The organism is Halolamina sediminis (genome assembly GCF_001282785.1).
In the GTDB taxonomy this organism is placed as follows: Archaea; Halobacteriota; Halobacteria; order Halobacteriales; family Haloferacaceae; genus Halolamina; species Halolamina sediminis.
This window is the reverse complement of the sequence record NZ_CVUA01000001.1, coordinates 1,496,862-1,609,064: the sequence shown is the minus strand read 5'-3', so window position 1 is coordinate 1,609,064 and position 112,203 is coordinate 1,496,862. Positions and strand designations below refer to the sequence as shown.

The window sequence follows — 112,203 nt, the reverse complement described above, 5'->3', positions numbered from 1 at the left end:
GGCCGAGCTTTTGCCAGGGAGGCGCCGAAGGCGCCGACCGCAGCAAAAGGTCGGGTTAGTACTTCGGATCGGCGCCGGTCCGCTCGTAGACGCGCTCCATGATCGAGTCGCGCTGGTCCTGCCAGCGCGGCAGCGCCGACGGGCGGTCGGGGTAGGACTCGTAGTGGTCGAGCAGCTCCTCCGCGAGGTTGCGGACCTGGTAGATCTCCCAGAGCTGGTCGAGGTGACCGACCGCGCCGCGGAGCGTCTGGAACGCGGTCCAGGGGCCGATCGAGGCCTTCCCGGAGTAGAGCGCCTCCGCGATCGGCTCGCCGGGCAGCGAGGCGAGCAGTGAGGTGAGTTCGTCCACGTCGATCGCCGTCGAGAGCACGTTGTACACGTCGAGCGCGGCGTAGCGGGCGCCGAAGTGGTCCATGACCCGCTCGTTGTAGCGCCAGAGCTCCTCGTCGGCCCGGCCGCCGGCGATCGCGGACATCGCCTCCTCGGCGGCGTACTGCCCCGAGTAGGCCGCGCCCGCGATCCCGCCGCCGGTGGTGGGGTTGACGAGACCGGCGGCGTCACCGACCGCGACCAGGCCGGGGGCGGTCGCGGAGTCGTACGGGCGCCGGGTCGGGAGCGAGGCGCCGAGCTTGTCGACGACCTCCGCGCCCTTGAACTCGGGGCGGTTCTGGAGGTCGTTCCGGAGGTCTTGGACCAGCTTCATCGGCTCCTCCGACATCTGGAACCCGAGGCCGACGTTGATCTCGGTCGGCGTGCGCGGGAAGTACCAGAGGTAGCCCGAGGCGCGGTCGGTCGGCTTGAACACAAGCGCGTCGTCCCAGTCGACGGGCTCGGGTACCTCGACGATCTCGCGGTAGGCCGAGCAGAACTGCGAGTACGAGACGTTGGTGTCGAACGTGGCGTTGGAGAAGTCGGCCTCGTCCTGCAGCACCGAGAGCGCGCCGGCGGCGTCGACTGTCACGTCGGCGTGGAACGTCTCGACCTCCCCTTTGCGCTTGCCGCGAACGCCGGTCACGCGTCCCGAATCGGTCTGGAGCACGTCCGTAACGACGGTGTCGTAGTGGAACTCCGCGCCGGCGTCCGTGGTGGCCTCGATGAGCTTCCGGCCGAACTCCCAGCGGTCGATGACCGCCAGCTCGCCGGGCACCGGGATGTCGAGCACGGTGTCCTCCGAGGGGATCTCGAAGCGCCCGTGGTCGACGCCGGTGTTGGTGAACGAGGATTCGATCTTCGACTTCGGGATCGAGTCGGGGAAGGAGTCGGCGCCCTTCAGGGCGTCGCCACAGGCGATGTGGCCGGCCTCTTGCTCGTCCTTGCGCTCGACGACCGCGACGTCGAGCCCCTCGCGAGCGGCCGTCGCCGCCGCGTAACAGCCTGAGGTGCCGGAACCGACGACGACGATGTCGTACTCGTGGGTACTCATTTGCCAACCCTCGGGTGGGCGGGTGCAAAACTCTTTATCACGAGCCCGGCCCCCGCCGAGAGAGGGGGCGCCGGCGATCAGTCCTCGTCGCTGTCGTAGTGTTCGCCGGCCGCGTCGGGCGTTCTGGTCCGTCCGACCAGCGCGAGCACGACGATCACCGTAACGTAGGGGACCGTCTGGATCAGCGAGTCGGGGATCGCGTAGTTCAGCTGCTGGAGCCGGAACTGGAGCGCGTCGAGTGCCGCGAACAGCAGCGAGGCGCCGAACGCGCCGAAGGGGTTGTAGTTGCCAAAGAGCATCGCGGTGATGCCGATCCACCCTCGGCCGTCGACCATCGTCGTCCCGCTCCCGACGAAGTTCCCCACACGACCGAGCGAGAGGCCGGCGCCGCCGATCCCCGAGAACACGCCGGAGATCAACACGGCGGCGTAGCGCACGCGCCGGACGTCGACCCCCGCCGTGTCGAGCGCCTTGGGGTTCTCGCCGCTCGCACGGACCCAGTAGCCGAAGGAGGTCTGGGTCAGGACGTACCACGACAGCGGCGTCGCGACCAGCAGGAAGTAGACGACGGGCTCGGCGTCGAACAGCACCGAGCCGACCGCCGGGAGCTGTGAGAGCAGCGGCACCGTCCACGTGCCGAGCGTGTCCACGCCCGGCGAGTTCACGCTGCCCCAGATGACGTTGCTGGCGAAGGGGGCCGCCCCGAGCGCGATCAGCCAGACCGCGAGTCCCGCGATCACCTGATCCGCGCGGTACTCGATCGTGACGACCGCGAACAGCAACGAGAACGCCCCGCTGACGAGCACCGCGACGTAGAACGCGATCCACGTCGCCGCGAGCGTCGGCCCCGCGAGCAGGACCGTGAGCCCGGCGAGCACCGCGACCGCGAGCACGCCGCCGCCGCCGCGGATCGCGATCTCCCGGAGGGAGTCGCCGAGCAGCCCCAGGAGCGCGCCGGCGACCGCGAGCAGTGCCGCGATCACGAGCAGGAGCACGACCCCCGGCCCGAGGCTCACGCCGCCCTCGCCGATCGTCCAGTGGGCGACCGCGACGCCGGTGAACGCGCCGACGATGAGCAGCCCTTCGAGCCCGATGTTGATCACGCCGCTGCGCTCGGCGAAGATCCCGCCCAGCGCGGCGAACGCGATCGGAACCGCGAGTCGGAGCGCAGAGGCGGCGTAGCCGGCGTCGAGCACGTTCGCGAGCTCGCCCGCCGGCGTATTCGGGAATAGCTGCCCGACTAGCACGACCACGCCCACGGCGAGCGTGCTGACCGCGAGCAGCGCGAGGCGCTTGATCGCCTTCATCGGCCACCCCCCATTCCCCAGCGCACGCCGAGCGTTCGGAAGAACTCGGGCATGGCAACCAGGAGGATCACTAGCCCCCGAATGACGCCGACGAGCTGTCTGGGCACGCCCAGTTGGAAGTCGATCGAGAGGCTCCCCGCCTGCATCGAGCCGAACAGCGGCCCGGCGAACAGCACGCCGAGTGGGTTGTTGCTCGCGAGCACCGACACCGTGATCCCGTCGAAGCCGAGCGACGGGACGCCGTTGACCCAGCGCCCGACGGACATCAGCACCCACACCGCGCCGCCGAGGCCGCCGATCATTCCCGAGAGCGTCATGCTCGTAACGACCATGCGCTTGGCGTCGACGCCCGCGTAGTCCGCGGCGTCGGGCTGGATGCCGGCGGTCCGCAAGTCGTAGCCGAACGCGGTCCCCCAGAGCAGGTAGGTGATCAGCAGCGTCAGGCCGATCGCCATCACCAGTGCCAGCTCCGGGCCGAACCGCGCGGCCGCGGGCACGTCACGCGTCTCGACGCTCCCGCTACCGGGCTTCTGGAAGTACGCCGAGACGAGGAAGAAGGCCACGTCGCTCGCGACGAAGTTGAGCATGATCGTGGTGATCACCTCGTTCGCGTCGGCGTACGCCTTCAGTGCGCCCGGGATCGCGGCGTAGAGCCCGCCGACGACCGCGCCGGCGACCATCGCGACGACCGCGATCAGCGCGCCGCCGACGGGGCCCGAGGGCGCGGCCGGCCCGATCCAGACCGCCGCGAGCGCGGCCGCGAGCGCGCCGAGCACGAGCTGGCCCTGCGTCCCGATGTTGAACAGCCCCGCACGGAACGAGACGGCCACGGCCAGTCCCGTGAACAAAAGCAGCGCGGAGTTCTTCAGCGTCTCCTGCAGCACGAACGAGTCGAAAAGCGGCGCAAGGAACAGGTAGCGGTACACGGCGAGTGGGTTGTAACAGAACGGACCGGCGATCGGTGTGGCACACTCCGCGAACACGCCCGCGACCAGCGTGACGACCCCGCCGAGCAGGATCGCCGTGATCAGTGCGGCGACGCTGACGAGCAGGCGCTCGCCCGCCGAGGCGTCGACCAGCCGGTCCATCACGCCCGCGATCGGGTCCGGCAGGCGGTCGGGGTTCATTGCTCACCCCCGTTCCGCCGGGAGGCGCGTGGTACGTCGTCGGGCTCCTCCCCGGCCATCAGCAGCCCTAACTGTTCCTCGGTGACCTCGGCGGGATCGACGACCGCGACCAGTTCGCCGTCGTGCATCACGCCCAGCCGGTCCGAGAGGCTCCGGACCTCGTCGAGCTTCGAGGAGACGAGCAGCACCGCCGCCCCGTCCTCTCGCAGTTCGAGCAGCCGGTCGTGGATGAACTCCACGCTCCCCACGTCGACGCCGCGGGTCGGGTGAGAGGCGACGACTGCATCGGGATTGCGGGCGAACTCCCGCCCGACGATGAACTTCTGTTGGTTCCCGCCCGAGAGCGACTCCGCGGTCGCCCCCGCGTCCGCGGGCCGTACGTCGTACTCCTCGACGATCGACTCCGCGTGAGCCGCCGCGTCGTCCCAGCGGATACGGCCGCCGTCGGCGAACTGCGGGTCCCGCTGGCTGCCGAGCAGGCCGTTCTCGGTCAGATCGTACGACATCACCAGCCCACGGGCCTGTCGGTCCTCGGGGACGTACGCCATCCCCGACTCGATCCGGTGCCGGCGGGAGGCGTCGGTCACCTCCTCGTCGCCGAGATAGATCCGGCCCCCGGCGGGGGTCCGCAGCCCCGTAATCGCCTCGACTAGTTCGGACTGGCCGTTGCCGTCGACGCCGGCGATCCCGAACACCTCGCCCTCGGCGACCTCGATATCGACGTCGTCGACGGCGCGGACCCCGCGGTCGTCCTCGACGACCAGGTCGCGCGCGGCGAGGCCGATCGAGCCCGCCTCGACGGGCGATTTCTGCGTGTCGAACAGCACCTCGCGGCCGACCATCATCTCCGCGAGCTCGGTGTCGTCGACCCCGCTGGTCTCGACGGTGCCGACGTTTCTCCCGTCCCGGAGGACGGTCACCTCGTCGGCGGCGGCAGTCACCTCGCGCAGCTTGTGGCTGATGAAGATGATCGTCTTCCCGGCCTCGGTGAGTTCGTCGAACACGTCGAACAGCTCCTCTACCTCCTGTGGCGTCAGCACCGCCGTGGGCTCGTCGAGGATCAGGATGTCGGCGCCGCGGTACAGCGCCTTCAGGATCTCGATGCGCTGTCGCTCGCCTACCGAGAGGTCGCCGACGGTCGCCTCGGGGTCCACGTCGAACCCGTAGCGGTCGGCGAGCTCGGCGACCGCCTCGCGGGCGGCCTCGCGATCGACCGCGAGCCCGCCCCACTTCCGGGGCTCGTCGCCGAGCACGACGTTCTGGGTCACGGTCATCGGCTCCACGAGCATGAAGTGCTGGTGAATCATGCCGATGCCGGCGTCGATCGCGTCCCGGGGGGAGTCGAACGTCCGCTCCTCACCGTCGACGACGACGGTGCCGTCGGTGGGCTGATAGAGGCCGTAGAGAACGTTCATCAGGGTCGTCTTGCCCGCCCCGTTCTCGCCGAGGAGGGCGTGGACGCTCCCACGTTCGACGGTGAGGTCGACCTCGTCGTTCGCGAGGACGCCCGGGAACTGTTTGGTGATCCGTCTGAGGTCGACCGCTGGCGCGCTCATCTGTGTTGGTTCGAGGGGGTAGAGGGTAGTTCAGCCCCGGGGCCGGGGCGAGCGACGGGTCGCCGCGAGCTCAGTTTTCGGGCTCGGTCGGCACGTCGATCTCGCCGTCCTGAATGGCCTGACGCGAGCTGTCGAGCGCGTCGAGCACGTCCTGCGGGATCTCGCCTTCGTACTCGGTGCCGATGACGGCTTCGACACCCTCGTCGTCGAGACCGAGCGCGATGGTGGAGCCGCCCTGGAACTCGTCGTTGACGACGTTGTCGACCGCGTTGAACACTGCGGTGTCGACGTGTTTGACCATGCTCGCGACGATCGTGTGGCTGGCGTCGCTGCTCAGCGACTGGTCGCTGTCCACGCCGATCGCGAGGCGGCCGTGCTCGCCCGCCGCGTTGAACACGCCGCCGCCGGTCGCGCCCGCGGCGTGGTAGACGATGTCGGCACCCTCGTCGTACATCGAGCCCGCGATCTCCTGCCCGCGGCCCGGATCGTTCCACGAGCCGGCGTACGCCGAGCGCACCTCGATCTCGGAGTCGACGTGTTCGACGCCGGCGATGAAGCCGGCCTCGAACTTCTTGATCAGGGGGTTCTCCTTCCCGCCGACGAAGCCGATCACCTTCTCGTCGGGGTTGGTGGAGAACGTCTTCTCGGTGCCGCTGTAGGTGCCCTCGTGGCTGAACTCCCGGGTCGACAGCAGCCCGGCGAGGTGGCCGACCTGGAACGAGCCCTCGTGTTCGCGGAACGTGTAGGAAGCGACGTTGTCGGCGTCGAGCTCGGCGTCGACCAGCATGAAGTTCTGGTCGGGGTACTCCGACGCGTTCTCCTGCAGCGCACTCCGCTGGGCGAACCCGATACACCCGATCAGGTCGTAGTTGGGGTCCGTCGACGTCGCGAACTGCTGCTGGAACGTCCCGAACTCGCTCTGTCCCGTCGGCTCGGTGTTGTCGTAGGAGATACCGAGCTCCTCCTCGGCGCGCTGGATACCCGCGTGCGCCATGTCGTTGAACGCCTCGTCGCCCAGACCGCCCAGAGCGTACACCATCCCGACGTTCGTCTCGGCGCTACCGCCGCCACCCCCGCCGAGACAGCCAGCCAGTCCGGTCAGTGCCATGCCCGCCGCGCCCCCGACGAACGTTCGCCGATCGATCTGGTCGCGCATCGTTGTGCGTCTCTCTCTGTGAACCGCGGTTAAGCCCGTCGTTTCGCGGCGCGTTCGCGACCGAACGTTGACAGTTCTTCCGGAGTTTGTTACATGGATCTGTACTTTTCTCCCCGAATCTCGTTACTGTTGCCCAAACAAGTACACACGTTTGTGGGTGGTCTCGCAGTCGACGCGACGAACTCGACAACCACGGCCGAGACGAATGGAGCGATCGGCGCCGTGTCAGTGTCCTCACGAGGGCTGCCGCGGGCTCGCGCGCACCGCTGCCGGTGGCGTTCGATCAGCCCTCCCACTCCTCGTACTCGCCGTAGATCCCCTTCGAGAGGTAGCGCTCGCTGGAGTCGGGGAACACCGTCACCACCGCGTCGTGGGGGGCGTCGATCTCGCCGTCGGCGATGCGTCGCGCTACTGTCTTCGCCGCGACCGCGTTCGCGCCCGCACTGGAGGCGACGAGGTGGCCCTCCTCGGCAGCCAGCCGCTGGACCTCGGCGTGGGACTCCTCGTCCGGCACCGCGTGGACCGCGTCGACGAGGTCGGGGTCGAACAGCTCGTTGGTCGAGGTGTCGTGGGTGCCGATCCCCTCCGTCTTGTACTCGCCCTCCTCGCGGTCCTCGCCCAGTAGCATGCCGTACAGCGATCCCTCGGGCTCGACCGCGACGACGTGGGTGTCCGACTGCTGTTCGCGGCCGTAGCGGGCCATCCCCATCAGCGTGCCCGCGGTGCCACAGCCCGCGACGAGCGCGCCGACTTCGCCGTCGAGGGCGTCGTAGATCTCGGGCGCGGTCGTCTCGTAGTGGGCTTCAGCGTTGAGCGGGTTCGAGAACTGCTGGGGGACCGCGGCGTTGTCGAGCTCGTCGGCGAGCTCGTGGGCGCGCTCGATCGCGCGGGGCATCCCGTCCTCGCTGGGGGTGTTGATCACGTCGGCGCCCAGCGCGCGCATGAGCTGCTGTTTCTCCACCGAGAACCGTTCGGGCACGACGAACACCGCCTCCAGATCCAACTGCCCGGCGGCGACGGCGATCCCGATCCCCGTGTTCCCCGCAGTGGGCTCGATGATCGTCCCCCCGGGGTCGACGTCGCCCCGCTCCAGCATCCCTTCGAGCATGTACTTCCCGATCCGGTCTTTGATGCTGGCGCCGGGATTGAACGACTCCAGCTTGGCGTAGACGGGGACGGCGTCCGGGCTGTCGTGGACCCGCACCAGCGGCGTCTCGCCGATGGTGTCGAGCACCGAGTCCAGCGGTTCCCGATAGGTGGTCATACTCGAACGTGGGCAGTGGCGTTTGTGTAGCTTACCATCTCCGAGAAAGCGTCCGTCGTTTGCGGCTACTCAGTCGCCCGTCGCCGCGTCCTCGTCGTCGGCTTCGGCCTCGGTGATGTGGGCCTCCGCGGCGACGGCGTCGACGCCGACGTCGTGCTCCTCGGCGATCGCGTCGAGAACCGCACGCTGCTCGGCTAGCTCCTCCTCGACGCGGCCGACGCGTCGCTGGGTCTCGTCGACGGCCTGCTGTGTCTCCTCGACCTCCTCGCGGAGCTTGTTCATCCGTTCGTACAGCTTCTCGGCCTTCTCCGCGACGGTCTGGAGCTTCTCTGCGGTGCTTCCGAGTCCAACCATACCCGAGAGATGGGGGCGGGGGTTTGTGTCGTTTCCGGTGGCTCGGGGTCAGACGACTTGATTCGCCAGTCGCTCCCCGCGGTCGATCCGGCGGAGGTTCTCCCGGATCAGCGCGGCCATCCGCTCGGGGTACTCGCGGTGGGCGGCCGCGCTGTGGGGCGTCACGATCACGTCGTCCATCCCCCACAGCGGCGAGTCCTCGGGCAGCGGTTCGGTCTCGAACACGTCGAGGGCGACGTTCACGAGCACGGCGTCGTCGCGCATCGCCGCCAGCTCCTCGGCGCCGAGCAGCCCTTCGGTCTCGTCGGTCAGCGGCACCGCCAGCGCGACGAACTTCGTGTCACTGATCGTGGCCTGTAGTTCAGAACTCGGGTGGAGCGTGAACGGCGCGTCCCAGTCGGCCCACGCCCACTCCTCGCGCGCCTACTTACTGCGGAACTCGTGGAGCCGGCGGGCGAAAGAGAGCATGCAGCCCGCGACCGTCTCGCCGACGCCCTCGCCGTGGACCCCGGTGCTGTTGGTGAGATTGGTCCCCGCGGCGTCGAGTTCGCCGAACGGGAACCGGTCCACGCCCGACTGGACGGAGTGGATCCAGTTCAGCCCGACGTCGAGGAAGGCGTCGTCGTACGCGAACGTCACCAGCGCGTCGACGCCGTCCAACGACTGACGTACGGCCGCTGAGATCAGAACCGCTGACGCCGCCCACCGTTCTGTCGCCGACTACACGTCCGGTCGAGCACCGCGAACCCGGTCGACACCGAGACCGAAGAGATAGCCTGCGCAGAACGCTGCGCTCCCCAGGAGCACCGACACGACCGCGTACACGGCCAGTCCGGCCGGGTCGAACAGGAACGCCAGCCGTCCCGCGAGTGAGTGGCTGGGCGAGAGCCCGAGGAAGGCCCACTCGGCGCTGAAACCGAAGTAGGCCCCGAAGAGGCAGAGCCACGCCGAAAGTAGCGCGCCACGGTCGTAGCCGATCAGGACGGCGGCGACGGCGCCGACGAGCGTCGCCTCGCCCGGAATCACCACGATGCCGCCCGAGACGGCGAACATACCGGTCGCGTAGGCGACGAACGAGCCGACGAACAGGGCGGCGGCAGTGAGGAGGCCGAGGTTTCGCTGGAAGCGATTACCGAGCAGCAAGTCGCGCGTGGAGGGGGCCATACGAGTGCTGCGCAGCGGTGGTACAAGTCGTTTGGGCAACAGATCGGGTGTCGAGCGCCGGCGGTCGACTGCGACCACCGTCGCGCCCGGTCACGCCCGTTCGCTCGCCCGATGGTCGTAGTGGACCGCGCCGTCGTCCCAGCGGGTCAGTAGTTCCCGCGCTGTGTCGGGGACGTGTGCCTGCTCGTAATCCTCCCCCGCGAACGCGGCGACGGCGTCGTAGTCCGCGAAGCGGATCTGGGTCACGAACTCGACCTCGTCGCCGTCCTCCCGCCGGAGGAGGTCGTAGCCGAGATACCCGTCGCCCGACATCGTCGCGAGCAGCCCCTCTTCTGCGTCGGTGAGAAACAGCTCGTAGGCGTCGGCGTCCTCCGGTTCGGTCCAACCGTGCCAGACGCGGACGATCGCGCCGCCCCCCTCCACGGTCGGTTCGCTGCTTTCGCTCACCGCTCTACGTCGTGTTCGAGCGTGCCCACGCCCTCGACCTCGATCTCGACGGTGTCGCCGTCCTCGAACGAGCCGACGCCCTCGGGGGTCCCGGTCGCGATCACGTCGCCCGGTTCGAGCGTCATGTACTGGGTGGCCTCCTCGATCAGCGTCGGCACGTCGAACACCATCTGGTCGATCGTTGCGTCCTGCTGTACCTCACCGTTCACCCGGGTCCGGATCGTCGCGTCTTCCGGGACGTGTTCGGGGTCGGCCACGCAGGGGCCGATCGGCGCCGCGCCGTCGAACGCCTTGCCGCGCACCCACTGGGACTCGCTGCGCTGGTCGTCGCGGTTGGACACGTCGTCGACACAGGTGTAGCCCGCGACGTACTCCATCGCGTCCTCGCTGTCGACGTTCTTCGCTTGCTTCCCGATCACGACGCCGAGTTCGGCCTCCCACTCGACGCGCTCCTTCCCTGCGGGCAGCGTGACCGTGTCGCCGTGACCCGCGACGGTGTTCGGCCCCTTCAGGAAGAGGAGGGGTCGATCGGGCACGTCGGCGTCGTGCTCCTCGGCGTGGGCGACGTAGTTGCGCCCGACACAGAGCACCTTGCTCGGCTCGCTAGGCGCGAGCAGTTCGACCTCGTCGAGCTCGTACGTCTCGCCCGCGAAGCTGACCGAATCGCCGTGCCACTCGCCGTCTCGGGCCGCGCCGCTGGGATCTCGGAAGCGTGCGTGTCGCATCACCGTGTCGGTCGGTCCCGTGCCGCTAAGTCGTTCCGGCTCCGGCGACCCGCCTACCCCGACCAGCGAACGTGGAACCCGTCCTCGCCCCGTGGCTCCTCGTAGGTCACCTCGACGCGCTCGACCTCGGCCCGGGGGCTGCCCGTGTGGCACCAGCCGACCATCGACTCGACAGACCGTGCGTCGCCCTCGAACACCGCCTCGACCCGGCCGTCCTCCCTGTTCCGGACCCAGCCGTTCACCCCCCGCTTCGTCGCGGTCTCCTCGGTGTTCGCCCGGTAGGCGACGCCCTGTACGTTCCCGCTGACGTGGACGTGCGCACGGACGATGGTGTCGGAGTCGCTCATGGGGGAACGATCCGCGGAGCGATACTTAACAGCGACGCCCGCGATCGTCCGGAACCGGGCAGGCAAAGTAGCCCCGCGTCGACCGCTCGAACATGGAACTGTTCGGAACCGCCGGTATCCGCGGGGACGCGCGGGAGACGGTGACGCCGTCGCTGGCGCTGCGCGTGGGACAGGCAGCCGCCGCCGACGCACGAGAGCAGGCCGACGGCGACACCGCCGAGTTCGTCGTCGCCCGCGACGGTCGTGAGACGGGACAGGCGCTGGTCGACGCGATGGCCTCGGGGCTGGCCTCGGCGGGCGCCGACGTGGTCGAGATCGGACAGGCGCCCACGCCCGCGCTCGCGTACGCGAGTCAAGATCAACACGGGGTCGCGATCACGGCCTCACACAACCCCCCGGAGGACAACGGGATCAAACTGTTCAGGGACGGCGTCGAGTACAGCGGCGCCGCCGAGGCCCGGATCGAGGGCCGGATCGCCGAGGGCACAGAGCCGACCCAGTGGGACGGCTGGGGCAGCCACGAGACCGCCGAGATTCTCGACGACTACCGTGACGCGGTCGTGGAGTACGCCGAGGGGTTCGGCGCGGCTCTCGACGGGCTGCGCGTCGTCGTCGACTGCGGCAACGGGATGGCGTCGCTCGCGACGCCGCACGTGCTCCGTGAGCTGGGCGCGGAGGTCGTCACGCTCAACGGCAACGTCGACGGCCACTTCCCCGGCCGCGGGAGCAAGCCCACCGAGGAGACGCTGGGTGACTGTATCCGATTCCTAGAGGACGGGGAGTTCGATCTCGGGATCGCCCACGACGGCGACGCCGACCGGATCGTCGTCCTCACCGGCGACGGCGAGGTCGTCCACGAGGATACCGTGCTCGCGATGCTCGCCGAGGAGTACGTCGCCGCCGCCGACAGCGAGGCCCCGACGGTCGTGACGACGCCCAACGCCTCCGCGCGCATCGACGAGCGCGTCCGCGCCGCGGGCGGCCGCGTCGAGCGCGTCGCGCTGGGCTACCTCCACGACGGGATCGCCGACGCGCGGGAAAACGGGGCGGACGTCGCGTTCGCCGCGGAGCCGTGGAAGCACGTCCACACGCGCTTCGGCGGCTGGATCGACGGCGTGGCTTCGGCAGCGGTGCTCGCCCGCCTCGCCGCGGAGGTCCCGCTCTCGGAGCGCCGTGAGCCGATCCCCGAGCGGCCGTACAGAAAGGTCAGCGTGCCGTGTGCCGACGACGCCAAGGTCGACGCGATGGCCCGCCTCACGGAGACGCTGCCGGAGCGGTTCCCGGAGGCCGAGGTCGACGACGAGTACGGCGTCCGACTCGAACTCCCGGACGCATCGTGGGTGCTCGTCCGCCCGAGCGGCACGGAGCCGTACCTCCGGATCTACGCGGAGAGCGAGGACGTGGAGACGCTATCTGAGGCGGCGCGGACGGTCGTCGAGGACGCGATTGCCGAGGCGGAGTAGCCTACGCCGACGCGATCAGTCGGTCGTGCTCGATCTTGATACAGTGGTCCTGCACGAAGTCGAGTCCAGCTTCTTCGGCTAGCTCCGCGGCTTCGTCGCTTTCGATCCCCAACTGGAGCCACACCGCCCCGGCGTCGCCCCGCTTCTCGTGGCGCTCGATCACGTTTTCCACGATGCCCGGGGTCTCCTCGCTGGGCCGGAACACGTCGACGAGATCGATCTCCTCCTCCACGTCGGCGAGTGAGTCGTACGCTCGCTCGCCGAGGATCTCGTCGGTGTAGGGGTTGATCGGCACGATCCGGTAGCCGTGCTCCTGCAGGTAGCTCGGTACGTCGTGGGCGGCCTTCCCTTCGGTCGTGGAGCAGCCGACGATCGCGATGGTGTCGGCGTCGAGCAGTTCGCGCAGGCCGTCGTCGTCGGTGATGGACATGGCTGTCGGTTGGGGCTCCACAGTGAAAGGTGGTCGGCTCAGGCGTCCGCGAGGTGGATCACCGGCTCCTCATCCTCGTGCACTTCGACGACGCCGTCGAACAGCTGTTTGAGCGTGTTGAGCGTCTGCTGGTCGTGGGCCGTCTCGTCGATGCAGTAGAGCCCGAGCCCGTCGACGCTCTGGACGCGACCGGTGAACACGTGGAGGAAGCGGAACACGGTCTGGAGGTCCGAGTACATCAGCAGCGTCGTCAGCGAGTGGAGCATCACGCGGTTGTGGGTGATGTTCCGGTCCTGGTAGAACGCCTGCAGGAACTCCGAGAGCTGGATCCCGATCCCGGTCATGTCCACGGGCGAGGAGGCGTACTTGACGCGATTGCGATCGGGCACGTCGTCGCCCTGTTGTTTCGTGACACAGTCGACGACGGCGACCGGGCGGCTCTCGTAGCTCGTCCGCTCGGCGAACCGCTCCAGCATCAGGTCGCCACTGTCCTTCGTGGTTACGATGATCGACCCCTCGCCGGTCTCGGTCCCCGCAGCCAGCAGATCGAGACAGAGCGCCCGCTTGCCCGAGAGCGGCGGCCCCGTGAGCAGGATGTTGGTCCCGGGCTCGACGGTCGCGTCGAGATGTGGCTGGAGATCGTACATTAGGCGGCGGAGAGCGGACAGCGGGTAGATCCAACGGTGACGCGGTACCCAATCTGCCCAGGAGTCATCGGATGGTTAGACGATGCTTTGAGGCGTTATTATTCTTTGTGATTGGTGGATGGTTTGGGGCGCCGACGACGCCGACGCCGGCGGGCGAACGCCGGACCGAACCGAGTGACTTAACTGTGGGTCCGCAGTACGAAGGCGTGTCGGGCGCTTAGCTCAGCCTGGACAGAGTACTTGGCTTCGGACCAAGCTGTCGCGGGTTCAAATCCTGCAGCGCCCATCCTTCTGCGTGACGATCAACATTTGGCAGACGGCGGTACGTTCCTTATAAAGGAGCCCCTCCGCGGCCGTGTTGATTTCATCACGCTCCGGAACGGGGGTCGCCGATGTCATGCGATTCGCCTACATTTGAATATCACTCAGAACACATAATACTTGGGTGGCAGTCGATCTGCGCTTACTCGCGGTCGTCAAACGAGGTCGAAAATCGGTTCCGCTGCGAAGCTTATCGAATCCCGCCCGGCTGTGTTGATGAGGCGCTAGAGTACGGCGAGTCCCGAGGGAACAACTGATAATCGACCACCGGCGGGTTCTCGATGAGGTCATCAGGGATACTCGCCGGGTCGCGCAGCAGGTCGAGCACCCCAGTCAGATGTTGGACACCGACTGCGGCGACGATCGTGTCAGCCTCGTCTTGCTCCGCGAGCGCGTGCAGGTGACCAGCCATCACGGCGTCGCGCTCAGCAATCACGGTCTGGAACTGGTCCGGGACGCGTTGTTCCGTTATCTCCCGCCACCGGCGAATCGCCGGGAGATCCAGTTCGCGGTACGTAGCGCGCGTCAACTCCTCCGGCGAGTCAAGGTACCCGAGCTCGGTGAACGCCTCAACGTCGATTTCTGCGAAGTCCGCCGTGCTCTCGTACTCTCGTGTGTCGATCCCGGCGAGCAACAGGTCGTACCAGCGGTCCGTGATGTGCGCCGCAGCCTCGACTTCGTCACGAGGCGGCCACCGTGCGTCCTGCACATCCGGGTGGTACTGCTCAATTGCCTCGGCACACGATTCGACGGCGACGACATCAGGCCCGTACCGCGTGATCGCCCCGGTTATCCGAGCGATTGCGAGGGGAGTGCTGTGCAGAACTCCCAGCACGTGGACGCCGCCGACGCGCCCAGCCGTGTCGCTGTCCGTGATCCCGGTCGCGTCGATAGGACGCCGGTCCTCAGGCATCGCCGTCCACCCCCTGGGGGGCAGTTGAACAGCCTGCTTGGTAGAAAATACTCCTGGTGAGCCGTACTTTCACGAGTCGCGCATGCTCATGTCGGAACTGCTTCATACGGGCGATAGTCAAGAAACCACTTAAAAAATTGCAAAGTTGCCGCGCCAAACCTCAACAACTCACGAGCGAGTCAACAGGTGTCGCCCACTGTTCGACGAAGAGATCCCGACCGTCAATCTTCGAAGAGCTGTCGTGCGTACCGATAGATCGGCGCACCGAGCCAGTCACGTCCCTCTGCGATCTTCTCAAAGGCAGTTTGCGCTCGTTGTTCGGACCACGTCCCTCGCTTGACAAGCGCTCGGAGCACGATAGGGGACAACACGACTTCGGCGTCCACCAATTCTTGAAGCTCGGGGAGCGCCCGATAGTCGTCAGTGACGAGAAACGGTGTGTCCCGGGTTCGCGTCGCCGCGACGCAACTTGCCTCACCAGCATCAATGCGGCTAGTCTCAAACGCTTCGGCCTGTGTTTCGACGATACTGAACGCGTCCTCGCTGCCGAGAACCGTTGCTGCTCCGTCCCCGTGCCGGTCGTCGTAGTCGGCGGTAGCTTCGAGTTCCTCCCAGACTGTCTGGGTCGTTATCACGTCGTACTCCGCAAGAACAGGATCGAGCGCATCGCCGACTGCCAGCGAGATGAGCGCGCTCGTATCGACAACGAGCATCAGAGATCGGCGAGGTCGTCGGCCAGCTCTTCGCCACGGTCCAAGACGTTCTTCGACGATCGGACCGCCTCAGCGTCCTGTCGGCCGATCACGTCGACGAGGTTCTCGAAGTCGATCTGGTCGTCGAGGTACAGTTCGATAACCGCTTCCCGGAAGCTCTCTTCGGACTCTTTCTCTTCGAGATACTGCTGGAGCGCCTCGATCAGCACCTCTGTCCGGTTCTTGTGTGTTACCTCTGCAGCGATGTCAGCCTGCGTGACCAGCTCCTCAGGAAGCCGGAAGTTCACTCGCTTGGTACTCATCTTTGTACAGACGTTGTGTGTACACCTGTTTAGTTGTGTCGGCGAACCCGCTTCCTCTCGGGGCTAACAGAAATCGTCGAGCCCGGCCTGTTGCGTGGGATCGAGCTGCTCGGTTTCCGGCCACTCGATCGTGACGTCGTGTTCGGCCGTGATCCGCGGGTCGAGCTGTCGAAGCACCGGGACAGAATCGCCCGGGCCGACTATCGCCGCTTTACAGTCGTTACAGACCGTGTAGACATCGCCATCGTCGATTTGGATTCGCTGGTACCCGCTCTCGGCACACCCGACAGTACACTCCGGTTCGGCATTCCGGAGTCGTCGCAGCGACGCTTCTGCCGATGACCATCGAAGTTCCCTCACGAGTCGGTCGTGCTCCTCGACAGAGAGGCGGAGCGTCAACGACGCCTGTTGAACAGTCGCTCGGAGATCCGCTACCGACTCGTACCTCGGGTCATCCTCCGAATGATTGTCACCCAGATCATCGAGCCGTTCATCAAGCGCTTCCAGTATCGATCGCTTCTCTTGCGGGCACATGTGGAGCGTCGAGTACGGGTTCAGGTCGGCGATCGACACGGTCACCTCCGGTGCCGGCAGCGAAGTCGGCCACCAGTACATGTTGTCCGCGTCATCGACGCCGAGCTCCTCCACGGCGACGAACTCACTGCCACGGGGTGGTTCGTACGCCCACTCCGCAGGATCGATCGGGCCGAGAACCCGCCACGTTTGCTCGACCACGTCGAACTCGAACCGGTAGTACGCGTCCTCCGTCTCGACAGCGATACATCGCACGCGCGCTGCGCCGAGATCAGCGATATCGGCATGTGCCTTGTAGAACTGCAGCAGTCCCGTCTCGGCCCAGACAGTGACTGCACCGCCGTAGGCTTGCTTGGCACATGTCTTCAGACGAACCAGGTCGCCTAGCGTGGCGAAGTGTGCGGGCAGTAACTCAGTCCGATCCCCCCGTGACGTGGACCGATACTCCTCAGTCTCGACAGGGATCGTTTCATCGACAGCCGTGGCGGATCGGACCAGCTCCTGCAGGTGGTCGAAGCCGATCCACTTTCTGTCGGAGGCGGATCCGACCGTCGAGAGGCTCGACGCGCTCTGAATCGGGCCCGCCATGACCCAGTGGTCCTCGTCGAAACGGAACTGGTAGGCATCGTCGTCGGTGAGGACGACGAAGTTGATGACGAGTTCCTCACCGTGATCGGGAAGCCCGAACTCACGTTTCGTCTCGACGGTATTGATCTCTACCCACATCGCCGTGTCGCCGTTGAACGCCGATGCGACCTCCGGCAGCTCCGCGACAAGCAGCGGTCTCGCCGGAAGCGAATCCACGGAGCACCACTCATCATCGCTCTTTGCCGCCATCACGGATCACCTCCCGTGGTACGCAGAGCTTTCTTCCTGTCAACGATCTCGTGCATATGTACGGTTCCTTGAGGATCATTATAAAGCTATGTAAAGTCCCGACGCCGAAATCCGGCGTTTCAGGGGAATTTCTTCCTCGAAACGCTCAGGTACACGAACCACGGTGAGTTTGTGAGGAATCATTCGATCACAGTGCCCACTGCCCCGAAAAAATAATGTTACTTGACGGCCATGTTCCCGACTGGCCGCGCATACACCTGTGCGGCCGGCACGGGCGCACCACCGCCCGCAAGAACTTGGGGTTACACCCAGGGTCACTCTCACAACCCGCGGGTTTTCCATCGGCGACGTGTTCCGAGCCAGTCTAAACCGCCGAAACCGACTCTACAGTATGATCAGATTCCCCCAGCAGCGGCAAAGAAACCGAGCAGTACAATGACGACGAACACTACCGCGCCGACAGCCAGTGGCGTGTTCTCCATCGCTTTCTCGTAGAACGGCATGGCCTCGTACTGTTCCCGGAACGCATCCCGATTCGTCTCATCGTAGAAGTACTTCGTTTTGAACGCAAAGCGCTCGGTTACCGCGCACCCCGTGCAGACCGGAGTTTCTTCCAGCCGCTCGGTTTTGACGTGGGAGTCACAGTTGATGCTGCCGCAGTTCCCACAGTACGTGTAGGTATTCTTGGAGCCTGCTGTGTCACAGTGAACACACTGATGGATCCCGTCGTCACGTGTTACGCGTGATGGCCCTGCCGCGAAATACTCGTAGGGATACGAGTACGACTGAAGGTCCGTCGTGTGCCGGACTTGTGGCACGTACACCGGTTCGATGGACTGGACCGAGATATCAGAGCGGTTCGGTTCGCAGGTTTTCGTGTACGTGACGTTGTTATCCCCCGTATAGGACACCGTCGTCGTGTGGTGATCCTGGAGCCGTTCGACAGCCCACTCTTTGTACTCAGTCTGCGTTTGCCCGTACCGTCGCTCCTCAACGCGATCGAACACGCTCTCGAACTGATCCGTATCGAGGTCAACAGTCGTGTGGAGGTTCTCCAACACGAGATTCGAGACGTCCTCAGAGGTTGTTCGTGGCTGCCCGCGGTCAGCATGCACGACGAACCGTGACCGGTCGTTGACCCGGTGAATCACGCCGACCGAAGTCTCGAAGACAGCGTTCGTGTCCGCTGTCACCGCCACGACTGGCCGGAATGTGACTTCCGAGTACGGCGTGGGAAGCTCTGATGAGTCGATGTTTTCGATGTCTTGGAACGCTTCCTCGACCGGCGCAGTCACAGACGTTGCCGGATCGTACGCCCGGAGCGTCTCGTCGCACAAGATTTCGATCCGGCCGTTGTAGAGGTCAAGCCCGATTTCGTCGGCGATCTCACGAAGGTCCGCACCGTCGATGAGTTCGATCGGGTACGGGTCGTCGTTCCGATGCAGCCGCTCAGCATATTCAATAGCCGGATTCGTGAACCGGCCAGTCGTCACCACCATGCCGCGTTTCGGCCCATCGAACTCGAACGTCGCAATCGCCGAGTGCAGTTTCTGCACGACCGGCCGGCCGACCGTCCCCGTGTGCTTACACTCGACGACGATCCCGCGACGCTGACCGTCGACGATCTCCTCCATGAGGATGTCACGCCCCTCGTCAGCCGTCCGTTCAGCTTGCCGGACGTTCTCGTACCCGAGATTCCGGAAGACGTCCTCGATGACGTCCTCGAACTCGAACCCGGAGAGCTCGTCCAGCACAGGCATTCTGACAGTTTCACTTGTTGGCCCTCCATCGTATATACGTTCCCTATGGTCGGGATCGGTGTCCTCAGAAAAGCGTGAGAAACCGTCGACAGCGACATCGGGAATCAGAACGCGCTGACGATGTCCTCGATCGAGAACAGGCGGAGGTCGGCCCGTTCCTCCGCAGCCTCAATCAGGCTCTGGGTGAAGCCGCTCCGCGAGAACAAGCAGAACTCGTAGGCGACATCGCTTCCGCCATGTGGCGTCCAGCGGATATCCTCGACGTCGCTTTCGAGATCGTTCAACACGTCGTACCCCATCGGCTGGCTGGTGAACTTGCATTCGCCGGCGACCATCGTCGCGTCGCTCGTCAGTCCGACCACGTCAACCTCCTGCTCCTGATACCACCAGCTGCCGACTCGCTCGAACGTATACCCGTCATAGAGGTCATACACGGCGGTTCGGCACAGTTCCTCGAACTTCGGACTGATTGCGTCTGCGAGGTGTGGTTCGATCAGTTCATCGTAGGCGTCGGTGCCCGCCCGGTCGTACTTGTCGCCCTGTCCATAGACGAATCGGAACCAGAACCGGAACAGCGCGTCCTGCAACACGTACTGCCCGCGCCGCGATTGTGCCGGATTCTCGGTCACCGGTACTTTCCGGTCGACGATCTCCAAGTCCTGCAGATTCTTCAGGTAATGGCTAATCTGATCCGAGTCGATGCCGGCCGTCTGTGCGATCTCGTTCGAGGCCGCGTTCCCAGCGGCGATCGCCTTCAGGATCGAGAAATAGCGGTTCGGATTCTCTAACTCCGTTCGCAGTACGTACTCGGGTTCGTCGTGGAGGAACCCACGTTTCGAGAGGATGGCATCCCGGATGTTCTCCTCCAGTGGTCGGTCGTCGTCGACGGCCTGCAGGTAGTGTGGTGTCCCGCCGAAAACGCCCCACGTTAGCACCGTCTCCTCAGGGCCGTAGTCGGGGAAGAACTCCGTGGCGGCGTCGAACGGCAGTTCTTCCAGCTGGAGGCGCATGTCGAACCGGCCGTGAAGCGGGCTTCCGCCACTCATCACCTTCTCTTTCATCATGCTGATCGATGATCCGACAAGCACCAGCGTGGCACTCGTGCCCTCAACCTCGTGATCCCACAGTCGTTGGACGACCGAAGGGAGGCTCTCGTCACTCTCAATCAGGAATGGGAATTCGTCGAGGACGATCAGCGCGTCCTGCTCGATGAGATAACCGAGGACATCCTCCCACTCGCGGCGGATCCGCTCGATACCCGGAAAAGCTCTCGCCGCCTCCGCCACGAAGTCATCGAGTTGCATCTGCTTGGTCGTCTCCGTGGCTTGATAGTAGACGACGTCGTCCCGATCACGAATGGAGTGTTCGACTAACTCCGTCTTCCCCACACGCCGGCGGCCCCAGACGGTGATTAGTGAGGCCTCGTCGGAGTCGTACCGTTTTTGAAGGGCCGCAACGTCCGCATCGCGGTCGACGAATCCGTCCATACGCCTACAGTCCGGGTCCACCCCAATAACAGCGTCGATAAGGTAGATCAGATTAGGGTATTCTGGAATACCCAATTTTTGACTACCATATCTGGGTATCGTTGTAGTCAAAAAAGAGAGGGAGAACGATGATACTGCTTACTCCTCGAACCAAGGAGCAACCCTGAACGAATCCGGTGCGCAGTCGAGTTGGTTATGATGGCACCACCGACAATGCTCGCCGTCGGTATACTGATCGAACGAAAACTCTCTGATCTCGTTCATCGACGCCGTCACGTCGTCCCTAACCGCTTCTAGCTCGTCGGCGTTGAACGTTCGCGTCTCAACCTTCGGTCCGATATCGCCGACGTAGGCGTACCCCGCCCGTCGAACGGGCTCGTCGTACAGGTCACGGCACGCTAACAGGTAGATCGGGAGTTGCTTATCGTCCTCCAAGTCGCGGTGCCGTTCGGTCGCCTTGTAGTCGATGACGAGAAGCTCGTCGTCCGGCGTTCGATACACGGCGTCGATGTACCCGACGAGTTCGTGCCCGTCGATGTCGAGTTCGAACTCTCGCTCTGCGTCGATGATATCGTAATCAGGGAGGTCTAACTCGAAGTACCGGTCGATACACTGTTTCGCCGCCGGGAGCGCGTCTTCAGCTCGGCGCTGACTGGCGAGCCGCTCGCAAATCTCGTCCCACCCCTCCTGCTGGTCCACGCCCTGCTTCCCAGCTTGTTCTGCAGTGTCGTGGAACAGCACGCCGATCTCACGTTGAGACACCCCGCTTCCCGCATCACTCGTGGCCTCCCGGTGATCGGGGAACGCGTTGACCACGTAGTCCAGATAGTGACTGCGCGGGCATTCTTCGTAGGCTGCCAGTGACGTGTAGCTGTGTGAGAGCGACGGCGACGGTGCCGACGGTCCGGTCAACGACGAAACCTGAAGTGTCTCCAACTCGGTACTCGGAGAGAGGTCGCCGTTCAGGGTGGCTGTTGCGAGATCGACCACGCGGTCGCGTGCCTGCTCAACCGCGAGTTCTTCCCCCTCGTGATTGATGCTCCCGCCAATGTGCCCGACAGTCTCACTCGCCAGCGTATCAGTCCAGTCTCCGGCGTCATCCGGGAGACACTCCTGCACATCAGTCCAGAGCGGGAGCTGCCCGCGCGCTGGCTGCCACGGGATCCGAGGTGGCAGAACCTCATCGACGGCCTCTGAAATCGGGTGCACGTCCGCAGCATCGTCGTCGTCATCGGAACCGCCCTGGAGGACGAGGACATCTTCCGCGCGAGTGATTCCGACGTGGAACACGCGCCGGGTTTCACGCGCGTCACGCTCGACGAAGTCGTCGGCGAACGCCGTCTCCGGCCCGTCGGACAGGCTCGTTTCGAACGCGTCGTAGGTGCGTGAACTCGGTGCCCACTCGTCGGCCGTGATCTGCGGGATGAGGACGACCGGGAAATCCAGGCCCTTGCTCTTGTGGATGGTCGTGACGTTGACCGCGTCGTCGGCGACATCCGGCTGGCTCGTCGGGGAGGAGCCGCTCTCGTCGAACAGTGAGTCGTAGTGTTCGAGCGAGTCGATGAACTCCGGGGTGAGCGGCGGTTGGACCGTACTGTCCCCGTACTGTTCGATGACGTCCTCCAGCTGGGCGAGGTCACGGCGTTCCTGCTCGGTCAGGTACCACTCAATGTTCGTGATGTCCGAAAGTTCGCGGTACAAGTGGCTGAGTGATGCCGAGTTCCGAAGTTCGAGGAGTTCCGTCACGTGTTCGCGGGCCTCGGCGACACGGTCAGGTTCTTCAAACTCGTCGAGCGGCGTCTCCCGCAGTGTATCCACGAGTGGCTCGTCGCCCGCGTTGAGGCTGCGGAGATCGGCGTCGCACAGTCGGTACCGCATCAAGAGGACGCGGTTCCAACTGACTTCGTCGTCGAGTCGTGCGAGCGCCTTCAGGTAAGCGGTGACGGTTCCGACCCCAACTGATTCCGTGGCCAGATCACCAGCAACCTGATACGGGATTCCGGCATCCTCGAATTCCTCAATGACCGGCGTCGCGTGGTCGTTCTTCCGAACGAGTAACGCGATATCGCCCGGATCGTACGCCTGGTCAAGGTTGTCTGCTGCACCGCTCAACAGGTTCTGCACGACAGTGCGAAGTTGAGACGCACCATCCGCGTCGTCTTCCTCCGGCAGTTCCACGGTAGCAACGGTGTCCCCGTCGTACGCAGGTTCATCGACGCGTTTCAGTGTCTTGTGGCGTTCGCGGTGGTCGAGTTTCTGTATTGCTTCGTTCGCCAGGTCGAGGATCGGCTGTCGGGAGCGGAAGTTCTCCTCTAAGGGTTCGTCGGACAGCGCGTCGAAGGCCCGGTCGAGTTCGTCGGTGATGTTGGCGACGTGCGCGCCGCGCCACTCGTAGATCGCCTGGTCATCGTCACCAACGACGAACAGGTTGTCGTCGGTGACTAGCGACGTGACGAGGTCGAACTGCAGCCGATCTGTGTCCTGGAACTCGTCACAGAACACGTAATCCCACCGGTCAGCGATCTCCTCGCCGACCGGCGAATCCATCAGTGCGGCCGTCTCAACGACGAGGCCATCGAAGTCTATCAGGTTCCGCTCATCGAGTTCACGCTCGTACGCCGCGTATCCAGCCGTCAGGTCACGCGCGGTGAGGCAGTCCGAGACGAACGAGTCGAGATGATCGGTGAGTTCGAGGTTGAGATCACCTGGGATACCTGTCGGCGCACCACTTGCGTACCCGCCGAGCAAGTACTTCGGGAGTTTGTACGCGTTGTCCGGCAGTTCCCGATCACCGGACTGGTGTGCTTCGAATGCCGCTTCGAGTGCGTCGCAAAGCTTGACGAGCCGGTCGAGGAAGTCGCGTACACTGGCCTCAATACCGTCCGTCCCGAGCGCGTCGCGTTCGGCGACGAGGTCGGCACGCGCGTCTGGGAGCGAATCCAGCACGCTGGACACGGACCGGCCATTTAGATGGTCGCTGGCAATCGACTTGACACGCTCCGGGAGGTCGGCGAGGTCGTGCACGCGGTCAGCAGGCCCGAGGAACGCATCGATGTCCTCGGGCGTGATGCCGCTGCGTTTCATCGACCCGATGAAGTTCAGCAGCTTCGACGCCGCGCCGGACGCGTACCCGTCACCGCCGTACACGTTGGGTTTCACAGCCCGGTACTCGATGTCGTCCAGCACATCCAGCACGATGGCGTACTTCTCGGCGTCGGTGGCGACCTCGAAGTCCGGGTCGATACCGGCTTCGTACGCGTAGTCGGTGAGGATCTCGTTACAGATGGAGTGGTACGTGTACGCGTCGATGTCGTACCCGGCCGCGCCGAGTTTCGCGTTGAGTTTCTCTCGCATCGAGTCCGCCGCGTTGTTCGTGAACGTCAACGCAAGAATCCGATCCGGAGAGACGCCTTCCTCGTCGATGAGGTGCTCGATTTTCCGCACCATCGTGAACGTCTTCCCCGTCCCTGCGCCAGCCAGTACGCGCATCGGATACGCATCGGCGTCGATGATCGCCTGCTGTTGGGGTTCCGGGGAGACGTCTTCCTTCGGTTCCGGGTACCACGACGGGTACTCGGTGTCGCCGCTCATCGCTGCACCTCCGTGGACAGGCGGTCAGCGCACATCTCTCGGTAGTCGCAGTCCGGGCATGCTTCCTCGTTGATCAGGTCGAACGGGGCAGGCTCGAACGCCTCGCCAGTAATCCCGTCGTGAGCCTCGCGGATGAGTGCCCAAATCGTGTCGTAGTGCTCTTCGTAGATTCCCGTGGTTTCCCGCGGATACCCGCGGGCAGACACCTCGTACCCAGTGGAAGTGCTTTCGAACGACGTGCTGTTGAGCAGGCCGTAGAAACTGAACCGGACCTCCATCCCCTCCTCGTAGAACGGTTCGTTCTTCACGCCCTCGACGTACGTCGCCGTCTGGAACGCGTTCCGCACGCGTTTCGGCTCGTGCGCGTCGCCGTCGCGGTGATCGGCGAGGTACTCGGCGGTCCCAGAGGAGATGACGCCCCGCGTATTCCGTTTGTAGTCGAACACGTGGAGCCCGTCGTCGGTTCGGATGACGTTGTCAGCTTTCCCGTGCAGTGCCCGCCCGTCGCGCTCACACTCGACCCAGCACTCAGTCGCAACGGATCGACGTGCGTGTTCGATCCCGTCACCACCGTCCGGTGCGAAGAACGCCTCGATTGCTGCTCGGTTCTCCCGGCGCTGGTACTCCCTATGCGCGGTGGACTCGTAATCTTCCCGGACCGTGTGCTCGTCCCACTTCGCCGTGAACGTCTCCATCGCCCGCGCATGAATCGTCTCTGCTGCATCTTCAGGCGATGTCGCCTCGCAGACGTCCTCAATCACTTCGTGGTACATCGATCCTTGGTTCAAGTACAGTTCTGTCCGGTCCGGCGTGTTCACGTCCTGGACGTACCCGTACTCGTACTGCCGCGGGCACGCCGCGTACGTCGCCAACCGCGACGGGGACAAGGCTCGCCCGCTCATCGCCGCACCTCCCCGTTCGCCAGTTCAACACGCGCACGCAACGCCTTTCGAAGCGCGTCACCCCGCTCCCCACTCGCATCCAGCAACGCTTGGATCTCTCCGAGCTCTCCCTCCACCTCGTCAAGCGACACCGTCACGTCCTGACTGTTCGCGCGCCGCACCTCTGCCAGTGCGTCATCGACCCGTGACAGTAGATACTCCTCCGCTGCTTGCTCGCTCGTAATCGCCGGATCATCGGCGTCTGTCACCCACGGCACGTCGTCGTATGCGGCCGTGAGGAACCGCGACGCCTGCGCACGCTCTTCGAGCGCCGTGTCCTCATACTCGTACAGGCAACAGTACAGTCGCTCTGTCGCCGCACCAGCCCCGATTGCGAGGCGACGCCGCGCGTGCTCCGTGTGATACCGTGCGAACGGCCGGCTCGAAGCTGTGGACGTCGTCGGGAACGTCGCATCCACATCCGCTGCCTCAAGGTCCGTCACACCGGGGTAGTCCGGCATCGACGCGACCCGCTCTGTGGGGAACAACCGCGTCAGGAACGCGTCGCCCGGGTACTCACTGTCCACGAGATTCACGAGAAACACCGCGCGGAACGACTCGTTCTTGATCGCTTGCAAGTGATCGATCCGGACACCGCCGTCGAAATCCGTCGCGCTCGTCTGGTTCTGCTGAGGCGCGTACTCGTGAGCGCGTTCCAGCATCTCCCGGTACGACGCCCACGACGCGTCCACGAACTCAGTATCTTCAAGGAACGCCGCCATGCGGAACGCCCGCCGCACATTCCCAAACTGTGCACGAGCATCTAACGGCGACGCACGCTCTGCGATCCGAGCCTTCAACCCCGAATCCGTCGCCCACCACCGAACCGCATCCTCCAAGCTGTCCCTCTCGCCAGCACGGGCAACACGCTCCGGATCAAGCTCCGGCCCGCGATCCGACACTACAGCCTCATCCTCCTCGTCGGCTGCGAGATATCGAACGACAGCAAGGAGCTCCCGGATCGCCGGGTCGTCACCGAACCCCGTCACAGTCGTCGATTCCGCTGGCACTCCTGCGCGTTCAAGCGCCTCGATCGCGTCCGTCACCGTCCCCCCACTTTGCTTCGTGGCCACGGCGACGTCGTCGTACCCCCAGTCCCGCTGCCCGACAAGCTCCTCGATCTCGTTCGCTACCTCGGCGAGTTGCTCGTCACTGGCAGCCGTCGCAAGGACGGACACCGACCCTGATTCCGGGTCTTCCGGTACTGTTGCTTCAGCGAAGTAGGCTGCCGTGGCCGCTGGCCGCGACGACGGCGTCACCGACACCCCGCGCCGGGACTCACTGAACGACACGTACTCCGTCACCGGCCCCGGCTCGACCCACGTCCGTCGCACACTCGCGTTCTCTTCCGCGATACAGACCAGGTCACCGTCCCCGGCGAGCGCGTCGAGGTATGCGCGGTCGAGGAGAAAGAACTCCTCGAACTCGACTGCCAGCACCGCCTCGAAATCCACGACATCCTCGCGTGCATCCCCAGAGAGGACATCAAGTGCGTCGGAAATCAGTTGCCCGCGCTCCATGTGGTCGTGCTCGGCGAGCCACTCGTGGAACGCGTCAAGCGCAGCCGTGATGTCTCGGAGCTCCGGTGTCTCGTCTGGCGTGGTCATTTGCCAAGAGATCGTACCCATCACCGCATCCACGTCCTCGATGAACGACGGCTGCGCAGACGCCCGCTGGAGGTACTCCGTTTCCCACTCGTAATCTTCCAGGAACCGGTGGAGGAGTTCACGTCGCAGCGCGTCAGAAAGGATGACGCGGTCATCGGTCTGATTGAGGACATCCGTCGCATGCACCACAAGCGACGTTACGTACGGTGTCGCCGCGCCCGGAAGCTCCGCACCTAACGCCCCCTGGAACGTGTCGGTACTCGTCGGCGCACCCGTGACGACGAGCACATCCTCAGAATCGTGTTCGTCGAGGAGCGTTCGGTATTCCTCCCGCGCTGTCCGTTCGACGTTATCCGCGCCGAACGGTGTCGTGACTAAGGTCCCGTCGAATCGCCGATCAGCAGTAGATAGAGACACGTAATCGAACCTCGGACGGTCAAAACAGTTGAGAGGTGTCATGATAAGCCTGTTCCCGTCTACCATGTTCGAGTCGTCTCTTTTCGACTAGTGGAGTCGTTTCATCCGAGTTTGTCGCCAAAGCGCCTATACACCAGCCGAAATGTATCTCTGGATGATGGGATGAACGAGACAAACGAATTACGACGTGAGTTGGAGACGTTGACACGCCGGTGGGAGCAACTCACCGCCGTTCCTGAAACACCTCGGTCACTGATGGACGTGATCGAATACTCCCTGGGGTCACAGCAGAAAGCCGAGGTGTATATCAACCGGTTGTTCGCGTACTTCCTTGATCCGGACCAACCGCACGGAATGGAGGAGGAATTTCTCCGCGCGTTCCTCAATGGCTTGCCCGACACGTGTGGGTTCGATGAGGATCTCCATGATCTCTCGGATGTCGTCGTTGACGACCAAGTACGGCTCACGGAGCAAGTTGACGGAGACCCAGTGTCGTCAGGCTTTGTCGACTTGGTCGTCCAGGTTCCGAACGAGTGGTTCCTTCTGGTCGAACTCAAATTCTCTGCGGAGGACACGCAGACGGAGTTCTATCGCCAGGACGTCACGCACATCGACGATGTTCCGAAGGACGACTACGAGTCTGGCGCGTACTACCTCTATCTGCATCAAGCCGACCGCCCGGACGCGAACGACTCGGAATTCAGCAACTGGACGTGGACGAAGTTCGTCGACTCCGTCCTGACCGACTTCATCGTCGCCACCGCACCACGGTACCCGCAGCGAACGGTCGTACAGCTCTACGAATTCGCCGACGACATCCGATCCATCGCAGGCATGTCCGACCCAACAGACAACGTTGCCGAGAAAGTCGAACTGTACCTCGACCACTACGAGACCATCACCGACGTGACCGAGACGTTCGAAGACCAGTGGGAGACGTTCGCGCATAACTGGCCAACCCGACTTGCGAATCGCCTTGCATCGAACGGCTCAGGGGCAATCCTCTCGGACACAGACTACCACGTCCAGTTCGAGTGCCCGACCGACGGCGTCGGGAACTGGTGGTTCCGATCAACCAGTTCCGACTGGGGGATGCTGTTCAAGCACGGGTGGTGGCGACACACCGATGACCTCACCGACATTCGCCACGAGCGCCCCGACGACCGCAACGACGCCAGAATCGGATTCCACCACCGACTCGAAAACGACCGCGACCAAGCCCTTCGAGACAACACGCTCACCCTCTACTTCCGAAACATGGGCGCCAACGACCAATCCTTCATCGACGCGGTGTACGAGAAGTTCAATGCACAGGCCGATGCTATCGACACCGTTCTCCCGGCGACTGCCAATCGCACCGGGAATAAACGGAACATGATCGCTGCGACGTACGACATCACCCCTGACGACCACGATGACTTCTTCACAGCCTACATCGCTGCACTCGAAGACGCGTTCCGTGACTTAGTCGTCGAAAACCCGGAACTACTCTCGATCCTCGACGGCATTTACGCCGATGCTGTCGACGACGTCTACGACACCGACATCACCCCACCCAGATAATTCGGCAGTGAAAATATCTCTGTTATGTATCTGATGTCACCTTGCGGTAGGCGTACGCATCATCTGTTCCATATTCCGGAGCTCTCACAGGGTGATTTTCTAATTGTTTCCGAGCGTTGTCCAAGAGGTCTCTACGACTCAGGTCTTCAATACCCCGATAGTGATTCGTTTTCCTTACGTGCTTTTGCTGTCGTGGTCAGCACCCACTTGTTCGCAGCGTTGCGCCAGCCCATCGGCTCGTACGGACACCTTCGACTCACTTCGTCGCTCTCGGTGATTGCTGTAACCACGTCGTCGAACCGGACGATCTGCTCGATATGGTCTGTGGGGTTTGTAAGCGCGTCTTCGAGCGGTTGCTCGGCATCTAGTGCCGCGGAGGCGACTGCGCGAAACTTTGTCGGCACATCGTCGGCGTCTTCCTCGTCATCAGCCTCCGTCTCATCGGGCTCATCCGGGCCTGCCCCTTCGAGTTTTCCACCGTCAGCGACTGACTGAGTCTCGTCGTCGCCGGTGTCTTCGGATTCCAGCGCTCGGCTTTGTTGTTCCCGCAGGTCCTTAAGGAATCGCGAAATTTCTTCTTCGAGGAGAGGCAGCATCTCTTCATTGTCCGGGTCAAAGAACGCCCGTCCGGTCCGCTCATGTAGAATGAACTGACCGCCCCCTTGTGAGACTTCGCTGACAACGTTGATTTCCTCAAGATGATCAAGCAGCGTGTCTACACCGTATTCGAGCCGGCTGCCGAGGATTTCTTTGAGATCGCTCGTAGGGACCACTTGGTCGTTGGTCTCGAAATACTCGTTCGCGTAGAGCCAATTCGCGAGATTGACCATGCTGTCGCAACTGTCGAGATGGCCCTTCTCGTCGCGGATGTACTGTTCGAGTCGGTCAGTGTCGTCGGAATCGCTGGTACTCATTGTGTAGTGTGGTGGGTTCTCGATCACTACGGGCGGTTGTTCCTCGGCATGACTCCGGGTGCTGTTCAAGACGTGAGCGTCCACGGCACTGTGAGCGGAATCTTACCAGACTACGTCGTATTCCCAACAGCCTACTTCAGTGGAGGTGATAGCTAACCTTAATGGTTTTCCACACTGTTTCCCGTATTACTATTGTCGGCTCTGGTGAATCGCTATACTGCGGCGGGATAGGTCGTCAGTTCAAAGGAGTTGAAGCGGGAGACTGTCGATGCCTATGTCGAAAATCTCCCGCTTCACTCGCAAAACTGTGACGTTAGCTAAAAATGCTGTTGGTGGCCGAGGCGAAGTCGCCGCCCCCGAAGGGGGTGGCGGCTTCGCCGACTACGCCGTCGTTTCGCTTCACTGTCTCCGGATTTACTTGGCGAAACCGTATCGTGAAGCGCTTGATCTCTTGAGCGAGATGCCGCATATTTTGGCCGAGATCGGCCTCGAAGAGGGCGATCTCCCGCATCACTCCACGCTTGTGAAGGCGTTTGATAGGTTAGAGATGAAGATCTGGCGGGTGCTCCTGCGCCTTTCGTCGCAGCTGCACGACACCGCCGATCACGCCGCAATGGACGCGACGTTTTTCGACCGCGAAACTGCCAGCAAGCACTACTGTCGCCGGACGAATTACCGCGTTCAAACGCTCAAAGCGACTGCGCTCGTTGATACGAAAACGCAAGCTGTGCTCGACGTTCACTGTACGACTGAGAAGCGCCACGACACGCAGATCGGCTGGCAACTCGCCCGCCGCAACGCGGGCGAGATTGCCAGCCTCGCCGCTGACAAAGGCTACGATTGGCAGCAATTGCGCAAGAAATTGCGCGAAGAGGGCGTGAGACCGCTGATCAAGCACCGCGAGTTCCGACCCATCGATTGCGCGCATAACGCGCGCATCGATGGGTCTCTATACGGCCAAAGAGCACTGTCTGAGACCGTCTTCTCGACGATTAAGCGCACGCTCGGCCACGCGGTGCGTGCCCGAGCGTGGTACCGCGAATTTCGTGAGATCGTCCTGATGTGTGCGGTCCACAACATCAAGCGATCCGTGAAACAGTGAAACGAAACGCCTTCTGGCGATTCACCAGAGCCGTTTGGTGGGCTCTTTTGCCAGAGGTTAGCGGAGTATCGACGGTTGCTAACGGAACAGCAACCGCGACAGTAGTTTGACTGATGATTACGGGAACCGCAACAGCGACAGCGCCTCGGTCGTAGACCACTTGCGACCGCACCGCTCCGCACAGCCCACGAACCTCCCCAGCCGACTCGGTCGCAACCGCTCCCTCGTCCCTCGCGCTGGTCGCGCCCCGTCGGGCGCTCCTGCTTCGCGCCGACAGCCACCGCGGTGCGGTAGCGGGGCGGTGGACGCCTCGCGCTCGCCAGCGGTCGGCGAGCGCGGGGGGAGAGATGGTGACTCGGGGCTGTGCCGGGCCTCGTGCCCGGCACCCTGCGGTCACCAGTTGCCAAGGATAGATCTGCTGTTGCGGTTGCTGTCTACGGTGCTGTCCCGATCAATCACGTATCCCACAGGCGCCGCCCAGACGCGTTTGGAGAAAGCACTTACCCACTCTCCCCGACCCGAACCACATGGACACGGCCCCACTCACCGACGCCGACGAGTCCCTCCACGACAGAGCCGTCCGGGTGAATCGCGAGGCGTTCGACCCCGAGTTCTTCGACGGCGGCCACGTCGTCGCCGCGGCGGTGCGCACCGCCGACGGATCGGTGTACGACGGCGTCAGCCTCCCGACTAGCGTCGGCCGCGTCTCCGCCTGCGCCGAGCAGGGGGCGGTGAGCGCGGCGATCGGCGACGGCCACGCACACGACGAGATCGACGCCTGCGTCGCCGTCTCCCACCCGCTTCCGAGCCACGACGCGGAGGACCACCGCGTCGTCCCGCCCTGCGGCGCCTGTCGGGAGCTCCTCGTGGACTACAACCCCGAGATGCGGGTGGTCGTCCCCGTCGACGGGGAGAACCGAATCGCTCGTGCGACCGATCTCCTCCCAGTCAGGACGTGGTAACGGATCGGGAAAATCCGCCGCGACAGGGAGTTCTTTACGCCGTCGCTCCCAGTTCCCCGCCACAGCCATGAGTCTCGACCTTCCCGACATCGGCCTCGGCACCTCCGGCACGAAGGGCCACGAGTGCGCCGACGCGGTCGCCACGGCGCTCGACGCCGGCTACCGCTTCGTCGACACCGCACAGATGTACGACAACGAGCCCGCGGTCGGTGCGGGGATTCGCCTCTCCGAGGTCGACCGCGAGGACGTGCTCCTCGCGAGCAAGATCCTCCCGGACAACCTCGGCTACGAGGACGCCAAACGCACGAGCCGGGAGAGCCTGGAACGGCTGAGCGTCGACGAACTCGACCTGCTGTACGTCCACTGGCCGACAGGCGCGTACGACCCCGAAGAGAGCCTCCGCGCGCTGCAGGAACTCCAGGACGAGGGTGTGACCCGCAACGTCGCGGTGTCGAACTTCACGCCCGAACTGCTTGACGAGGCCCGCGAGATCCTCGACAGCGATATCGCCGCTCATCAGGTCGAGTGCCACCCGCTGCTCCCGCAGGACGAGCTCCGGGAGTACGCCGCCGAGCACGACCACACTCTCGTCGGGTACTGTCCGCTCGGACAGGGGGAGATCTTCGATACGCCCGAACTGCAGACGGTCGCCGACCGTCACGACACCACACCCGCGGCAGTCTGTATCGCGTGGGCGGTCGAGAAGGAGGCGCTGGTGCCGATCCCGAAGTCCGCGACGCCGGAGCACATCCGCGCGAACTACGAGGCCGCGAGCCTCGACCTGACAGAGGAGGATATGGCGACGATCGACGGGATCGAGGCGGAGGAGCGACTGATCGACCCCGACGGCGCGGCGTGGAACCAGTAGGGGGTCGGTCTCCCCACCGACCGGCCCCTCTGCGAAGCTGAGCAGTCCAAAGGATACAGTCAAGGGAGTCACCTCCATCGTGGCCCGTATGGCTCTTTTCGAACTGTCCGGCGCGGCGATCGTCTTCCTCCTCATCGTCGCCGTGCTCGTGGCGTTCGTCACCGAAGTCGTCCCCAACGACGTGACCGCGATCGCCGTCGTCGCCGCCCTCGTCGTGCTCGAACCGTGGACCGGCGTCGGTGCCCGGGGGGCGATCTCCGGCTTCGCGAACCCGGCGACGGTCACCATCATCGCGATGTACATGCTCAGCGCCGGCGTGCAGGCGACGGGGATCGTCGAACGGCTGGGGATCTACCTCGCTGACTTCACCGCCGGCAAGGAGTTCCGTGCGCTCGTCGCGACGGTCTGTACCACCGGTCCCATCGCCGGCTTCGTGAACAACACGCCCGTCGTGGCGGTGTTCATCCCGATGGTAACCGATCTCGCCGAGAAGACGGAGCTTAGCCCGTCGAAGCTCCTGCTGCCGCTGTCCTACGCCGCCATCCTCGGCGGCACGCTAACGCTGATCGGTACGTCGACCAACATCCTCGCGAGCGACTTCGCCCGGATCCTCATCGACGGCCGCGACGGGATCGGGATGTTCGAGTTCACCGGGCTCGGCGCCGTGCTGCTGGCGGTCGGCACCGTCTACCTGCTGACGGTCGGCTGGCGGCTCACGCCCGCACGAGTGCCCGTCGACAGCGACCCTGTGACCGAGTTCGACCTCGACAACTACCTCACGCTGCTGGAGGTCACCGATGACTCCCCCGCCGTCGGCGCGACCGTCGACGCGTTCGACGAGGGGTACCCCGACGTTCGCGTGCTGCAGGCCCGCCGCGACGGCGAGGCGTACGCCGGCGCCCACTCCGATCGCGTCCTCGACGTCGGCGACAGCCTCGTCGTCCACGGCTCGCTGCAGGCGGTCAATCAGTTCCGCGAGGCCGCCGCGCTGAACCACCGCTCCCGCGAATCGGTGACCGAGGACACGTTCGAGTCGGCGGCGACCGACGGGACGCTCGCGAAAGCCGTCGTCCCGGACCAGTCGAGCTACGTCGGCGAGACGGTCGCCGAAACCGGGCTCCGCGACTACCACGAGACCACGGTGCTGGCGATCCGGCGTGGCGGCGACCTGCTCAGGACCGAACTCGACGGGACGACGCTACAGGCGGGCGATCTACTGCTGCTCCGGACGACCCCAGCGTCGATCCGCTACTTCACCGACACGGCCGACCTCGTCGTCGCCGACGAGCGGGCCGTCGACCGACTGGCGGCGGCAGATGCCGACGAGGTCGCGCCGCTCTCCCCGAAGACGCCGATCGCAGTCGGAATTCTCGCGGGCGTCGTCGGCGTCGCCGCGCTGGACCTGCTCCCGATCGTCATCGCGGCGCTGGCCGGCGTCGTCGCGATGGTCGTTACGGGCTGTCTCACGACCGCCGATGCCTACGACGCCGTCTCTTGGAACGTGATCTTCCTGCTCGCGGGCGTGATACCGTTGGGGCTCGCGCTGGAGTCGACCGGCGGTGCGGCGACGATCGCCGAGTTCCTCGTCGCGCTGGACGCCGTCCTCCCGACGCTGGGGGTACTGTTCGCGCTCTACTTACTTGCGGGGCTGCTCGCGAGCGTCATCACGCCGGTCGCGACCGCGGTGCTGTTGATCCCCGTCGGCGTCGATGCCGCGGCCCGCATGGGCGCAAACGAGTTCGCGTTCCTGCTCGCCGTGATGTTCGCCTCCGCCACCTCGTTCATGACTCCCGTGGGCTATCAGACGAACCTGATGGTCTACGGCCCGGGCGGCTACGAGTTCGCCGACTTCCTCCGGGTGGGTGGCCCGCTCCAGTTCCTGCTCGCCGTCACGGCGACGGTCGGGATCGCCGTCGGCTGGGGCGTCTGAGGCGCCGACGCGACCGATTCAGTCCGCCCCGGCGCCGGCGCCCGGAGTGAGATACAGTTTTCCCCTCGCCGCCCCCCACACCGACTATGACACTCGCCGCCGCCGTGATCGACCGACTCGTCGAGCACGGCATCGACACCGTGTTCGGGATCCCCGGCAAGCAGACCCTGCCGCTGAACGAGGCCGTCGACGGCCGCGACGACGTGCAGTTCGTGATGGCGCGCCACGAGACCGCCGTCTCCCAGCAAGCGTGGGGGTACGCCGAGACCTCGGGCCGCCCCGCCGCCACCGTCGTCGTCCCCGGGCCCGGCGACATGAACGCGATGAACGGGCTGAAGAACGCGTACAACGACAACACGCCGCTGATCCACATCGCCGTCGAGACCGACCCCGAGGTGCGGGGGCGCGACGGCATCCACGAGACGCCGCCGGAGACGTACGACACTGTCACCAAAGCCAACCGCGTGGTGAAGAACCCCGACGGCGTGCTCGCCGAGGTCGAGCGCGCGGTCGAGACGGCGACGACGGCGCCGAAGGGGCCAGTCCGGCTCGGCATTCCCAAATCCTACCTCCCTACCGGGGCGCCCGAGGGCGGCGTCGCAGGGACCGACATCGGGCAGCCCGAGGCGCCGCCCGCGGCGACGGTCGCCGACGCGGCCGCGGTCCTCGGCGGCGCCGACGCGCCGGTCGTGATCGCCGGCGGCGGCGTGCGGAGCGCCGGCGCCAGCGAGGAGCTGCTCGCGTTCGCCGAGCGCTACGACGCGCCCGTGCTGACGACGTACAAGGGGAAGGGCGTGATCCCGGAGGACCACCCGCTCTCGGCAGGTGTGCTCTGTGGTGCGACCACGCCGGAGATGCACGAGTACGTCGCCGAGGCCGACGCGGCGCTCGCCGTCGGGACCGATTTCGACGAGCTGGTCACCCGCGGGCGGACCCTCGAAGTGCCGGACGCGCTGGTCCACGTCACGCTCTCTCCGGACGACCTCGGAACGAACTACGAGCCCGCGGTCGGGATCGTCGCCGACGCGAAACCGACGCTCGCGGCGCTGACAGCCGAGATCACTCCGGGCGACCACGACGCCAGGACGGTCACGGACCGCCTCCGGGCGTCGGTCGCCCGCCGGGTCGACGAGCTCGTCGACGGTGAGCCGCCGCTGAGCTCGCCGGGCGCGCTGCGAGCCGTCCGTGCGGCGGTGCCCGACGACGCGATCGTCGCCGCCGACGCCGGCGGCTTCCGCATCTGGGCGCTCGCGACGTTCCCGGCGGCGGGGCCACGCTCCTACGTGAACCCGGGCTCGTGGGCGACGATGGGGACCGGCCTCCCCTCGGCGCTGGGCGCACAGGCCGCCAACCCCGACAGCGACGTGGTCGCGCTGGCGGGCGACGGCGGGCTGATGATGGCGATCCACGAGCTCCACACCGCCGCAGCCGAGGAGCTACCCGTGACGACGGTCGTGTTCCGCAACGAGGACTACGCGATCATCAGCGACGGCGCCGAGCGCGAGCACGGCCTCCCGAAGGGGACGTACGCGTGGGGCGACTCACCGATCGACTTCGTCGCGCTCGCGGAGTCGATGGGCGTGGCGGCCGCCCGCGCCGCGACACCGGCCGAGATCCGCGAGGCCGTTGCCGAGGCGCTCGAGGCCGACGAGCCGCGGCTGGTCGAGGTGCCGACCGACCCCGACGAGCCACAGGCCAGCGACTACCTGACGCGATCGGAGTGAGGAGGTTCCGCCGGCAGACCTAACAGGCGGACGCGCCTCCGACTCGGTATGAGTACGACAGGCGGAACTGACGACCCCTCGCTCGCGATCCGTGCGGTGTGGTTCCTGCTCGTCGGGTGGTGGGCGACGGGGATCTGGCTCGGCGTCGCGTGGTTCCTGAACGTCACGATCGTCGGCCTCCCGCTGGGGATCAAGATGATCAACGCGACGCCGAAGGTGCTCTCGCTGAAGGAACGCGACTTCGTTGACAAGACGGGGAGCCCGGGCCAGCAGCAGTACGGCCTGCTCGTTCGTGGCGTCTACTTCGTGTTCGTGGGTTGGTGGGCAAGCGGCGTCTGGATGTCCATCGCCTACGCGTTCACGCTGAGCATCGTCGGCATCCCGATCGCGGTCGTGATGTACAACAAACTGCCGTTCGTGGTGTCGCTGTACGAGTACTGACGCTCGATTCTCGCGTCACAGCAGTCGCTCTCGCGCGACCCACCACGCGACCCCGGCGAGGAACGCGACGCCGACGTTCGTGAGCAGACCGAGCGCGCCGACGGCGAGCGTGGTGGGGAGGTGATCGGTGCCCAGCGCCGACCGGCCGAGTTCGACCGCGACCAGCGCGAGCACCACGCCCAGCACCGCCATCGGGAACGCCGTCACGACCGCGGTTCCCAGCGCCGCGACGCCGTAGAGCCCGCCGAGCATGACGTTCGAGCCCGCGGTCCGGGCGCCGAAGGCGTACTTCCCGGCGACGCCGCCGCTGCCGTGACACATCGGCAGCGCGCCGAACGGCACCGCCGCGAGGTTCATCGCCCCCATGCTGGACGCGAGCTCGTCGGGCGTCACGTCGGCGTCGTAGTACTCCGAGAGCAGCAGCGCGGTCGCGACGGCGGCGTTACCGACGGTCATCGCCAACTGCGCGGCCGTCGCTTCGGCGGCTGAACGAGTGAGCCCGCTCGGGCCGGGGAGCGCGAGCCCGACGGTCGGAAGCGTCGGCTGTGGAACACCGGTGCCCGCCAACGCGATCGCCAGCCCCACCCCGAGCACGACCAGCGCGCTCGCGCGGCGGTAGCCCGCGGCGACGACGACCGCGGCCGCGACGACGCCGGCCAGCGCGAACGTCGGGTCGCCGAGGCTCAGCTCCACGCCGGTCTGGAGCAGGAGCAGCGCGACCGCCAGCTGGATGCCGCGGGTGACGGGCTCGCCGACGTACCGCGCGACCCGGCCGAGCGCGCCCGTCGTCCCGACGCCGAGCAGGACGACGCCGGCGAGCAGCCCGGCGATCGCGAGCTCGTCGGCGCCGAGCGTGCCGGCAATAGCCAACGCCGCCAGCGCCTTCATCGGCTCGACGGAGATCGGCAGCCCGTACCGGAGCCCCCAGACGATCTGGAACGCGCCGAACCCCAGCAGCATCCGCGAAAGCGACAGCTCCGTGAGCGCGCCGACCGCCACGACGATGGGGAGTACAGTAACCGAATCCCCTAACGCTCCGGTCAGCTCGTCGACGGAGAACGAAACGGCGTCCGTGGCGCCCGGGTACCGTGTTCCGTCCACTACGACGTCTCTCGGGAGATGGGCGTATCAACCTTTCCGATGGGGCATATCGGCGCCACGGCGGCGGAACCGATATCGGTTTCAAAAAGCGACTCACGTTGTCGGTCGTGGAACCGGGCTCGGCCGGGCCGGCTACGCGATCGCCGACGCCATCGCCGTCCGGATCCGCTCGACCATCGCCTCGTCGTTCGTCCAGAACCCGGTGAACCCCTCACCGGGGCGTTCCTTGCCGACGAGCCCGGACGCCTGCGTCCGGTCGGAGCCGCCGTCGAACGCGAGCACCCAGTAGGGCGCCAGCCGCTCGTCCTCGTGTGCGTGGTAGTGGATCCCCGAATCCTCCGGCGGCGTCCAGTCGTCGACGCCGTGGACGTGGACGTCCAGTGCGGTTTCGGCCACGATCTGTTCGTACACCTCCTGCTGGGATTTGAACATCGACAGCCGCTGGAAGCTGACGTGGAGGGTGCCGTCGCCGACGCGGCGGGCGCGGTCCTCGATCTCCCGGCTCACCGCGAGTAGCTCCCGCCGACTGATCGAGGTGAACACGGTGCCGGCGAGCGCGTCGAAGAACCCCCGGTGGCCAGCCGAGAGCGCTTCCCGGGCGGTGGGCGGCTCGATCGGCGGTTCGAGCAGCCGTTCGACCTCCGCGAGGTCGAGCACGCCAACGAACTCCCCGTTCCGCTCGACGACGAGGAACGGCCGCGGGATCCCCTCGGGGAGCGGCCGGTGGGCCACGTCCACGTTGTGGTTCCGGAACCAGTCCGCCGCCGCCGTCTCGGGATCGTCGGAGTGGATGACGAACTGGTGATCGCTCGATCGGGCGTCGGCGAGCAGGCTGTCGAGCATGGCTACCGGCCTCCTACACGGTCGTTCCGTGCTCGGTTGGGGGGCATCTGTTCTCCAGAGAGTTACGAGCGCGAACCAGTATAGTACTTCTGTACGATCTGATCTCCCGCGGTCGGCTCCGGCCCCGTTGGGAGCCACCGATCGCGCTCCGCCCTCGCGACGAAGCACCTATGCCGGCGGGCGGCAACGCCGAACTATGCAACTCGCCGTACTGGGCGTCGGCGGCGCGGGCGGTCGGGTGGCCGCCCGGCTCGCCGCCGCGGAGCCCGACGACCGGCCGTACGTCGCGACCGTCGCCGTCTTCGACACCGACCCCGAGGCGCTCGCCGACATCGACGTGCCACAGGAGCGCCGGCACGCGTTCGGGACGACCTCGCGGTCCACGGGGGACGCCGCGGCCGTGCGTGCGGCCGCGGAGGCGAACGTCCGCGAACTCAGCCACGCGGCCACCGACGCCGTCCCCTCGACGGTCGACGGCGTGCTCGTCACCGTCGGTGTCGGCGGCGCGACCGGCGCGGGCGCCGCGCCGGTGCTGGTCGACACGCTCCGGGAGACGATCGAGGTACCGGTCTACGCGCTGACCGTACTCCCAGCACCCGAGGAGGAGGGCGTCGTTTCGAACGCGCGTGCCGGCCTGCGCGGCCTCGAAGCGACCGTCGATACGCAGCTACTGTTCGACAACGGGAGCCTCGACGCGCCCCCGGAGCGCCCGGCCGACGCGGAGGCTGCCGACGCCTACGCCGACGCGAACGGGACGATCGCCGAGTGGGTCCCAGCGCTGTTCGGCGCCGGCGAGGCGGCCGACGGCGCCGCGGTCGGCGAGAGCGTCGTCGACGCCAGCGAGATCATCGCGACGCTGGGCGAGGGTGGGTACGCGACCATGGGCTACTGGCGCCAGCAGGTCCGCGAGAAGCCGTCGCTGTTCGATCGCCTGCGCTCGAAGACGGAGTCGCCCGACGAGATCGAGAGCTACAGCACGATCGAGACCGCCGTCCAGCGCTCGCTGTTCCGCCAGCGCTCCGCTGGCGGCGATCTCTCGCGGGCGACGCGGGCGCTGCTGGTGACGATGGGGCCGCCAGAGTGGCTCAACCGCGAGGCGATCGCCGACGCCCGACGGACGCTCGACGAGACGATCGGCGGCGGCGCGGTCCGCGGCGGTGACGCGCCGATGGAGGACGGACTCCATCTCACGGTGCTGTCGGTCTGTGCCGGGATGGACCGCCCCGACCGGGTCGTCTCGCTGATCGAGGCGTCGTCACCGGCGAACGAGGATTAACCGAGAACGGTGTAGCCGGCGTCTTCGATCGCGTCGGCGACGGCGTCGCCGTCGACATCACCCTCGATCTCGACGGTGTCGGTCGTGTTGTCGGCCTCGACGGACTCGGTGCCCTCAAGCGCCGCGACTGCGGACTCGACCGTCTCCTCACAGCTGCCACACGCCATTCCTTCGACGGAGATCGTCTCCTGTGCCATAGCTGGTCGTTGGGCGGGGACGCCCGAGAACGTTACGACCGGGGCAGTCGGCGCGCCAGACTCCACGGAATCTCCGGACTACTCCCGGTCGGTCCAGAACTCGAAGCCGCGGCCGGGCGCGAACACGTCGAGCCCGACCGCGCGCTCGTCGGTCTCGTTTTCGACGCGGTGGGACTCCCACGCCTCGAGGTGGACCGAGTCGTTCTCCGAGAGCGTCACCGACTCCGCCTCGGTGTGGACGGTGAGCTCGCCTTCGAGACAGACACAGACCTGCTCGTTCTCGTGGTCGTGCATCGGCGAGGAGTGCCCCGGCGGCTTCTCGAACCACTCGAAAGTGAACTGCTCGCTGCCGGCGAGGGCGCGGCGCTGCCACCCCTCGTCGGGCTCGTACGTCTCGGCCTCGTCGAACGCCACGTACTCCATACCCGTCCGATGGGCGAGGGGGCACATCACCTTTCCGCGTCGCTACCGTGTGGCGACGGCTCCCGGAAATCACCCGCCTCGTTCACTTTCGCCGTATCCTTCACTTTCACTCCGGGGATGGCTCACTCCCTTTACCCTGCGCTCCCCACAGTGATGTATGGCTACGCGAACGCGCACGACGACGCCGTTCGACGCGCTCGTCCGGGCGCTGCGCCCGCGAACTCCCGACGTGTCCGTCCGGAAACGGACCGCCGACCTGCTGTACGACGCGGACGTCGGGAACCGCACGCTGATCGGCGTGCTTTCGGGCGCCGAGGAGGCGGTGTACTACTCGACGCGAACGCGCTGTGTCGCCGCCGTCCCCATCACCGACGTTGGGCCGAACCTCGGCGGCGCCCGACCGCTGGGACAGGCCGTCGACGATCCGAACCGCGCGTTCGAACACGTGGACGGAGAGTGGGCGTGGACGAACCCGGAACTCGCCGGGCGACCGCTGGCTCACTGATCACGACCGCTCAGAAGCGTTGGGAGGGGAGCCGGAGCTCGTCCAGCCCCGGGAGGTGTTTCACGTTGTACACCACCTGCAGCTCGTCGCTTCGCGGCCGGCAGAGACAGGAGAGCCGGATCCCCTCGTCGACCATTCCGTCCGGGAGCACGTGGCTGTCGGCCATCTCGACCTCGCCCTCGCGTACCAACACCGCACAGTTCGCACAGGCGCCGCCCCGGCAGGCGTACGGCCACGCGAACCCACAGCGCTCGGCCGCCTCCAGCAGCGTCTCCTCGCGGTCGACCAGCAGGCGGCCGTACTCTCCCGGTTCGAGGTCGGCGTTCGACGCCATCTCGAACAGGTCGTCGTCGTCGATCTCCCAGCCGTGGTCCGCCAGCACCTCGAAGTCGAGGTACTCCATCCGCGCGGTGCCCGGCGGCGGCCCCTGGTCCTCGGCCGCGGTCGGCTCCGTCGCGGCCGTCGACTCGGCCGACCCGTCGTCGGCCACCTCGACGGTACCGTTCCGGATCGAGGCGTAGGCTTGCTGGACCCGCATGAACTCCTCACGGGACCCACCCTGATCGGGGTGGGCCTCCTTCACGCGCTCCCGATACGCTCGGGAGACGTCGGACTCGTCGGCGTCGGTTTCGACGCCCAGAACGTCGAACGGGTCCACACGCCGGCTTGCAGGTCCGCGGAGTTAAGCGGAGCGAAACCGGGGTCCGGCCGGCCGTCACAGAGCTGTGTGTCGGCCGTCCATCGCGGCTGTCGTGTGCCGCGCTGCTCAGTCGTCCATCGCGGCTGACAGCGTGCCGCGATGCTCAGTCGTCCATCGTGGCTGACAGCGTGCCGCGATGCTCAGTCGTCCATCGTGGCTGTCGTGTGCCGCGCTGCTCAGCGATCCTCGTCCACGGGTGCTAGCTCGCCGCCGTCCGGCGCGTCCGCGGAGTCGTCCCGCGGCTCGTCGACGATCCGAGCGTACGCCTCCCTGGCGGGGGCTCTCCGGGTGTCCGCCGCCAGCACGGCGTCACGAACCTCGCGGGCGCTCGCCGGATCGACGCCGGCGAGGCGCCACGGGTCGTCCTCCGTGTCGGCGTCGCCGTCACCGACGTGCGTTTCCTCCGCGTCGCTCTCCGCGACGATCTCGGCGTCGGTTCGGACGCTCTCGGGGAGGGAGCTCGACCCCCCGTCCTCTGTGTTGTCGCTCCCTCCGACTGGTGGATAGACGCCCGATTCAGGCGCGTCGGATGTCGTCTCCGGCTCGTCGCCGCCGGAGAACACGGCACCCTCCCGGGCGGTCTCCTCGGGATCGGGCCACTCCTCGTCGCTCGCTTCGAGCGTCGGGCCGGTGCTGGCGTCGCTCTGTCCGACATCCAGCGCGTCGACGATGCGGTCCCTCGTTGTCTCGACGCGCTCGGCGTCGGCGTGGCCGGCGGCGGGCTCGTAGTTCTCGACGCGAACGTCGAGCACCTCGGTCGCGAGCTGGTGGAACGCCACCATCGACTTCACCGCGGTCTCGAACTGTCGCTCGCGCTTCTCCTCCAGGGCGCCGTACTCCGACTCGCGGATCGCGTCGAGTTCGTCGAGCGCCTCGTCCAGCGTCGACGCCAGTCGGTCGGTAGTCTCGCGGAGCGCCGCGACCTCCTCGCTGAGCTCGTCGAGGCGGTCGTCGGCGGTCGCGCCGTTGTTGCCCGCGGTCCGGTCCTCCAAGCGATCGAGCCGTGCTTCCAGTTCGGCGATCCGGTCGCGTTCTTCGGGTGGCTCCTCGGTCCCCCCGTCGTCCCCCTTCGTTTCCCGGGTCACGCCACGCCGTACTTCAGCCGGACGTATAACGGTACGCCCGACGGCCGATCACACCCTCGCCACGGCGAGCATGTGGCCCGAGAGGTCGGCGACGCCGGGATCGCCACGCAGCGCCGCGACGCTCTCCCGGATCGCCTCGCGGTGGTCGTCGCCGAGCGCGTCGAACTCGTCCCGACGCTGGGAGGCGACGCTCTCCAGCCCGGTCACGGTGTGCACCGTCAGTCCGGCGTGCTGGAGCAGTTCGCGGAGTTCGTTGGCTCGGAACAGATGCATCGGCGGGCCGGACGGGTCGAGGCCGAACGCCTCGAGCAGGTCGGCGTCGTAGTCGCCGGTCCGGGCGAGCCGGGGCAGGAGCTCGGTCTCGTCGACCTCCGGGTCGACCCGGCCAGCCATCCGGGCGATGGTCTGGAGTGCGGCCAGCCGTCCCATCACCGAGACGAACACCGGGCCGCCCGGCGCTGTCACGCGGTGTAGTTCCGCGGCCGCGGTCCGCCGCTCCCCCGCGTCGAGGACGTGCGAGAGCGGGCCACCGAGACAGAGCGTCGCGTCGAAGCTGTCTGCCGCCGCCGCGAGATCGCGCACGTCGCCGGTCCGGGCTGTCACCGCGTCCGCGACACCGTGCTCGGCGGCGTTCTCCCGGGCGAGCGTGACCTGTTCGGCGCTCGGGTCGACGAGCGTCACCTCGTACCCTCGCTCGGCGAGTTCGACGCTGTAACGGCCGGCGCCGCCGCCCGCGTCGAGGACCTCCCCCGACTCGGGCAGGTGGCGTTCGAGGTAGTGCCACGTCTCGTCGTGTTCCAGTTCGCCGTAGAGATCGCGATCGAGCCGCTCCCACTCGCTTTCGCCGTACTCGTCGTAGTACGCTTCGGGCGTGAACTCCTCGGGCATACGCTCGTCGTCGGGCGCCGTCCCCATCCCGCTACCGATGCGACAGGCGGACTGTCTGACTGCGAGCTACCGGCCGATGCCGCAGCCCGACACCGTCTCGCAGTCGAGTCCTTCCGCCTCCAGCGCGTCGATGAACTCGTTCATTCCGATCGCGTCGCTAGCGATGTGGCCGGTGACAACGAGGTTCTTCCCCTCGCCGCCGTACTCCTCCTGCAGTTCGGCGGTGTCACCCGCGCCGACGTGGATGTACAGCACCGTATCGACGCCGTTGTCGAAGTAGGCGCTGGCCACGTCGCTGCCGCCGTTGGTGCCGGCGGCGTGGTGGATCGCGACCTCGCCCAGATCGTTCTCCCGATCGCCGACGCGCAGTTCCACGTCGGTGATCGCCTCGTCGATCTCCGGGATCTCGCCCAGCGCATCCGCAAACGCGCCGACGGTCGCGTCGTCGTCCAGGTCGTCGGCGATCTCGCGGAACCGCCGCCGGCCGAGTTCGTCCGGCGCGAGGTGGACGTTCATGTACGGCTGGCCGAGATGCTCGGCGATGCTGGGGTCGTGACGGTAGTTCGCGCTGTGGCCCGCGTGCTCCATCCCCGAGATGATCGACGACGCCGCTTCTTCGGCCCGCTTCTCCGGGACGCCGTGGTCGGTCATGAACTCGATCTGCTTGTCGAGTACGGGCGCGAAGTTCACCCGCGGGTCGCCGCCCGGCGGGTGGTGGGCGAGGACGAGGTCGTACCCCTCGTTGTGGGCCAGCTGGATCTCCGGCGATTCGAGGTCGATCCCCACCAGCGCGGTTTCGAGCTCCTCGCCCGGAACGTGGATCCCGCTGTCGGCCGGCACCTCGTCCCAGTCGACGAGGTCAAGGCTGATCTCCATGATCTCGGAAGTCGAGAGTGCCATGGGCTCTCTCCCCACGGTGGTAGTGAAAAACTCCCGAAGCCGGCACGGACCACCGGAACGCGGCGCGGTCGACCGCGAAATCGGCAATCCGGGCATCAGTCGACAGCGCCTTTTCGGACCCTTCCGAACGGCTACTGTGAACGCCGAACTGTTCGAGCCGCTCACGCTGCGTGAGACGACGATTCCGAACCGCGTGATGGTGTCCCCGATGTGCCAGTACTCCTGTGACGACCGCGACGGGCTGGCGACGGAGTGGCACCACGTCCACCTCGGCAGTCGCGCCGTCGGCGGCGCCGGCGTCGTGATCGCGGAAGCGACCGCTGTCGAGCCCCGCGGGCGCATCTCGCCGGAGGACCTCGGGCTCTGGAGCCAGGAACACGCCGACGCGCTCGCCCCGACCGCCGAGTTCATCCGCGAGCAGGGCAGCGTCCCGGCGATCCAGCTCGCCCACGCCGGCCGGAAGGCCAGCACCCGCCGGCCGTGGGAGGACGGCTCCCGCCTCGTCAAGCCGGACGAGGGCGGCTGGACGCCCAAGGGCCCCTCCGAGACGCCCTACCCACGCGACGAGGAGAACACGGCGCCGACCGAGCGCATGGGCGAAGGCGACATCGCCGACGTGATCGACTCCTTCGAGCAGGCCGCGGAGTACGCGCTCGACGCCGGCTTCGAGGTGCCCGAGATCCACGCCGCCCACGGCTACCTGCTCCACGAGTTCCTCTCGCCGGTGACCAACGACCGCGACGACGAGTACGGCGGCGATTTCGAGGGGCGGACGAAGCTGCTGCGGGAAGTCTGTGACGCCGTCCGTGGGGTCTGGCCCGACGAGAAGCCGATCTTCGTGCGCATCTCTGCAACCGACTGGCTCCCCGACCGGGAGTCGTGGGACGTGGCCCAGTCCGCTCGCCTCGCCGGCGACCTCGCCGAGCTCGGCGTCGACTTCCTCGACGTCTCCTCGGGCGGCATCCACCCGGACCAGCAGCTCCCCCGCGCCGGCCCGGGCTACCAGGCCCAGTACGCCGAGACGATCCGCGAGGTACTGGCCGAGGACGGACAGACGCTCTCGGGCGACGGGCTCGACGCGGGCAGCGACGAGATCGCGGTCGGCACCGTCGGCGGTATCACCGACCCGACCCACGCCGAGGCGCTGGTGGGCAACGAGCGCGCCGACGCGGTGTTACTCGCCCGCGAGCATCTCCGCGACCCCTACTTCACGCTCCACGCCGGCCGTGAACTCGACGCCGAGAACGCGCCGGAGTGGCCGGATCAGTACAAGCGGGCCTGAACGGCTCGAACCCTTCAGACTGTTCGCACACTCCAGAATTTTTCGACCGTCTCCGATCCGCGAGCCGTCGGCTCGCGAACTGAGAACGGAATGAATGGCGGACGGCCGGGGTTGCCCGGCGTTCCGACACGGGGAGTCTCGGTTGCCTCCTCCACCCCGCGACCCGACGAGCGACGGGCGTTCGACGGTGGGCTGCTCGCTTCCGCGCCTGACCCGGTGCCGTCGACCAACCGCGACGGATCGCCCCTGCGGGCGGGCGTCGCGGACCGCTGTCCCCGGCGGACGAGGCTTCCACGTCGGCTCCCGAGGCCCGTGCCGGTCTGACCGGACGTGCCCGGGGTTCGGTCCCCCCTGAAGACTATCTCGGGGGTGACGAGCGGGGCCTAACCGCCCGACCTAGTCCATCCAAGCGTAGCGGGGTCGAACTTAAGGCCCTTTCGGGTCGGATATCTCGGCGCCGGCGGCGTGTTCGACGCGGCTCAGAGCTCGACCCGCGAGAGCGTCTCGGTCCGGTCGGCGACCGTCTCGTTGTACGCCTCGACGAACGCGGGGAACTGCGGGACGTACCGGCGGACGTCGCTGGCCTCCGGGGGCGCGTACTGCGAGAGCAGGTAGACGCCGTCACTGCCGCCGATCCGGAGGTAGGAGACGCCGTCGCGGTCCCAGTTGAGCTCCCAGCGCTGGCCGTCGATCCGGCTCTCGTAGGTGCCGTACTCCCCGCCTTCGAGCCGGTGGAGCTGGCCCGCGATCTCGTCGCAGGTCTCCTCGACCCGATCGAGAATGCGCCGACGCTCGTTCACGGCGTTTTCGGTGCTCGCGGGCTCGGGGAACTCCGTCGGCACGTCTTCCAACTGCTCCTCGGCGGCGGCGACGTGCTCGTTGAACGCCCGGACGAACGCCGAGTAGTCCGCCAGCGCCGTCGCGAGCGCCGACGGCTCGGGCTGGCGCTTGGTGGAGACGACGTACACTTCCGAGCCGCTCGTGGGCTCGAACAGGAGGAACTCCAGATCGCCGGCCTCGTACTTGACGGTCCACGTCCCGCCGTCGGTCTCGAACTCGACGCGGCCGTAGTCGCCGCCCTCCAGCAGCGCGAGCTCGTAGGCGATCCGGCCGGCGTGGTCGCGCACGGCGTCGACGACAGCGTCGCGGCGCTCGGCAACTGCCGCGGCGTCAGTCGGATCGACGGGTGGCCAGTCGGTCACAGCGCCGTCCGCGCTTGGACGGCCGAGGTCGCCGTGAGGACGATCGCCCCAGCGAGCACGGCCCAGCGGTGGTTCTCGATCCACGCGTACTCGGCGGGGAAGCCGAACAGCACCGTCGAGTCGAGCGTGAGCAGCCAGGCGGCCGCGGTCAGCACGGTGCCCAGCGCGACGACGACGCCGACGCCCGACATCGTCAGCGCGTCGGTGTGGGGCTGTCCGACCGAGAGGAACACGACCGCGGCGACGATCGCCAGCAGGCCGACCGCGGTGAGCCCGAACGGGCCGGCCGCGTAGTAGGCGCCGAGGGTGTCCCCGGCCCCGGTCACCAGTACGAGCGGCGCGAAGGCGACGACGGCGAGCAGCGCGGCGACGGCCGCCGTCAGTTTGCCGGCGTCCGCGGGGTCCGCGAGATCCATAGCCGGAGTTCGCGCCGGGGCGGGCATAAATCGCTCGTGTTCGGCGAAGGGAAACGCGTAAGCGACGCGCGTCCGGCCAACCGGTATGGACCGAGTCGCCATCGTCGGCGCGTCGATGACCCCCTTCGGCGACCGCGAGGGGGAGTGGCTGCGGGACCTGCTCGCCGAGGCCGGCGCGGAGTGTCTCGACGACGCCGGGGTCGCCGCCGACGCCGTCGACCACCTGTACGTCTCGAACATGGCCAGCGGCGAACTGGAGGGGCAGACGGGCGCCCCGAACATGCTCGCCCACGATATCGCCGCCCAGCCGGCCTACACCGCGCGGATCGACCAGACCTCCTCCTCGGGCGGTGCCGGCATATACGCCGCGTGGCAGTCGGTCGCCGCCGAGGCGAGCGAGATGACGCTGCTCGTCGGCGGCGAGAAGATGACCCACAAGACGACGGGCGAGGCGACGGACGTGATCGCCTCCCTGACCCACCCGGTGGAGTACAAACACGGCGTCACACTCCCCTCCTTCGCCGGGCTCACGGCACGGCTCTACCTCGACGAGTACGACGCGCCCCGCGAGAGCCTCGGCAAGGTCGCCGTGAAGAACCACAAGAACGGCGTCGACAACCCCAAGGCGCAGTTCCGGAAGGAGGTCGACCTCGACACCGTCCTCGACTCGCCGATCGTCGCCGATCCGCTCCGCTTGTACGACTTCTGCCCGATCACCGACGGCTCCGCGGCGCTTTTGTTCTGCCCGGAGTCGGTCGCCCGCGAGATCACCGACGAGTACGTCGTCGTGAGCGGCGTCGCGGGCGCGACGGACACTCACGTCGTCCACGAGCGCGCGGACCCGACCACGATGCGCGGCGTCGTGGAGTCGAGCGAGCAGGCCTACGCGATGGCCGACCGCGACCCCGACGACGTGGACTTCGCGGAGCTCCACGACATGTTCACGATCCTCGAGTTCCTGCAGTTCGAGGATCTCGGCTTCGCCGAGAAGGGCGAAGGGTGGAAAGCGATCGAGTCGGGCCGCACCGAACGCGACGGCGGCCTACCGATCAACACCTCCGGCGGCCTGAAGTCGAAGGGCCACCCCCTCGGCGCCTCGGGCGTCGCACAGGCGGTGGAGGTGTACGAACAACTGCTGGGCGAGGCCGGCGATCGCCAGCTCGACGACCCCGAAATCGGGCTGGCCTGCAACGTCGGCGGCTTCGGCAACTGCGTGACCACGACCATCCTCGAAACCCCGGAGGCAGAATGACCGACCAGAACTCCGACTCCGAGATGACCGCGTACCGCTACCCCGACGGGAGCGTCACCTACCCCGGCCACCCGCGCGGCCCGGGCGGCGAGGAGCCCGTCGGCACCGTCGACCTCAGCGAGTACACCGCCGAGGTCGTGACGTGGACCACCTCGACGGCGACGCCGCCGGGCGTCCGCCAGCCAAACCACCTCGCGATCGTGGAGTTCGACGTTGACGGCGTCCCGGTCCGCGCGCTGGGCCAGCTCGAAAACGCCGACGTCGAGATCGGCGACGCCGTCCAGCCGTTCCACGTCGAGGAGCTCCGTGACCCTGAGGCTGGGATCCGCGAACCAGAGAGTCAGGACTGGGACGGGTTCCGATTCCGCCCCGTCGAGGAGTAGCTACTCGGCCGCGGCGTCGTCGCCCGGTTCGGAGTCGCACGATTCGTCGGCGTCGTCATCTGCGTCCTCCGACCCTCTGACTTCTTCCCGGATGGAGTCGAGTTCGGCGTCGACGTCCGGCTCCGGCGAATCGTCGGACTCCGCATCGCCGTCGGCGTCCCGTTTGCTGCCGTCGGCCACGTCGATAGAGATCGCGTCGTCGTCCTCAGTGTTGCCTTCGGCTTTTCGGCCCGCATCGGCCGCCTCGTTCGCGTCTCGCAGCCGCTCCTGAATCTCCGCGGAGAGCGCCTCGGCCTCCGAAAGCAGTTCGCGGGCCTCGGGGTCTGGCGCCTCCGTGCCCGCGATGGCGTCGTTCAGTTCCTCCAGCGTGCTCGTTAGTCGATCTGTCGAGAGCCCTCGCCCGGCGTCGATCGCCCGGCCGACCGCGCCGTCGGACGACGGCGCCGCCGACCGCTCGGGGTCGAGCGCACGCAGCGCCGCGCCGGTGAGTCGGAGTAGCCGGACGTTCGTCTCCAGGATCGAGATCAGCGTCGGGATGGTGTACTCCTCGGTGAAGCGAAGCACCTCCCGCAGCCGGGGCGGACGCGGCGGTCGCCGGCCACCGCCCGGGAGGCCGCGAGGAATCGTCGGCTGCTGCCCCTGATCGTCGTCCAACTGTTCGCGGAGCGCCGTCAGCGTCGATTCGAGTTCGTCGAGGCGGGCACGCAGGTCGTCCTCGGCGGGGTCCCGACGGTCGGTCATGTCCCTGCCTTGGGGCGGGCGCCACATAAGCCTGCACCGCCGACACCGATGGGCCTTACTCGGGGGCGCTCGAACCGCCGGCCATGAGCGACTCCGACGGCGAAACCGAACTGACGGCCGGCGGCGTGAGAGCCATCTACGTCGAGGAGGCGGGCGAACGCCGACTCGACTTCGTTCACGAGGGCCGAACCGCCTCGATCGCCCAGAACATCGACGGCTACGCGATGTTGAAGGTCCGAAACGGCCCCGAAGGCGACGAGCTCGAACGCTACTACGGGTTCGACATGGCGCTGGACCACGCCGCCGAACTGCTCGGCGTGGCTGTCGACGACCTCCCCGTCCCCGACCCTGCCGAAGACATGGGGATGTAGCCACCAGCCGGCCGAGTCTTTATCACCGGTAGCGGGACCACCCATCCCGTGGCGCGACAGGACTGCGAACCGGAGCGCTCGTTCCCGAGCGCCCTCGTCGTTCGCCTGCTCATCGTGAGCCTGTTGCTCGTCTCGCTGGCAGCCGGCAGCGGGCACGTAGCCATCGCAGGGAACGCAGATGCAGTCAAGCAGGGCGAGTCCGACGACGCTGCGATCCTGGAACTCTACCCGGATCCCGTACGAAACGGCGACAGCGGGGAGTACGTGCTGGTCCGACTCCCCGAGGCCGGCAACTGGACGCTCTCCGACGGCGAGTCGACGATTCCTCTGCGGAACCGGTCGGGCAGGATTCTGGTCACGCCCGAGCCCGGTATCGTCGGTGACGGGGCGGGCGACGACGCGACGGTCGTGGAGGGTTCCTTCTCACTCGCGAACACCGGCGAGACGGTCCTGCTCCGCCGAAACGGCGAGCCGGTCCACCGCGTTCGCTACGCCGAGACGAGCGAGGGCGAGCGCTACCTCCCGGCGGTCGACGAGTGGCGCCCGCGCGGGCTCGACCCCCGGCCGCCGATCGCGACCGGGCCGGCCAACGCGACCGCGTTCCTGCTGCCCGACTCGCCTGAGATACCGATCGAGACGCTCCGGCGCGCCGACGACCGCATCCTGCTCGCCGGATACAGCTTCACCTCCGAGCGCGTCACCGAGGCGCTGCTCGCCGCCGAATCCCGCGGCGTCGACGTGCGCGTGCTGGTCGAGGCCGAACCAGTCAACGGCGCCGCCGCACGGCAGGCCCGACTCCTCGACCGGCTCGCCGCTGCGGGCGTCGAGGTCCGCGTCGTCGGCGTCGGGGCGAACCGGTTCGCGTTCCACCACCCGAAGTACGCCGTCGCGGACGGCCGCGCGCTCGTGCTCTCGGAGAACTGGAAACCCTCCGGGGTGGGTGGCGCGTCGAGTCGCGGCTGGGGCGTCCGCGTCGAGAACGGCAGCACGGCAGACGCGCTCGCAGCGCTGTTCCGGAACGACAGCGACGCGCCGGACACCCGGACGTGGGCAGCGTTCCGCGAGAACCGGCGGTTCGAGTCGATCCCGGCGGCGAACGGGAGCTACCCGACCCAGTTCCCCGCCGAGCAGGTCACTGCGAGGAACGTCACGGTCCTGACAGCGCCCGGCAACGCGGAGTCGGCGTTGATCTCGGCGATCGACGCCGCCGAGTCGCGCGTCGACGTGCTCCAACCGAGCCTCGGCCGGCAGGACAACGCGCTCGTCCGGGCGACGCTGCGGGCCGCCCAGCGTGGCGTCGAGGTCCGGATTCTGCTCTCGGGGGCGTGGTACTCGGCCGAGGAGAACGAGGCGCTGGTCGCGTGGCTGAACGACTGGGCCGACCGCAACGACGCTCCCCTGACGGCACGGATCTCCGAGCCCGACGGCCGCTACGAGAAGATCCACGCGAAGGGGCTGCTGGTCGACGACGACCTCGCGGTCGTGGGGTCGCTCAACTGGAACGAGAACAGCGCGACCCGGAATCGCGAGGTGGCGCTCGCGCTCCGTGGCCCGGAACCGGTCGCGTTCTACCGCGAGAGCTTCGCGGCGGACTGGCGGGGCGGCAGCGAGGCAGGCAGGACCTGGCTGTTCGCTGCCGGCGCCGTCGCCGCGGTGTTGGTCGCAGCGCTGGTCGCAACGCGGTCGCTGAACTTCGCGTCGGTGGAGAAGTGGGAGGAGTGAGCGTCGTAGCCGCGGAGAGGATGCCTGCCTAGTCGTCCAGCGCGGCTGACAGCGTGCCGCGCTGCCTAATCGTCCAGCGCGGCGGCGGTCGAGGAGAGCGCCTCGTCGATCTCGGCGTCGGCCATCTTCTCGACCAGCGCGTCGATCACCTGCTCGCGGCGGCCCTTCACGAACTTGATCGAGCCGACGACGAGGTGGCCGCCGCCGGAGACGCCGGCGCCGGGCAGCTCCTCGTTGAGCTCCTCGACCATCTCGGGGATGTCGAGCCGCACGCCGTCGCTCCGGAGCACGGCGAAGTCCGGCCCGTAGCCGATCGTGATCACCGGGTCGCCCGTCTCCTCGACTTTCGTGTCATGGAGCTCGCCGGTGGTCTTCCCCGGTGCGGGGTAGGTGAAGCGGTGGGCCCACTGGTCGAGGTCGATTCGGTAGAGGTGGGCATCACTTTCGAGCGTCTCGTGTTCGACGTGATCCCCGACGGCGTCGAGTTGTTCGGCCACGTCGCGCTCGGCGCGGTCGGCGAGGAACTCGACTAGCTCCTCGTGGCGGTCGCGGTCGTCGCAGCCGACGTTGAGCACGTCGTTGACGACGGAGTGGCCGCTGGAGTAGCGCAGGAAGTGGGCGGCGTAGTCCAGCGCCTCGCCCACGTCGTCGAGGTCGTCGCGATCGTACCCCTCGGCCTCGGCGAGCTCGACGTAGTCGCTCATCGCGTCGGCCCGCGAGCGGTCCGAGACGCCTGCGACCGCCGGCACGTGGCGGAGCTCCTCCGTGATCTGTGGGTCGATCATGCGGGCGAGCTCGACGCACATCATCCCCGTGGTGATGCTGTAGTCCTCGTCGTACAGGTAGGGGTTGACGTGGGCGTCGAGCAGCGGGTTCACCGCCTCCGGGTCGGGGTGGTGGTGGTCGACCACCGCGATGGGCATGTCGTAGTGGGCGAGGTTGCGGTAGGCGGGCGTGTCCTCCTCGGTGCTCCCGTTGTCGAGCATCAGCAGGAACGGGAGCTGCTGGCCGTGGCGGGCCCGCCCCTCCAGCGCGAAGTTGAGGTCGCGAGTCACGTCCTCCATCTCGTAGAACGGCGCCTTCGCGGGGAGGCGCTTGAGCAGGTGACGACCGGCGTCGGGGTCGGCGTGGACCGATTCGATGAAGCTCTCCAGCGCGCGCTGGACGGGGATAGCGGCGCACATCCCGTCGCCGTCGGCGTGGTGGCGAACCCGGATCGGGCGCCCTTCGAGCACCGTTCGGCGGAGCAGGCGCGCGAGCTCCTCGAGGTCGGGTCGGAGCTTCTCGAAGGCGTCCCACTCGATCAGCGGCTCGACCGACTCGGGGGCGGCGTGCTCGGCGCGGGCCTCGTCGAGGCGCTCGCGGGCGGCCTCTTCCGTTTCGGCCTCCAACACGGCGATGTCGTCGACTTCGAGCTGGCGGACGCCGTCGTGGAGGCCGACCTCGCCGCTCACGCGGACGACGTCGCCGATCTCGGCCTCGGGGTAGGCGCGCACGCCGGCTTCCTCGAACGCGGCGGCGGCGACGATCCCCGACTCGTCGCCGACGTGGAAAATCGTCGGGCCGCCGGTCTGTTTGATCTGAGTCAGCTCGCCCTCGACGGTGACCGCGTCGCCGCGGTGGAGTTCGTCGACGGCCGTGATCTCGGGCTCGTACTCGACGGCGACGACCCGGTTCTCGGCGGGGTCGACCTCTTCGAACGCGATGTCGCCGTTCTCCCGGATCTCCGTCAGGCGGACGACCAGCTCGTCGCCCTCCTCGTACTCGCCGTCGAGGCCGGACTCGTGGACCAGCCCCGAGACGTTCTCGGAGACGTCGACGAAGACGCCGTAGTCGACGACGCCGTTGACAGTCACGAGGTAGCGTGCGCCCTCCGCCACGTCGTCCATCGTGCAGTCGTCGTCGAGATCGTAAACCACAGTCGCGTCGTCGGGAACATCCCGACGGGCCGAGGGCGAACCGCCCTCGGGGATGCCGGCGTCCTCGCCGGCAGAGTGCTCAGTCATACCGAAAAGTCGGCGGTCGCGGGTGTTAAGTCTTCCAGTTCGCACACGACGCGCCCCCGCAAGCGTCCCGGAATCCTTAGTTGGCGCCGCCCCCGAGTACCCGGAGATGGGACTGTTCCGGTCGGGTGATGTAGTCGGCATCGCCGACGACGCCCTCACGTTCGCGCTCGAAGCGTCCCGCGAGACCCACCCCGACGAGTACATGGGGCTCCTGCGTGGGGAGCCCGCCGATGAGTTCGGGATCGACCACGAGGGGCTGCTCGTGACGGACGTCCTGATCATCCCCGGCACCGAGTCCAACCCGATCAGCGCGACGGTCAAGACCAGCATGGTTCCAAACGACTTCTCCTCCGTCGGCTCGATCCACTCCCACCCCAACGGTGTCCTCCAACCCTCGCAGGCCGATCTCGCGACGTTCAGCAAGGGGCAGGTCCACGTCATCGTCGGCCACCCCTACGGCCGCGAGGACTGGGTCGCACTCGACCGCGAAGGGAAGCACCGCAGCCTCCCGGTGTACGACGTCGAACTCGACGATCCCGAGGAGTTCTTCGACTTCACGCAGGAAGACATCGACGCCGAACTCGGCCTCGACGGGGGGGAGCCATGAGCGGGGACGATCACGACAGCGAACGCGCAGTCGCACAGGGAACCTTCGACCTGCTCCACCCGGGCCACGTCCACTATCTCCGCGAGGCCGCCGAACACGCCGACGAACTCCACGTCATCGTCGCCCGAAGCTCGAACGTCTCTCACAAGGAAGATCCCGTGCTGCCCGCCCGCCAGCGCCGGGACGTGGTCGGCGCGATCGACGCTGTGGACGAGGCACACCTCGGCCACGAATCGGACATATTCGTCCCCATCGAGCGTATCGGCCCGGATGTGATCGTACTGGGCTACGACCAGCACCACGACGAGGACGCGGTGGCGGCCGCGCTGGACGACCGCGGGATCGACTGCGACGTCGCTCGCGCGGGGCCGCGCGATCCGAAGTACGACGGAGAACTCCTCTCGACCGGCCGGATCGTCGACCGGATTCTGGAGCGACGCGGGTAGCCAACGGTCGCTGTCGCCCCGGCCTGACTGGACTGTGCTGGCTCCCACCGTCCGGGCAGACGCGAAGCGGATAAGTAGCGCCGGCCGCTAGCCCGCGTAGTGACTTCAGACCGCCAGTTCGCCGGCCTGCTCGCGGCCGCCGCGATGGGGGTGTACCTCCTCGTCGCCGTCGGCGCGACGACGGCGGTGACCGACGCCGCGGCCGCGTGTCGCGGGTGGCCCGCCTGCGGCGGCGGCTTCGCACTCCCGACCTCCGCCGACGGCTGGTTCGCCCTCGGCCACCGGATCGGCGCCCTCGGCGCCGGCCTCCTGCTCGTCGGCGCCACCGCACTCGCGTTCCGCCGCGACGAGTCCCGGCGCGTGAAGGCCGCCCTCCTGTTCGCGCTCGCACTGTTCCCGATCCAGTCCGGCGTCGGCGCCGTCATCGCGACGACGGCCGTGGCGCCGACCGCGGCCGTCTCGGCGATCCACCTCGCCGTCGGCGCCGTCATCTTCGGCGGCGTGCTCGCGGCGCTGGCGTGGACGCTCGAAGCCGCCACCGGTGACCCCGACGACGAGCCCGAGGACCCCCTCGACGACGAGCTTCCGCCCGTCGAGGACACTCCCTCGCCGGCGCTCCCCGAACCGGGCTGGCCCCGGACGAAGGCAAAGCTCGCGGCGTACGCCCGGTTGACCAAGCCCCGACTGATGTGGCTGCTCTGTCTGGTGGCGGCGGCGGCGATGGCGCTGGCCGGCGGCGAGAACTTCACGGTCCCCGTCGTCGCGAAGACGATGGTCGGCGGCGCGCTCGCGATCGGTGCCTCCGGGACGTTCAACCACGTCCTCGAACGCGACGTCGACCGGAAGATGCAGCGCACCAGCGACCGCCCGCTCGCGGTCGACCTCGTGCCGGTCCGCAACGCCGTCGCGTTCGGTCTCACACTCGGCGCGATCTCCGTCGGCCTGTTCGCCTCGATCAACGTCCTCGCGGCGGTGCTGGGGCTGATCGCGATCGCGTTCTACAGCGTCGTCTACACGCTGATCCTCAAGCCCAACACCGTCCAGAACACCGTCATCGGCGGCGCCGCCGGCGCGCTCCCCGCGCTGATCGGTTGGGCCGCGGTGACCGGCGAGATCGGCTGGGGCGGCGTCGGGCTGGCGGCGATCGTGTTCCTCTGGACGCCCGCCCACTTCTACAACCTCGCGCTCGCCTACAAGGACGACTACGAGGCGGGCGGCTTCCCGATGATGCCCGTCGTTCGTGGCGAGACGACCACGCGCCGACACATACTCTGGTACCTGGGTGCGACGCTCGCGGCGACGGCCGCGCTGGCGCTGCTCCCGCGGCTTGACTGGCTGTTCGTGGCCCTGGGAATCGCACTCGCCGGCGTGTTCCTCTGGGCGGTCGTCCGCCTCCACTTCGAGCGGACCGAGGCGGCGGCGTTCCGCGCGTTCCACGCCTCGAACGCCTACCTCGGCGGCGTGCTGCTCGCCGTCGTGCTCGACACGCTCGCGCTGTGACGATGTCCGTCCTCGACCGCGTGGGCGCCGACGTTCTCCCGGAACCGCGGACGGTCCTACTCTGGACGGCCGTGCTGTACGTCGAGGTGATGGCGCTGACCGGCTACTGGCTGTTCGGCGCCACTGTCTCGGTCAGCCAGCCGCGGTTCGCGCTGTACGGCCTGCTCTGGATCAACGTCTCGATCTGGGTGTTCCGCCGGACCGACGCGCCCGACGCGAGCGCGTCGGCGGTCCGCCGCGGGAGCCTACTCGCGCTCGGCTACCTCGCGGTGCTCGCGTACACGGGCGGCGTCGTCGCCCCTGGCATCCCCGATACGTTCAACTACGTCCCGGGGTTCTCGGTGCTCTGGCTCCCGCCGGGCTGGGGGCCGGCAGTCACGTTCAAAAGCGAGTTCGTCCGGCTGATCCTGATGCCGGCCAAGGTGATCGGCTATCTCGCGCTGACCTACCTCGTCTACGTCACGGTGCTCGACGTGGCCGGGTCGGCGGTGTCGGGACTGCTCGGGCTGTTCTCCTGTATCTCCTGCTCGTGGCCGATCCTCGCGTCGGTGGGGACGGCGGCGCTGGGGGGTGGCTCGTTCGTCGCGGCGGCGACGACGACGTACGCCTACGACGTGTCCACGGCCGTCTTTCTGGTGACGGTGGCGCTGCTGTCGTGGCGGCCGTCGTTGGGATCGCTGCGGTGAGAAACGTTCAGACAACCCTCACCCGACGTTCAGGTGGTCCGCGATCCCCTCGCGGATGATCTCCTCACAGTAGCCACACCGCACGCCGTCGTCGAGCACGTCGAAGCGGCTCTCGACGGGCTCGTCGGCGTTGGTGATGCAGCTGCTGTTCGGGCAGGCTAACACGCCGACGACGGTGTCGGGGCGTTCGGCCTGCTTCTTCTCCCGGACCTCGTACTCCCGGACGATGTTCACCGTCGCCCGCGGCGCGATCAGCGAGAGGACGTCCACCTCGGCCTGTGAGAGCTCGCGCTCCTCGACTTTCACCACGTCCTTCGTGCCGAGGCGGTCGGAGGGGACGTTCATCGCGACGCTGACGCCGGTGCCCTCGCTGCCGTCGATCCCCAGCATCGCGAGTACGTTCAGCGCGCTGCCGCCGGGGAGGTGGTCGAGCACGGTGCCGTCGCGGATCTTCGAGACGCGGAGTTCGTGGTCACTCATGGTTCTGGAACAGGAAGTCGAGCAGCGCCATCCGCACGGGAACGCCGTTGTGGGCTTGCTCGAAGTAGTCGGCGTGCTCGGTGTCGTCGATCTCGGGGGCGATCTCGTCGACGCGGGGCAGCGGATGCATCACCGTCAGATCGTCCCGGGCGGCGTCGAGCGTCTCGCCGTCGACGCGGTACTCCCCGGCGACTTTCTGGTACTCGTCCTCGTCGGGGAAGCGCTCGCGCTGGATCCGGGTGACGTACAGCACGTCGAGTTCGGGCAGCACCTCCTCGAGTTCCGTGTGTTCGCGAACCTGCGCGCCGGCCTCGTGGAGGTCGAACCGGACCGACCGCGGGAGGCGCAGCGACTCCGGGCTGACGAAATGCATCCGCGCGTCGAACTCGGTCAGCGCCGTCGCGAGCGAGTGGACCGTCCGGCCGTACTTCAGGTCGCCGACGATGCCGATCGTGAGGTCGTCCAGCCCCGCGGCCTCCCGGATCGTGTACAGGTCGAGTAGGGTCTGACTGGGGTGGTGGCCGGCGCCGTCGCCGGCGTTGATCACCGGCGCGTCGACGAACTCCGCGGCCATCTTCGCGGCGCCCTCGCGGGGGTGTCGGAGCACGAGGCCGTCGGCGTACCCCTCGATGACCCTGACCGTGTCCGCGAGGCTCTCGCCTTTCTTCACCGAGGAGGCGTCGACGCCGCCCATGTCGACGACGTCGCCGCCGAGGCGCTTCATCGCGGCCTCGAACGACATCTTCGTGCGCGTACTCGGCTCGTAGAAACACAGTGCGAGCAGCTTCTCCGGGTAGCTGGCGGGGAGGTCGCCGCCGGCGTCGAGCGCGGCGTCGAACTCGGCCGCGCGGTCGAGCAGCCGCTCGACGTCCGCTCGGGAGAGCTGTCCCGCGGCGACGAGGTGGTCCTGACGCATCAGTCGTGAGCGGGATGGGCACGACCTTGAATCCCTCGGCTCCGTCCTCGGCGTCGGTGTACACGTCAATGGGACGGGCCGGCGGGGGCGTTACGAATCTCGAAGCGAGGGTCAGCTGTCGGCCGCGGGGAACCGCATCCGCAGCAGCGGGTCGCCGTCGGCGTCGCCGAGCGTGAACTCGCCGCCGGACTGTTCGACGGCCCAGCGCAGCAGCCAGAGCTCGAGCCCCTGTAAGTGCTCCAGCGGCGTCTCCGAGCGGTCCGACACCAGTTCGAGCTCCTCGCGCGGGATCGCGTCCCCGCGATCGTACACGTCGAGCCGGACGTCGTCGCCCTCCCGGACGAGTGCGATCTCCGCCGCCGGCCGCTCGCTGTCGCCGAGCTGGTAGAGGAGGTTCTGGATCGCCGCGCGGAGCGTGGGGTGGGCGTTGACCGGCACCGCCCCCGAGGCGCGGAACTGGACGTCGGCGGCGGGGAACTCCTCGCGCAACGCCGCCACCCCCTCGCCGACGACCGCGTCCAACTGCACGGCGTCGATCGCCTCCTCGGTGTTCCGGACGACCGCGTCGAACTCCCGGACCTGTTCGCTGATCGTGTACAGCTCGTCGGCGGCGTCGACGATGCGCTCGGCCGCGGCCCCGGGGTCGGCGTTCCCCTCGACGATCGTCTCGGCGTACCCCCGGATGACGTTGGTTTTGTTCCGGACGTTGTGTCGCAGGATACGGTCGAGCACTGCGAGCCGCTGTTCGTTCCGAATCTGCTCGGTGATGTCACGCTGGAGGCCGAGGTAGTGGGTGAGCTCGCCGTCGTCGTCCCGGATGGGGACGAGCTCCAACCGGTTCCAGAACGGCGTGCCGTCCCGGCGATAGTTGAGTATCTCCTCCGAGGCGGGCTCGCCGGCGTCGATCGCGGCCCGGAGCCGGTCGACGGCCGACTGGTCGGTGTTCTCCCCCTGCAGGAACCGGCAGTTGCGCCCGAGCACCTCCCCCAGCGGGTAGCCGGTGATCCGGGTGAAGCCGGCGTTGGCGTAGATCAGCGGCTCGTCGTCGGCCCGCACGTCGGCCACGGTGATCCCGTGGGCGGCCGCCTCCACCGCGCGGCCGAACAGTCGGAGCTGATCCTCGCGCCGCCTGGCCTCGGTCCGGTCCCGGACGAGCAGTTGGACCACCGCCGAGCCGCGATAGCTGACCCGGATGCCGGCGACCGAGCCCTCGATCCGCCGCCCGTCGACGGTTTGGAGCCCCACGTCGACGAACTCCGAGGCGCCTTCCCCCGGGGCGGGGACGGCGTCCAGCAGCGCCGTGAGTGCCGTCTCTTCGCTCTCACTCACGAACCGCGTGACCCGCGACCCGTGCAGTTCGGTGCGCGCCGCGTCGAACAGGTCGACCGCTGCGGCGTTGGCGTAGGCGATCTCACCCTCGTCGACCAGCAGCACCGCCTCGGCGGTGAGCTCGACCAGTTGGCGGTACTGAGTCTCGCGTTCGGTCAGCGCGACCGACGCCCGACGGGTGGCGAGGAGGTTCTCGACCCGCCGGACGAGCGCCCCCGCCTCGACGGGTAGCGCGATCACTTCGTCGACGGGCGAACCGTCGACTGCGGCCTCGGATACCTGCGTGCGCGGCGGCTCCCCGCCGCTCTCGCCGGCCAACAGGACGTGTGGGAGGTAGGCGTCGGACTCCCCCTTCCGCCGGCGGAGCGCGTCCTCGCAGTGTTCGAGACAGCTCTCGCCGATCAGACAGATGTCGTACGCCGGGAGCGCCGCCGAGCCCGTCGCCGTCGTCACCTCGTAGCCGAACCCGTGGTCGAGCCGATCCCTGATGCGATCCCGGTCACGGCCCGCCGCCATGACCAGCAGCACGTGATCGATCCGATCCCGGGGCTCGTTCACGGGGGGCTGTTCGGTGAACAGCCCTATTAGAGTACCGCCGAACGGCGCTACTCTCGGACGGTTTCGGCCAGTATCGCGGCCGTGAGCACCGCCACGCCGCCGACGAAGAACAGCAGGCCGGGCGCCGCGACCGCCTCCGCCAGCCACGGGAGAACCGCGTCCTCGGGGAGCCCCGGGGAGGCCGGCTCGAACACGCCGCTCCCGCCGCCGACGAGGCGGGTGGTGAGCAGTTGGATGGCGACGCTCACGAGGCCGATCGTGGCGACGCCGGTCGCCCAGTCCGCGAGCAGTCGGCGGAGCGTCGACCGCTCCTCCTCGGACGCGTCGGCGGCCAGCACGATCGGGTCGGCGGCGACGCCGTAGACGTCCATCTCGTTCCCCTTCTCGGAGTAGTCGCTGCCGACGACCTGGACGAGACCGGCGGACTCGAGGTTCGAGAGGTGGTAGTGGACGTTCTGAACCGAGCTGTCGAGCCGCCGCGCGAGCACCGACGGCGGGGCGGGCTCCTCGTTGATCTCGCAGTACAGCGCCCGCGCGGTGTCGGAGCTCAGCGCGTCCAGCACCGTGTCGGCGTCGTCGCCGTTCACGTCGACGACTGTCGGCTCGGCTTCGCTACCGAACGACTTCGAGCCGAGCCGGGCGATCGGGGACGACATATCGGTACTGGGAGCAGCGGCCACATCAATCCCGGTGTCGCTTAAAACGTCGTTTTAGTCGGTTCCGCGCGCCCGGCGGACCGCCGCCAGCGGGTCGACGACGCCGTGTCCGGTCGTGAACGTCGGGCCGTCGTCGTCGCTCATCGAGGTCGCCGTCGCCCGGAGAATTCCTCCGACGCGCTCCCTCGCCGCCTCGTCCCCGCGTGTGTCGGCGACTAACGCCGCCACTCCGGCGACCTGTGCGGCCGCACCGGAGGTTCCGGGGTCCTCGACCGTCGGCCAGGGTCGGGGTTCGGCGACGAGATCGACTCCGAAGCCGCCGTCCGGTGTCGGCCCGCGTCCGCTGTAGGCTGCGGCGCCCCCCTCCTTGCGTGAACCAACGCCGACGACCCCCGGCGCGCTGGCGGGCGCGGCGACGCTCCCGGCCGGCCGCGCAGGGGAGAGTCGGTAGCCCGGCGCCCTCATCGAGACGGGTGCCGTCGCGAACCCCTCGGGGACGCTCGATCGGTCCGGGAGCCTGAGCTCCAGTGCGTACCGCCCGGGCTCGAGTTCGGCCGTCAGCCGTTCCAGCCCCGGCCGCTCGGACTGAGAGAGCGCGATCAGCTGTCGGCCGTCGCCGGTCTGTGTCCGGCGGATGAGCGCGAGCGAGAGCGCCGGCGGATCGGGGGCCCGACAGCCCAGCCAGACCGTAAGACTCCCAACCGGCGGCTCGTCCGCGGCGCGTGACTCCAGGTCCAGTAGCGTCAGCGAATCCCCGGTCGACGCGATCGCTCCTAGCGGCCCCTGCCAGTGGCCCCGCGCCGCGTTCCCCGTCGGCGCGACGAGTGTAACGCCCGCCTCGACTGCCGCTTCCGCGGCGCGGTTCACCGGACTGTCACCGACCGCGGCCGCGCCGTGGGCCGCGACGGGCGCGAGCACCACGTCGACGCCCATCTCCCGGAACCAGTCGAGTCCGCGCTCGAACCCCGACGCGCGCTCGAACGTCGCGAGCAACAGGGCCGCATCGGGCGCGGCGCGGGCGACCGTCGCCGCCGCCTCGGTGCCGTGGCTGGCGTCGTCGACGACCACGGGGGAGCCGTCGAACGCCCGCAGCCCGGTCACGGCGTCCACCAGCGCGGGGTGCTCGGGGTCGAAGCCGGTCGGGTCGAGTACCCCGACACGGACGTCCTCCCCAGTAATGCCGATGCTGTGGATCTGTTCGAGGGGGGTCGATCCCTCAGTGAACGGCTCCGTCCCCTCGGACCGGTCCGGAGTTCCCACCGTCGCTAGCGCCGCAGCGACGGCGCCGCCAGCGACCGTCATCGCCCGACGGCGGCTGAGTCGCGGGGTGGAAAAGCGAGGCGCCATCGGCGGCCGAACGGCCCGCGGAGCTATCAACCCTCCGAACGGTGTCAGTAGCGTAAAACCGCGTCGAAGCTATCGGCCGTTTTTCAGTAAACCGGGCCCACGGTTCGCGTATGCCCTCCACGGCATCGCTACGGACGACACCCGAACCGGACACTCCGACTACCCGCCAACAACGGAGGTGGGACCGATGAACGGACAGCGCCGTGCCGTTGCCCTCGCCGGCCTCGTGGCGCTCTCGGTGCTACTACCGACGCTCGCCGCACCGGCCGCTACCGCCACGCAGACGACAGACGGTGTCAGCATCGACTACGAGGGCGAGTCGGTCACCGTCGCGAACGGCAGCGCCCAGACGATCTCCGGCACGGCCGACGTGGCCGAGGGCGAGTCCGTCGAGGTCCGGACCCGCGCGACTGGCGACACCCAGCCGAAGTTTCTCAAGACCAAGTCCCCGACCGTCGACGGGAACGGCACGTGGAGCGCCACGTTCGACTTCTCGGAGCAGACCGCCGGCGGGACGTTCAACGTGACCGTCGAGGCGGGCGATTCGACGGCCAACGCGACCGGCGAGATCGTCGCCTGTGACGGCGACTGCGTCGAGCCAACACCCGAACCCGACGACGACGTCACCATCGACTACGAGGGCGACGCGGTGACGGTCGCCAACGGCAGCACGCAGGTCGTCTCCGGCACCGCCGCGGAGCCGACCGGGACCGAGATCGTCGTCTCCCTCCAGTCGACCGGCGACACCCAGCCGCGGTTCTTCCGCACCTCGACCGCGGTCGTGACCGAGGACGGCACGTGGGCGACCGCGTTCAACTTCTCGTTCCTCGACGCAGGGGCGACGTTCAGCGTCGAAGCCAGCACCGAGGACGGGACACACTCGGCCAACGCGGACGGTGAGGTAATCCTGTGCGACGGCGACTGCGCGGAGACGCCGCCCAGCGACACGCCGACGCCGATTCCCGAACAGACGACGACGGAGACGCCCGCCTCGAACGACTCCGAGGACGGGCCGACCGTCGAACTGACGGAGTCGGTGGTCGACACCCTCCGCGGTGACGTGGCCGGGATCGAACTCCGGTTCGACGGAACCGACACCGCCGACGTCACCGTCGGCAGCGAGCGCGCGGGCTACGAGCTCGATCTGCAGGTCCGTGACGCCGACGGCGACGGCACCGCAACCGTCTACTTCGACACCGAGCTCGCCGGCCGCGAGGGCGAGACCGTCAGCGTCTCCAGCGGCGACGAGATCACTGTCAACTCTGAGGGCACTGTCCCCGCCGCACTCGACGCGGGCGAGTACAGCCTCGAAGTCGCGGCCGGTGGCGCGGACGGCACCACCGACACGGGGACGCTGTTCGTCTCCGAGGCCGAGCCGACGGCGACCGACTCGGCGACGCCGACCGACGCGCCCACCGGGGGCGGCGACGTGACCGGGCTGCTCGTCAGCGCCGCGATCGTACTCGGCGGCGGCGGGCTCGCGCTGGTGCTGCTCCGGCGCTAACCCTGCCACTCCGCGTCCGACAGCGTCCGCTGGACCGCCTCCTCTCCCACCGCGGCCGCCAGCGAGCGGAACGCCGCGCGCTCGTCGCGGTCGCCGGCGTTCGCGACCAGCCGCGAGACGATGAACTCCGGCGTCGAGCGCCCGACGGTGCCGAACCGGGGCTGGTAGTCGACGCGCAGGCCGAGGTCGTCGGTCAGCCCCTCGGCGAAGATGCCGTCGATGCGGGCGGTATCGGGCAGCGGCGAGAGATCCTCCGCGAGGTGGGTGACGAACACGCCCAGCGCGCCGCGGTCGACGGTCAGGTCGACCAGCCCGTTCAGCAGGTCAGCCGCCCGGCCGGGCTCGGTGATCGCCTCGAACTCGTCGACCAGCATCAGCGCTCGCCCTTCGCCAGTCAGCGGCGGCACGACCGAGCGCAGCGTCGACTCCAGTACGCCCGCGTTGAACGAGGCGTGGCGGCGGTGGAACACGACCGTGTCGAACCGCCCGACCTCCGCGCGCTCGGCTGGGACGGGCAGCCCCATCGCCGCCAACAGCGCCACGCCACAGAGCGTCTCCAGCAGCGTCGTCTTCCCGCCGGAGTTCGCCCCCGTTAGCACCGTCACACGGTCGCCAGAGGGCGGGTCGGGCGCCGCTTCGCCCGTCGCGTCTCGGCCGCCGTCGACGGAGTGCGTCCCGACGCCGTAGGTGACCGGCTGGACGTCGCCGTCGATGAAGAGGTTTCGTGCGCCCCGAACTGCGAGCCCGTCCTCGACCAGCGTCGGCCGCGTGAGGTCGTGGCTCGCGGCGAAGCGCGCGAGCGAGAGGTCGAAGGCGAGTTCGTCGACCGCGTCGACCGCGGCCTCGATCCCCTCGCCGGCGTCGTCCAACGTCTCCCGGAGATCGGCCGCCACGGTCGCCTCGCGATCCGCGACCTGCCCCTCCAGGTCGCCGACCAGCGCACGAAGCGTCGCGGAGACGAAATCCGTCTCGTCGCGGGCCTCGTCGGGCGCGACCGACCGGACTTCGCTCGCGGTCACGCCGGTCTCCTCGGCGACGTAGGAGATCACCGCGCTCTGGAACGCCTCCAGCGACCGGACGCCCTGCCCGCGGACGGTCTCCAACACGTCGAGCGCGGCGTCGTCCAGCCGCCTCGCGGCGGCGAGCTGGGTCCGGAGCTCGTCGAGGCGCTCGTCGGCGCCCGCCCCGACCGACAGTGGCTCGTCGCCGTCGCCGAATTCGCCCTCGACAGCCGCCAGCGCGTCGACGGCGGCTTCGAGCGCGTCGGCGTCCAGTTCGGCCAGCCGGTCGAACGGGCCGCTCTCGTTCGTGCCCGCGCGACGGAGTTCCAGCGCGGCATCGACGGCCGCGCGACGGCCGCCGCCGGCCTCGTCGTAGCTCGCGAACGCCCCGATCACGCGTTCCCGGTCGTCCTCGCCGAGGTCGGTCCACACCTCGCGTGCCTGATCGATGCGGTCCAGCCGTTCGTCGGCGGCCTCGTGGCTCGCCAGCGGCGTGAGCACGCGGATCCGGTCAGCGGCGCCGCCGGTCAGTGCCTCGCCCGCGGCCAGTTCGAGCAGGTCGCCGTACACGTCGCGGGCGTCGCCGGTGCCCAGCGTGTCCAGCCCGGCCGCGCCCGTGGCCCGCCGGAGGATGCGCGTCGCCCGGCCGCGCGGGAGCCCCGCGTCGACGAGCGTGCTCACGTCCGCGGACTCGATGGCGCGAACGGCGCGCTCGACGCCCAACTCGGTTTCGAGCAGTTCGGCCGTCTTCGGGCCGACGCCCCAGTACTCCTGCAGTCGCATAGGTGCCCATGCGGCCGGGGGCTCTTCAGCGTTGTCAGAACTCTACGGGCACCTCGATCAGCGTCGGCCGATCGCGGTCGAACGCCGCCGCGAGCGCGCCGGGCAGCTCGTCGGCCACGTCGCCGAACTCGATCCGCCGTGCGGCGGCGCCGAAACTCTCCGCCATCTCGACGAAGTCGGGGTTCTCGATGTCGGTGGCCATCGTCCGCCCGTAGTCCCGGCGCTGGACGTCCTCGAGGATGTCGTAGGAGTCGTCGTTACAGAGAACGATCGGCACGCCGAGCTCGTACTGCACCGCGGTCGCGAGGTCGCCGATCGTGAACAGCGAGCCGCCGTCGCCGACCAGCGACACCACCTGTCGATCGCTGCCGATCGCGGCACCGAACGCCGCGGGCGGGCTGAACCCCAGCGTGCCGAACCCGCGGGGGAACAGGAACGACCGCGGCGCGCCGGTCGGGAACCGCGTCCGCGCGGCGTAGCTCACCTTCGTCATGTCGTTGACGACCACCGCGTCGTCGTCGAGCGCCTCCCGCAGCACCGCAAGCAGGTGGAGTCGGTCGTCCTCGTCGCCGATCGAGAGTGGATCCGGCCCCGCGTCGGCGGCCTCGGTCGGGCCGTCGAAGGAGAGGCCGCGCTCGCTCGCCCGTTCGGTGAGCGCGTCGAGCGTTTCGCCCGCGTCGCCGACGATTCCCAGCGCAGTCTCGTGGTTGTTCCCGATATCCGTCGGGTCGATGTCGACGTGGATCAGTTCGTCGGGGAACGGAGTGTCGCCCGAGTCCTGTGCGCTCAGCTCCGTCCCGACCGCGAGCACGAGATCGCGGCTTGCGACGAACTCGGCCGCGGGCTCGTGGCCCAGCGCCGTCGCGACACAGCAGTCGTGCTCCGCGGGGACGACGCCTTTCCCCGCGGCCGTAGTGATCACGGGAATATCGGCCTCCTCGACGAACGCGCGCACCGAGTCGGCGGCGTCGACGGTGCCACCACCGACGACGAGCAGGGGACGCTCCGCATCGGCGAGCATCCCGGCCGCCTCGTCGATGCGCTCGGCGTCCGGCCCCGGCGGCTCGGTGGGGGTGCGGTCGATCAGTTCGACCGGCTCCGCGCGTTCGAGCACGTCCGTCGGGATCTGGACGTGAACGGGACGGGGTCGGTGTCGGTCGAGGTAGTCGAACGCGTCGGCGATCGTCTCCGGCACGTCAGCGACGCGGTCGACGTGGTAGCTCTCGGCGGCGATCGACTCCATCACGCCCCGCTGGTCTTTGAGCTCGTGAAGGTGGCCCTTCCCGCGGTCGGCCTCGTTGGTCGCGTTCGTCGTGGAGAGCACCAGCATCGGCGAGGAGTCGGAGTACGCCTGCCCCACCGCGGTCGCGACGTTGGTGAGCCCGGGGCCGGTGATGACGAAGCAGACGCCGACGCGGCCGGTCGCCCGCGCGTAGCCGTCGGCGCCGAACCCCGCGCCCTGCTCGTGCCGGGTAGTGACGTGGTCGATCCCGCTGTCGAGCAGCGCGTCGTAGATCTCCAGCGTGTGAACGCCCGGGATCCCGAAGGCCACGTCGACACCCTCGCATTCGAGCTGTGCGACGACTGCCTCGCCGCCGGTGAGCCTGTCCATGCCCTACGGGACGTGGGAACCACCGTAGTTCTTTCTCCGGGCCGCGCCGGGGATACGGAGCTTTTTGCCCCTACGGCAACAGTCGGCGCTATGGGGGATATCGACGCCGGGACGATCCACGCCGCCCTCGCGGATCGGCTCGGGACCGCACTCCGTGGGGTGATCAGGTACGACAGCGGGGAGTTCGATCACTCCCTCCGGGACGACGTGGCCGCACAGTACAGCGACGACGAGATCAGGACGCTCGTCGACAACACCATCGTCCACCAGCTCGACGCGCCGGCCGTCGAGTCGTCGTTCCGGCTGGGGAGCCTGGAAGCGGTCGTCCGGACGTTCGAACGCTCGTGGGTGGTCAGGGTCGCCGACGGGCCGAAACAGGGCTGTCTGTTCTCCGTCGAGCGCGACCGTTCGGTGACGATGGCAGCCGTGGAGGACGGGATCGAGATCGTGCAGGGCGAGCTCGGCGTATGAGAAGCGGCGGGTGAGGCCTACCGCGGCGTCTGTCGGTAGATCAGATTCCGCTGGATCTCGTTGGCCCCCTCGTAGATCACGGGGATGCGGGCGTCGCGGTACGCCCGGGCGATCCGGCGGTCCGTGAAGATCGAGCGGCCGCCGTGGAGCTGCATCCCACGCTCGGCCACGTCGACGGCGACCTCGGTCGACTTGGTCTTGGCCATCGCCGCCCAGTAGCCGGGGTTGTCGTGGTTCTTCACCTTCTCGGCGGCCTGCCAGTTCAGCGCGCGGGCCGCGCGGAACTCCGTCTGCATGTCCGCGAGGATGTGCTGAACCGACTGGAACTCGTTGATGTTGCGACCGAACCCTTCGCGCTCGTGGACGAACGCCTCGGCCTCTTCGATCGCGGCGGCGGCGATCCCCAGCCCGTGGCCGCCGACGACGACGCGGCCGTGGTTGAAGAAGTCCGCCAGCGCGTAGAAGCCGCCGCCCTCGGTGCCGACGAGGTTCTCCTCGGGGATCCGACAGTCGTCGAAGACGATGTGGCCCTGCTTGGAGGCGCGCATCCCCATCTTCTCGGGGATGTGTTCGGCCTCGTACCCCGGGGCGTCCGTCGGGACGATGAACAGCGAGTAGTTGCCGTAGCGGTCGTCGCGGTCGCCGGTCTTGGCGTAGACGGTGAGCCAGTCGGCCTCGACGGCGTTGCCGACCCAGTACTTCTCGCCGTTGAGCACCCACTCGTCGCCCTCCTTCTCGGCGCTGGTGCTCATCCCCGCGAGGTCGGAGCCGGTGTCGGGCTCGGAGACGGCGAGCCCGGATATCTGGTCGTTCTGGGCGACCGGCCGGAGGTACTCCTCGTGTTGGGCCTCGCTGCCGTACTGTTCGACCAGCTCACAGCCGAAGGAGGCGAGCATCAGCGTCAGCCCGATCCCCGCGTCGGCGCGGTAGAACTCCTCGGCGATCGCGAGGATCTGCTGGATGTCGAACCCCCGCCCGCCCAGCTCCTCGGGCAGATCGGCGGCGACGAGCCCGGCGTCCATCCCGGCCTCCAGCACGTCCCACGGGTACTCGCCGGCGTCGAACTTCTCGGCGGCGACGGGCATGATCTCGTCCTCCGCGAACGCTCTGGCCTCGGCTTTCGCCTCGCGTGCGTGCTCGGGGACGATCCCCTCGTCGAGCAGATCCATACCTAACGATGGGCGCGAGCGGGCAAAAAGCCACCCAGAACTGGCCCCCCGTGGTCCACCGTTTCCGGCTACGCGTCGTCCGACGCTGGTTCCTCGGTGTCGTCGACTCTGGCGTCACCCCCGTCGGTTCCCTCACCTTCGGGCTCCCCGTCCGCGGCATCGGCCCCGTCCTCCTCGGAATCGCGATCCTCCGTGTCGGCGGCGAGTGGGACTCCGCCGTCGTCCGTCCCGTGTTCGCGGTCGTCGGCTATCGACTCCTCGTCGTCGGAACCGACTGCACCGCCAGTGAGTCGGTCGCTCGGGGCGTCAGCGGCGTCGTGCGACGACGAGAGTGCGGCGCCGCCCAGTCGTGTTTCGTCCGCGGCGTCGCCCACGTCGAGCGCGCTGTCTCCATCCCGATCGTCGTCGAGGGGCGCACGAGCCGCGCCGGCGTCCTCGGTCGCGCTCTCCCCTGCGGCGGCCGGCTCCCGATCCAGCACGGGCTCCTTGTCGGTGGTTCGGTCAGAGTCGTCAGTTTCCCCATCCGACGGCGACTCGCCCTCCGGGAGTTCGGCCGGTTCGTCCTCGGCCGCATCGCGAGCGACCGCACGGACGCTCTCGGCGTCGCTGGCAGCACGGGCGCTCGGCTGGTCGCGACCGATCGACGCCACGTCCTCCTCGCGCAGTCGCTCCCGGACGGCGTCGCGTTCGACGGTACCGGAGACGGTTCGGGGGAGTTCCTCGGCGATCCCGATCGTTCGCGGGAGCTTGAAGCCGGCGAGGCGCTCGCGAAGGTGGGCTTCGAGGTCGTCGATATCCACGCCCTCGCCGGCCGGGACGAGCAGCGCGGCGACCTCTTCACCCCACTCGGGGTCGTCCAGCCCCACGACGGCGGCGTCATCGACGGCCGCGTGGGTCCGGACCGCCTCGACGACCTCGCCGGGGTCGACGTTCTCGCCGCCGGTGAGGATGCGGTCGTCCAGCCGGTTCAGCACGTACAGCCGCCCGTTCTCGTCGCGATACCCCACGTCGCCGGTGTGGAGGCCGTGGGCGCCGATCGCCTCGCCGGTCGCCGCGGGGTCGTCGTAGTAGCCGGGCGTCACCGTCGGCCCACGGACCACCAGCTCGCCCGACTCGCCGGGCTCGACCGGGCTGCCCGCGGAGTCGACGACGGTCACGTCGGTCCAGAGCAGCGGCCGGCCGACGGTGTCGGGGTGGTCGTACGCCTCCTCGTGGCGCGCGGTCGCGACCTGCGAGGCAGTCTCGGTCATCCCGTACGTCGGGCAGATCGGCACTGAGTAGTCCCGGCAGCGCCCGATCAGCTCCTCCGGGCAGGGTGCGCCCCCGACGAGCACGAACCGCAGGCTGTCCGGGAGCGTGCCGCGCGACTCGAGCATCCGGCGCAGCATCGTCGGCACCAGCGAGATACAGGTGGCGTCGTACTCGCGCAGGTCGTCGACGGTGCCGCCCGGGTCGAACGACTCCCGGACGATCACCGTCGTCCCGTACAGCGTCGATCGGAGGACGGGGGCGATCCCGCCCATGTGGTGCAGCGAAAGCGGGACGAGCCAGCGGTCCGTGGGGTCGATCCCCAGCCGGAACGCGCTGGCGGTGGCGCTCGACAGGAGGTTCCCCGTCGTCAGCTGCACCGCCTTGGCCTCGCCGGTCGTCCCCGACGTGAACAGCAGCAGTTGGGTGTTCTCGCGCTCCCACGTCGACGGGGTGAACGCCCCGGGCTCGGCGTCCGAGAGCGGCGTCGCGTCGTTCCACTCGGCCTCGTCGATGGTGAACACGGGGAGCCATGGCTCCGCGCCCTCGACGGCGCCGCGGACCTGCGACTCCGTGTCGGCGTCACAGACGACCGCATCCACGTCGGCGCGGTCGAAACGCTCGGCCAGCTCCGGCGGCGTGAACTCCGGTGGGAGCGGCACCAGCACCGCGCCGAGCCGCATCGCGGCGTGGATCAGGCAGACCTCCTCGACGCCGGTCTCCATCGCCGCCGCGAGGTGGTCCCCCTCGGCGACCCCCAGCGCGGCGAGCCGCCCCGCCATCTCCTCGACGGTCTCGTCGAGCGTCGCGTACGTCCACGCGTTGCCCGAACTCGCGTTGACGAGGGCCTCCCGGTCGGGCGTGCTCCGCGCCCGGTGGGCCAGCCAGTCGTGCATGCTCATCGAAGAGGACTGCTGATACTTCCCTCTTGGCACATCCCGCCGGCCGGCGGTTCGCCCCTCATCCGTGGTCGAGGCCTGTTCCGTGGCCGCGTCCGTCACCGAACCGAGCGACACGCCCGGTCGGCAGCAAAAAAGGTGAATCGATCAGTCGCCGTGGCCCTTGCTCTTCCCGTTGCCTTTGCCCTTCCCGGGCCCCTTACCGCTCTTGCCCGGCACGCCGGGGCCGGCGCGCGGGCCTTTGTAGTTCGTGTCGGCGTCGTAGCCGCCGAACAGGCGGTACCAGTCGTCGAAGTTCGCCGTAGTCGGGAGAGTGGCGTCGTCAGCGAGGTTCGACTCCTCGTCGACGACGTAGCCGCTGCCGAGCCGGAGATCCGTCGCCAGCCCCTCGGCGACGGCGTCGAGGTTCTCGCGGTGCTCGGCGGGCACGTCGCCGCCCAGCAGGACGACGCCGCCGCCGTCGGCGACGAACTCCTGCAGCGCAGTAATCTCCTCGTCGGCGAACGGCTCTGCGGGTGCGGAGATCAGGATCGCGCGGCCACGTTCCAGCAGGCCGCCGGTGAGGTCGTTCACCTGCTCGAAGCCGAGGTCGACGCCTTCGAGGTAGCGCAGGTAGTCGGCGGCGTCCTCCGCGCCGATCGAGCGGTCGGCCCCGAACTGCCCGTGGCCGCCGTCGATCAGCACGTCGCCCTCGCGGTCGGCGAGCCGATCGAGCAGGCTGGTGAGGAACGCGTAGTTGCCGTACTCGCTCACGTCGGGGTACTCCTCGTCCTCGAACTGCTCGTCGACGAGCGCCGACCCCGCCATCGCGACGCGGGCGTGCTGGTCGATCCCTACGAGCGGCACGTCGCCGTCGTACGTCAGGTCGGCGTCCTGCTGGGTCGCGGTCGACGACGCCGCGACGGGCACGCGCTTCGAGTCGATCGCCCCGTCGGCCGTCCGAACGCTGGCGGCGTACGGCGCGAACAACTGCGTCACCTCGCCGTTGCGGATCGTCTCCGAGGCGTCGGGGTGGCTCTCCGCCCAGAGGCGCAGCCCCTCGTCGCGGGCGGCGAACTCCTCCTGCAGAAAGCTGTCGTGCTGGCCGAAGCCGGAGTCGTAGACCCGAGCGTACCCCTCGCGGACCGCGGCGCGGTTGTAGGGGTACTCGTAGCTCCCGTCGCCGTCTTGGTCCACGTCGACGTACGCGAGGAGCCGGCCGAAGTCGCCCCGTAGCGGCTCCTCGTCGTCGAAGCGGATCGAGACGGTCTCGTCGCCGAGTTTCTCCCACGCGAACGCGCTCGCGGCGTCGCCCCGAGCCTTGAGGTACGCCTCGTCGCTCAGCCCCTCCCACTCGGCGAGGTTCTCGTCCGTCTCGCCCGTCTCGGGCGTATCGATCCCGAGGATCCGGACCGTATCGACCCAGCCGTTGGGGAACCGCACGTCGGCGGTGTCGCCGTCGGCCACGTCGATCACGTCCACCTCGTACTGCTGGCCCTTCTCCAGCTCCGGCGGGGCGATCCCCGGTCGGTCGGCGAAGTAGTCGAACGCGTCGGCGTTGAATCGGTCGGTCGTCGGGACGAACCCGATGCCGTCGTTGTTCTCCTCGTCGATCACCTGATCGTCGTTGAACCGGAAGCCCAGATCGAGCGCCGACGCGATCTCGTTGAGGTTGTCCGTCGCATCGTAGTTGCTGAAGTCGGACTGATCGAACAGCAGCAGCGCGCCGCCATCGTCGACGAACGTCGCGAGCGCGTCGAGTTCATCGTCCGTGAACGCGACCGAGGGCGAGGTGACGATCGCCGCGTCGGCGTCGGGGAGCGCCCCCGCGAGGTCCGCCGTCGCGTCGACCTCGTACCCGTTGTCCTCGGCGTAGCTACTGAACTGGGAGAAGCTGCCGCTGTCGTAGAACTGTCCGTGGCCGTCGTCGAACGCCACCGCCGACCCGTCGGCCTCGGCGTCGAGGACGTTCAGCACGAACTCCTCGTTGCCGAAGCCGAACGCCGAGCCGTTGTCGACGATCGGCGCGCCGAAGCCGACCACGCCGCCGTCGCTGCTGACCAGCGGGATGTCGCCGTCGTCGGGGTAGACCACGGCGTCGCCGTTGCCGTCCTCGTCGACGTTGGTCGCCGTCTCGGCTGCCCAGACCGCCACCAGCGAGTCGTCGGTCAGCGGCTCGCCGTCGGCGTTCAGTTGGCTCGCCGTCGAGTCGAACACCAGCGAGTCGATCGTCCCCGTCGCCGCGAGCGCGCTCGTGCTCGTGCTCACGCCGACGCTCCCGAGCAGTGCACCGGCCGCCGCCATCTTCAGGAGTGCCCGTCGTCGCATACGGGTCGGTGTGTCGGCCGAGCCTGCATAAATCAATTGGCCATGTAGAGAATATATCCATAATTACGCAATCCAACCGCTATATAGCGATCAATGCTCCACGAACTCCACCAATACCCCCGTGGTATCCCGGGGATGGAGGAACGCGATATCGTGGCCCCACGCCCCCGGCCGGGGCTCGTCGTCGATGGTCTCGACGCCCAGGTCGCGGGCGTGAGCGAGCGCCGCGGCCGCGTCGTCGGTCGCAAACGCGACGTGGTGGAGCCCCGGGCCGTCCTCGGCGACGTAGTCGGCGATCGTGCTCGTGTCGTCGAGCGGTTCGATCACTTCGATGTAGCCGTTGCCCAGATCGAGGAAGACGAAGCGCATCCCGCGTTCCTCGTCGGTCTCCTCGTGGACGGTCTCGGCGCCCAGCAGGTCGCCGAACAGCGCGGCGGTCTCGGCGGCGTCGTCGGTCGCGACGCCCGCATGGTCGAACTCCATGGGCGTGGGTGGGAGCGCGTGGGGCAAAAGCGTGGGTCGTCGGCAACGAGGTCGTGTGGCGCGGCCGGCGACACGATTATGCCCCGGCAGAACGAACGTTCAGTCATGCAGACCTCCACCACCGAGACGATCGCGGGCGAGGAGATCGCGGAGACGCTGGGCACGGTCCGCGGGAACACCGTCAGGGCCCGCAACGTCGGTCGGGACTTCACCCAGAGCCTGCGGAACCTGATCGGCGGCGAGATGAAGGCGTACACCGAACTACTGTCGGACTCCCGCGAGCAGGCCGAGGAGCGCATGATCGAGGAGGCCGAGGCGATGGGCGCCGACGCGGTGGTCTCGATGCGCTTCGAGACCTCCGAGATCGCCGGCACGGGCGCGGAGATGCTGGCCTACGGGACGGCCGTGAAACTGGAGTAGCCCGGCTCGGAAACCGCCCGACTGGAACTGGATCGGTAAAACGCCTATCGTAGCCTCCGTTACTGTCAAATATCCGTCGCCCGTTCGTTTGTCTGTCAGCGGATCCCCGCTGACGAAGGCAGCCCCCGACACGAGGCGGGTGGTCGATGCGGATCGATCACTCGCCCGCTCCCCACCCTACTCCCCTTTTCGACCGACGCTCAGACCGAGACGCCCTGCTGGTACTCCCCAAACACGTCGCGGAACACGTTACAGACCTCGCCGACCGTCGCTTTCGCTTTCACGGCGTCGACGATGTACGGCATCACGTTCTCCTCGCCCTCGGCGGCCGCCGCGAGATCGTCCAACGCCGCCTCGACGGCGTCGTCGTCGCGCCGCTCGCGGAGCTCCTCCAACTGCTCGATCTGTCGCTGCTCGTCCTCCTCGTCGACGGACTCCAGATCCATCTCGGGCTCGGCGTCCTCGACCTCGAACTCGTTGACGCCGACGATGACGCGTTCGCCCTCCTCGATCTCCTCCTGTCGGTCGAACGCGACGTCCTGAATCTGCCGCTGGACCCACTGCTCCTCGATCGCGCCGCGCATCCCGCCGCGCTCGTCGACCTCGTCCATGATCTCGAACGCCTCCTCCTCGATGTCGTCGGTGAGGCTCTCGACGTAGTAGCTCCCCGCCAGCGGGTCGATCGTGTCGGCGGCGCCGGACTCGTGGGCGAGGATCTGCTGGGTCCGGAGCGCAGTCCGGACCGACTCCTCCGTGGGCAGCGCGAGCGCCTCGTCCTTCCCGTTGGTGTGGAGGCTCTGGGTCCCGCCGAGGACCGCGGCGAGCGCCTGATAGGAGACGCGGACGACGTTGTTCTCGATCTGTTGGGCGGTCAGCGTCGAGCCGCCGGTCTGGGTGTGGAACTTCAGCTGTTTCGACTTGGGGTTCTCCGCGTCGAAGCGCTCCTCCATGATCTGGGCCCACATCCGCCGGGCGGCGCGGAACTTCGCGGCCTCCTCGAAGATGTTGTTGTGAGCGTTGAAGAAGAAGCTGAGCTGGGGGGCGAACTCGTCGACGTCGAGGCCGGCGTCGATGGCCGCCTCGACGTACTCGATCCCGTTGCCGAGCGTGAACGCGACCTCCTGTGCCGCCGTCGAGCCGGCCTCGCGGATGTGGTAGCCCGAGATGGAGATCGTGTTGAACTTCGGCGTCTCCTCGGCACAGAACTCGAAGATGTCCGTGATCAGCCGCATCGACGACTCCGGCGGGTAGATGTACGTGTTCCGCGCGGCGTACTCTTTGAGAATGTCGTTCTGGATGGTGCCCCGGAGCTCCTCGCGGTCGACGCCCTGCTCGTCGCCGACGGCGATGTACAGCGCCAGCAGCACGCTCGCGGGCGCGTTGATCGTCATCGAGGTCGACACCTCGTCCAGCGGGATGCCGTCGAACACCGTCTTCATGTCCTCGATCGAGTCGATCGCGACCCCCGAACGCCCGACCTCGCCCTGGGCCATGGCGGCGTCGGAGTCGTGGCCCATCTGCGTCGGCAGGTCAAAGGCCATCGAGAGCCCGGTCTGGCCCTGATCGAGCAGGTAGTGGAACCGCTCGTTAGTTTCGGAGGCGGTCCCCATCCCGGCGTACTGCCGCATCGTCCAGAGCCGGCCGCGGTGCATCGTCGAGTAGACGCCGCGGGTGTACGGCTCCTCGCCCGGGAAGCCGATCTCCTCTTCGTAGTCCTTGTCGGCGATGTCGTCGGGCGTGTACAGTGGCTTGACCGCCTGCCCGCCGGTGTCAGTGGTGAAATCCTCCTTGCGCTCGCCGAAGCGCTCGACGGTCGGGCCGTAGGTCTCCTCCTTCCAGGACTCCTTCCCCTCGCGAATCTCCGCGAGGTCCTCGTCGTCGAACATGCCCCGAACTGGGGGCGGTTCGGACTTAAGGGTGGGGAGACGCCGGCGCCCCATCGAGGATCCGGAGTCACCCGCCTTTATCGGCTCCCAGAACGAGCCCATGGACATGGCAATCATCGACACCGCGTTCAGTATGCTGCACGTGCTGTTCGCCGGGATCTGGGCCGGAACGACCGTGTTCTACGCGTGGCGGATCCACCCGCTGCTCTCCGATGGCGACATCGGCGTCACCTCGGCGATGTCGATCACGACCGGGCTGCGCTGGCTGACCCGCATCGGGGCCGTCGTGTTCGTCGTCACTGGCGGCCACATGGCGGCGACGGGCTACCCCGACGGCGCGCTGTTCAGTTCGAGCATGGGCCACGCAGTCCTCGGGATGCTCGCCCTCTGGCTGATCGTCACCGGCCTGCTCGAGGCCTCGATCGGCAAGATTCAGGACTCTCTCAGTGATGGGAAGATCCAAACCGCCGGCCGCGAGAACCAGACGCTGATCCGCGTCGCGGCGACGTTCTCGGTCGTGCTGCTGCTGCTGGGCGGCTACCTCGCCCGACCGCTAGTCTGATCGGGCCGTCGCAGCGGTTCGCGCCGACGCCGCAGCCGGGTTCGCCGGGCCAAACGCTTACTTCTCGCCCGGCGAACCGGCCTCTATGGACCTCGAAACCGTCGAACGATACGTCCGTGCCACGGGTGCGAGCCACAGCGAAATCCAGTCGGAGATGGCCGACTACGCCGACGAGAACGGGTTCCCGATCATCGGGCCCGACGCGGGCGCAGTCCTGCGCATGCTCGCGCGCCTGACCGACGCCGAGCGCGTGTTCGAGTTCGGCTCGGGCTACGGCTACAGCGCCTCGTGGTTCCTCGACGGCGGCGCCGACGAGGTCGTGCTCACCGAGATCGACGAGGACGAACTCGCGATGGCCCGGACGTTCCTCGACCGCGCCGGCGACGCCGACCGCGCGCAGTTCGAACACGGCGACGCGCTGGAGACCGTCGACGCCTACGACGGCCCGTTCGACGTGGTGCTGATCGACCACGACAAGCCCCGCTACGACCAGGGGTTCGACAAAGCGAGGGAGAAGGTCCCCGAGGGCGGCGTGATCGTCGCGGACAACATGACCCGCGGCCCGATCGACCTCGACGCGCTGACGGCCTATTTCGCCGACGGCGAGCCGCTGCCCGACGACGCCAGCGACGGCACCGAGGGGATCGCGAACTACGTCGAACACGTCCGGGCCGACCCGGCGTTCGAGTCGTTCGTCCTCCCGGTGGGGTCGGGAATCTGTCTGAGTACGCGGGTCGCCGAGCGCTAAACGTCGGTCGTGCTCCCCGCGTCGACGTGCTCGCGGGGCATCAGGTCCACGAAGCGCTGGTCGGCTAGCCACTCGGCCAACTGGATCAGTTCGTCACAGGCCGCCTCGAAGATCCGTTCGCCCTTCTCGGCGCTGGCGTCGGTCGGGTCGCCGAACGCGCCGTTGCCGGAGTTCTCGATCGTGTCGTAGTGGACGCGGGCGCCGTGGCGGTTGTGGCCGGCGCTCCCGAGATCCTGTAGCCCGCCGTCGCGGGCGTTCTCGAACTCCCCCTCCTTCACCGTCTCGGGGGCGAGATGCAGCAGCATCGAGGTCTCCTTCGGGCCGGCGTGGGGGCCGTTGGTCTCGAACACTTCGTTCACGAGCCCGGGGATCGACTCGTCCCACATCCACGGCGTCGCGAACGCGGTCTCGTCGGCGCGCACGCGGCGGCCGACCTCCTGGAGGTGCTGTTCGTTCCCGCCGTGGGCGTTCACGAACACCACGCGGTCGATCCCGTGGTACGCGAGGTTCCTGGTGAAGTCCTCGACGTAATCGCGAAACGACGACGGCGACACCCACATCGTCCCGTGGAACTGCCGGTGGTGGTCGCTGACACCGATATTGACGGTCGGCGTACAGAGGAAGCCGGTTCGGTCGGCGGCCGCGCGGGCCAGCCCCTCCGCGATGACGTGATCGGTCGAGAGCGGGAGGTGCGGGCCGTGCTGTTCGGTCGAACCCAGCGGCACGAACGCGACGGGGCCGGTGTCGGCCGTCGCGAGGTCGGGCCACGTCTGCTCGGCGAGGTACATATCGGGTCGAGTATCGGCGGGGACCTAAAGCCTGCTTCGCCGGACCACGACGCTATCGGGGATAGCGGGGGCTTCGCCACGCTTTTGACGCCGCCCCACCGACTCACGACCATGTTTGGAGGCGGCGGACTCAACCCGCGCAAGATGCAACAGATGATGAAGCAGATGGGGATCGATGTCGAGGAGCTCGACGCCGAGGAAGTGATCATCCGGACTGGTGACGAGGAGCTCTACTTCGACGGGGCGCAGGTCACCAAGATGGACGCCCAGGGCCAGGAGACCTACCAGATCGTCGGTGAGCCCAACGTCCGCGAGACGGGCGCCGGCGACGCCGAGGCGATCGAGAGCGGCGAGGAGGAGTCCGACGACGACGACGGCGGGATTCCCGACGCCGACGTGGAGATCGTCGCCCAGCGAGCGGGCGTCACGGAGTCAACCGCGCGGGAGGTTCTCGAGGAGAACGACGGTGACCTCGCGGCGGCCGTCGACCAGCTGGAGTAGTCCTGTGGGTGCGTTTCTGCTCGTTCACGAGGACCGCGAGTACGTACGCCGTCCCGGCGATGAGCTCCAGACCGACCTCGGCGTGCTCGACGTCCCCGAGGACGTGAGTCACGGCGACGAACTGGAGACACACTTGGGCGAGTCGTTCTCCGTCCAGAAGCTCCGTGGCCCGGACCTGTTCGAGCACTTCGAGCGTACCGGCGCGCCGATGATGCCCCGCGACGCCGGGCTCGTGATGGGCCACACCGGCGCCGGCGGCGGCGACCGCGTGCTCGACGCGGGCACCGGGACGGGCGTGCTCGCGGCGTATCTCGCCCGCGCCGGCGCCGAGGTGACGACGTACGAGACCGACCCGGAGTTCGCGGAGATCGCCCGCGAGAACATGGAACTCGGCGGCGTCGCCGACCGCGTCGAGGTTCGGGCCGGCGACGTGACCGAACAGCTCGACGAACTCGTCTCGGAGGGCCCCTTCGACGTGCTCACGCTCGACACCGGTGACTCGGCGGCCGTGGTCGAGCGCGCGCCCGAACTCCTGACGACCGGCGGGTTCGTCGCGGTGTACTCGCCGTTCGTGGAGTCGATCCGCGAGACCGTCGAGGCTGCCTCGGACAGCCTCACCGACATTCGGACGTTCGAGACGATCCAGCGCCGGATGGACGTGGGCGACCGCGGCACGCGGCCGTCGACGGCCGGCGTCGGGCACACGGGCTATCTCACTTTTGCTCGGACGGAGTAGTCACTGACAGCGTCGGTTTTCGGGGAAAAACGTTCTGCCGCGTTTTCAGTGGTCGTCCTCGCGCCACTTGTGGCCGCACTCCGTACAGGTGAAGAAGCGCGTCTCGGACTCGTCGGCCGCCCGGATCTGCTTCATCTCGTAGCTCGCGCGGTCGTGGCCACACTCGGGGCAGCGGATCTCCGTCGTCGGCCCCAGCGCCTCCTCGTCCACGTCGGACATGTCGACGATGTCGCTCTCCTCCTGATCCTGCTGGGTGGTCATCCCGGACTCCTCGGCCTCGTTCCGGGCCTCGGTGGCGCCACAGCTGCCACACACCCACTCGTCGCCCTCGGCTTTCATCATCGATCCACAGTCGTCGCAGAACTTCATTGGCGGCAGCGTAGCAGGCCCCCCTGTTTAAGCGTCGGGGTTCGCCGTCGTTCCGATCGATCAGCCGAACGCCCCCGGCCGAACTGCCGTCGGCGCGCCGAACCGCCGGAGCGAGGGGAGCGCTCCCCAGAGCAGTCCGGTCGCGGCGATACCGACACCGCCGCCGAGCAGCACCGCTGTCGCGCCGACCGCGTCTCCGGCGACGCCGCCGAGTAAGAGCCCGAACGGCCCGACGACGTTGCTCAGGCTGCTGACCGTCGCGGTCACCCGGCCGAGCCGGTCCTCGGGCACGCCGGTCTGCATCGTCGCCTGTACGCCGACGTTGTAGACGCCGATCGGGACGCGCGACGCCGCGAACAGCGCCGCGGTCACGGCGACGCCCCCCAGTTCGACGCCGGCGATCCAGAGCCCGCCGGCGAGAGTGAGGCCGACCGCGTTCGTCACCCCCAGCGGCCGGTCCTCGACGCCCGGCGCGAGCAGGGAGCCGACGATGGCGCCGGCCGTCGTCGCGCCGAGCAGGAGCCCGTACCCCGCCGCCCCCGAGATCGCCGCGGCGTACGCCGGGAGCACCGCGAAGGCCGCGCTCGTGAGGAAGTTCGCGAGCAGGCTCGCGAGCAGCATCAGCCCCAGCACCGAGCCCGTGAGGACGGCGATCCCCTCGCGGAGTTCGCGGCGGTAGGTTGCGAGGTCGAGCGGATCCGACTCGTCGTCCGCCCCCTCGGCTGCCGGGATCGACACGCCGAGGAACACCACGGCGGCGACCGCGTAGGTGGCGGCGTCGACGGCGTACAGCGCGACCGCGCCGACCGCGGCGACGAGCGCGCCGCCAAGCGCCTGCGCGCCGGCGTCGACCGCGCTCGTGACGACGGAGAACGCGCTGTTGGCCCGGACCAGCGACTCTCGGTCGACGATTCGGGGGAGTGCGGCGGTCTGGGCGGGCGCGGCGAACAGTTCGGTCAGCGCCATGAACGGGAGCACACCGAGGACGATCCAGACCGAGAGTTCGCCGGAGAGCGCCGCCAGCGGGACGAGTAGCGCCAGCGCCGCACCGAGCAGTTCGGAGCCGACGAGCACACGACCCAGCCGCGAGCGGTCGACCAGCGGCCCGGCGAACACCTTCAGCGCGTTCGGCGCCCGGAGCAGGAAGCCGGCGAGCCCGGTGTACGTCGTCGACCCGGTCAGTTCGAACACGAGCCACATCACAGCGACGGTGAACAGCCCGTCACCGAGGAAGCTCGTCGCTCTGCCCGCCAACAGCCGGCGGAACGAACGGTTCGCCGGGAGGGCGAACTGGCTGCGAAGCGCATCCAGTCGGGACACGGTCGGGGTGTCGGCCACCGGGATTGTGAACGCTCGGAGAACCGCAGTTCAGTACGCTGGCTGACACGTCGGCCGTAGTTTGAAGCCCGATCGGGCGGTAGGGAAGCGCGTGCAGGAAGTGGATCCGACCGACGCGCTGGCGGTGCTGGGCGACGAGACGCGGATCGCGATCCTCCGGACGCTCGCGGAGGCCGAGGAGCCACTGGCGTTCTCTGAACTCCGTCGGCGCGCGGACGTTCGCGACCCCGGGCGGTTCAACTACCACCTCTCGACGCTCCGTGAGTACTTCGTCCGCGAGGTCGACGGCGGCTACGCGCTCCGGGACGCGGGTAGCCGGATCGTCGCCGCTGCGGGGGTAGCCGGAGCGAGCGCTGCGGAGTCGGATCTCGTCGATGGCGACTCGGCGGATTCCGAGCCGTCTGAGTGTCCCGTCTGTGGGGAGACCGACTGTGAGCGCCTGTTCCACGTCCACCTCTCGGTCCCGTGGCGGTAACGACCGGCGCCCGTACCGGCCGATAACACCGCTGTAACCGGGTGACGACGGGGTTCGCGAGCCCTCAAGTGGTTCGCACTCGTAGCAGGTGACGTGGCGCAACCACACTCACACAGCGAATCGCCGACGACCGCACCGACGGAGAAGGGCCGATGAGCCTGCTGCAGGCCGCCGCGTTCGACGGCGCCGCGGGGACGATTTTCCTCGTCGCCCGCCTCGTCTTCGGCCTCGTGCTCGCGTTCATGGGGCTGAACCACTTCATGAACCTCGAGACGATGACGGGGTACGCCGGCGCGAAGAACATCCCCGCGCCGGCGTTCGGCGTGATCGCCTCCGGGCTGATGCTGATCCTCGGCGGGCTCGGCATCGCCGCCGGCGCCTACCCCGTACTCGCGGCGGGCGCACTCGCGACGTTCTTCGTCGTCGCGACGCCGACGATCCACGACTTCTGGAACGCCGAGGACACGCAGGGCGAGATGACCCACTTCCTGAAGAACGCCGCGCTGCTGGGGGGCTCGCTCGGCTTCCTCGCGCTCGGCGGCGCCGACTGGCCGCTCGCGCTCAACGTCGGCCTGTTCTGATCCGACTGCGGATCGACCCGTACCGACCCGCTCACGCGTGATACCCGAGCGAGCCGATGCCGTTTCTCGCTTCGTTTCTTCGAGAGACCGCAGTCTCGCGAACGATAGCCGGGCCCCGATCTTTTTCCGGGACGACGGAGCAGTTCGGTCCATGATCCGTGCCGACGGGCTCGAGAAGCGGTACGGCGAGTTCGTCGCCGTCGCCGGCAGCGAGTTCGCGGCCGAGTCCGGCGAGATCTTCGGTATCGTCGGCCCCAACGGCGCCGGGAAGACGACGACGCTGAAGATGCTCGCCGGGCTGGTCGACCCGACCGCCGGCGAGGCCACCGTCGCGGGGTACGACGTGGACGACCCCGAGATGCGCCGGGCGCTGGGCTTTCTCCCCGAAGAGTCGCCGCTGTACGAGAACATGACCGCCCGGTCGTATCTCTCCTTCTTCGCGGACCTCTACGACGTGCCCGGCGACACTGCGGAACAGCGCATCGAGTCGACGCTCGACCGCCTCGACCTCGAACACCGCGACCGGCGGCTCGGCGACGTGTCGAAGGGGATGAAGCGGAAAGTCGCGATCGCGCGCTCGCTGGTGAACGACCCCGACGTGCTGGTGTACGACGAGCCCGCCTCCGGACTCGATCCGCTGACGACCCACGAGGTGCTCCAGTTCGTCCGGGAGTTGGCCGACGACGGGAAGACCGTGGTGTTCAGCGCGCACAACCTCTACCACGTCGCCGACCTCTGTGACCGCGTGATCGTGATGAACGAGGGGGCGATTATCGCCCGCGGCGGCGTCGCGGAGATCCGGGAGGCCCACGGGCAGACAACCTATCGCGTCTCCGCCACGGTCGAACTGCCCGAGAGCGAGCTCGCGGGCGACCGCCACCTCGTCGAGGTCGAGAGCCTCGACGCTGCCGACGCGGTCCGCGAGCGAGTGGAGGAAGCCGGCGGCGAAGTGATCGACGTGCGCACCGACGAGCCGAGCCTCGAAGACGTGTTCCTCGAACTCACCGGGAAGCGAAGCGAACACCGCCGGAGCGGGCGGACCGCCGAGTCACGGGGACGTGAGGGGTCACGGTGACCGGCGACGACGACCGACGCGTCCGCGACCCGCGCCGACGCCTCCGCAAGATCGCCCGGATCGCGCGCTGGGAGGTCGCCCACTCCGTGGGTACCGTCGACCGACGGACGGCGCTGCTTGGCCTGCTGGCCGTCGCCGTTGCGCTCGGCGCCGGCGGCGCGACAGCCGCCACCGGCGGGGTCGCGCTCGACGCCGACCTCTACCGCGTGGCGGTCGACGAGGAGAGCCCGTACCACGAGCCGGTCGCCGCGGCGCTGTCGTTGCAGCCAGTCCCGCCGGGTGACGAATGGGACGCCCGGATCGTCGACGCCGATCACGCTGATCGCACGGCCAAGTTCGAGGCACGTGACTCCGGGAAAGGGGAGGCAGCGCTCGCGGCGCTCCGGAGCGCGGTGCGGAGTCAGAACGACCGGCTGATGCGCGCGGGGGCGAACGAGTCGGCGGCGTTCCCCGTCGCCGTGACGCTTGAGTACGCCAACCGAGCGACGGCACCGACGGGCGGGATCTCCGGCGGCGACCCCGACGAGCCGACCGAGACCGCCACGTCGAGCGGCGACGGGACGGATGAGCCGGGAACCGCGACGGCGACACCTGCCGACGACGCCGGAGGTGACGGCGGCGGGTTCGCGATCCCGAACGTCGGCGACGCGCTGTTTCCCGACCCCGCGAGCGGGTCGCCCGCCGACATCCGGCCGCCGTTCCCCTTCGCGTCCCTGATTCTCGCCTTCGCCTTCCTCGTACCGCTGAACTTCGTCGCACAGGCGTACGGCAGCACGATTCTCGACGAGCGGATCGGCCGCCGGGGGGAACTCCTGCTGGTCGCGCCCGTCGAGCCCGGCGACGTGGTGGCCGGGAAGACGCTGCCGTACCTGCTCGCGTCGATCGCGCTGTCGATCGTTGTCGCGCTCGCCGTCGGCGGCGGCGAGATCGGCGCAACCTCGGTGCTCGCGGTGATCCCGTTGGCGGTGCTGTATCTCGCGGGTACGTTCGTCGGCGGGATGTTCGCCCGGTCGTTCAAGGAGCTCACGTTCGTCACCGTGACGCTGTCTGTGTTCCTGACCGCCTACGCGTTCGTGCCCGCCATCTTCGCGAACGTCACGCCGGTCGCGTTCATCTCGCCGCTGACGGTGGTGGTCCGGGACCTGCAGGGAATCGCGGTCACCCCCGCGCAGTTCGCGTTCTCGACGGGGCCGCCGCTTCTGGCCGGCGCGACGCTGTTCCTGCTCGGGCTTGGTGTCTACCGCGAGGAGGACATGTTCACCCAGCGGTCGGTGCCGCTGAAGCTGCTCGACGCGCTCGACGCCCGACTGGCCGGCGCGCGCTCGGCGGCGACACTCTCTGTTCTCGTGATCCCGTTCGTGTTCGTCGCGGAGCTACTGGTCGTCGCGCTGCTGTTCGCGCTCCCGGTCTCGGTCAGCGTCCCGCTGCTGCTGGTCGCCATCGCCGGGATCGAGGAGGTCGCGAAGTCGGCCCACCTCTACGCCGGCTTCCGGACTGGGACGTTCGCCGGGACCACGCGCGTCACGCTGCTCGTCGGCGGACTCTCGGGGCTGGGCTTCTTCGTCGGCGAGAAGCTCACCGCCGTCGTGCAGGTGGTCGGGCTACCGGAACTCACGCTCGGCCGCGCGGCGTTCTCCGCGGCCGGCACCGGGCTCGGTGCGCTGGGGAGCGGGCCGCTGGCGCTGCTCGCGCTGTTTCTGGCGCCGCTACTGCTGCACGCCGTCACCGCGACGGTGTCGGCTGCCGGCGCCGCACGTGGACGACGGGCGTACCTGCTCGCGCTCGGGGCGGCGACGCTGCTCCACGCCGGCTACAACCTCACGGTGGTGAGCGCCGTTGTCTGAGCCCCGTCCCGAACCCGGCAGCGACGCGGCGAACGGGAACGACGGCGCCGAGCAGCGCGACCGTGGCCGACTGCGATCGCTCTGGCGTGACCCGCGGGCCGTGCTCGCCCGGAAGGAACTGCGCTCGTTGGCCGACGAGAAGACGATCGTGCTCGCGCTGCTGATCCAACTGTTCGTCGCCGCGTTCTCCTCGTTCCTCGTAGTCGGGCTCGTGTCGATGTACCAGCCCGGCGGCGTCGGCGGCGTGAGCGTCGACGCCGGGGTGTCCGGCGACGCCGCTGACGAGCTGTTGGCGACGCTCGACGACCAGCCGGGCGTCGACGCCCGCGAGTACGCCTCGCCCGACGCGGCCGCGGAGGCGTTCGGTCAGGGCCGCGTCGACGCGACGTTCCTCGCGAGCCACACTGACGAGAACCGGGTCGAGGTGGTGGTGACGGTGCCCGACGAGAACGTCCGCACGACGGTGACCGTCGTGCAGGTCCGGGACGCGCTGCGGGCGTTCGAGCGCGACCAGCGGGCGAGCCGCGTCGAGTACCTCGGCACTGCGCCGCTCTCGCTGCCGCCTGAGGCGGCGAGTAGCCCGTACTACGGGTTCAGCTACACCGTACTGGTGCCGCTCCTGCTGCTGCTCCCCGCCTTCATCGGCGGCTCGATCACCGTCGACTCGCTGACCGAGGAGATCGACCGCGGGACGATGGAACTCCTACGCGTGTCACCGCTGTCACCCGCCGGCATCGTCGACGGCAAGCTGCTGGCGTCGGTACTCCTCGCGCCCACGCAGGCGGCGCTGTGGATGGCGCTGCTCGCGCTCAACGGCACGCCCGTCGCGAACCTCCCGGCGCTCCTGCTGCTGACGACGGCGTTCGCGCTCGCGGTGTCGGCGCTGGGCGCCGCGGTCGCGCTGCTCTCGCCGGAGCGTCGGGCCGCGCAGTTCCTCTACTCGACAGGGGTGTTGGGGCTGTTCGGCGCCGCCTCGCTGTTACCGGGAAGCCCGCCGAACACGATCGCACGGCTGGCAGTGAACTCGGCGTCGCTCACGACGTACGGCGTCGTCGCTGGCTACATCGTGCTCGGGGCCGGTGCGTACCTCGGCGTGCGGCTGCTTGTCACCCGGCGCGGGGACGCCGCGCTCGGGTAGCCTACTCCACGTACGGCCGTTCGATGTCGCTCTCACCCTCGATGGCGCGGTTGATCCCGCGTGTCACCCAGTCGAACAGCGAGATGAGCGGCGAGAGGAGTCGCTCGACGAGCGCGACGATCGGGGCGACCGTCAGCGACCACTCGGCGGCGTTGCCGAGCCCGTACGCCTTGGGGACGATCTCGCCGAACACGAGCACGAGCGAACTCGTGACTACTGTCGCGGCGACGACTGCGGGACCCGGCGGGAGACTCCGCGCCACGAGCACGGTGACGATGCTCGAAATCGCAACGTTGACCACGTTGTTCCCGACCAATAGCGTCACCAGTAGCCGGTGAGGGTCCTCCCGGAGCGCGGTGAGCGTCCGCTCGTTCGGGTCGTCACCGGGGACCGCGTCGTGGTCGGTCGGCAACGAGAAGATCGCGGTCTCGGGACTGGAGAAGAAAGCACTGCAGGCGAGCAGTACGACGGTCGCGCCGACGCCGCCGACGACGAGTGGGTCGACCATGGGCGGACGCTCAACCGGGGAGGTATTCACAGTTGTGCGTAGCGCCAATCGTGCTGCCTGCCGTACACTTTTGAGGAGGCAGTACGATGGACGGCCCATGCCGGCTAAATCGGGCGCCGCCCACTCGTTGGGGTACCTCGTGTGTATCGTCGTCAGCGGGTTCCTGAACAAGACCATCCTGACCTACCTCCCGCCGTTCGAACGGCTCTCGCGGATCGCGGGGAACCTCCTGCAGGCGTACCTCGAAGTACCCGTCGAGGCGGAGCTCGCGGGCGTGATGCTCGTCATCGGCGTGCTGCTGGCCGTCTGGGGCGCGGGCTACCACGTCTACCGGAGCTGACGCCCCCGCACCGACACGTCTAACCCGGCTCGCCGAGCAAAGCCGACAGAGATGCCGCTCAAGGCCACCGCGCGAGCCCACCCGATCCAGGGGCTCGTGAAGTACCACGGGATGCGCGATACGGAGCTTCGCCTCCCGTACCACGACTCGATCAGCGTCTGTACCGCGCCGTCGAACACCACCACGACCGTCGAGTTCCTGCCCGACGCGGGCGACGACACGTACATCATCGACGGCGAGGGCGTCGACGGCCGCGGCGCCGAACGCATCCGCCACGTGCTCGATCACGTGCGCGAACTCGCGGGGATCGACCACGCGGTCCGGATGGAGAGTGAGAACTCCTTCCCCTCGAACGTGGGCTTCGGCTCCTCCTCCTCCGGCTTCGCGGCGCTGGCGATGGCCGCCACCGAGGCCGCCGGGCTCGACCTCACCCGCCCGGAGATCTCGACGGTCGCGCGCCGGGGCTCCTCCTCGGCGGCCCGTGCGGTCACGGGCGCCTACTCCGACCTCTCTGCGGGGCTGAACGACGAGGACTGCCGTTCCCACCGGCTCGACACGGGGGAAGGCGAGGACGGGTTCGACCCCGAGGCGGATCTCCGGATCGTCACCGCGCTCGTCCCCGCCTACAAGGAGACCGAGGAGGCCCACCGGGAGGCCGAAGCGAGCCACATGTTCGACGCCCGGCTCGCCCACGTGCAGGATCAGCTCGTGGAGATGCGCGACGCGCTGCGTGAGGGCGACTTCCACCGCATCTTCGGCACCGCCGAGCACGACTCGCTGTCGCTGACGGCGACGACGATGACCGGCCCCGCGGGCTGGGTGTACTGGAAGCCCGAGACGATCGCCGTGTTCAACGCCGTCCGCGAGCTCCGGGAGACGGGCGTTCCCGTCTACTTCTCGACGGACACCGGCGCGTCGGTGTACGTGAACACGACCGCGGAGTACGCCGACGTGGTCGAGGAGAAAGTCGCGGAGACCGGTGTCGAGACGCAGGTCTGGGAGGTCGGCGGGCCCGCCGAGGTGCTCGCCGAGAGCGAGAGCCTGTTCTAGGACTCGCCTGCGACCGTCACGTTTCCGCCTTCACCGGTGACCGAGACCGAATCGACGAACGTCTCGTTCCCCGTGACGACCGCGATCGTTCGATCGTCGACGGTCGTGAGTCGGTAGCGGTCGTCGTCGACGCGCCAGCCGTCGGCTGTTCGGTTCCCCGGAGCGTCGAGGTACTCAGCGAACGCGTTCTCGAACTCAGCAGCGTCGTCCGCTGTATCCCAGCGCAGCACCCAGACGTACCCCTCGGTGTCGCGGCTCACGCGGACGACTCGGTCGTTCCCCCAGCCGGCCGCGGCCTCGATGGCTCGGTCCTCCGGGAGTTCGGTGCCAAGCACCGTCCGGACGAACAGTTCGCCCCGTCGCGGGTACGACGCGGGCGTGGACCAGTCGGCCGGTGTCTCGTCGACGACGGTGAGGTTCGCGGGCGGGTCGCTCGTTCCGGGGTGGAGCAGCTGTTCGGTCGTGTTCGGGAGCGTGACGTTCGACGACAGCAGCTCGCTCGGGGAGTCCAGTTGCGACGAGAAGTACTGCCCGCCGAAACAGTACGCTTGGCCCGCGTACCGCTCGTAAGCCGTCCCGTTCCGGTACTCCGCACAGCGTCGCTCGATCGCCGAGAAACCCAAGAACTGCCGGGTGTACGCGTCCTCGACGTAGACGGCGCTCCCCTCGACCAGCGCTCGCCGGATGCCGAACGACTCGCGTTCGGTAGCCTGCCCGACGAGGCTCGACCGGTTCGATCTGTAGCGTTGGGACTGGACGGCGTGGACGTACTCGTGGGCGAGGATGCGAGTCACCTGTGCGGTCGAGCCGTTTCGCGGCGAGATCCTGACCCTGCCGGTCTGGCGCGAGTAGCTCGCCCGGATCCGACCCTCGTCGAAGCGTTCGAGCCCCTCGTCGAGCCCCAACTGCGTGGCGAACGACCCGGCCTGTGCCGGCAACGACGTGTCCCGGACAGAGACGATCGGCGTCTCGTACTCGCCGTCCAGCGAGGCCACGACGTGCTCCCAGACCAGCGTCGCGTTCACCGAGAGGTCGCCGTACACCGTCACGCCGCCCGCCGGCGTTGGCGTGGCGGTCGGCGTCGGCGCGTCGGTGGACGTGGCCGTCGCGGTGGGCGGTTCAGTCGGCGTCGCGGTCGGCGACGAGGGGTCAGTGGGCGACGCCGTTCCCGGCCCGGTGTTCGGCGTGGGGTTCGCGGTCGGGGCGCTACAGCCGGCGATCACGAGCAGTACGGCCGTCAGGAGGGTCGCGGCGGCGTGGCGGTTCACGGCCACCACCGCCGTGGCGGGCGATCGGCCATCGGCTCCCCGTTGACCAGTCAGCGACTAATCAGTATCGCCGGCTCAGACGAGCTTCATCATTCGCGTCTCGAACTTCCCGACCCGCACTTTCCACCAGCCCCGAAGCTCCTCGTCCAGCTCCGGATCGTCCGTGTCGGCCCGCAGCACGTTCACGCCGTCGAGCTTGGCCCGTGAGGCGACGATCGTCACGTCACACTGCCGGATCACGGCCGGGGAGAGCTGTGGGTTCCCGCGGCCGAACACGAACCCCTGCCCGCCGATCGGCGAGACGACGATCACGTTCTCCTCGCCCAGCGCGTCGAGGATCTCCTGCTCGGTCGCGTCTTCCACCACCACTCCGCCGTCGCGCCACACGTCGACGCCGATCGGCGACCCCTCGAAGCCGAGCTCCTCTTTGATCGTCCCGACCGTCGATCCCGGCCCCAGAACGTACGTCTTCCCGGGCTCCGCGCGGATGTCGTCAGCGACGCCCTCCGCGAGCGCGTCGACGGTGCCGCCGCCCAACTGTTTCGAGGACTGCATCGCCTCCGCGACGGGTACTCGTGCGACCGCCCGGAGTTCGGGGTTCACCTCGCCCTCGCGGTACTCGTCCTCGTCGATGTCCATCACCTCGCGGCGTTCCGTGCGCTCGTAGCTCGCGACGATGTAGGCGGCGTCCTCCGGCGAGACTGCGAACACCGAGGAGTACACCTTCACGCCGGCGGGGATACCGAGCATCGGCGTGTCCGTCCCTTCCAGTGCCTCGGCCACGTCCGCGGCTGTGCCGTCGCCGCCGACGAACAGCACCGTATCGACGCCGGCGTCGACGAACGCCGCGACAGCCGTGCTCGTGTCATCGGAGCCGGTTTCCTCGCCGTCCGGTCGGCCGAGCACAGCGGGCTCGAACCCCGCCGCACGGACAGCTTCCTCGCCCATCGGTTCGCCCCACGTCGAGATCTCGGCGTCGGGGAGGCGCTCCCGGAGCTCCGTCAGCGCGCGCTCGGCGCGGTCGGGAGCGCGCGGCTCCGCGCCGCGAGCGCGGGCCTCGGCGACCTTCCCGTCAGTCCCCTTCAGGCCGACGCGGCCGCCCATGCCCGCGATTGGGTTGAGGACGAAACCTACGTGCATACTCCGGCTTCGGCGGGCAGGGGGAAAACGGGTCCGGAGGCGGCGAGGGCGACGCCACGGACCACCAGAGCTAAGCGCCGGCCAGTCGAACGCGGGGGTATGCTTCAGGCTACGGCAGTCGAGGGCGTCTCGCTCGACCCGGCGCTGACCGGCGCCGTCGGACTCGTGCTCGCGATCGCGCTGACCGCGGCGTGGACGCTGGCGTTCTACCGGTAGCTACGACCCGTTGGCGTCGGCGGGCTCGACGTGATCGGCCAGCCACCCGGCCGCCAGTCGGGCGGTCTCGGGCTCGGTCGCGGTGACCTTCAGCGTCACCGTCTCCCCGGGGTAGGAGCCGATGCTCACGTCGAAGCGGTCCTGCACCTCAGAGAGTCGGTCGAGCAGCGCGCTCTCGGGCTCGGGCGTCTCGACGGTCTCGCTGTACGTCTGCTCGCCGTCGAACTCCTCGACGACGCCCGCGAACATCGCCTGCATCTCCGCAGGGACGCCCGGAAGCACGTAACAGGACTCGACGACGGCGCCCGGCGCCACGCCCTCGGTGTTGTGTAACGGTCGCGCGCCGGCCGGGAGTTCGGCGGTCCCGGTCACGAGATCCTCAGCCGTGTAGCCGCCCTCCTCGCGGAGCCACGCGACGGCCTCCTCGTGCAGTTCGACCTCGCGGCCGAACGCGGCGGCGACGGCCTCCATCGTCACGTCGTCGTGGGTCGGGCCGAGCCCGCCGGTGACGAGTACGGCGTCGTACTCGGCGTAGTGCTCGTTGACAACCCGAGCGATGTCCGAGACGCGGTCCGGAACGGTCGTCACCCGTTCCACGTCCACGCCGCGGTCGTCGAGGCGGGCACAGAGCCACGTCGCGTTCGTGTTCTCGGTGTCGCCGGTCAGCAGTTCGTCGCCGACGGTCACGATGGCGGCGTCCATTTGTCGGCGCTACGCGCGAGCGGGGGAAAAGCGCGACGGCGGCGGCTACGGGCCGACGACCGCGTAGCAGTTCCCGCTGGAGAGCTCCCACTCGATCAGCTCAAGCTCGCTCGCTTCCAACTCCGCCTCGAACTCCGCGGGGTCGTACACGTGGTAGAACCGCCCGACGGTCTCGCCGCCGGGCAGCGTCCAGTCGATCTCCGTGTCCAGCCCCGAGCCGTCCGTTTCCTCCTCACTGAAACGGTCGTGTTCGGTGCACCACGCGCTCACGAGCGTGCGGCCGCCGGCCGTGAGCACGCGAGCCAGTTCGTCGAGGCTGGCGAGGCGGCGGTCCCGCGGCCGGAGGTGATGCAGTGTCGCGACGTAGACGCCGAGATCGACGGTGTCCGTCCGGAGCGGGATCGCCGCGGCGTCGCCGGCGACGAGGTCGGCGTCGAACCCCCGCTCCGCCGTGCGCTCGGTGGCTTCCGCAAGCAGCCCCGTGCTGGCGTCGACGCCGACGACGCGTGCCGCGTGGTCGGCGAGCACCTCGGCGTGGCGGCCGTTGCCGCAGCCGAGGTCGAGTCCGAGCTCACCCGTACGGCCGTCGAGAAACGACTCGATCTCCGGCCACGCGTGCTCGCGGGTCTTCGAGAAGTGGGCGGCGATGCGATCGTACGTGTGGCCGGCGTGGGGCATATCTGCGGAACGGACGCCTACAGGAAGAGGAACGCGATCACGGTCAGCGTCAGCAGAACGACGACGTGTTTGGCGCCGTCGGCGAGCGACCCCTCGCCGAGCTGGCCCGCCACCAGTCCCGAGAAGATCGCCTGCATCACGGCGGCGTGGTAGAACAGCAGGGTGTAGGCGGACGTGTCGACGCTCCCCAGCCCGGCGAACACGCTGGAGGAGACGCCGCCGGGGAGTCCGCCGCCGCTCGCACCGCCCAGGTTCGCGCTGTCGATCGCCGGGATGAACGACGAGGAGAGCGCGAACACGATCCCGATGAACACGAAAAAGGAGATGTAGATAACCATCAGGTACGTCAGCATCTCCTGTCGGCGCTCGCGCTGGAGTCGGCGGCTCGCGCGGGCCTCGTCGGCGGCGATCTCCAGCACGGGGGCGATCTCCCCGCTCGCGGTCATCGCGTTGGTGATCAGCACCGTCGCGCGGGTCATCATCGGCGAGTCGATCCGGCGCTCCATCCGGCGGAAGGCGGCGCGCACGTCGGCACCCCAGCGCACGTCCTCCCACGCCCGCTGGAGCTCCGGCCCCAGCGCGTCGAGATCCGACCGCGTGAGCCGCTCGATGCTCTGGACGATGCTCACGCCGGCGTCGTTGACGCTCGCGAGGCGGTCGAGGAAGTCCGGGATCACCCGCTCGATCGCCTTCACCCGCCGCTTGTTGATCTCGTACAGCAGCGCGAACACGCCAGTCGCGAACAGGATCGCTTCGACGAGCGGCGTGTCGATCGTCCGGAGCGCCGCGACCGGCGCGAGCGGCACCGCACCCGACCGGAGGCCGACCCACCAGAGCCCGATCGGGACCGTGACGAGGAAGCTGTACTCGGCGTTGCGGAGCACCAACTCCCCGGGGCTGCGGAGCCATCCGAGCACGCTCTCGAACTTCGTGTACAGTTCGAGGCGCTCGCGGCTCGCTTCCCACTCGTCGTCGACGCCGGCCCCCTCGGCGAGCGGCATCGCCCCGCCGCCGTCGGGCAGCACCCCCTCGGGCGTGTCGGTGATCCCGCTGATCTCGATCGAGGGGATCTCGGTGCGGTCCTGTCCCAGCGTCTCGCTGATCGTCTTCGTCGAGCTGTTGATGTAGGCGATGAAGGCGAGACTCGACAGCGGGATGCCGAGATACACCACCACACGCAGCAGGTCCAGGGTCTCCTGCAACACCAGCCCGATCACGACCAGGATCGTAATGAGGAACAGTGGCCCCGCGACCAGCACCGTCACGTACGCCTCCGCGAACGTCGACAGCAGGTCGAGGTACTGGCGCTGCTGGGCCTCGGCCTCCTCCTGGTAGCGGTCGTACTGATCCTTGAGGAAGTTCGAGAGCGACTGCCCCGAGCCGAGCACCGAGGCGAGGTTCTCGCCGAACTCCTCCATCCCCTCGCTAGGCGTGCGGTCGGCCATCCGGTCGAGCGCGCTCAGCACGTCCGTCCCGAACGTGTCCATGTCCCGGACGGCGACGCCGATCTCGACGGCCGCCTCGCCGTACACGTCGCGGTTCCGGGTCAGCGTGTCGAGGATCGCGGGGAACGCCATCCCCGACCGTGACAGCGCGTAGATGAACGCGATCGTCCGGGGCAGCGTCGCCTCGATCTCGCTCGCGCGGTTGTCCGCCCGCTCGTCCAGCATCGCCCACCGGAAGTAGTAGGTACCGAACGCGAGCGCGGTGCCGACGGTCGCGCTGGAGACGAACAACAGCACGAACAGGTTCGTGAGTCCGAGCTCGGTCACCCGGGTCAGATTCGAGAGGAACGCCAGCGCGGTCGGAAGCTGTGCGCGGACAGTGTCGCCGCTGATCCGGAGCACCCAGAGCAGCACCGCGGCGCCGTAGACGCCGAGGATGCTGCCGCTGATCCCCAACAGCAGGCTGTACAGCAGCGTCCGTGCGGCGTAGACGCGGTGGGTGGTTTCGACGTGGGCGGCCCGCAGTCGGGACTGCTGGTCCTGTTTGCGCGGGCTCTCGTTGGCGACGTAGTCGCCGAACAGCGAGAGCGAGACCCGGGAGAGCAGGAGGTTCGTCCCCTGGCTCAGCTGCTCGGCCAGCAGGGGCGCCAGCAGCGCGGCGGCGAACAGCAGCGGCAGCACCCACAGCATCTCACTCCACCGTGTCGGCGAGCTCCTCGCCCGCCGAGAGCTCCACGTCGGCGCTCTCGACCCGTTCCATCACTCGCTCCGGGTGGGCGTAGTACTCGTTGATAAGCGCCGTGAACGCCCGGTAGTCGGTGATCCCGCGCTTGAGGAGGAACTCGAGGAACCGCTCGCGGTCCCGGATCTCCGCGAGCAGCTCCGAGCGACTCCACCCCCGCTCGTCCTGGATGTCCTCGAGCAGCGAGGAGTCCTGTCGGCGCACCGTGTCGGTGTCGGCCTCCCACGTGAACGCCGCGGAGTAGTCGAGTTCGCCCGTCCGCTGGTCGATGCCGCCGATCTCGCCGATCGCCTTCGCCCGGCGGACGCGCTCGTCGCCCTTCCGGGTGAGCACCTGGATCGAGATCATGTCGAGGCTCTGGACCATCGCCCGGGGGACGTTGATCGGCTCGTTCTCCAGACGGTTGATGACCGTCTCGATCGAGTCAGCGTGCATCGTCGAGAACGTGGTGTGGCCGGTGTTCATCGCCTGGAACAGCGTGACGGCCTCCGCCCCGCGCACCTCGCCGACGACGATGTACTCCGGGCGGTGTCGTAGCGCCGAGCGCAGGAGGTCGTACATGTCGATGTCGGTCCCTTCGTCCAGCCGCTCGCGGGTGACCGAGGAGAGCCAGTTGTCGTGGTACAGCGAGAGTTCGCGGGTGTCCTCGATGGTGAGCACCTTCGCCCGCGGCGGGATGAACATCGAGACGGCGTTCATCGACGTGGTCTTCCCCGACGCGGTCCCGCCGGCGAAGATGAGCGACTTGTTGTGCTCGATACAGAGCCAGAAGTACGCCATCTCGCCGATCGTGAACGTGTCGTACTTGATCAGGTCGATCGGTGTGAACGGCTCCTCGGCGTACTGGCGGATGGTAAAGGCCGACCCCCGGGGGGTCACTTCCTCCCCCAGCGCGAGTTCGGCGCGGGAGCCGTCGGGCAGCGTCGTCTCGACGATGGGGTCGCCGACGGAGATGTGGCGGCCGGACTGCTGGGCCAGCCGGATTACGTAGTTGTCCAGCGCCTCCGCCTCGAAGGAGACGTTCGTCTCGATGTCGGTGTAGTCGTCGTGGTAGACGAAGATCGGCAGGTCGTAGCCGTCACACGAGATGTCCTCGATGTGGTTGTCGTTGAGCAGGGGATCGACTTTTCCGAACCCGCGGAAGTCCCGCAGGAGGTAGTACAGCAGCGCGTGGAACGTCCCCATGTCGGCCTCGACGCCGTACTGTTCGAGCAGCCCCGAGAGCTCCTCACGCAGCGTCTCCTCGTCGGCGTCGGTGCGAGCCGCACGGTACAGCAGCGGGTCCCGGATGTCCTCGACGACCCGACGCAGCAGCAGCGTCTCGAACTCGTCTAAGTCCGGCTCGACCGCGTAGTACTGGTGTTCGCTCGCCTCCGGGTCGTGGGTAATCACCACGTAGGCGTAGGGGGCGTTGACCCAGTAGCGGTCGACCTCCTCGTGGCCCTCCGGCACGTCGAAGCTGGCCAGCGGGCCGTCCTCACCCGGGCGGAACGGACGGGTCTGGAGCTCGGAGCCACGGAGCATCTCCACCGTTCGAGAGATCCGACGCTTGAGCCCCGAGAGCGTGTCTTCGATATTCGACCCGTCGATGAACTCCCCCGACATCCGTAGCTATCTGAGCTACCGGCCGGGCGGACTTAAATATGTGCGCCCTCGGCGATGAGACTCGGACCGGCCGACTCACCGGAGTATCGCGGAGAAGATCGCGACCAGCCCCACGATGTCAACGGCCTGGCTCGTCGACGCCACCGCGAAGACGAACGCCGGGCTGTCGCCCGCGACGAGGGGGACACCGAGCGCCAAGAACAGTTTGAGTCCGGCGTGGCCCACCGTCAACAGGAACAGGCCGGCGCCGAACAGCAGCATCGAGCGGTCGTCGTTGCGACGGTAGCCACGGATCGCCTGATAAGTGAGAAACCCCCCGACAGCGGCGAGCCCGAGCAGGAGTGCAGTCTCGACCGGCGAGGTAGCACCCTGTTCGACGGAAACGCCCTGAAGCGGGCCGAACACCAGCCCGAACGCCGCGCCAACGGATCGGCGCCGCCGGTGGGTTCGGGGACCGGTACGGTCGTCGGGGGTGTACTCAGCGGTGGGTATGTGTTCAGCGGTCATAGATTGCGTAGGTGAGGACGACCGCGCCGGCGAGGCGGCACAGTTCGGTTGCCGGCCCGATCAGCGCCGTCGACGACAGCATCGACGAGAGCCCGATGTTGACGAGTTTGGAGACCGACACCAACAGTAGGAGCCCGACACCGAACAGGAGGAGCGATCGCTGTTGGGTCCGTCGGTACCCACGGAGCGCCCGGTAGCCGACGATTCCGCCGACGACGATCGAGACGATCGAGCCGACGAAGAACAGAACGCCGACAGCGGCGCCGAGTTCGGGGAGCTGAAGGGGGATCATCTGAGTTGGTTGAGCAGATCGGTCATGCGGTCGGCGGGATCACGGGTCCGGTCGAGTTCGACGACGAACTCGCCGTCGTCGAGGCGAACGCTGAGCTCTTCGAGCGTCGCCGCGTACACCTCGTAGTGGTGGCCCTCAGGGTCGTACTCCTGGTAGCTCTCCAGCAGGTCGTGTTCCCGCAGTCGATCGATACGTCGGTACGTGGTGGCTTTCGAGGCGTCACAACGGTCCATCAGTTCGTTGGCCGAGAGCGGCTGTTCGCTCGTGTGGCGGAGGATGGCTCTGGCGTACTCGTCCTCGATCAACGAGGCGATCGCCCCCAGATCCTCCTCGTCCATCCTCCGGGAACTGTCGCCGTCGTCTGTTAAATCACCCGACACACACGGCGGCGACGATCGGGGCATCAGGCCAACTCGGCCGTCCGGAACCGCCAGTAGCCGACTGCTGGGACGGCGACGCCCCACACGAGCAACATCCCGAAGCCGAACCACGGGACTGCGTCGGCGGCGCGAGCGGCTTCGGCGGGCGCGAACGCCAGCTCCATCGCCTCCAGATACGCGCCGACCGGGCTGAGCGCGGTGACGAGTGCGGCCTCGCGTGCGGAAACCGTGACCCCGACGACACCCCCGACGGTCTCGACGGCGTCGACAACGTAGCCGCTGCCGATCAGCCACAGCACGTCCCCGACGACGTAGAACCCACCCGCGAGGGTCATCGCGCGGGCCCGGGACGACGAAAGCGCCGACAGCCCCACCGCGACCGCGGCGTTGGTCAGTGCAAACACCGTCGAGATCGCGACGAACCGTCCGAAAACGCCAGGGTCGACCGAGCCGAACATGGCGAACGCCAGCCCGAGCGCGACCGCGAAGCCGGCGCCGAGACCCAGCACGACGGTCGCTCCCCGGGAGAGAAGCTTCCCGACGACGAGGGCGAGCCGGCTGTCGGGGAGGCCGAGTCGGTAGGTAATCGTCCCGTCCTCGCGCTCGCCCGCGATCGCGAGGTAGCCCGCGACGATGCCGACCACGGGGAGCACGACGGCGGTGACGCCCGTGACCCCGACGAGCAGTTGGGTCGCACCCGTGATGTCGCTCGTGGCTCCCGAGATCACGAGCAGTACAGTGAACATCGCGTAGGCGGCGACGACCCCCCAGAGCAGCCGTGACCGACGCACGTTCAGGAAGTCGTGGCGGGCGATCCGAAGGACGCTCGCTGTCACGCGTCCACCTCCAGCGGGCGGCCCTCGGGGACCGAACCGTCGCTCGCCGTGACCGTCTCGAACAGGTCGTCGAGCGACGCGTCTTCGATCGTCACGTCCCGGACCGTCGTCGTCGTGGCGACACGACTGATCACCATCGCCTTGGCCGCGGGATCCGTACAGGTAACTTGGAGTTCACCGTCGGTCGTCGTGACGGTCGAGACGCCGGGAATGTCGGCGAGATCGATCTTTGGCTCGGCGTCGACCTGGAGCGTCAGCGTCGACTCGGTCCGGAGCGTCTGCCGAAGCCCGTCGACGGTGTCGACCGTCGCGAGCCGACCGCCCCGCAGGATCCCGACCCGGTCACAGACCGCCTCGACCGCCGGGAGGAGGTGACTGGAGAAGAACACCGTCGTGCCGTCGGCGGCCTCCTCGCGAACCAGTTCGCGTACGTCCGCCATCCCCGACGGGTCCAGCCCCGAGGAGGGTTCGTCGAGGATCAAGAGATCGGGGTCGCCGACCAGCGCGATCGCCAACGCGAGCCGTTGACACATCCCTTTCGAGTACTCGCCGGCCGGGCGGTCGCGTGCCTCGGCGGCCAGACCAGTCCGGTCGAGCAGCGCGTCCGGGTCGTCGTCGGTGCCTTTCGCCGCGATCGCGTAGTCAAGGTGCTCCCTCGCGGTCAGTCGGTCGTACGTGCTGTACCCTTCCGGAAGGATGCCGATCCGACGGCGCACCTCGCGTGACTCGGACCGAACGTCGTGGCCGAGGACACGGCCGTTCCCCGATGTCGGCCTCAGCAGGCCCAGCAGGATGTTGATCGCCGTCGACTTCCCGGCGCCGTTTGGCCCGAGAAAGCCGAACACCTCCCCCTCCCGGACCGTGAGGTCGAGGCCGTCGAGGGCCACCATGTCGCCGTAGCGCTTCGTGAGGTCGCGCGTTTCGATCACTGCCATCGTTACCGTCGACTAGTCGGCCCGGCCCCATAATCCGGACCGCACGGTTTCAGAACCAGAAACCGTGAGCCTCGACACCCTCCCCGGCGACGTGCGGAACCGGCGGCAGCCAGTGCCTCGGAGCACACGCGCAGTCAGCCGAGGGCGTGGACGCCGGCGGCGTCGCCGTAGTAGACGCGATCGCCGACTAGCGCGAGCGGGTAGCTCCCGTGGGACGCGCCGGGCTCGACTGTCCACAGTCGCTCGCCGCTCGCGGCGTCGAACGCGCGGAGCACGCCCGACTCGGCCGTCGGCTCGCCCTCCGAACACGTCTCCTCCGTCGCGGTCCCCTCCGCCGGGGTTCCGGCCGACTCCTCCTCGTCACCCTTGGAGACGCAGACGCTCGGCGAGCCCGGGTGGGCGCCGCCGGCGACGACCACGTCGCCGCCGACGGTTGGCGTCCCGAGTAGTTCGCCGTCGTCGTGCCACTGCTCGGTCCCCGTCTCCCGATCGAGCGCGACCACTGAGGACTCCAAGGGATCGAGCGTGGCGTGATAAGAAACCCCGTAGACACGCTCGTCGTCGACTGCGAGCGCGCTCACGCCGCTCCAGTCGTACGGTGTCACCCAGCGTTCGTCGTCGGTCATGCGGTGGAACTGCCGGGCAGTCGCGTCCAGGTCGGCGACGCTGTCGCCGAACTGGCCGAGGTAGAACGCCCCGTCGGTCAGCGTCACCGAGACGATCTCCGGGTACCAGCCCGGCTCGAGCGTCTCGACGACCCGGGGCGCGGGTTCTCGGAACGGCCCGGTCTCGACCTCTCCGGGTTCGAAGAAGCGAACGCGGTCGCCAGTGAGCACGACGACGTGTCCCTCGCCGGCGACGAGCCGGGGGTAGCGAGCGGTGCTGATTCGCCAGCGCTCCGCGCCGGAGTCGGCGTGGAGGCCCCGGAGCTGCTCCCGTTCAGTGACGTACACCGTCCCGCTCGACTCGTGAACTAACTGGGGCTCCATGCCTTCGGGGCCTCGCCAGACGTCCTCTCCGGAGTCGGCGTCGAGCGCGACCAGCGTGTCCGCGCTCACGTACAGCCGTCCCGCGACGAACGCGAGGCCGCCGCCGAACTCGACGCGCCACTGCTCGGTGCCGTCGGGCGCGACCGCGACGGTCGCTTCGCCGGAGCTCGCGTAGACGAACTCGGGGCCGACGACGACCGAGGAGACGACGCCCGGGAGCGGGACCGACCACTCGCCCGTCGGCGTCGAGCGGGGCGGCGACGCCTCGGGGTTGTCGCGCGTGTTCCGTGCGCCGTAGTCCCCGGTCGGCCACGTTCCGGCGGGCGGCGTCGTTCGCTGGTCGATCCGGCGCTGTGCAGCGTCCTCAGCCGGACTCGATCGGCCGAGACAGCCCGCGCTGGCGACCGCGGCTGTGGCGGCGCTCGCCCGGAGAAAACTGCGACGGGAGCGGGAGACCATGTTCCACACTGGAGCCCGGGCGTACTTTTCTCCATTGGCCGTCAGCCTGAACCGGAGTGACTCCCGGCCGCACACGGGCGTTACGGTTTTAGGTGCCCGTCGCTAACTGTCCGGTATCGAATGAGGCGCGACTATTTCGAACTGGACGTGACGAACGTCGACTGGGCGGAAGACGGTGGTGAGCCCGCCCAGCCGCTGGTCGAGATCGACTTCAGTGGGCCCGGGGAGACCCTCCGGGAGCGCCTCAGCGACGCCGACGGCGACCTGCTCGACGGCGAGGACGTCGACGTGGCGTTCCGCCTGCAGGACGAGCTCGGGAGTGACGACGTGGTTCCCGGCGTCGTCGCCGTCACGAACCGCGTGACCGGGGAGTACGTGCTCGAACTCAACGAAGAGTCCGACGACGTGCTGCGGTTCATCGAGGCCGCCCGGGCGTACGTCGAGGCCGAGGAGGAGGGCGGCTACCGCGTGATCGTCTCCATCGAGGGCGAAGAGATGGTGGAGTACGAGAAGGAGACGTTCCTCGTGTACGACGCCGACGGGGAGTTCCTCCGCGAGCGGAGCCTCATCCCGCCGGGCGTCGAACTCTGAGTTTTTGCGGTCGAAGGATGTTTGCGGGTCGGTAGTGGTGTTTTCGGGAGTACGTTGTGAGCGGTCGAAACAGGGTAGAGTTCACTTGCATTCTAGAAATTGTGGGATCTCTAGAGTTTGTAGAGTGTTTTGACGTTCTTTCGATTCTGTACCGGAGACCCGGAGTTTGCTGGCTTCAGGACGAACAGGACCGCGGAGTGAGCTAGACCTCTTGCGACAGCACCGCCCCGCACAGCCCTCAATCCTCCCCAGCCGACTCCCTCCTTCGCTTCGCTCAGTCGGTCGTCCTCCGAGAGAGCGAAGCTCTCTCGTGCCCTCGCTCGGTTCACTCGCGAGGACCCCGCGCGCTCGTTCGCCCACGGAGGCGTCGTGCGGGCGACCCACGCGTCGCCCGCACGGCCAGCGAGACCGCCGGTCTCGCCCTGCTCACGTCGCGCGCCGACAGCCACAGCGGTGCGGTAGCGGTGGACGCCGCGCGGCCGTCGACGAGAGCGAAGCTCTCGTCTGCCAATCAGAAATCGGAGATTTCTGATGACGGCACCGGTCGCCGCCGCGCGGGGGAGGGGTGGGGATTCGGTGCTGTGCCGGACCCTGTGTCCGGCACCCTGCGGTCGCAAGTGGTCTAGCACCGAGATGCTGTTGCGGTCGCTATTTCAGTAGCCAAGACTATCGAGTATTGCCGCGCACTTTCAGCCAAACCGAACGCCCACATCAAGTACGACAAAAAGAACCGACCCAGCTAATTCCCGCGGCCCTGCAGCTTCTCCTCCTCGGGCAGATCCACGTTCGACTCGCCCTTCATCCCGCCGCCCGCGTCGGAGGCGATCTCCAGCAGCGCCTCGGGGTCGTCCCAGTTGTTCACGGCCTCGACGATCGCGCTGCCCATCTGCTCGGGGTTCTCCGCGCCGAAGATCCCCGAGCCGACGAAGATGCCGTCGCAGCCGTGGTACATCATCAGCGCGGCGTCGGCGGGCGTCGCGATCCCGCCGGCCGCGAAGTTCACGACCGGGAGCCGACCGAGGTCGGCGGTCTCGTGTACGAGATCCCGCGGCGCCTCGTGCTCGCGGGCCCACATCTCGCGCTCCTCGTAGTTCATCCCGGAGAGCTTGCGGATCGCGCTCTTGATGTTGCGCTGGTGGTGGACCGCCTGATTCACGTCGCCGGTGCCGGCCTCGCCCTTGGTGCGGATCATCGCCGCGCCCTCGTCGATGCGCCGGAGCGCCTCACCGAGGTTGCGAGCGCCACAGACAAAGGGTGCGGTGAAGCCCCGCTTGTCGATGTGGTACTCTTCCTCCGCCGGGGTGAGCACCTCGCTCTCGTCGACCATGTCGGCGCCCGCGGCCTCCATGATCTCGGCCTCCTTCCGGTGGCCGATCCGGACTTTCCCCATCACCGGGATCGACACCTCGTCGGTGATCTCCGCGATCTCGCCGGGGTCGGCCATCCGCGCGACGCCGCCGCGCTTGCGGATGTCCGCCGGCACGGCCTCGAGGTGCATCACCGCGACGGCGCCGGCGTCCTCGGCGATCCGGGCCTGCTCGCGGTTCACGACGTCCATGATGACGCCGCCTTTCTGCATCTTCGCGAAGCCGCGCTTCACGAGGTCGGTGCCCCGTTTGAGCTCCTCGATGTCGTCAACTTCGTCCATACCCACAGTTGCGGCGGGCGGGACTTAAGGGGGGTGGCTTCGGCCCGTTCGGCCGGGAGCTACGGCGGGGAGGGCACACCGGCACCGGCAGCCCTCTGTCGCTGCCGGTCTGTACGCACCGGCACCGGCAGCCCTTTGCCACCGCCGGCCCCTCGCCCCAGTATGACCCTGCCGGGCCTGCTCCCCCGCTCGCGCCTGCCCGACCGCGACGCGCTGCCGCGCTGGCTCGCGCCACTGCCCCGAGCGATCGAGGATCTCGGCCTCCGCGCGGTGTGGCTCGTCGTCCTCACCAACCTCCTCGGCACCGTCTTCGGCTTCTGGTACTACGGCGTCCACCCGCTGCCCCTGTCGGACCCGCTGATCACCGGCCAGCTCGCGGCGGAGCCGACCGCGTTCTGGCTGCTCGTGCCGGATAGCCCCGTGGCGACGCTGTTCATCGCGCTGGCGTTCGGTGCGTGGGCGCTGGGACGGGCAAACGAGTACCTCTCCGCGTTGGCGTTCTTCGGCTGCTGGAAGCTCGGCCTCTGGACGCCGTACGTGCTGCTCGTCTTCGCCGACAGCTTCCGCGCGGTCAACCCGCTGCCGATGTACTTGTTCCTCCTGTTCAGCCACCTCGCGATGGTGGTACAGGCGTTCGTGCTCCACCGAATCAGCGACTTCCCGGTCCGTGCCGTCGCGGTCGCGGTGCTGTGGTACGGGCTGAACGACCTCGTGGACTACTTCGTCCCGGTGCTCGGCACGCCCCACCACACGCTGATCCCCGGGCAGACTATCGGCGTGGACGGCTTCTTCACCCACCCGCCGGAGATCCACCCGCTCGCTGCCGCCGGCGCGGTCGTGCTCACGCTGACGGCGACGCTCCTCACGCTCGCGACGCGAGTGAAGAAGCTGGAACTGCTCGTGAACGTGGGTCGCTAGAGCCGGGCGATCACGTCGTCGGCCACCTCGTCGGTCGACGCCGTGCCGCCGAGGTCCGGGGTCCGGGGGCCGGCGTCGAGCGTGCGCTCGACCGCGGAGCGAACGTCGGTAGCCGCGTCCTCGTGACCAAGGCTCTCCAGCAGCATCGCCGCGCTCAGGATCGCCGCCGCGGGGTTGGCGACGCCCTCGCCGGCGATATCCGGCGCGGTGCCGTGGACCGGCTCGAACAGCCCGTTCTCGGCGCCGACGTTGGCGGACGGTAGCAGCCCCAGCCCACCCACGAGCCCCGCCGCGAGATCGGAGAGCACGTCGCCCGCGAGGTTCGGGCAGACGATCACGTCGTACTCAGTCGGGTCGAGCAGCAGCTTCGTCGCCAGCGCGTCCATCAGCTCCGTATCGTACTCGGCGCCGCGTTCCTCGGCCACGGCGTCCACCGAATCGAGGAACCGTCCGTCGGTGACGCGCATCACGTTCGCCTTGTGCGCGACCGTCACGTCGGCGTCGCGCTCGGCGGCGTACTCGAAGCCGAACTCGGCGATCCGCCGGGACGCGGACTCAGTGACCACGCGTGTGAGCGTCGTCACGCCCTCGCCGAAATCGCTCTCGATGCCCGCGTAGACGCCCTCGGTGTTCTCCCGGACGAACACGAGATCAGTCTCCGGTCGGAGCGCGTCGACGCCCGGGTAGGCGCGAGCAGGCCGAACGTTCGCGAAGCTGCCGACCGCCTCCCGTAGGGGGAGGATCACGTCGGCCGCCGTCTCGCCCGCGGCGCCGAACAGCGTCGCGTCGGCGGCCTCGACGGTCTCGACCGTGGACTCGGGGAGCGGCGTTCCTCGCTCCTCGGCAACGGCGTCGCCGGCCTCAGCTTCCCGGAAGGAGAACTCGAGGTCGACGGCCTCCAGCACCCGAACCGCGGCGGGGACGACCTCCCGTCCGATCCCGTCGCCGGGGATCACGGCGATCTCCTCGGTCATCGGTCGGTGTAGGGAAGCGAAGCGGCCGTTTCGGCGACTGCCTCGGGGTTGGCGCCGAGCAGCGCGGTGGTGTCCCACTCGCCCGCGACGAGCGACTGTCGCTGTGCCGAGTCGACCGCGGCGTCGATCTCGCGATCGTCGTAGCGCACCGTCTCCGCGCCAACGTCGACCTCGATTTCGGTGTCCGGGTTGGCGTCGACGTGGTCCTGCAGCGCTTCGACTTCCTCGCTGTCGGCGGTCACGGTCGGGATCCCCAGCGCGAGACAGTTGCCCGCGAAGATCTCCGCGAACGACTCGCCGACGATGGCGTCGATGCCCCAGCGCATCAGCGCCTGCGGCGCGTGCTCTCTGGAGGAGCCACAGCCGAAGTTGGCGTTGACCACCAGCACGTTCCCCTCCCGGAAGCGCTCGTCGTTGAACGGGTGATCAGTGGGCTGCTCGGCGGCCTCGCTCTCGGCGGCGAGCCCGTCGCCGCCCGCGTCGGGGCCGGTGTTCTCGTACCGCTGGTCGAAGAAGGCGAACTCTCCGAGCCCCTCGAAGGTGAGCACCTTGAGGAACCGCGCGGGGATGATCTGGTCGGTGTCGATGTCGTTCCCCCGCACCGGGACGCCCGTTCCTTCGACGCGCTCGATCGCGGGCACGTCGACGGGGTCGCTCATCGCGCCACCTCCGGCGCGGCGTCGAGTTCGCGCACGTCGGTCACCTCGCCGGTCACCGCGGCGGCGGCGACCATCTCGGGGCTCATCAGGATCGTCCGCCCGTCGGCGCTGCCCTGCCGGCCGACGAAGTTCCGGTTCGACGAGGAGGCACACACCTCGTCGCCGACGAGCTGGTCGTCGTTCATCCCGAGACACATCGAACAGCCCGCGCCGCGCCACTCGAAGCCGGCGTCGCGGAACGTCTCGTCCAGTCCCTCGGCCTCGGCGGCGGCTTTCACGCGCTGGCTGCCGGGGACGACGAGCCCCCGCACGCCGTCGGCCAGCGTTCGGCCCTCGACGACTTCGGCGGCCGCACGGAGGTCGGGCAGCCGCGCGTTCGTACAGGAGCCGAGAAAGGCCACGTCGACCGGGAACCCCGCCATCGGCTCGCCGGGCGTGACGCCCATGTGGTCCTGTGCCCGCTCGGCGACCGCGCGGTCCTCGGGCGGGAGGTCGGCGGGGTCGGGGACGGGATCGGAGATCCCGGCCGTCTGCCCGGGCGTCGTCCCCCACGTCACCGTCGGCTCGATCGCGTCGGCGTCGATCGTCACCACGTCGTCGTAGGTGGCGTCGTCGCCCGAGCGGATCGACTCCCAGTACTCCTTTCGCTCGGCGAATTTCTCGGGGGCGTCGCCGGACTGCGTCCGGCTGCTCGAGGAGCTTCGCTCCTCGTTGTCGACGAAGGCGTCCGTCTCGGCCATCCACTCGTAGGTGGTCTCGTCGGGGTTGACGTAGCCCGCGCGGGCGCCGCCCTCGATCGACATGTTGCAGACGGTCATCCGGCCCGCCATCGACAGCGACTCGACCGCGGGGCCGCCGTACTCGTACACGTAGCCGACGCCGCCGTCGGTGCCGAGCTCGCCGATGATCGTCAGGATCAGATCCTTCGCTGAGACGCCGTCGCCGAGTTCGCCCGTCACCTCGATCCGCCTGACTGCCTGCTTCTCCATCGCGACGGTGCCGGTCGCGAGCACGTCCCGGATCTGGGAGGTGCCGATCCCGAACGCCAGCGCGCCGACCGCGCCGTGGGTCGCGGTGTGGGAGTCACCGCAGACCACGGTCATCCCGGGCTGGGTCAGCCCCTGTTCGGGGCCGACGACGTGGACGATCCCCTGTCGCCCCGTGTCGGGATGGTCGAACGAGAGGTCGGCCTGTTCGACGTTTTCCTCCAGTTCGGCCATCATCGACTCCGCCGCGTCGTCGTCGTACGGGCGCTCGCGGTCGTCCGTGGGGACGATGTGGTCGGCGGTGGCGTGGGTGCGCTCGGGGTACGCGACTTCGAGGTCGCGCTCCTCGAGCATCCCGAACGCCTGCGGGCTCGTCACCTCGTGGATCAGGTGGAGCCCGACGAACAGCTGGTCCTGCCCGCTAGGGAGCCGCCGGACACGGTGGCGGTCCCACACCGCGTCGTACAGCGTCCCCTCGCTCATACGGGCTCCTCGTCGGCTCCCTCCTCGGTGTCAGCCGCCGTTTCGGACCCGTCGTCGCCCTCTCCCTCGCGATCGACGCCGCGGACGTACGCGTCGTTGGCATCGGGCGCGTCCTCCCGGGGCGTGTGGTCCACGTCGCCCATCGGCTCCCCGTCGCGGTCGCCGTCGCGCTCGTCTTCGGCCTCGCCGCCGTCGACCATCACGACTGTCCCGCGCTGGAACACCTGCGAGTCGCCGAAGCTCTCCCCTGTCATGGGGTTGGTGTGGCTCACCTCGCCCATCGTCCGCTGGCTGGTCTCCCGTCGGTTCGTCTCGTCACGTCGCCGGCTCGTGGTGTCGGTGTGTCGGCTCATTGGTCTCAGTCGTCTGCCGGTGTGTCGGCTGGCTCCCGGTTCTTCTCGGCGTCGCTCCAGGCGAACAGCGAGCGGAGCTCCTCGCCCACCTCCTCGATCTCGTGGTTCTTCTCGGCGGCGCGGCGCTGGCCGTAGGACGGCCGGCCCGCCCGGTTCTCGGTGATCCACTCCGTCGCGAACTCGCCGTTCTGGACCTGTTCCAGCACGGTCTCCATCTGCTCGCGGGTGTGGTCGTCGACGACCACCTCGCCGCGGGTGATCCCGCCGTACTCTGCGGTGTCGGAGACGGAGTCCCACATCCCGCCCATGCCACCCTCGTACAGCAGGTCGACGATGAGCTTCAGTTCGTTCAGGCACTCGAAGTACGCCATCTCCTCGCTGTAGCCCGCGTCTGTCAGCGTCTCGTAGCCCGCCTTCACGAGTTCGGTGACGCCGCCACAGAGCACCGCCTGCTCGCCGAACAGGTCGGTCTCGGTCTCCTCGCGGAACGTGGTCTCGATCACGCCCGCGCGAGTGCAGCCGATCGCCCCGGCGTAGGCGAGGGCCTCCTGTCTGGCCTCGCCGGTCGCGTCGCGGTACACCGCGATCAGCCCGGGCGTCCCTTCGCCGTCCGTGTACTGCCGGCGGACGATGTGGCCCGGCCCCTTCGGAGCGACCATCGTCACGTCGACGTCCTCGGGCGGCTCGATCTGGTCGTAGTGGATGTTGAAGCCGTGGGCGAACTGCAGCGTGTCGCCGGCGTCCAGTTCGGGCGCGATGTCGTCGTACACGTCCGGCTGGACGTTGTCCGGGACGAGCATCGACACCACGTCGGCGGCCGCCGCGGCCTCCGTCGGCGTCGCGACGGTGAGCCCGTCCTCGCGGGCCGCGGTCCGGGAGGCCGAGCCCTCGCGCAGGCCGACGATCACGTCGACCCCGCTCTCCGCGAGGTTCTGGGCGTGTGCGTGGCCCTGACTGCCGTAGCCCAGCACCGCGACCGTCTTCTCTTCGATGTAGCTGTGCGTCGCGTCGTCGTCGTGGTAGATGGTGTTCTCCGTCATCGTCGGTGGGTATCGCTCGTCTGTGACGCCGTTCCGTCGGCGCCGTCGGTTCGGTGTCGTTCGTAGCGCGATTCCTCCGCGTCGGTGGTCCACTCGGTACCGCGAGCCAGCGCCGCCGTGCCGGTCCGGGTCAGCTCCCGGACGCCGAACCGCTGGAACGCGTCGATCGCCCGGTCGATCTGGGCGGAGCTCCCCGTCACCTCGACGGTCACGGTCCCGGGCTCGGCGTTGAGCGTCCGGGCGTCGAACATCTCGGCGACCGCCTCGACGGCGGCGGGGTCGTCGTCGTGGATCTTCAGCACCGCCAGTTCGCGCCGGACCGCGTCCCGATCCAGCTCCCGGACCGAGATCACCGGCACCAGCTTCTCCAGTTGCTTCTCGACCTGTCTGACCCCCGGCTCGGGCTCTTCGATGGTCAGCGTCATCCGGGCGGTCTCGGGGTTCGTCGTCGGCCCGACGGTCAGCGAGTCGATGTCGAACCGTCGGCGGCTCACCAGCCCCGCGACCTCCGCCAGCACCCCGGGCTCGTGTTTCACCAGCGCCGAGATGGTGGTCCGGCGTTCGGGGTGACTGGCCTCGGCCTCGGGGTCGACCCGGACGCCCTGGTCCGACCGTCGGCCGGTGGGTCGCTCCCGCTCGTCCGGGCCGGGGCCCTGTAGGCCGTCACGGTCGGCGTCCGGGTCCGCAAAGCCGGCGTCCGCCGGTGACTCCCCGCTCATAGCTGCCCCTCCGAGAGCGCGAAGCCGCTGTTGTCGCCGCCACTGGGCACCATCGGGTAGACGTTCTCCCGCGGGTCGATCCGGGCGTCGACGACCGACGGCCCGTCGTGGCCGAACGCGGCCTCCAGCGTGTCGGCCACCTCGTCGTACCCGTCGAGGGTGAACCCCGCGGCGCCGAACGCTTCGGCGATGGGTTCGAACTCGGGCATCCAGCCGTACTCCGAGGCGGTGTGTCGCCCCTCGAAGAAGGCGTCCTGCCACTGTCGGACCATCCCGATCGCCTCGTTGTTGAGCACGATCACGGTCACGTCGAGGTTCTCGCGGGCGGCGACGGACAGTTCCTGCAGCGTCATCAGGAACGAGCCGTCGCCCTCGAAGCAGACCACCTCACGGTCCGGTTCGGCGACTTTCGCGCCGATGGCGGCGGGCAGGCCATAGCCCATCGTCCCCAGCCCGTGGCTGGAGACCCAGCAGCGCGGGTCACGGTACGTCCAGTACTGGGCGGCCCACATCTGGTGCTGGCCGACGCCGGTGGTGACGATCGCGTCGTCTGGCGTCGCGGCGTCGGCGGCCTCGACGACTAACTGCGGCTTCAGCGGCTCGTCGTCGGGCGCCGCGTACGTCATCGGGTACTCGGCCTCCCATTCCCGACACCGCTCGCGCCACGCCGCGTAGCGGTCAGACGCGTCGTCGGATCTCTCCGCGAACGCTCCGTGGACCTGTTCGATCACCGCGGCGGCGTCGCCGATCAGCGGGTAGTCCGCCTCGACGTTCTTCGAGATCTCGGCGGCGTCGACGTCGGCGTGGATCACCTCTGCCTCGGGCGCGAACGTCTCGACGCCGCCGGTCAGCCGGTCGTCGAAGCGCGTCCCGATCGCGAACAGGCAGTCCGTATGTGAGATCGCCATGTTCGCGGCGCCGGTACCGTGCATGCCGGCGAAGGAGAGACAGCGCTCGTCGTCTTCCGGCACCGCGCCCACCCCCGGCATCGTCGTCACCACGGGCACGTCGAAGCGCTCGACGAACGCCCGCAGCTCCTCGCTCGCCCCGGCTTTCACCACGCCGCCGCCCGCGAGCACTAGCGGGCGCTCGGCACGGGCGAGCGCCTCGGCCGCGGCCGCGACGGCCGGCTCGTCGGCCCGCTCGGGCACCTCGTAGTACTCCGGCAGGCCGGCGTCGGCAGATTGGCCCGTTGTGTCGCCGGTGGTCGCGTCCTTCGGCAGGTCGACCAGCGTCGGCCCCGGTCGGCCGGCGCCGGCGAGTTCGACCGCCTCGCCCACGGATGGCCCGACGGCGTCGGGGTCGTCCGCGACGTAGTTCTCCTTCGTGATCGGTCGGGTGACGCCGACGGTGTCGGTCTCCTGGAACGCGTCGTTGCCCAGGAACGCCGTCGGCACCTGCCCCGTCAGTGCGACGACGGGGTCGGAGTCCATGTCGGCGTCGGCGATCCCGGTGACGAGGTTGGTCGCGCCCGGGCCCGAGGTGGCCATGCAGACGCCCGGCTCGCCCGTCACCTGCCCGTAGGCGTCGGCGGCGTGGGCGGCCGCTTGCTCGTGGGCCATCGTCACGTGGGTGGGCGCGGCGTCGGCCTCGGCGAGCGCGTCGTAGACGGGCATGATTGCGCCGCCCTGCACGCCGAAGACGTGCTCGACGCCCGCCGCATCGAGTGCGGCGATCGCCGCGTCCGCGCCGGTCGCCGGCGCCTCGGACTCGGTCGACTGTTCGTCGCGCTGTACCGCTCGGTCGTTGTCGCGCCGCCGCTCGGCCTCCCGTGGCCGTGTCGCGGCGCGTGCTGGCTCGCTCATCGTGTGACGTGACTGCAGGCTCGGTGGTCGGGTGATGCGACGGTCGGGGGAGAAGTGGTGGCTGTAGGGGTCAGACCCCTACAATGATGAGCGAGACGCTGACGCCGAGCGAACCGGTGTGGCGTCGTCGCGTCATGGACGGAGCCATGACACCGACCGTGATAACTCTTTCCGCGCCACGGCACACCGTGACACGATCGCGAGCGCCGCGGCTGGCGCGGCGCGCCGTTACGGGGAGCCATCAGGCTGGCCCCTCCGGAACGCGTTCGGGATCGCGGTCGACGCCGTTGGCCTCGGCGACGGTCTTCAGCGTCTCCTCGGTGATCTCGTCGCCGTCGGCACCGCGATCCTTCACCTCGCGAGTGACCGCCCGGACCTGCTCGTCGGTCGGGTCGTAGCCCGCCTCGCGCAGGCGCTCGCGGACGGAGTGGGTGCCCGTGTGCTTGCCCAGCACCAGCTCGCGCTCGGCGCCGACCATCTCCGGCGTCATCACGCCGGGCTCGAACGTCGCCGAGTTCTCGATGACGCCCGCGGCGTGGATGCCGGACTCGTGGGCGAACGCGTTCTCGCCGACGATCGGCGCGTTGGCCGGCTGGTCGACGCTGCTGCGCGCCTCGACCGTGCGGGCGAGGCCGGTGATCGCGGTGGTGTCGATCCCGGTGTCGGCGCCGTAGACGCTCTCGGCAGCCATGACGACCTGTTCGAGCGCGGCGTTGCCGGCGCGCTCGCCGATGCCGCCGACGGAGACCTGCGCCTGATCGGCGCCGGCCTCGAAGCCGGCGAGGGCGTTCGCGCTCGCGAGCCCGAAGTCGTCGTGGGTGTGCACGTCGATCCGGGCGTCCGTGTGCGCCCGGACCGTCCGGATCAGCGACGCGAACCGCCCGGGGGTCGCGACCCCGCAGGTGTCCGGAACGTTGATCCAGTCGACGCCCACGTCCGAGACCGCCTCGATCACCTCGGCGAGGTACTCCGGGTCGGTCCGGGTGGCGTCCATCGGGGAGAACATCACTTCGGCCCCGGATTCGGCGGCGCGTTCGACGCTGTCGACCGAGCGCTCGATCACTGCCTCGCGGCTGGCGTGCATCGAGTCCTCGATCTGGACGTCGCTGGTCGACGCGAACACGTGGACCAGATCGACGCCGGCGTCGATGGCTGCCTCGACGTCCTTCTCGACGACGCGAGCCAGCCCGCAGACCGTTGTGTCGGCGGCCGACGCGATGTCGCGGACCGCCGTGAACTCCGCGTCGGAGTTCACGGGGAAGCCCGCCTCGATCACGTCGACGCCGGCGCTGTCCAGCGCGGCGGCTATCTCGCGTTTGTCGTCGTAGGAGAACGAAGTTCGGGGCGACTGTTCACCGTCTCGCAGGGTCGTGTCGAAGATCCGAGCTGTGGCGAACTCGGGATCAGTTCTCAACGTGCCCTGGGAGAACTCGATCCGCCGGGGTTTCCGACGCTCCCTCAGTGTCGTGAGACATTGCGTCCCACGCTACCTCGTACCAGTACTTGAACCTGTCGCCCGGAACCATCACGATTAATAAGCCACGTGTCGTAGTTGCGGGGCTCCGCACCACACCCGGAACGGAGTTAAGTGCCCCCGACCGTGGGTGACGGTATGAGTAAACAGGACACGCCGGACCGAGAGCAGCGAGGCGGCGAGGAGAAGCCCGCCGACCTCCGGAGCCGGGAAGTGACCGAGGGCGCCGATCGTGCGCCACACCGTGCGATGTTCCGCGCGATGGGGTTCGACGACGAGGACCTCTCCTCTCCGATGGTCGGCGTCGCCAACCCCGCGGCGGACGTGACGCCGTGTAACGTCCACCTCGACGACGTGGCCGACGGCGC

At 68.3% G+C, this 112,203-nt stretch carries 109 protein-coding genes, 1 tRNA gene, 1 other RNA gene and 1 pseudogene (1 of these 112 cut by a window edge); 37 read left to right on the top strand and 75 right to left on the bottom strand.

The features are described from left to right. Positions 1-55 precede the first annotated feature (55 nt). The 13 genes and pseudogenes from BN1959_RS08080 to BN1959_RS08020 all read right to left on the bottom strand — a co-directional run bounded on the left by BN1959_RS08080 (position 56) and on the right by BN1959_RS08020 (position 10,870). On the bottom strand, positions 56-1,423 hold the full coding sequence (locus BN1959_RS08080) for a geranylgeranyl reductase family protein (RefSeq protein ID WP_053948170.1): 1,368 nt from the start codon (positions 1,421-1,423) through the stop codon (positions 56-58). A gap of 77 nt (positions 1,424-1,500) precedes the next feature. After that, positions 1,501-2,730: an ABC transporter permease gene (locus BN1959_RS08075; RefSeq protein WP_053948169.1), complete on the bottom strand. Its 1,230-nt coding sequence runs from the start codon at positions 2,728-2,730 to the stop codon at positions 1,501-1,503. Next, positions 2,727-3,857 (bottom strand): ABC transporter permease, encoded by a 1,131-nt coding sequence (locus BN1959_RS08070; protein ID WP_053948168.1) that lies wholly within the window; start codon positions 3,855-3,857, stop codon positions 2,727-2,729. Before BN1959_RS08070 ends, BN1959_RS08075 begins: the two co-directional genes overlap by 4 nt. Beyond that, the gene (locus tag BN1959_RS08065; protein WP_053948167.1) at positions 3,854-5,413 is read right to left on the bottom strand and encodes an ABC transporter ATP-binding protein; all 1,560 of its coding nucleotides are present in this window, start codon (positions 5,411-5,413) and stop codon (positions 3,854-3,856) included. Before BN1959_RS08065 ends, BN1959_RS08070 begins: the two co-directional genes overlap by 4 nt. Positions 5,414-5,483: 70 nt before the next feature. Then, complete coding sequence (locus tag BN1959_RS08060; RefSeq protein ID WP_053949351.1) at positions 5,484-6,557, bottom strand: BMP family lipoprotein; 1,074 nt, start codon at positions 6,555-6,557, stop codon at positions 5,484-5,486. 295 nt (positions 6,558-6,852) lie between these two features. Further along, positions 6,853-7,833 carry a PLP-dependent cysteine synthase family protein gene (locus BN1959_RS08055; protein WP_053948166.1) on the bottom strand — a complete coding sequence of 327 codons (981 nt, stop codon included), beginning with the start codon at positions 7,831-7,833 and terminating at the stop codon, positions 6,853-6,855. Between the two features lie 69 nt (positions 7,834-7,902). Beyond that, positions 7,903-8,187, bottom strand: a complete 285-nt coding sequence (locus tag BN1959_RS08050; protein ID WP_053948165.1) for a DUF5798 family protein — start codon at positions 8,185-8,187, stop codon at positions 7,903-7,905. Positions 8,188-8,235: 48 nt separating this feature from the next. Beyond that, positions 8,236-8,541, bottom strand: a pseudogene (locus tag BN1959_RS15040) (NAD(P)-dependent oxidoreductase); the annotation flags it as partial. Positions 8,542-8,610: 69 nt separating this feature from the next. After that, a complete protein-coding gene (locus BN1959_RS15035) occupies positions 8,611-8,847 on the bottom strand; it encodes a hypothetical protein (protein WP_053948163.1) in 237 nt (78 codons plus the stop codon). Positions 8,848-8,907: 60 nt separating this feature from the next. Then, positions 8,908-9,351 (bottom strand): hypothetical protein, encoded by a 444-nt coding sequence (locus BN1959_RS08035; RefSeq protein ID WP_053948162.1) that lies wholly within the window; start codon positions 9,349-9,351, stop codon positions 8,908-8,910. Between the two features lie 90 nt (positions 9,352-9,441). Next, complete coding sequence (locus tag BN1959_RS08030; RefSeq protein WP_237560313.1) at positions 9,442-9,798, bottom strand: antibiotic biosynthesis monooxygenase; 357 nt, start codon at positions 9,796-9,798, stop codon at positions 9,442-9,444. Then, complete coding sequence (locus BN1959_RS08025; RefSeq protein WP_053948161.1) at positions 9,795-10,523, bottom strand: fumarylacetoacetate hydrolase family protein; 729 nt, start codon at positions 10,521-10,523, stop codon at positions 9,795-9,797. Before BN1959_RS08025 ends, BN1959_RS08030 begins: the two co-directional genes overlap by 4 nt. A 53-nt stretch (positions 10,524-10,576) precedes the next feature. Further along, positions 10,577-10,870, bottom strand: coding sequence for an acylphosphatase (locus BN1959_RS08020; RefSeq protein ID WP_053948160.1), 294 nt, complete (start codon positions 10,868-10,870; stop codon positions 10,577-10,579). A gap of 92 nt (positions 10,871-10,962) precedes the next feature. On the opposite strand from BN1959_RS08020, the gene BN1959_RS08015 reads away from it, so the two are divergent. Continuing rightward, positions 10,963-12,333, top strand: a complete 1,371-nt coding sequence (locus tag BN1959_RS08015) for a phosphomannomutase (RefSeq protein ID WP_053948159.1) — start codon at positions 10,963-10,965, stop codon at positions 12,331-12,333. Between the two features lies 1 nt (position 12,334). On the opposite strand, the gene BN1959_RS08010 is transcribed toward BN1959_RS08015, so the two are convergent. After that, entirely contained in the window at positions 12,335-12,763 is a 429-nt protein-coding gene (locus BN1959_RS08010) for a CoA-binding protein (protein WP_053948158.1), read from the bottom strand. Between the two features lie 38 nt (positions 12,764-12,801). Beyond that, positions 12,802-13,410 (bottom strand): RAD55 family ATPase, encoded by a 609-nt coding sequence (locus BN1959_RS08005; protein ID WP_053948157.1) that lies wholly within the window; start codon positions 13,408-13,410, stop codon positions 12,802-12,804. A 211-nt stretch (positions 13,411-13,621) separates the two neighbouring features. On the opposite strand from BN1959_RS08005, the gene BN1959_RS08000 reads away from it, so the two are divergent. After that, positions 13,622-13,696: transfer RNA gene (locus BN1959_RS08000), tRNA-Arg, on the top strand. Between the two features lie 225 nt (positions 13,697-13,921). Here BN1959_RS08000 and BN1959_RS07995 read toward each other — a convergent pair. From BN1959_RS07995 to BN1959_RS07955, 9 genes are all read right to left on the bottom strand, one after another. Then, the gene (locus tag BN1959_RS07995) at positions 13,922-14,644 is read right to left on the bottom strand and encodes a TraB/GumN family protein (protein WP_053948156.1); all 723 of its coding nucleotides are present in this window, start codon (positions 14,642-14,644) and stop codon (positions 13,922-13,924) included. Positions 14,645-14,865: 221 nt separating this feature from the next. Further along, positions 14,866-15,357, bottom strand: coding sequence for a hypothetical protein (locus BN1959_RS07990; RefSeq protein WP_053948155.1), 492 nt, complete (start codon positions 15,355-15,357; stop codon positions 14,866-14,868). Then, the gene (locus BN1959_RS07985; RefSeq protein WP_053948154.1) at positions 15,357-15,659 is read right to left on the bottom strand and encodes a hypothetical protein; all 303 of its coding nucleotides are present in this window, start codon (positions 15,657-15,659) and stop codon (positions 15,357-15,359) included. Before BN1959_RS07985 ends, BN1959_RS07990 begins: the two co-directional genes overlap by 1 nt. A gap of 63 nt (positions 15,660-15,722) precedes the next feature. Next, positions 15,723-17,030, bottom strand: a complete 1,308-nt coding sequence (locus BN1959_RS07980) for a hypothetical protein (protein ID WP_154018249.1) — start codon at positions 17,028-17,030, stop codon at positions 15,723-15,725. 395 nt (positions 17,031-17,425) lie between these two features. Beyond that, entirely contained in the window at positions 17,426-18,790 is a 1,365-nt protein-coding gene (locus BN1959_RS07975) for a restriction endonuclease (RefSeq protein WP_053948152.1), read from the bottom strand. Between the two features lie 104 nt (positions 18,791-18,894). After that, positions 18,895-20,277 carry an ATP-binding protein gene (locus BN1959_RS07970; protein WP_053948151.1) on the bottom strand — a complete coding sequence of 461 codons (1,383 nt, stop codon included), beginning with the start codon at positions 20,275-20,277 and terminating at the stop codon, positions 18,895-18,897. Positions 20,278-20,415: 138 nt separating this feature from the next. Next, a complete protein-coding gene (locus BN1959_RS07965; RefSeq protein WP_053948150.1) occupies positions 20,416-23,868 on the bottom strand; it encodes an ATP-dependent helicase in 3,453 nt (1,150 codons plus the stop codon). Continuing rightward, on the bottom strand, positions 23,865-24,770 hold the full coding sequence (locus BN1959_RS07960) for a RecB family exonuclease (protein WP_053948149.1): 906 nt from the start codon (positions 24,768-24,770) through the stop codon (positions 23,865-23,867). Before BN1959_RS07960 ends, BN1959_RS07965 begins: the two co-directional genes overlap by 4 nt. Beyond that, the gene (locus BN1959_RS07955) at positions 24,767-26,875 is read right to left on the bottom strand and encodes a DNA helicase UvrD (protein WP_394325251.1); all 2,109 of its coding nucleotides are present in this window, start codon (positions 26,873-26,875) and stop codon (positions 24,767-24,769) included. Before BN1959_RS07955 ends, BN1959_RS07960 begins: the two co-directional genes overlap by 4 nt. A gap of 213 nt (positions 26,876-27,088) precedes the next feature. Between BN1959_RS07955 and BN1959_RS07950 the strand changes: the two genes are divergently transcribed. Beyond that, positions 27,089-28,396, top strand: a complete 1,308-nt coding sequence (locus BN1959_RS07950; protein ID WP_053948147.1) for a PD-(D/E)XK nuclease family protein — start codon at positions 27,089-27,091, stop codon at positions 28,394-28,396. A 146-nt stretch (positions 28,397-28,542) separates the two neighbouring features. On the opposite strand, the gene BN1959_RS07945 is transcribed toward BN1959_RS07950, so the two are convergent. Further along, a complete protein-coding gene (locus BN1959_RS07945) occupies positions 28,543-29,337 on the bottom strand; it encodes a hypothetical protein (protein WP_154018248.1) in 795 nt (264 codons plus the stop codon). Positions 29,338-29,584: 247 nt separating this feature from the next. Here BN1959_RS07945 and BN1959_RS07940 point away from each other — a divergent pair, with 247 nt between their 5' ends. From BN1959_RS07940 to BN1959_RS07915, 6 genes are all read left to right on the top strand, one after another. Further along, positions 29,585-30,412: an IS5 family transposase gene (locus BN1959_RS07940; RefSeq protein ID WP_053947945.1), complete on the top strand. Its 828-nt coding sequence runs from the start codon at positions 29,585-29,587 to the stop codon at positions 30,410-30,412. Positions 30,413-30,939: 527 nt separating this feature from the next. Beyond that, positions 30,940-31,374, top strand: a complete 435-nt coding sequence (locus BN1959_RS07935; RefSeq protein ID WP_053948145.1) for a cytidine deaminase — start codon at positions 30,940-30,942, stop codon at positions 31,372-31,374. Positions 31,375-31,441: 67 nt separating this feature from the next. Further along, positions 31,442-32,242 (top strand): aldo/keto reductase, encoded by an 801-nt coding sequence (locus tag BN1959_RS07930; protein ID WP_053948144.1) that lies wholly within the window; start codon positions 31,442-31,444, stop codon positions 32,240-32,242. A gap of 88 nt (positions 32,243-32,330) precedes the next feature. Beyond that, positions 32,331-34,172 carry an SLC13 family permease gene (locus tag BN1959_RS07925; protein WP_053948143.1) on the top strand — a complete coding sequence of 614 codons (1,842 nt, stop codon included), beginning with the start codon at positions 32,331-32,333 and terminating at the stop codon, positions 34,170-34,172. Positions 34,173-34,258: 86 nt separating this feature from the next. Next, positions 34,259-35,896 carry a thiamine pyrophosphate-binding protein gene (locus tag BN1959_RS07920; RefSeq protein WP_053948142.1) on the top strand — a complete coding sequence of 546 codons (1,638 nt, stop codon included), beginning with the start codon at positions 34,259-34,261 and terminating at the stop codon, positions 35,894-35,896. Positions 35,897-35,944: 48 nt separating this feature from the next. Next, a complete protein-coding gene (locus tag BN1959_RS07915; RefSeq protein WP_053948141.1) occupies positions 35,945-36,337 on the top strand; it encodes a hypothetical protein in 393 nt (130 codons plus the stop codon). Between the two features lie 15 nt (positions 36,338-36,352). On the opposite strand, the gene BN1959_RS07910 is transcribed toward BN1959_RS07915, so the two are convergent. Together BN1959_RS07910 and BN1959_RS07905 are read right to left on the bottom strand one after the other, a co-directional pair. Then, positions 36,353-37,438: a putative sulfate/molybdate transporter gene (locus BN1959_RS07910; protein ID WP_053948140.1), complete on the bottom strand. Its 1,086-nt coding sequence runs from the start codon at positions 37,436-37,438 to the stop codon at positions 36,353-36,355. Positions 37,439-37,570: 132 nt separating this feature from the next. Further along, complete coding sequence (locus BN1959_RS07905) at positions 37,571-38,281, bottom strand: DICT sensory domain-containing protein (protein ID WP_053948139.1); 711 nt, start codon at positions 38,279-38,281, stop codon at positions 37,571-37,573. Positions 38,282-38,477: 196 nt separating this feature from the next. On the opposite strand from BN1959_RS07905, the gene BN1959_RS07900 reads away from it, so the two are divergent. Continuing rightward, positions 38,478-39,557 carry a hypothetical protein gene (locus tag BN1959_RS07900; protein ID WP_053948138.1) on the top strand — a complete coding sequence of 360 codons (1,080 nt, stop codon included), beginning with the start codon at positions 38,478-38,480 and terminating at the stop codon, positions 39,555-39,557. On the opposite strand, the gene BN1959_RS07895 is transcribed toward BN1959_RS07900, so the two are convergent. Together BN1959_RS07895 and BN1959_RS07890 are read right to left on the bottom strand one after the other, a co-directional pair. Beyond that, on the bottom strand, positions 39,554-39,754 hold the full coding sequence (locus tag BN1959_RS07895) for a heavy-metal-associated domain-containing protein (RefSeq protein ID WP_053948137.1): 201 nt from the start codon (positions 39,752-39,754) through the stop codon (positions 39,554-39,556). The two genes, BN1959_RS07900 and BN1959_RS07895, sit on opposite strands and share 4 nt — an antisense overlap. 78 nt (positions 39,755-39,832) lie before the next feature. Continuing rightward, on the bottom strand, positions 39,833-40,177 hold the full coding sequence (locus BN1959_RS07890; protein WP_053948136.1) for a cupin domain-containing protein: 345 nt from the start codon (positions 40,175-40,177) through the stop codon (positions 39,833-39,835). 157 nt (positions 40,178-40,334) lie between these two features. Between BN1959_RS07890 and BN1959_RS07885 the strand changes: the two genes are divergently transcribed. Beyond that, positions 40,335-40,682, top strand: coding sequence for a hypothetical protein (locus BN1959_RS07885; RefSeq protein WP_053948135.1), 348 nt, complete (start codon positions 40,335-40,337; stop codon positions 40,680-40,682). 10 nt (positions 40,683-40,692) lie between these two features. Here the strand turns inward: BN1959_RS07885 and fer are convergent, their stop codons facing one another. The 4 genes from fer to BN1959_RS07865 all read right to left on the bottom strand — a co-directional run bounded on the left by fer (position 40,693) and on the right by BN1959_RS07865 (position 44,255). After that, a complete protein-coding gene (fer, locus tag BN1959_RS07880; protein ID WP_053948134.1) occupies positions 40,693-41,340 on the bottom strand; it encodes a ferredoxin Fer in 648 nt (215 codons plus the stop codon). Between the two features lie 218 nt (positions 41,341-41,558). After that, positions 41,559-42,467 (bottom strand): hypothetical protein, encoded by a 909-nt coding sequence (locus tag BN1959_RS07875; RefSeq protein ID WP_053948133.1) that lies wholly within the window; start codon positions 42,465-42,467, stop codon positions 41,559-41,561. 48 nt (positions 42,468-42,515) lie between these two features. After that, positions 42,516-43,355 carry a class I SAM-dependent methyltransferase gene (locus BN1959_RS07870; protein ID WP_053949349.1) on the bottom strand — a complete coding sequence of 280 codons (840 nt, stop codon included), beginning with the start codon at positions 43,353-43,355 and terminating at the stop codon, positions 42,516-42,518. Positions 43,356-43,421: 66 nt separating this feature from the next. Continuing rightward, the gene (locus BN1959_RS07865) at positions 43,422-44,255 is read right to left on the bottom strand and encodes a hypothetical protein (RefSeq protein WP_053948132.1); all 834 of its coding nucleotides are present in this window, start codon (positions 44,253-44,255) and stop codon (positions 43,422-43,424) included. 136 nt (positions 44,256-44,391) lie between these two features. On the opposite strand from BN1959_RS07865, the gene BN1959_RS07860 reads away from it, so the two are divergent. After that, positions 44,392-45,537 (top strand): NADH:flavin oxidoreductase/NADH oxidase, encoded by a 1,146-nt coding sequence (locus BN1959_RS07860; protein WP_053948131.1) that lies wholly within the window; start codon positions 44,392-44,394, stop codon positions 45,535-45,537. A gap of 95 nt (positions 45,538-45,632) precedes the next feature. Here BN1959_RS07860 and ffs read toward each other — a convergent pair. From ffs to BN1959_RS07850, 3 genes are all read right to left on the bottom strand, one after another. Then, positions 45,633-45,945: signal recognition particle sRNA (gene ffs, locus BN1959_RS14385), an RNA gene on the bottom strand. A 71-nt stretch (positions 45,946-46,016) separates the two neighbouring features. Beyond that, positions 46,017-46,739 carry a hypothetical protein gene (locus tag BN1959_RS07855; protein ID WP_053948130.1) on the bottom strand — a complete coding sequence of 241 codons (723 nt, stop codon included), beginning with the start codon at positions 46,737-46,739 and terminating at the stop codon, positions 46,017-46,019. Further along, the gene (locus BN1959_RS07850; RefSeq protein ID WP_053948129.1) at positions 46,736-47,155 is read right to left on the bottom strand and encodes a DUF7548 family protein; all 420 of its coding nucleotides are present in this window, start codon (positions 47,153-47,155) and stop codon (positions 46,736-46,738) included. Before BN1959_RS07850 ends, BN1959_RS07855 begins: the two co-directional genes overlap by 4 nt. 85 nt (positions 47,156-47,240) lie before the next feature. Here BN1959_RS07850 and BN1959_RS07845 point away from each other — a divergent pair, with 85 nt between their 5' ends. Then, positions 47,241-48,407, top strand: a complete 1,167-nt coding sequence (locus BN1959_RS07845; RefSeq protein ID WP_053948128.1) for a thiolase family protein — start codon at positions 47,241-47,243, stop codon at positions 48,405-48,407. Further along, positions 48,404-48,790, top strand: a complete 387-nt coding sequence (locus BN1959_RS07840) for an OB-fold domain-containing protein (protein WP_053948127.1) — start codon at positions 48,404-48,406, stop codon at positions 48,788-48,790. Before BN1959_RS07845 ends, BN1959_RS07840 begins: the two co-directional genes overlap by 4 nt. Here BN1959_RS07840 and BN1959_RS07835 read toward each other — a convergent pair whose 3' ends face one another. Next, entirely contained in the window at positions 48,791-49,531 is a 741-nt protein-coding gene (locus BN1959_RS07835) for a DUF7547 family protein (protein WP_053948126.1), read from the bottom strand. It lies immediately after the preceding gene. Positions 49,532-49,614: 83 nt separating this feature from the next. Here BN1959_RS07835 and BN1959_RS07830 point away from each other — a divergent pair, with 83 nt between their 5' ends. Both BN1959_RS07830 and BN1959_RS07825 read left to right on the top strand, forming a co-directional pair. Beyond that, positions 49,615-49,902, top strand: a complete 288-nt coding sequence (locus BN1959_RS07830) for a DUF7111 family protein (RefSeq protein ID WP_053948125.1) — start codon at positions 49,615-49,617, stop codon at positions 49,900-49,902. 48 nt (positions 49,903-49,950) lie between these two features. After that, positions 49,951-51,624 (top strand): phospholipase D-like domain-containing protein, encoded by a 1,674-nt coding sequence (locus BN1959_RS07825; protein WP_053948124.1) that lies wholly within the window; start codon positions 49,951-49,953, stop codon positions 51,622-51,624. Between the two features lie 65 nt (positions 51,625-51,689). Here the strand turns inward: BN1959_RS07825 and BN1959_RS07820 are convergent, their stop codons facing one another. Continuing rightward, on the bottom strand, positions 51,690-53,630 hold the full coding sequence (locus BN1959_RS07820) for a DHH family phosphoesterase (protein WP_053948123.1): 1,941 nt from the start codon (positions 53,628-53,630) through the stop codon (positions 51,690-51,692). 106 nt (positions 53,631-53,736) lie between these two features. Between BN1959_RS07820 and BN1959_RS07815 the strand changes: the two genes are divergently transcribed. The 4 genes from BN1959_RS07815 (at position 53,737) to BN1959_RS07800 (ending at position 56,869) form a co-directional block, all read left to right on the top strand. Next, complete coding sequence (locus tag BN1959_RS07815) at positions 53,737-54,237, top strand: Mov34/MPN/PAD-1 family protein (protein WP_053948122.1); 501 nt, start codon at positions 53,737-53,739, stop codon at positions 54,235-54,237. Beyond that, positions 54,234-54,683 carry an adenylyltransferase/cytidyltransferase family protein gene (locus BN1959_RS07810; protein WP_053948121.1) on the top strand — a complete coding sequence of 150 codons (450 nt, stop codon included), beginning with the start codon at positions 54,234-54,236 and terminating at the stop codon, positions 54,681-54,683. Before BN1959_RS07815 ends, BN1959_RS07810 begins: the two co-directional genes overlap by 4 nt. 144 nt (positions 54,684-54,827) lie before the next feature. Beyond that, positions 54,828-56,183 carry a heme o synthase gene (locus BN1959_RS07805; RefSeq protein ID WP_154018308.1) on the top strand — a complete coding sequence of 452 codons (1,356 nt, stop codon included), beginning with the start codon at positions 54,828-54,830 and terminating at the stop codon, positions 56,181-56,183. Between the two features lie 2 nt (positions 56,184-56,185). After that, positions 56,186-56,869: a DUF7546 family protein gene (locus BN1959_RS07800; RefSeq protein WP_053948119.1), complete on the top strand. Its 684-nt coding sequence runs from the start codon at positions 56,186-56,188 to the stop codon at positions 56,867-56,869. An 18-nt stretch (positions 56,870-56,887) separates the two neighbouring features. On the opposite strand, the gene pyrI is transcribed toward BN1959_RS07800, so the two are convergent. From pyrI to BN1959_RS07775, 5 genes are all read right to left on the bottom strand, one after another. Beyond that, on the bottom strand, positions 56,888-57,349 hold the full coding sequence (pyrI, locus tag BN1959_RS07795) for an aspartate carbamoyltransferase regulatory subunit (protein WP_053948118.1): 462 nt from the start codon (positions 57,347-57,349) through the stop codon (positions 56,888-56,890). Next, positions 57,342-58,265 carry an aspartate carbamoyltransferase gene (pyrB, locus tag BN1959_RS07790; RefSeq protein WP_053948117.1) on the bottom strand — a complete coding sequence of 308 codons (924 nt, stop codon included), beginning with the start codon at positions 58,263-58,265 and terminating at the stop codon, positions 57,342-57,344. The genes pyrI and pyrB overlap by 8 nt, the downstream gene beginning before the upstream one ends. Positions 58,266-58,376: 111 nt before the next feature. Then, positions 58,377-60,152 carry a PAS domain-containing protein gene (locus BN1959_RS07785; protein ID WP_053948116.1) on the bottom strand — a complete coding sequence of 592 codons (1,776 nt, stop codon included), beginning with the start codon at positions 60,150-60,152 and terminating at the stop codon, positions 58,377-58,379. 47 nt (positions 60,153-60,199) lie between these two features. Further along, entirely contained in the window at positions 60,200-60,808 is a 609-nt protein-coding gene (locus tag BN1959_RS07780; protein ID WP_053948115.1) for an ArsR/SmtB family transcription factor, read from the bottom strand. A gap of 54 nt (positions 60,809-60,862) precedes the next feature. Then, positions 60,863-62,110 carry a S8 family serine peptidase gene (locus BN1959_RS07775; protein ID WP_053948114.1) on the bottom strand — a complete coding sequence of 416 codons (1,248 nt, stop codon included), beginning with the start codon at positions 62,108-62,110 and terminating at the stop codon, positions 60,863-60,865. Between the two features lie 232 nt (positions 62,111-62,342). On the opposite strand from BN1959_RS07775, the gene BN1959_RS07770 reads away from it, so the two are divergent. Beyond that, positions 62,343-63,659, top strand: a complete 1,317-nt coding sequence (locus tag BN1959_RS07770) for a BGTF surface domain-containing protein (RefSeq protein WP_053948113.1) — start codon at positions 62,343-62,345, stop codon at positions 63,657-63,659. Here BN1959_RS07770 and BN1959_RS07765 read toward each other — a convergent pair. Both BN1959_RS07765 and BN1959_RS07760 read right to left on the bottom strand, forming a co-directional pair. After that, positions 63,656-65,443, bottom strand: coding sequence for a DNA mismatch repair protein (locus BN1959_RS07765; protein WP_053948112.1), 1,788 nt, complete (start codon positions 65,441-65,443; stop codon positions 63,656-63,658). The genes BN1959_RS07770 and BN1959_RS07765 overlap by 4 nt on opposite strands. A 34-nt stretch (positions 65,444-65,477) precedes the next feature. Next, the gene (locus BN1959_RS07760) at positions 65,478-67,055 is read right to left on the bottom strand and encodes a thiamine pyrophosphate-binding protein (RefSeq protein WP_053948111.1); all 1,578 of its coding nucleotides are present in this window, start codon (positions 67,053-67,055) and stop codon (positions 65,478-65,480) included. Between the two features lie 90 nt (positions 67,056-67,145). On the opposite strand from BN1959_RS07760, the gene BN1959_RS07755 reads away from it, so the two are divergent. Next, positions 67,146-67,526 carry a hypothetical protein gene (locus BN1959_RS07755; protein WP_053948110.1) on the top strand — a complete coding sequence of 127 codons (381 nt, stop codon included), beginning with the start codon at positions 67,146-67,148 and terminating at the stop codon, positions 67,524-67,526. Between the two features lie 17 nt (positions 67,527-67,543). Here the strand turns inward: BN1959_RS07755 and BN1959_RS07750 are convergent, their stop codons facing one another. The 4 genes from BN1959_RS07750 to mce form a co-directional block, all read right to left on the bottom strand. Continuing rightward, positions 67,544-68,695: an acyl-CoA dehydrogenase family protein gene (locus BN1959_RS07750; RefSeq protein ID WP_053948109.1), complete on the bottom strand. Its 1,152-nt coding sequence runs from the start codon at positions 68,693-68,695 to the stop codon at positions 67,544-67,546. A 68-nt stretch (positions 68,696-68,763) separates the two neighbouring features. Beyond that, positions 68,764-70,839: an AMP-binding protein gene (locus tag BN1959_RS07745; protein ID WP_079978636.1), complete on the bottom strand. Its 2,076-nt coding sequence runs from the start codon at positions 70,837-70,839 to the stop codon at positions 68,764-68,766. A 150-nt stretch (positions 70,840-70,989) separates the two neighbouring features. Then, positions 70,990-73,149, bottom strand: coding sequence for a DUF4350 domain-containing protein (locus BN1959_RS07740; RefSeq protein ID WP_053948108.1), 2,160 nt, complete (start codon positions 73,147-73,149; stop codon positions 70,990-70,992). Positions 73,150-73,239: 90 nt separating this feature from the next. Next, positions 73,240-73,632 carry a methylmalonyl-CoA epimerase gene (mce, locus tag BN1959_RS07735; RefSeq protein WP_053948107.1) on the bottom strand — a complete coding sequence of 131 codons (393 nt, stop codon included), beginning with the start codon at positions 73,630-73,632 and terminating at the stop codon, positions 73,240-73,242. A 105-nt stretch (positions 73,633-73,737) separates the two neighbouring features. Between mce and BN1959_RS07730 the strand changes: the two genes are divergently transcribed. Continuing rightward, complete coding sequence (locus BN1959_RS07730; RefSeq protein WP_053948106.1) at positions 73,738-74,052, top strand: YbjQ family protein; 315 nt, start codon at positions 73,738-73,740, stop codon at positions 74,050-74,052. Between the two features lie 200 nt (positions 74,053-74,252). Here BN1959_RS07730 and BN1959_RS07725 read toward each other — a convergent pair whose 3' ends face one another. After that, positions 74,253-75,938: an acyl-CoA mutase large subunit family protein gene (locus BN1959_RS07725; protein ID WP_053948105.1), complete on the bottom strand. Its 1,686-nt coding sequence runs from the start codon at positions 75,936-75,938 to the stop codon at positions 74,253-74,255. Positions 75,939-76,044: 106 nt separating this feature from the next. Between BN1959_RS07725 and BN1959_RS07720 the strand changes: the two genes are divergently transcribed. Next, the gene (locus BN1959_RS07720) at positions 76,045-76,500 is read left to right on the top strand and encodes a hypothetical protein (protein ID WP_053948104.1); all 456 of its coding nucleotides are present in this window, start codon (positions 76,045-76,047) and stop codon (positions 76,498-76,500) included. 85 nt (positions 76,501-76,585) lie between these two features. Beyond that, positions 76,586-77,248 carry an O-methyltransferase gene (locus tag BN1959_RS07715; protein WP_053948103.1) on the top strand — a complete coding sequence of 221 codons (663 nt, stop codon included), beginning with the start codon at positions 76,586-76,588 and terminating at the stop codon, positions 77,246-77,248. On the opposite strand, the gene BN1959_RS07710 is transcribed toward BN1959_RS07715, so the two are convergent. Further along, complete coding sequence (locus BN1959_RS07710; protein ID WP_053948102.1) at positions 77,245-78,036, bottom strand: creatininase family protein; 792 nt, start codon at positions 78,034-78,036, stop codon at positions 77,245-77,247. The two genes, BN1959_RS07715 and BN1959_RS07710, sit on opposite strands and share 4 nt — an antisense overlap. Before the next feature lie 111 nt (positions 78,037-78,147). On the opposite strand from BN1959_RS07710, the gene BN1959_RS07705 reads away from it, so the two are divergent. Both BN1959_RS07705 and BN1959_RS07700 read left to right on the top strand, forming a co-directional pair. After that, complete coding sequence (locus BN1959_RS07705) at positions 78,148-78,537, top strand: nascent polypeptide-associated complex protein (RefSeq protein ID WP_053948101.1); 390 nt, start codon at positions 78,148-78,150, stop codon at positions 78,535-78,537. 4 nt (positions 78,538-78,541) lie between these two features. Next, complete coding sequence (locus BN1959_RS07700) at positions 78,542-79,273, top strand: tRNA (adenine-N1)-methyltransferase (RefSeq protein ID WP_053948100.1); 732 nt, start codon at positions 78,542-78,544, stop codon at positions 79,271-79,273. A 45-nt stretch (positions 79,274-79,318) separates the two neighbouring features. Here BN1959_RS07700 and BN1959_RS07695 read toward each other — a convergent pair whose 3' ends face one another. Next, positions 79,319-79,642, bottom strand: a complete 324-nt coding sequence (locus BN1959_RS07695; protein ID WP_053948099.1) for a transcription factor S — start codon at positions 79,640-79,642, stop codon at positions 79,319-79,321. Between the two features lie 60 nt (positions 79,643-79,702). Continuing rightward, positions 79,703-80,962 carry an MFS transporter gene (locus BN1959_RS07690; protein WP_161803744.1) on the bottom strand — a complete coding sequence of 420 codons (1,260 nt, stop codon included), beginning with the start codon at positions 80,960-80,962 and terminating at the stop codon, positions 79,703-79,705. Positions 80,963-81,071: 109 nt separating this feature from the next. On the opposite strand from BN1959_RS07690, the gene BN1959_RS07685 reads away from it, so the two are divergent. The 5 genes from BN1959_RS07685 to BN1959_RS07665 all read left to right on the top strand — a co-directional run bounded on the left by BN1959_RS07685 (position 81,072) and on the right by BN1959_RS07665 (position 86,093). Further along, positions 81,072-81,455: a DUF7347 domain-containing protein gene (locus BN1959_RS07685; protein WP_053948097.1), complete on the top strand. Its 384-nt coding sequence runs from the start codon at positions 81,072-81,074 to the stop codon at positions 81,453-81,455. A 152-nt stretch (positions 81,456-81,607) separates the two neighbouring features. Next, on the top strand, positions 81,608-82,036 hold the full coding sequence (locus BN1959_RS07680) for a DoxX family protein (RefSeq protein ID WP_053948096.1): 429 nt from the start codon (positions 81,608-81,610) through the stop codon (positions 82,034-82,036). Between the two features lie 151 nt (positions 82,037-82,187). Beyond that, the gene (locus BN1959_RS07675) at positions 82,188-83,111 is read left to right on the top strand and encodes an ABC transporter ATP-binding protein (RefSeq protein WP_079978634.1); all 924 of its coding nucleotides are present in this window, start codon (positions 82,188-82,190) and stop codon (positions 83,109-83,111) included. Beyond that, positions 83,108-84,955: an ABC transporter permease gene (locus BN1959_RS07670; protein ID WP_053948095.1), complete on the top strand. Its 1,848-nt coding sequence runs from the start codon at positions 83,108-83,110 to the stop codon at positions 84,953-84,955. Before BN1959_RS07675 ends, BN1959_RS07670 begins: the two co-directional genes overlap by 4 nt. Positions 84,956-85,025: 70 nt before the next feature. Then, entirely contained in the window at positions 85,026-86,093 is a 1,068-nt protein-coding gene (locus BN1959_RS07665) for an ABC transporter permease (RefSeq protein ID WP_053949348.1), read from the top strand. Between the two features lies 1 nt (position 86,094). On the opposite strand, the gene BN1959_RS07660 is transcribed toward BN1959_RS07665, so the two are convergent. After that, positions 86,095-86,601: a DUF21 domain-containing protein gene (locus BN1959_RS07660; protein ID WP_053948094.1), complete on the bottom strand. Its 507-nt coding sequence runs from the start codon at positions 86,599-86,601 to the stop codon at positions 86,095-86,097. A gap of 97 nt (positions 86,602-86,698) precedes the next feature. Between BN1959_RS07660 and BN1959_RS07655 the strand changes: the two genes are divergently transcribed. Together BN1959_RS07655 and mvaD are read left to right on the top strand one after the other, a co-directional pair. Beyond that, positions 86,699-86,941 (top strand): hypothetical protein, encoded by a 243-nt coding sequence (locus BN1959_RS07655; RefSeq protein ID WP_053948093.1) that lies wholly within the window; start codon positions 86,699-86,701, stop codon positions 86,939-86,941. Between the two features lie 51 nt (positions 86,942-86,992). Further along, on the top strand, positions 86,993-87,991 hold the full coding sequence (gene mvaD, locus BN1959_RS07650; RefSeq protein WP_053948092.1) for a phosphomevalonate decarboxylase MvaD: 999 nt from the start codon (positions 86,993-86,995) through the stop codon (positions 87,989-87,991). Here mvaD and BN1959_RS07645 read toward each other — a convergent pair. From BN1959_RS07645 to BN1959_RS07590, 12 genes are all read right to left on the bottom strand, one after another. Continuing rightward, positions 87,988-89,259 carry a hypothetical protein gene (locus tag BN1959_RS07645; RefSeq protein WP_154018247.1) on the bottom strand — a complete coding sequence of 424 codons (1,272 nt, stop codon included), beginning with the start codon at positions 89,257-89,259 and terminating at the stop codon, positions 87,988-87,990. The two genes, mvaD and BN1959_RS07645, sit on opposite strands and share 4 nt — an antisense overlap. A gap of 75 nt (positions 89,260-89,334) precedes the next feature. Further along, entirely contained in the window at positions 89,335-90,399 is a 1,065-nt protein-coding gene (locus tag BN1959_RS07640) for an ATP-NAD kinase family protein (protein WP_053948090.1), read from the bottom strand. 216 nt (positions 90,400-90,615) lie between these two features. After that, positions 90,616-91,317 (bottom strand): competence/damage-inducible protein A, encoded by a 702-nt coding sequence (locus tag BN1959_RS07635; RefSeq protein ID WP_053948089.1) that lies wholly within the window; start codon positions 91,315-91,317, stop codon positions 90,616-90,618. A 45-nt stretch (positions 91,318-91,362) separates the two neighbouring features. Then, positions 91,363-91,995, bottom strand: coding sequence for a class I SAM-dependent methyltransferase (locus BN1959_RS07630; protein ID WP_053948088.1), 633 nt, complete (start codon positions 91,993-91,995; stop codon positions 91,363-91,365). Between the two features lie 17 nt (positions 91,996-92,012). Further along, a complete protein-coding gene (locus BN1959_RS07625; RefSeq protein WP_053948087.1) occupies positions 92,013-94,130 on the bottom strand; it encodes a type II secretion system F family protein in 2,118 nt (705 codons plus the stop codon). Between the two features lies 1 nt (position 94,131). After that, entirely contained in the window at positions 94,132-95,787 is a 1,656-nt protein-coding gene (locus BN1959_RS07620) for a type II/IV secretion system ATPase subunit (RefSeq protein WP_053948086.1), read from the bottom strand. 75 nt (positions 95,788-95,862) lie between these two features. Beyond that, on the bottom strand, positions 95,863-96,294 hold the full coding sequence (locus BN1959_RS07615) for a DUF7521 family protein (RefSeq protein ID WP_053948085.1): 432 nt from the start codon (positions 96,292-96,294) through the stop codon (positions 95,863-95,865). Further along, entirely contained in the window at positions 96,284-96,586 is a 303-nt protein-coding gene (locus BN1959_RS07610; RefSeq protein ID WP_053948084.1) for a DUF7521 family protein, read from the bottom strand. Before BN1959_RS07610 ends, BN1959_RS07615 begins: the two co-directional genes overlap by 11 nt. Continuing rightward, entirely contained in the window at positions 96,583-96,924 is a 342-nt protein-coding gene (locus tag BN1959_RS07605; protein ID WP_053948083.1) for a winged helix-turn-helix domain-containing protein, read from the bottom strand. The genes BN1959_RS07610 and BN1959_RS07605 overlap by 4 nt, the downstream gene beginning before the upstream one ends. Before the next feature lie 65 nt (positions 96,925-96,989). Next, the gene (locus BN1959_RS07600) at positions 96,990-97,802 is read right to left on the bottom strand and encodes an ABC transporter permease (protein WP_053948082.1); all 813 of its coding nucleotides are present in this window, start codon (positions 97,800-97,802) and stop codon (positions 96,990-96,992) included. Next, the gene (locus BN1959_RS07595) at positions 97,799-98,737 is read right to left on the bottom strand and encodes an ABC transporter ATP-binding protein (RefSeq protein ID WP_053948081.1); all 939 of its coding nucleotides are present in this window, start codon (positions 98,735-98,737) and stop codon (positions 97,799-97,801) included. The genes BN1959_RS07600 and BN1959_RS07595 overlap by 4 nt, the downstream gene beginning before the upstream one ends. Before the next feature lie 134 nt (positions 98,738-98,871). Next, entirely contained in the window at positions 98,872-100,185 is a 1,314-nt protein-coding gene (locus tag BN1959_RS07590; protein ID WP_053948080.1) for an outer membrane protein assembly factor BamB family protein, read from the bottom strand. Positions 100,186-100,305: 120 nt separating this feature from the next. On the opposite strand from BN1959_RS07590, the gene BN1959_RS07585 reads away from it, so the two are divergent. Beyond that, positions 100,306-100,776: a DUF5793 family protein gene (locus tag BN1959_RS07585; RefSeq protein WP_053948079.1), complete on the top strand. Its 471-nt coding sequence runs from the start codon at positions 100,306-100,308 to the stop codon at positions 100,774-100,776. Positions 100,777-101,515: 739 nt separating this feature from the next. On the opposite strand, the gene pdxS is transcribed toward BN1959_RS07585, so the two are convergent. After that, entirely contained in the window at positions 101,516-102,424 is a 909-nt protein-coding gene (gene pdxS, locus BN1959_RS07580; RefSeq protein WP_053948078.1) for a pyridoxal 5'-phosphate synthase lyase subunit PdxS, read from the bottom strand. A gap of 162 nt (positions 102,425-102,586) precedes the next feature. Here pdxS and BN1959_RS07575 point away from each other — a divergent pair, with 162 nt between their 5' ends. Next, on the top strand, positions 102,587-103,342 hold the full coding sequence (locus BN1959_RS07575) for a DUF1405 domain-containing protein (RefSeq protein ID WP_053948077.1): 756 nt from the start codon (positions 102,587-102,589) through the stop codon (positions 103,340-103,342). Here the strand turns inward: BN1959_RS07575 and BN1959_RS07570 are convergent. The 8 genes from BN1959_RS07570 to BN1959_RS07535 all read right to left on the bottom strand — a co-directional run bounded on the left by BN1959_RS07570 (position 103,339) and on the right by BN1959_RS07535 (position 111,823). Next, a complete protein-coding gene (locus BN1959_RS07570) occupies positions 103,339-104,316 on the bottom strand; it encodes an isocitrate/isopropylmalate dehydrogenase family protein (protein ID WP_053948076.1) in 978 nt (325 codons plus the stop codon). The genes BN1959_RS07575 and BN1959_RS07570 overlap by 4 nt on opposite strands. Further along, a complete protein-coding gene (gene leuD / locus BN1959_RS07565) occupies positions 104,313-104,975 on the bottom strand; it encodes a 3-isopropylmalate dehydratase small subunit (RefSeq protein WP_053948075.1) in 663 nt (220 codons plus the stop codon). The genes BN1959_RS07570 and leuD overlap by 4 nt, the downstream gene beginning before the upstream one ends. Next, complete coding sequence (gene leuC, locus BN1959_RS07560) at positions 104,972-106,444, bottom strand: 3-isopropylmalate dehydratase large subunit (RefSeq protein ID WP_053948074.1); 1,473 nt, start codon at positions 106,442-106,444, stop codon at positions 104,972-104,974. The genes leuD and leuC overlap by 4 nt, the downstream gene beginning before the upstream one ends. Then, on the bottom strand, positions 106,441-106,797 hold the full coding sequence (locus tag BN1959_RS07555; protein WP_202594658.1) for a hypothetical protein: 357 nt from the start codon (positions 106,795-106,797) through the stop codon (positions 106,441-106,443). The genes leuC and BN1959_RS07555 overlap by 4 nt, the downstream gene beginning before the upstream one ends. Positions 106,798-106,802: 5 nt before the next feature. After that, complete coding sequence (gene ilvC, locus BN1959_RS07550; RefSeq protein ID WP_053948073.1) at positions 106,803-107,837, bottom strand: ketol-acid reductoisomerase; 1,035 nt, start codon at positions 107,835-107,837, stop codon at positions 106,803-106,805. Next, the gene (gene ilvN / locus BN1959_RS07545) at positions 107,834-108,556 is read right to left on the bottom strand and encodes an acetolactate synthase small subunit (RefSeq protein ID WP_053948072.1); all 723 of its coding nucleotides are present in this window, start codon (positions 108,554-108,556) and stop codon (positions 107,834-107,836) included. The genes ilvC and ilvN overlap by 4 nt, the downstream gene beginning before the upstream one ends. Beyond that, a complete protein-coding gene (gene ilvB, locus BN1959_RS07540) occupies positions 108,553-110,361 on the bottom strand; it encodes a biosynthetic-type acetolactate synthase large subunit (RefSeq protein WP_053948071.1) in 1,809 nt (602 codons plus the stop codon). The genes ilvN and ilvB overlap by 4 nt, the downstream gene beginning before the upstream one ends. A 241-nt stretch (positions 110,362-110,602) precedes the next feature. Then, positions 110,603-111,823, bottom strand: coding sequence for a homocitrate synthase/isopropylmalate synthase family protein (locus BN1959_RS07535; protein ID WP_053948070.1), 1,221 nt, complete (start codon positions 111,821-111,823; stop codon positions 110,603-110,605). A gap of 150 nt (positions 111,824-111,973) precedes the next feature. Here BN1959_RS07535 and ilvD point away from each other — a divergent pair, with 150 nt between their 5' ends. Beyond that, on the top strand, positions 111,974-112,203 hold the beginning of the coding sequence (gene ilvD / locus BN1959_RS07530; protein ID WP_053948069.1) for a dihydroxy-acid dehydratase. It continues 1,516 nt past the right edge of the window; the window shows 230 of its 1,746 coding nt (coding positions 1-230); the start codon lies at positions 111,974-111,976; its stop codon lies beyond the right edge, outside the window.

Excerpts from the sequence above, each read along its gene's own strand:
- BN1959_RS07845 (WP_053948128.1), top strand. The coding sequence starts at position 47,241 with ATGGACCGAGTCGCCATCGTCGGCGCGTCGATGACCCCCTTCGGCGAC.
- BN1959_RS07590 (WP_053948080.1), bottom strand. The coding sequence starts at position 100,185 with ATGGTCTCCCGCTCCCGTCGCAGTTTTCTCCGGGCGAGCGCCGCCACA.
- BN1959_RS07865 (WP_053948132.1), bottom strand. The coding sequence starts at position 44,255 with ATGGCACTCTCGACTTCCGAGATCATGGAGATCAGCCTTGACCTCGTC.
- leuD (WP_053948075.1), bottom strand. The coding sequence starts at position 104,975 with ATGAGCGACCCCGTCGACGTGCCCGCGATCGAGCGCGTCGAAGGAACG.
- BN1959_RS07675 (WP_079978634.1), top strand. The coding sequence starts at position 82,188 with ATGATCCGTGCCGACGGGCTCGAGAAGCGGTACGGCGAGTTCGTCGCC.
- BN1959_RS07850 (WP_053948129.1), bottom strand. The coding sequence starts at position 47,155 with ATGGATCTCGCGGACCCCGCGGACGCCGGCAAACTGACGGCGGCCGTC.
- pdxS (WP_053948078.1), bottom strand. The coding sequence starts at position 102,424 with ATGGACGAAGTTGACGACATCGAGGAGCTCAAACGGGGCACCGACCTC.
- BN1959_RS07610 (WP_053948084.1), bottom strand. The coding sequence starts at position 96,586 with ATGATCCCCCTTCAGCTCCCCGAACTCGGCGCCGCTGTCGGCGTTCTG.
- BN1959_RS08005 (WP_053948157.1), bottom strand. The coding sequence starts at position 13,410 with ATGTACGATCTCCAGCCACATCTCGACGCGACCGTCGAGCCCGGGACC.
- BN1959_RS07900 (WP_053948138.1), top strand. The coding sequence starts at position 38,478 with ATGCAACTCGCCGTACTGGGCGTCGGCGGCGCGGGCGGTCGGGTGGCC.
- BN1959_RS07635 (WP_053948089.1), bottom strand. The coding sequence starts at position 91,317 with ATGGACGCCGCCATCGTGACCGTCGGCGACGAACTGCTGACCGGCGAC.
- BN1959_RS07765 (WP_053948112.1), bottom strand. The coding sequence starts at position 65,443 with ATGCGACTGCAGGAGTACTGGGGCGTCGGCCCGAAGACGGCCGAACTG.
- BN1959_RS08070 (WP_053948168.1), bottom strand. The coding sequence starts at position 3,857 with ATGAACCCCGACCGCCTGCCGGACCCGATCGCGGGCGTGATGGACCGG.
- BN1959_RS07630 (WP_053948088.1), bottom strand. The coding sequence starts at position 91,995 with ATGCCCCACGCCGGCCACACGTACGATCGCATCGCCGCCCACTTCTCG.
- BN1959_RS08010 (WP_053948158.1), bottom strand. The coding sequence starts at position 12,763 with ATGTCCATCACCGACGACGACGGCCTGCGCGAACTGCTCGACGCCGAC.
- BN1959_RS07770 (WP_053948113.1), top strand. The coding sequence starts at position 62,343 with ATGAACGGACAGCGCCGTGCCGTTGCCCTCGCCGGCCTCGTGGCGCTC.
- BN1959_RS07740 (WP_053948108.1), bottom strand. The coding sequence starts at position 73,149 with ATGCGACGACGGGCACTCCTGAAGATGGCGGCGGCCGGTGCACTGCTC.
- BN1959_RS07755 (WP_053948110.1), top strand. The coding sequence starts at position 67,146 with ATGGGGGATATCGACGCCGGGACGATCCACGCCGCCCTCGCGGATCGG.
- pyrI (WP_053948118.1), bottom strand. The coding sequence starts at position 57,349 with ATGAGTGACCACGAACTCCGCGTCTCGAAGATCCGCGACGGCACCGTG.
- BN1959_RS07905 (WP_053948139.1), bottom strand. The coding sequence starts at position 38,281 with ATGCTCGACAGCCTGCTCGCCGACGCCCGATCGAGCGATCACCAGTTC.
- BN1959_RS08025 (WP_053948161.1), bottom strand. The coding sequence starts at position 10,523 with ATGCGACACGCACGCTTCCGAGATCCCAGCGGCGCGGCCCGAGACGGC.
- BN1959_RS07725 (WP_053948105.1), bottom strand. The coding sequence starts at position 75,938 with ATGTTCGACGACGAGGACCTCGCGGAGATTCGCGAGGGGAAGGAGTCC.
- BN1959_RS07660 (WP_053948094.1), bottom strand. The coding sequence starts at position 86,601 with ATGGTCGACCCACTCGTCGTCGGCGGCGTCGGCGCGACCGTCGTACTG.
- BN1959_RS07960 (WP_053948149.1), bottom strand. The coding sequence starts at position 24,770 with ATGAGCGGGCGAGCCTTGTCCCCGTCGCGGTTGGCGACGTACGCGGCG.
- BN1959_RS07695 (WP_053948099.1), bottom strand. The coding sequence starts at position 79,642 with ATGAAGTTCTGCGACGACTGTGGATCGATGATGAAAGCCGAGGGCGAC.
- BN1959_RS07640 (WP_053948090.1), bottom strand. The coding sequence starts at position 90,399 with ATGCACGTAGGTTTCGTCCTCAACCCAATCGCGGGCATGGGCGGCCGC.
- BN1959_RS08015 (WP_053948159.1), top strand. The coding sequence starts at position 10,963 with ATGGAACTGTTCGGAACCGCCGGTATCCGCGGGGACGCGCGGGAGACG.
- BN1959_RS07940 (WP_053947945.1), top strand. The coding sequence starts at position 29,585 with ATGTCGAAAATCTCCCGCTTCACTCGCAAAACTGTGACGTTAGCTAAA.
- BN1959_RS07815 (WP_053948122.1), top strand. The coding sequence starts at position 53,737 with ATGGGACTGTTCCGGTCGGGTGATGTAGTCGGCATCGCCGACGACGCC.
- BN1959_RS07555 (WP_202594658.1), bottom strand. The coding sequence starts at position 106,797 with ATGAGCCGACACACCGACACCACGAGCCGGCGACGTGACGAGACGAAC.
- BN1959_RS07775 (WP_053948114.1), bottom strand. The coding sequence starts at position 62,110 with ATGACGGTCGCTGGCGGCGCCGTCGCTGCGGCGCTAGCGACGGTGGGA.
- BN1959_RS07870 (WP_053949349.1), bottom strand. The coding sequence starts at position 43,355 with ATGCCCGAGGAGTTCACGCCCGAAGCGTACTACGACGAGTACGGCGAA.
- BN1959_RS07655 (WP_053948093.1), top strand. The coding sequence starts at position 86,699 with ATGCCGGCTAAATCGGGCGCCGCCCACTCGTTGGGGTACCTCGTGTGT.
- BN1959_RS07970 (WP_053948151.1), bottom strand. The coding sequence starts at position 20,277 with ATGGACGGATTCGTCGACCGCGATGCGGACGTTGCGGCCCTTCAAAAA.
- BN1959_RS07750 (WP_053948109.1), bottom strand. The coding sequence starts at position 68,695 with ATGGATCTGCTCGACGAGGGGATCGTCCCCGAGCACGCACGCGAGGCG.
- mvaD (WP_053948092.1), top strand. The coding sequence starts at position 86,993 with ATGCCGCTCAAGGCCACCGCGCGAGCCCACCCGATCCAGGGGCTCGTG.
- BN1959_RS07625 (WP_053948087.1), bottom strand. The coding sequence starts at position 94,130 with ATGCTGTGGGTGCTGCCGCTGCTGTTCGCCGCCGCGCTGCTGGCGCCC.
- BN1959_RS07835 (WP_053948126.1), bottom strand. The coding sequence starts at position 49,531 with ATGACCGACCGTCGGGACCCCGCCGAGGACGACCTGCGTGCCCGCCTC.
- BN1959_RS07840 (WP_053948127.1), top strand. The coding sequence starts at position 48,404 with ATGACCGACCAGAACTCCGACTCCGAGATGACCGCGTACCGCTACCCC.
- BN1959_RS07605 (WP_053948083.1), bottom strand. The coding sequence starts at position 96,924 with ATGGACGAGGAGGATCTGGGGGCGATCGCCTCGTTGATCGAGGACGAG.
- BN1959_RS07595 (WP_053948081.1), bottom strand. The coding sequence starts at position 98,737 with ATGGCAGTGATCGAAACGCGCGACCTCACGAAGCGCTACGGCGACATG.
- BN1959_RS07885 (WP_053948135.1), top strand. The coding sequence starts at position 40,335 with ATGGCTACGCGAACGCGCACGACGACGCCGTTCGACGCGCTCGTCCGG.
- BN1959_RS08035 (WP_053948162.1), bottom strand. The coding sequence starts at position 9,351 with ATGGCCCCCTCCACGCGCGACTTGCTGCTCGGTAATCGCTTCCAGCGA.
- BN1959_RS08065 (WP_053948167.1), bottom strand. The coding sequence starts at position 5,413 with ATGAGCGCGCCAGCGGTCGACCTCAGACGGATCACCAAACAGTTCCCG.
- BN1959_RS07585 (WP_053948079.1), top strand. The coding sequence starts at position 100,306 with ATGAGGCGCGACTATTTCGAACTGGACGTGACGAACGTCGACTGGGCG.
- BN1959_RS08020 (WP_053948160.1), bottom strand. The coding sequence starts at position 10,870 with ATGAGCGACTCCGACACCATCGTCCGTGCGCACGTCCACGTCAGCGGG.
- BN1959_RS07975 (WP_053948152.1), bottom strand. The coding sequence starts at position 18,790 with ATGCCTGTGCTGGACGAGCTCTCCGGGTTCGAGTTCGAGGACGTCATC.
- BN1959_RS07710 (WP_053948102.1), bottom strand. The coding sequence starts at position 78,036 with ATGTACCTCGCCGAGCAGACGTGGCCCGACCTCGCGACGGCCGACACC.
- BN1959_RS07830 (WP_053948125.1), top strand. The coding sequence starts at position 49,615 with ATGAGCGACTCCGACGGCGAAACCGAACTGACGGCCGGCGGCGTGAGA.
- BN1959_RS08080 (WP_053948170.1), bottom strand. The coding sequence starts at position 1,423 with ATGAGTACCCACGAGTACGACATCGTCGTCGTCGGTTCCGGCACCTCA.
- BN1959_RS07935 (WP_053948145.1), top strand. The coding sequence starts at position 30,940 with ATGGACACGGCCCCACTCACCGACGCCGACGAGTCCCTCCACGACAGA.
- BN1959_RS07990 (WP_053948155.1), bottom strand. The coding sequence starts at position 15,357 with ATGCTCGTTGTCGATACGAGCGCGCTCATCTCGCTGGCAGTCGGCGAT.
- BN1959_RS07950 (WP_053948147.1), top strand. The coding sequence starts at position 27,089 with ATGGACGTGATCGAATACTCCCTGGGGTCACAGCAGAAAGCCGAGGTG.
- BN1959_RS07890 (WP_053948136.1), bottom strand. The coding sequence starts at position 40,177 with ATGGAGTACGTGGCGTTCGACGAGGCCGAGACGTACGAGCCCGACGAG.
- BN1959_RS07810 (WP_053948121.1), top strand. The coding sequence starts at position 54,234 with ATGAGCGGGGACGATCACGACAGCGAACGCGCAGTCGCACAGGGAACC.
- BN1959_RS07760 (WP_053948111.1), bottom strand. The coding sequence starts at position 67,055 with ATGGACAGGCTCACCGGCGGCGAGGCAGTCGTCGCACAGCTCGAATGC.
- BN1959_RS07920 (WP_053948142.1), top strand. The coding sequence starts at position 34,259 with ATGACACTCGCCGCCGCCGTGATCGACCGACTCGTCGAGCACGGCATC.
- ilvN (WP_053948072.1), bottom strand. The coding sequence starts at position 108,556 with ATGAGCGGGGAGTCACCGGCGGACGCCGGCTTTGCGGACCCGGACGCC.
- BN1959_RS07800 (WP_053948119.1), top strand. The coding sequence starts at position 56,186 with ATGTCCGTCCTCGACCGCGTGGGCGCCGACGTTCTCCCGGAACCGCGG.
- BN1959_RS07955 (WP_394325251.1), bottom strand. The coding sequence starts at position 26,875 with ATGACACCTCTCAACTGTTTTGACCGTCCGAGGTTCGATTACGTGTCT.
- BN1959_RS07745 (WP_079978636.1), bottom strand. The coding sequence starts at position 70,839 with ATGCACGACTGGCTGGCCCACCGGGCGCGGAGCACGCCCGACCGGGAG.
- BN1959_RS07965 (WP_053948150.1), bottom strand. The coding sequence starts at position 23,868 with ATGAGCGGCGACACCGAGTACCCGTCGTGGTACCCGGAACCGAAGGAA.
- leuC (WP_053948074.1), bottom strand. The coding sequence starts at position 106,444 with ATGAGCGAGGGGACGCTGTACGACGCGGTGTGGGACCGCCACCGTGTC.
- mce (WP_053948107.1), bottom strand. The coding sequence starts at position 73,632 with ATGGAGTTCGACCATGCGGGCGTCGCGACCGACGACGCCGCCGAGACC.
- BN1959_RS07930 (WP_053948144.1), top strand. The coding sequence starts at position 31,442 with ATGAGTCTCGACCTTCCCGACATCGGCCTCGGCACCTCCGGCACGAAG.
- BN1959_RS08050 (WP_053948165.1), bottom strand. The coding sequence starts at position 8,187 with ATGGTTGGACTCGGAAGCACCGCAGAGAAGCTCCAGACCGTCGCGGAG.
- BN1959_RS07615 (WP_053948085.1), bottom strand. The coding sequence starts at position 96,294 with ATGACCGCTGAACACATACCCACCGCTGAGTACACCCCCGACGACCGT.
- BN1959_RS07705 (WP_053948101.1), top strand. The coding sequence starts at position 78,148 with ATGTTTGGAGGCGGCGGACTCAACCCGCGCAAGATGCAACAGATGATG.
- BN1959_RS07925 (WP_053948143.1), top strand. The coding sequence starts at position 32,331 with ATGGCTCTTTTCGAACTGTCCGGCGCGGCGATCGTCTTCCTCCTCATC.
- BN1959_RS07680 (WP_053948096.1), top strand. The coding sequence starts at position 81,608 with ATGAGCCTGCTGCAGGCCGCCGCGTTCGACGGCGCCGCGGGGACGATT.
- BN1959_RS07715 (WP_053948103.1), top strand. The coding sequence starts at position 76,586 with ATGGACCTCGAAACCGTCGAACGATACGTCCGTGCCACGGGTGCGAGC.
- BN1959_RS07915 (WP_053948141.1), top strand. The coding sequence starts at position 35,945 with ATGAGTACGACAGGCGGAACTGACGACCCCTCGCTCGCGATCCGTGCG.
- BN1959_RS07730 (WP_053948106.1), top strand. The coding sequence starts at position 73,738 with ATGCAGACCTCCACCACCGAGACGATCGCGGGCGAGGAGATCGCGGAG.
- BN1959_RS07895 (WP_053948137.1), bottom strand. The coding sequence starts at position 39,754 with ATGGCACAGGAGACGATCTCCGTCGAAGGAATGGCGTGTGGCAGCTGT.
- BN1959_RS07720 (WP_053948104.1), top strand. The coding sequence starts at position 76,045 with ATGGCAATCATCGACACCGCGTTCAGTATGCTGCACGTGCTGTTCGCC.
- BN1959_RS07575 (WP_053948077.1), top strand. The coding sequence starts at position 102,587 with ATGACCCTGCCGGGCCTGCTCCCCCGCTCGCGCCTGCCCGACCGCGAC.
- BN1959_RS07780 (WP_053948115.1), bottom strand. The coding sequence starts at position 60,808 with ATGTCGTCCCCGATCGCCCGGCTCGGCTCGAAGTCGTTCGGTAGCGAA.
- BN1959_RS08075 (WP_053948169.1), bottom strand. The coding sequence starts at position 2,730 with ATGAAGGCGATCAAGCGCCTCGCGCTGCTCGCGGTCAGCACGCTCGCC.
- BN1959_RS07570 (WP_053948076.1), bottom strand. The coding sequence starts at position 104,316 with ATGACCGAGGAGATCGCCGTGATCCCCGGCGACGGGATCGGACGGGAG.
- BN1959_RS07995 (WP_053948156.1), bottom strand. The coding sequence starts at position 14,644 with ATGCCTGAGGACCGGCGTCCTATCGACGCGACCGGGATCACGGACAGC.
- BN1959_RS07980 (WP_154018249.1), bottom strand. The coding sequence starts at position 17,030 with ATGGCGGCAAAGAGCGATGATGAGTGGTGCTCCGTGGATTCGCTTCCG.
- BN1959_RS08055 (WP_053948166.1), bottom strand. The coding sequence starts at position 7,833 with ATGACCACCTATCGGGAACCGCTGGACTCGGTGCTCGACACCATCGGC.
- BN1959_RS07620 (WP_053948086.1), bottom strand. The coding sequence starts at position 95,787 with ATGTCGGGGGAGTTCATCGACGGGTCGAATATCGAAGACACGCTCTCG.
- ilvC (WP_053948073.1), bottom strand. The coding sequence starts at position 107,837 with ATGACGGAGAACACCATCTACCACGACGACGACGCGACGCACAGCTAC.
- ilvB (WP_053948071.1), bottom strand. The coding sequence starts at position 110,361 with ATGAGCGAGCCAGCACGCGCCGCGACACGGCCACGGGAGGCCGAGCGG.
- pyrB (WP_053948117.1), bottom strand. The coding sequence starts at position 58,265 with ATGCGTCAGGACCACCTCGTCGCCGCGGGACAGCTCTCCCGAGCGGAC.
- BN1959_RS07820 (WP_053948123.1), bottom strand. The coding sequence starts at position 53,630 with ATGACTGAGCACTCTGCCGGCGAGGACGCCGGCATCCCCGAGGGCGGT.
- BN1959_RS07985 (WP_053948154.1), bottom strand. The coding sequence starts at position 15,659 with ATGAGTACCAAGCGAGTGAACTTCCGGCTTCCTGAGGAGCTGGTCACG.
- BN1959_RS07805 (WP_154018308.1), top strand. The coding sequence starts at position 54,828 with ATGGGGGTGTACCTCCTCGTCGCCGTCGGCGCGACGACGGCGGTGACC.